Origin of the sequence: Vibrio sp. Vb0888 (genome assembly GCF_033338835.1) — a bacterium.
GTDB classification, from domain to species: Bacteria; Pseudomonadota; Gammaproteobacteria; order Enterobacterales; family Vibrionaceae; genus Vibrio; species Vibrio alginolyticus.
In genome coordinates, this window is the sequence record NZ_JAWOTL010000012.1 from 57,672 (window position 1) to 158,949 (window position 101,278).

The window sequence follows — 101,278 nt, forward strand, 5'->3', positions numbered from 1 at the left end:
TTCAATTGCCTAATAGCCATCAGCAATATCGATGGCTATCGGTGAAGAAAGAAAACAATTCCTTCCAATCTTTCTATTTTGACCAGCATTTTATGCTGGTCTTTTTTATCTCCCACAGAATCAAATGTTACTTTTTTGTAACAATCAATTTTCTATCTATTTGAAATTATTAAACTATTTTAGCTTATTAAATGGTAAATCGTATATTCACGTGATGATCCACTAATAACTTGACCTTTTTTACAATAAGCTATAGCTTGTGAAGTTGATGAAAATAAAACACTCAAAAAATGTTAAATATTTCACAACTTTTACTGAATAATTATACATAAAGATATAAAGATGACGCATAGTTAGTCATCGATATCAACGTAAGCAGTGTTGATATATCTGTCGGGATGACGGATAAGCAAAGGGAGAATTGCAATGGCTCTTTATGATCCAAGTCTTGAGAAAGACAACTGTGGATTTGGCTTGATCGCGCATATGGAAGGCGAACAAAGCCACAAGCTGGTACGTACAGCAATTTCTGCACTTGACCGCATGACTCACCGTGGTGGTATCGCCGCCGATGGTAAAACTGGTGATGGTTGTGGTCTTCTATTACAAAAGCCCGATTCCTATTTACGTCTTATTGCCGAAGAAAATGGTTTCAACCTTGGCAAGCAATACGCCGTAGGGATGATTTTCTTCAACCAAGATCCAGTCAAAGCTCAACTCGCTAAAGACATCGTCAACAAAGAACTGGCGCAAGAGACGCTAACTGTGGCTGGTTGGCGTGAAGTACCAACTAATTCAGAAGTACTCGGTCCAATTGCGGCCAACTCGCTTCCAAATATTCAGCAAGTCTTTGTCTCTGCACCGGCAGGTTGGCGCGAACGCGACATTGAACGTCGTCTCTACATCGCACGCCGTCGCATCGAGAAACAAATCACCGAAGATCCGGATTTCTACATCTGTAGCTTATCGACTCAAGTTTTGGTGTACAAAGGCCTATGCATGCCTGCGGACTTACCGCGCTTTTATCTTGATCTTGCCGATCTACGTATGGAATCTGCTATCTGTCTGTTCCACCAGCGTTTTTCTACCAACACTCAACCGCGTTGGCCATTAGCTCAACCGTTCCGCTACCTTGCTCATAATGGTGAGATCAATACCATTGAAGGTAACCGACAATGGGCACGCGCTCGTGCTTATAAGTTCTCGTCACCACTGCTGCCTGACCTACAAACTGCAGCACCGTTTGTGAACGAGACAGGCTCAGACTCGTCTAGCTTAGATAATATGCTAGATCTCTTCTTAGCTGGCGGCATGGATATCTTCCGTGCCATGCGTATGCTCGTACCGCCAGCATGGCAAAACCACCCGGATATGGATCCGGATTTGCGTGCGTTTTACGATTTCAACTCCAAACACATGGAACCATGGGATGGCCCAGCAGGTATCGTACTGTCCGATGGTCGTTATGCTGCTTGTAACCTAGACCGAAACGGTCTACGTCCTGCGCGTTATGTAATTACCAAAGACAAGCTGATCACTCTGGCATCTGAGGTAGGGATTTGGAATTACGCCCCAGATGAAGTTGCCAAAAAAGGTCGTGTAGGTCCGGGGGAATTGCTCGTCATCGACACTCGTAAAGGTAAGCTTTGGCAGTCTAGCGAGATCGATAATGACCTGAAATCTCGTCACCCTTATCGCGAATGGATGGAGAACAACGTTCGCAAACTAACACCGTTCTCTCAGCTGCCTGAAGATCAAGTAGGTGAGCGCAGCTTTGATGAAGACTTGCTTAAGACTTATCAAAAGCAGTTTGCCATGAGCAATGAAGAAGTCGATCAAGTATTGCGTGTCCTCGGTGATATGGGGCAAGAAGCCGTCGGTTCGATGGGTGATGACACCCCGATGGCGGTTCTTTCTTCGAAAGAGCGCTTGGTGACTGATTACTTCCGTCAGAAGTTCGCGCAGGTCACCAACCCACCAATCGATCCGCTGCGTGAGAAACACGTCATGTCGCTAGCGACCAGCATCGGCCAGGAGATGAACGTCTTCTGTGAAACCGATGGCCACGCGCATCGTGTAACCTTTGATTCTCCAGTACTGCTCTATTCAGACATGCAGCAACTACTAGGGCTGAGTGACGATCATTACCGTAATACCATTCTCGATATCAACTACGACCCACAACAAAAAGATCTTAAACAAGCCATTAATGATCTGTGTGAGCAAGCAGAGCAAGTCGTTCGTGAAGGCACGGTTTTAGTGGTTCTTTCGGACAGAGCCTTGGTCAAAGGTAAGTTACCAATTCCGGCAGCAATGGCAGTCGGCGCCGTTCAAACTCGTCTGATTGACGCGAACTTACGTTGCGATGCCAACATTGTTGTTGAGACCGCAACAGCCCGTGATCCACACCAATTTGCCGTCTTACTTGGTTTTGGTGCCACTGCGGTTTACCCATACCTTGCTTATGAAGCGTTAGGTAAACTGATTGATGATAAAGCACTAGAGAAAGACTACCGTGATGTGATGCAAAACTACCAATACGGCATCAACAAAGGCCTGTACAAGATCATGTCGAAAATGGGGATCTCAACCATCGCCTCTTACCGCTGCTCACAACTGTTTGAAGCAGTTGGCTTGAGCCAAGATGTGGTCGATCTGTGTTTTAAAGGCGTCACAACTCGAATTGAAGGCGCGAATTTTGACGACTTCCAACAAGATCTTACAAACTTATCTCGTAAAGCATGGGCGAAACGCAAATCGATTGATCATGGCGGCTTGTTAAAGTACGTCCATGGAGGTGAGTATCATGCTTACAACCCGGATGTTGTCGGCACGCTGCAACAGGCCGTTAAATCTGGCGAAAGTAAGGACTATCAGAGCTTTGCTAAGCAGGTAAACCAACGCCCTGTTGCCATGCTGCGTGACTTAATGTCGCTGAAAAAATCAGACTCACCGCTGCCACTTGAGCAAATAGAACCACGCACTGAACTGTTCAAACGCTTTGACTCAGCGGCAATGTCCATTGGCGCACTTAGCCCAGAAGCGCATGAAGCACTTGCAACGGCGATGAACCGTCTTGGTGGTTACTCTAACTCGGGTGAAGGCGGTGAAGATCCTCGCCGTTTCGGTACTGAGCGTAACTCACGTATCAAACAGATTGCTTCTGGCCGATTTGGTGTAACGCCGCATTACCTAACTAATGCGGATGTACTGCAAATCAAGGTGGCACAAGGTGCGAAACCGGGTGAAGGTGGACAGCTACCAGGACACAAAGTCACCGCAGAAATCGCAAAACTGCGTTATTCGGTACAAGGCGTGACTCTGATCTCCCCTCCTCCGCATCACGATATCTATTCGATTGAAGATTTGGCCCAGCTGATCTTCGACCTTAAACAAGTCAACCCGAATGCGCTGGTTTCGGTAAAACTCGTCTCCGAGCCAGGTGTCGGCACCATCGCAACGGGTGTAGCCAAGGCTTACGCTGATCTTATTACCATTTCGGGTTACGACGGTGGTACCGCAGCAAGCCCATTAACTTCGGTAAAATACGCTGGTAGCCCTTGGGAGTTGGGGTTGGCAGAGACACAACAAGCTCTGGTTGCTAATGGTCTGCGTCATAAGATCCGCCTACAGGTAGACGGTGGTCTAAAGACTGGTTTAGACGTAGTTAAAGCCGCAATTTTAGGTGCAGAAAGCTTCGGTTTTGGTACTGCGCCAATGGTCGCTATGGGTTGTAAGTTCCTACGAATTTGTCACCTCAACAACTGTGCAACTGGGGTTGCGACTCAAGACGAGACACTGCGTAAAGAATACTTCAAAGGTCTACCAGAAATGGTGATGAATTACTTCATCGGCCTGGCAGACGAAGTGCGCGGATTACTCGCCGAACTTGGCGTTGAAAAGCTGACGGACTTGATTGGTCGTACCGATTTACTTGAGGCAGTAGAGGGATTTACAGCGAAACAGACCAAGCTGGATCTATCCAATATTCTAGAAGCTCCAGTATCACCTGAGGGCCATCCGCTATTTTGGACAGAGCCAAACAAACCGTTTGATAAAGCTGAGCTCAACCAAAAGATCGTTGATGATGCCATGCATGCGGTCGAAAACAGTCAATCGGCAAGTTTCTTCTACAATGTCATCAACACTGATCGTTCTGTTGGTGCACGCTTATCTGGCGAAATAGCAAAACGCTATGGCAACCAAGGGTTGGCGGCTTCCCCTATCAAAATCTATCTTGACGGCACCGCAGGCCAGTCCTTTGGTGTTTGGAACGCAGGTGGTGTAGAGCTTTACCTCACGGGCGATGCGAACGACTACGTGGGCAAAGGCATGGCGGGTGGTAAAGTGGTTATCAAACCTCACCTTGGCACTGCATTTAAGTGTAATGAAGCAACCATCATTGGTAACACCTGTCTGTACGGCGCGACCGGCGGTAAACTATTTGCAGCCGGTAAAGCAGGTGAGCGTTTCGGCGTACGAAACTCAGGTACGATAGCCGTCATTGAAGGTGCTGGCGATAACGCTTGTGAGTACATGACTGGCGGTATTGTTGCCATTCTTGGTGCGACAGGTGTGAACTTTGGCGCGGGTATGACTGGAGGCTTTGCCTATGTTCTGGATGAGAACCAAAGCTTTGAAGGTCGAGTTAATACTGAGTCTGTCGAAGCCATCTCATTGTCCGATCTTTACATCCACCAAGAACATTTGCGTGGCCTAATTGCGGAACACCTTGAAGAAACAGGGTCGAGTCATGCTGAAAATATTTTGGCGAACTTTGATGAATGGATTCCAAAGTTCTATTTGGTGAAACCACAAGCGGCAGATCTTCGCACGCTACTTGGTCACCAGAGCCGCAGTGCCGCAGAGCTGCGTGTTCAAGCACAGTAATCATGGAGGATGTTTGAATCATGAGCCAGAACGTTTATCAATTTATCGATGTGCAGCGTGTAGATCCTGCGAAAAAGCCTATCAAAGTTCGTAAGATCGAGTTCGTTGAAATCTATGAACCGTTCACTAAACAACAGGCGACTGCACAAGCGGATCGCTGCTTAGATTGTGGCAACCCATATTGTGAATGGAAATGCCCAGTCCACAACTACATCCCTCAATGGTTAAAACTTGCCAATGAAGGTCGTATTCTTGAAGCGGTTGAACTATCGCATCAAACCAACAGCCTACCGGAAGTATGTGGGCGCGTTTGTCCTCAAGACCGCCTATGTGAAGGTTCATGCACGCTTAATGATGACTTTGGTGCCGTCACCATCGGTAACATAGAAAAGTACATTACCGACAAAGCGTTTGAAATGGGCTGGAAGCCAGATATGTCCAAGGTGGAGTGGACCGATAAAAAGGTCGCAATCATTGGAGCAGGCCCAGCTGGCTTGGCTGCCGCGGATATCCTAGTGCGCAATGGCGTTAAGCCAGTCGTGTTTGACCGCTACCCTGAAATTGGAGGCCTTCTGACCTTCGGTATTCCTTCCTTCAAGCTTGAAAAAGGCGTGATGGAAAACCGCCGCCGTGTGTTCACTGAAATGGGCGTCGAGTTCCGCATGAACATGGAAGTAGGCAAAGATGTCCAAATGCAAGAGCTGCTTGATGAATACGATGCTGTTTTCTTGGGCGTTGGCACCTATAAATACATGCGTGCAGGTCTAGATAATGAAGATGCACCGGGTGTGTATGACGCGCTGCCATTTTTAGTTTCGAACACCTACAAAGTCATGGATCTTGAGAGTAACCAACCCTTTATCGATATGGCAGGAAAGAAAGTCGTCGTACTGGGTGGTGGTGATACAGCAATGGACTGCGTTCGTACCTCAATTCGCCAAGGTGCCTCCAATGTAGTTTGTGCTTATCGTCGTGATGAGGCCAACATGCCGGGCTCTCGTCGCGAGGTAAAAAACGCAAAGGAAGAAGGCGTGAAGTTCATGTTCAACCTTCAGCCTTTGGGAGTTGAAGTGGATGCGTCAGGCAAAGTCTCGGGGGTCAAAGTGGTGAAAACCGCACTTGGTGAACCTGATGAAGCGGGTCGCCGACGCCCAGAGCCCGTTGAAGGCAGCGAGCACGTTCTACCAGCAGACGTTGTTATCATGGCGTTTGGTTTCCAGCCGCACAAAATGGACTGGTTAGCACCGTTTGATGTCGATTTGGATCAATGGGGTCGTATCAAAGCCCCTGCGAAGCAAGAGTTCCAATTCCAGACCAGCAATGAAAAGATCTTCGCGGGCGGCGATGCGGTACGAGGTTCTGATCTTGTCGTAACCGCAATTGATGAAGGACGAAAAGCGGCAGAAGGCATTCTCGATTACCTCGAAGTTTAATCTCAGCTAACCTCACAAAAAGGGTCCTGTTATTGGATCCTTTTTCTTTTGTATCCATATAATTAGAAACAAAATTATAAGAGTAAATATAATGAAAAAAGCCGCTCTCCTTTCCATTACTTTGCTCGGCTTAACCGCTTGTAGCCAAGGAGTCACAACCATGACGGATCGTTCTCAATCACCTTGTGGTGACAAACCAAACTGCGTCTCCACCCAAGACACGCGAGAAAAATACAACCTAACGCCATTTATCTTAGTTGATTCAGCGAACATCGACGCTATTGAGCAAGTTGCGCTTGAACTGCCAGGCGCGAAAACCGCGGTGAAAGAAAGCAACTACCTTCGTATCGAGTGCACATCTAAAATCATGCGCTTCGTGGATGACCTCGAACTAAAAATAGCAGGAGACCAACTGATTGTGCGCTCGGAATCTCGTGTGGGCTACTCTGACTTTGGCGTAAACAGAAAGCGCGCCGATCAATTACGAGAAAAGCTCACTCAAGCTAAGCTCATCAAATAGAAAACTGCCAACGGGGAGTGCTATACTCTCGGCCAACTAAAATATTTACCTAAAGAGAGTGTTATGAAAGTTGGTATCATCGGTGCGATGGAACAAGAAGTGACCATCCTGAAGCAAGCAATTACAAACTGCAAAACTGTAAATAAAGCAGGTTGTACGTTTTTCTCTGGTCAAATTAACGATGTCGAAGTCGTCGTACTACAATCGGGCATCGGTAAAGTTGCAGCGGCAGTGGGCACGACAATCCTTCTTGATGAATACCAACCAGACGTTGTGATTAACACAGGCTCTGCTGGCGGTTTCGATTCAAGCTTAAACCTTGGCGATGTAGTTATCTCTACAGAAGTTCGTCATCACGATGCAGACGTAACCGCTTTTGGTTATGAAATTGGCCAAATGGCCGGTCAACCAGCTGCATTCAAAGCGGATGACAAGCTAATGGACTTAGCAGAAAAAGCCCTAGCACAAATGGAAAACACTCATGCGGTTCGCGGCCTAATTTGTACTGGCGATGCGTTTGTTTGTACTGCTGAGCGTCAAGAGTTTATTCGTAAACACTTTCCGTCTGTTATCGCTGTAGAAATGGAAGCATCTGCTATCGCTCAAACTTGTCACCAATTCAACACACCGTTTGTTGTTGTGCGTGCAATCTCTGATGTCGCTGATAAAGAATCACCAATGAGCTTTGATGAGTTCCTGCCTCTAGCAGCAAAAAGCTCTTCCGAAATGGTATTCAAAATGCTGGAACTCATTAAGTAAACGACTCATTCATGGAAGAAGTTTTTCAGTCATTTTATGCCAACGGTGCGCTCCTCATTATGTGGGGTGCACTGATCTTGCACCTTTTAGTGCCAATCCCCCATTCAGCGCACCCCATCACTTTATGGCGAAAGCTAGCAGAGCAGCTAGCTAACAAAGTGAACAATAATCACAATTACTCACAGAGTGTAATCTCAGGCAGTCTTGCACTAGGCTTGATGCTGTTTCCTTGCTTGATATTACTGATTGCAGTAAAGCCATTTGTTTGGCAAATCCCTTTATATGAACTGGTTCTATTGATCATTGCGCTAGACTGGCGCAACAGCGAAACGTTAACGAAACAGCTCGTCACAAGTATCTCTTCGGAAGACAAAGCTCAGTGTCGAGCATTACTGAGACCATATCTTAATCGCGATACTGGTAGCCTCTCGATCGTTGGCATAGGTAAAGCTGGCTCAGAAACCCTGATTATGGGATACAGCCGCAACGTGATCGGCGTGCTATTTTGGTACGCACTAACAGGTGGTATTGGTGCGTTAATGTATCGACTCACAACAGAATTAGCGCGAGTGTGGTCCCCTAGCCGACGCCAATATTTGCCCTTTGGTAAACCTGTGATTCAACTGGTTGCTACTCTGGATATTATTCCACTTCGTCTCTTTGCCATACTTTTAGCTGCCGGAAAGAATACAAGTAATGTGCTCTCTGGAATACAACAGCAAGCGAAGTCTTGGCCCTTACCAGGACCTAGCTGGGTGTTATGTACTATCGGACACAAACTACAACTGTCTTTATGCGGCCCTGCTATCTATCAAGGTGTGCGTGCAGAGCGCGCAAAAATCGGTGGGCGCATTGCGCCATCGGCTATTCACCTTTCACAAATACATACGCTGCTCGTTTGGCGCGTCCTGGCTTGGATCGCAATCCAAAGTTTGCTTTTAGGAATAATTTATCAAGGATTATGATGAATAAATTATGCTTCGCATTAACGCTGTTTGTTTCGACAGCGACCTTCGCTCAACCCGCTCAACGCATTATAAGTTTAGCTCCACATGCCACCGAAATTGCCTTTGCAGCAGGGCTAGGAGAGCAGCTTGTTGCTGTCAGCGAAATGAGCGATTATCCAGAACAGGCAAAGCAGCTAGAAAGAGTCTCAAATTATCAAGGAATTAAATTAGAGCGCATTATTGCTCTTCAGCCGGACTTAGTGATTGCTTGGCCAGCCGGAAACCCCGCTAAAGAGTTGGAGAAAATTAAACAGTTCGGTATTCCTATCTATTACTCCACTACAGGTTCATTAGAAGATATCGCCAATAATATCGAGCAACTCAGCCAATACAGCGAAACTCCACAAGTAGGAAAAAAAGCCGCTGAAGATTTTAGAACGCAGCTGAGTACACTAAAAGAACAGTACAACTCGAACGAGAAAGTTAGTTACTTTTATCAGTTGAGTGAAAAGCCTATCATCACTGTCGCCGGAAAGAACTGGCCAAGTGAAGTCTTTACTTTTTGCGGTGGTGAGAACATTTTCGCCGCATCTAGCGCGCCTTATCCTCAAGTTAGCATCGAGCAAGTCATTACTCGCCAGCCAGAGGTTATTTTTACTTCTCGTCACGCAATGAGTAACGATGGTATGTGGGCTGAGTGGAGTAATGAGCTTCTTGCTCTTAAAAACAAACACATCTGGTCCCTAAACTCTGATTGGATTAACCGTCCGACACCACGCACATTGAACGCGATCAAGGAAGTGTGTGAGCACTTTAAAAGCGTTCGTCAAAAACGCTAACGATTTCGTGGCAAATACCGTACAATTTCCGCCCATTTTTTCTCACACTATTTAAAGGTACTAAGTAACATGGACTCCATGCTGCTTTATATGATCGATTTGTTCGGTACCGCTGTTTTCGCTATCTCTGGCGTATTACTGGCGGGCCGTTTAAAAATGGATCCATTCGGCGTTATCGTGCTCGGCAGTGTGACTGCTATAGGTGGCGGAACAATCCGAGACATGGCGCTTGGTGCCACTCCCGTATTTTGGATAACAGATACGACTTACTTATGGGTGATATTTGTTACGTGTCTACTAACCATGCTTGTTATTCGAAGACCCAAGCGACTCTCATGGTGGGTATTACCCGTTTGTGATGCCATCGGTCTCGCTGTGTTTGTGGGAATAGGAGTAGAAAAGGCACTCGCCTACAATGCATCTGGGATGGTCGCGGTGATAATGGGGGTTATTACTGGCTGTGGCGGTGGCATTATACGAGACGTGCTGGCTCGCGAAGTTCCTATGGTATTAAGAAGTGAAGTCTATGCTACGGCATGTATTATTGGCGGCATCTTCCATACGATGGCGGTAAACATGGGTTATGACCACTCAACGGCTTTACTCGCTGGTGTAATCTCAACGCTCATTATACGTCTCGGTGCGATTCGTTGGCATCTATCCCTGCCAACTTTCGCCATTAACCGTTAAACACCAACAACATCACTCACCATGGAGTCGACCAAGTGTCGGCTCCTCTCATTTATGCTCATTTGATTCGCCAATTCTTGGGCAATTCGCTAAATTATCTCAACCATTCCTAACTTTCATTAATCATTATGTTGCTTGAAGGTATTGAAACGTTACTTGTCCTCAGTAAAGAAAAAACCATGAGCCGCACAGGCAGTCAACTCTATATTAGTCAATCTGCCGTGAGTAAACGTATTTCAAATCTAGAGAAGAAGTTAGGAAAAAAATTGATAGAGCCGAATGGTCGGCACATAAAGCTGACCTCCGATGGCCTTGCCCTCATAAACACAATAGAACCCACGTTCAATGAGTTAAGAGGAAAAATCCACGATCAACAACAAATAGAAGATACTTCTTTAATCAAAATGGACTGCTCTGAAACCTTAGTGGCGGGATACCTCAGCATGATCATGGCAGAACACTTTGCCCATGATCAGTACATACGAATATCGACCAATCATACGCCACGCATTATTGAGAATGTGAAATCAGGCAAAGCAACATTGGGATTTTGCGCTGGCTATCTACCACCTCATCATGGATTAATGAGCCTTCACCTCGCCGATGAACCTTTCTCAATTGTCAGTCGACATTCTCTTTCACAACTACCTAAAGCTATTTTGACCAATGACTTAACTAACCCTGCCAACACATATCAACAAGCTATTTTATCCAAACACGGAATCGAACCTTTGATGGAAATGGATTCGTATACTGCGGCAGCACAACTGGCTTTGGGAGGTGTGGCTCCCGCTTTAATCCCTAAATCTATCCTAACGACACTTAATATCACATCTAAGTTCTGCTATGACTTTGAAGAGCTAGATCAGTTAGTTCGACCAATACATATCTGCTTACGTCACAGCACATATCGTAGCGAACGAGTTAAAGCACTGACAGAATCCATTGCTGATGTTGTTGCCAAAGAAGTTTCGTTGCCATAAGCATCGACATCACTATAACTAGAGGACGAATCCATTTTTGTCCTTTACTTACCACGACCTTCGCTCCTAACTGAGCACCAAGAAAACCGCCAACAGCCATGGTTAAGCCAAGCTTCCACACGGGCAACCCAGCGAAGATAAAAAAGAGTAGTGCCGCAATGTTTGACGTGAAATTGAGAATTTTGGTTCTAGCAGTGGCTTCGACCAAAGAAAAGTGACCTAGTGCAACAAAACAAACAGTAAAAATAGATCCAGTCCCAGGGCCAAAAAAGCCATCATAGAAACCGATTCCGCCACCAATGCATAGCGCAAACATCGCTTCAGATAACTTTGGTTCTCCATCGATTTTTCGCGTACTTGGCGCGAGTAAAAAATAGAGGGAAATGGCTATCAAAAGAACAGGGATCAAACTGGTGAGTACGCTAGCATCAATAAACTGCACAGCCTCGGCACCGATTGCAGCGCCTATAAAAGTGCAGAGTATCGCAAAACGCATTTCCTTTAAACTGACAATACCGTTACGCACGAAATACCAGCTAGCAGAGAAACTGCCAAACGAACTTTGTAACTTATTGGTTGCTAGAGCTTGAGTCGGACTCAACCCCGCAGCCAAAAGCGCAGGGAGCGTAATGAGCCCCCCCCCACCAGCCATCGCATCAATAAAGCCTGCGGCAGTCGCAACCAAAAATAAGGCCAACAAAATCTCAACCGTGATTTCCACTACACTTCCTTTTTGAAGAGGTATCAAAGAGGAAGAAACGGTAGCACTTATTCACAAAACTACCAATGGAAAGTCAAGACACCAATCTATTCCTAATTTTCATCAGTCAATAAATCTAGAGAATGATACATTAAAAATATCAATTACATCCAAATATAGAGCCTCACCTCAAGAGCCTCTTAATATTTTGATAGAAAAAGAAAATGCTGTCTTAATAGGAAATATTTAATCTGATAAAAAACGAAAATAATGGAAGCCTTACTGACTCGACCATCAATAAAAGAACAGCAATTACGCTTAAAAATCGAACAGATAGTGAATGTTAATCAGCTATTCAACGTTATTGACGCTAAACCAGAGACTAGCGGTGCGGGTGTAATTTATATTGATAACAAATTCACCGTTGTACGCTTAAGAGACTTTAAATCCACATGCCATATCAATCCTACCTTTATCATTCTACGAGAACCGATAAAATTACAATCATCTCAAGAATTTGCAAAAAAAATAAAACAGGAAGAATCAAAATCAAGATTCAATCAAGAGCTTCTATCAGCGAGCATTAGCTGTATTGGTGCAGCAATTGGCTGGATTGGAGTAGTTGGTTCGGGGCTAACAATACCAGTAAGTGGTCCTGTGGGCGTAACTATGTCCTATATCTCACACGCCGCTACTGTTGCTGCCACAGCCCAATGTGCTATTGGAGTAGCAAGAACCCGTATGGTATCTAAATCACCAGATAAATTATCGGATATAGACAGTAATGAGTGGTATCAAAATACAACTAAAGCTTTAGATTACATATCCTTAGCTGGAGCGGGTGCTAGCGGATATCAAACGATAAAAATGGTTCAATCTCTTAAGCAAACCACTAAGAAAGGCGTTCCCGAGATTCTAAAAGGCTTAAACAGACAAGAGAGAACAAGATTAACTAAAGAAATCATCCGTAAAAACCTTCCGAGTATTTCGAATAAAGCTCGTAAACAGCTAATGTTGTCAGGAGAAATTCCTAAGAGGTATTCGCAAGCAACAATATCCGCATCCATTTCTCATCAGCTTCTAGATGCAATTGGAGGCTCAATTAGCATAGTAGGAAGTGGTTATTCGGGAGAGTTAAGAAATCTTGCAATTGGAATCTATGAGGAATTGAAAGTTGAATACTAAATCAATTAGCATAGCAAACATCTCACTAAGTATATGTTTATACTTGGCATTGACTATTGGTCTGGCTATTAGCTTGAGCATTTGGAATGACTGGTTTTCTTTCACTCAACACATTGCTCTAGATACTTACCTTCTTACATTGGGAGCTATTACGGTTGTTGTTGTATGCATTCCAAACATTCTGACAATAAGCAAAGGATTAAGTATTGCTGCAAAAATAAACTTACTTACTATCTCTTTTATCATTCTCACTTGCAGCATTAATTTTGTTGCAGCAAGTGGTAGTACTATTTCTTCATCTTTGGGTACATTGCTTGCCATCATTAGCTTAATGATCTTCAAAAGCGAAGCATACCAATCGTTCCTAGCACACTTTAATGCTCTTCATTTTAGAAAAACCTCGATATAAAAAAGCCCGCTCAAATGAGCGGGCAATGAGGTTGTCATGTAAGCCCTGATTAATGAGCTTACTGATTTTTATCTGTTACGCGTCTAGACTCGCTTTCACTTTAGCGTGTAACTCTTGAACCGAAGTTACTGACGCTTTTGCGTCTGCAGTATGAGACATACATGTTGCGAACGCTGCATTCAGTGTCGTTGTGTAGTTCACTTTTTCTGCCAGTGCACCACGTCGTAGAACTTTCGAATCTTCAATCGCTTGACGACCAGCAGCCGTGTTTACGATGTAGGTGTATTCGTTGTTCTTGATGCGGTCAAGAATGTGTGGACGACCTTCGTGTACTTTGTTTACCAAACGTGGGTTAATACCCGCTTCGCCCAGAATTACAGCAGTACCGTGTGTCGCATCCAACTGGTAACCCAGTTTCACTAACTTAGAAGCTAGGTCAACAACACGCTCTTTATCACCTTCACGTACAGACAGTAGCGCACGACCACCTTCAGGATAAACCGCACCACAACCTAGCTCTGCTTTCGCGTAAGCTTCTGCGAACGTTGCACCCACACCCATTACTTCACCTGTTGAGCGCATTTCAGGGCCCAATAGAGGGTCAACCCCAGGGAATTTGTTGAACGGCAGAACCACTTCTTTCACTGAGTAGTAAGGAGGGATAATCTCTTTAGTAAAGCCTTGTGACTCTAGAGATTGACCCGCCATTACACGTGCAGCGATTTTCGCTAGAGGAGCGCCTGTCGCTTTCGATACGAATGGTACCGTACGAGCAGCACGAGGGTTCACTTCAATTAGATAAACGTCGTTATCTTTCACAGCAAACTGCGTGTTCATCAAACCGCGTACACCGAGTTCGAATGCTAACTTCTCAACTTGCTCACGCATCTTGTCTTGAATTTCCTGACTTAGCGTGTATGCAGGCAGTGAACATGCAGAGTCACCAGAGTGAACACCCGCTTGTTCGATGTGCTCCATGATACCGCCGATAACGACGCGTTCACCGTCACAGATAGCATCAATATCAACTTCGGTTGCATCATCCAAGAAACGGTCTAGCAGAACTGGAGACTCGTTCGATACGCTTACTGCTTCGTTGAAGTAGCGACGCAGGTCTTGCTCGTCGTATACGATTTCCATCGCACGACCACCGAGTACATAAGATGGACGAACAACTAATGGGAAGCCAATTTCTTTCGATTTCTCAACCGCTTGCTCCATCGTTGTTACTGTCGCGTTTTCTGGCTGAAGTAGACCTAAACGGTCAACAGCGGCTTGGAAGCGTTCGCGGTCTTCCGCACGGTCGATAGCATCTGGGCTAGTACCAATGATTGGCACACCAGCCGCTTCTAGAGCACGAGCCAGTTTAAGTGGCGTTTGACCACCGTACTGAACAATCACACCTTTTGGTTTTTCAACGCGAGCGATAGACAGTACATCTTCCAGAGTTACTGGCTCGAAGTACAGACGATCAGACGTATCGTAGTCAGTAGATACCGTTTCTGGGTTACAGTTAACCATAATGGTTTCGTAACCGTCTTCACGCAGCGCAAGTGATGCATGAACACAACAGTAATCGAATTCGATACCTTGGCCGATACGGTTTGGACCGCCACCAAGAACCATGATCTTATCTTTGTCTGTTGGGTTTGCTTCACATTCTTCATCGTAAGATGAGTACATGTAAGCCGTGTCAGAAGAAAACTCTGCTGCACATGTATCCACACGTTTGTAAACCGGATGAATATCAAACTGCTCACGAGCACGGCGAATTTCACTTTCAGCGACACCAAGCAATTTAGACAAGCGAGCATCAGAGAAGCCTTTGCGTTTCATCTGACGAAGCACTTCTTTGGTCAAACCTGCGTAGCCGCCCGCCTTGACTTGTTCTTCGAGTTTTACAATTTCTTCGATTTGAACCAGGAACCAGCGGTCGATTTGAGTCAAGTTGAACACACCGTCGACTGACATACCCGCTCGGAATGCATCGGCGATGTACCAGATACGCTCTGCACCTGCTTCTTTAAGTTCGTGACGAATCTTAGTCAGTGCATCTGGCGCTTCCAGATCGACCATCTCATCAAAACCAGTTGCGCCAACTTCTAGGCCACGCAGTGCTTTGTGAAGAGATTCTTGTTGGTTACGACCAATCGCCATTACCTCACCAACCGATTTCATCTGAGTTGTCAGACGATCGTTTGCACCAGCAAATTTCTCGAAGTTAAAGCGAGGGATCTTAGTTACGACGTAGTCGATAGTTGGTTCAAATGACGCAGGTGTTGCACCACCTGTGATGTCGTTTTGTAGTTCGTCTAGCGTAAAGCCAACAGCCAGTTTCGCGGCAATTTTCGCAATTGGGAAGCCTGTTGCTTTTGATGCTAGCGCAGAAGAGCGAGATACACGCGGGTTCATCTCGATGATGACCATACGACCATCTTTCGGGTTGATACCAAACTGTACGTTTGAACCACCTGTTTCAACACCGATTTCACGCAGAACAGCTAGCGATGCATTACGCATAAGCTGGTATTCTTTGTCAGTCAGTGTTTGTGCTGGAGCAACCGTGATTGAGTCACCCGTATGGATGCCCATTGGGTCAAAGTTCTCGATTGAACATACGATGATACAGTTGTCCGCTTTGTCACGAACGACTTCCATTTCGTACTCTTTCCAACCGATTAGCGACTCATCGATAAGAAGTTCGTTGGTCGGAGATAAGTCCAGACCACGACGACAGATTTCTTCGAACTCTTCTTTGTTGTACGCGATACCACCACCAGTGCCACCCATGGTGAACGATGGACGGATGATACAAGGGAAGCCAACCATATCTAAAACTTTGTAAGCTTCTTCCATGCTCTTCGCTGTATCTGCGCGAGGACACTCAAGGCCGATAGACTTCATCGCTTTATCAAAACGAGAACGGTCTTCCGCTTTGTCGATTGCATCAGCCGTTGCACCAATCATCTCTACGCCAAACTCTGCGAGAACGCCGTGCTTCTCTAAATCTAACGCACAGTTAAGTGCTGTCTGACCACCCATAGTTGGCAGAACTGCATCAGGACGTTCTTTCTCGATGATCTTGCGTACAACTTCCCACTGAATCGGCTCGATGTAAGTCGCATCTGCCATCTCTGGGTCAGTCATGATGGTTGCTGGGTTAGAGTTAACCAGGATAACTCGGTAACCTTCTTCGCGAAGAGCTTTACACGCTTGTGCGCCAGAGTAGTCAAACTCACATGCCTGACCGATAACAATCGGACCAGCACCAAGAATTAGAATACTTTGAATGTCAGTACGTTTTGGCATTATCTACTACTCCGAATTAAGCGCTGTGTTTTTTGATTAGTTCGATAAAGTGGTCAAATAGCGGTGCCGCGTCATGTGGACCAGGGCTCGCTTCTGGGTGACCTTGGAAGCTAAATGCTGGCTTGTCTGTGCGGTGGATACCTTGCAAAGAGCCATCAAATAGCGATACGTGAGTAGCACGTAAGTTTTCCGGTAATGTTGCTTCATCTGCCGCAAAGCCGTGGTTTTGCGAAGTGATCATCACAACGTTACGCTCTAAATCTTTTACTGGGTGGTTTGCACCGTGGTGACCAAACTTCATTTTCACCGTTTGAGCACCTGATGCTAGCGCCAGAATTTGGTGACCTAGACAAATACCAAAAATTGGCAGGCCTTTTTCTAGGAACACTTTGGTTGCTTCAATCGCGTAAGTACATGGTTCTGGGTCACCAGGGCCGTTCGATAAGAATACGCCATCTGGATTTAGTGCCAGAACTTCTTCCGCTGACGTTTCTGCAGGTACAACCGTTAAGCGGCAGCCGCGGTCAACCAACATTCGTAAGATGTTGCGTTTTGCGCCAAAGTCGTAAGCGACAACGTGGTATGGCAGCTCGCTGTCATCTTTCGCCTCTGGAAGTCCACCTTCAAGCGTCCACGAACCTTGCTTCCATTGATACGCTTCTTTTGTTGTAACTTCTTTCGCAAGGTCCATTCCTTTTAAGCCTGGGAATTCTTTTGCTTTCGCTAGTGCCAAAGCTTCGTCTAGGTTGTTGCCCGCAACAATACAGCCGTTTTGAGCACCTTTTTCACGCAGGATACGAGTGAGCTTACGAGTATCGATATCAGCGATGCCAACGATATTTTGAGACTTAAGATAATCAGAGAGGGATTGTTCGTTACGGAAGTTAGAAGCGATTAGAGGAAGATCGCGAATCACAAGGCCTTGTGCATGAATGGAAGAGGATTCTTCATCTTCGGAAGTGGTTCCGGTATTGCCAATATGAGGATAAGTGAGAGTGACGATTTGCTGAGAATAGGAAGGATCAGTGAGGATTTCTTGATACCCCGTCATCGAGGTATTAAAAACGACTTCACCAACGGAAAGACCATCTGCCCCTATGGACACTCCGCGGAACACTGTCCCATCTTCTAGGACCAACAGTGCTAATTTACCCAAGACAACCTCCAGAATAAAAATGCAAAAAAAATAAATCAAACTGCAAACATGCCTTCCTTTACCTATAAAATCTACATAAATAGGTATTTCAGACAAATTGGCGGTATTCTAAAGTTGGACTCGAAACCTGTCAACCTACAATCAAAAATAAATGATTAATTTCTAGCGAGTAAGGTCATTTTGAATCAGTAAGGCCCAAAAAGATAACTTTTACATGCTATTACATAGAGAGGCATAGAGGTTTAATGAATTTTACAAATTTGAACTTTTTAGAGATCACAAAAAAGTATGAGTTTTTCACGCAAACGTTCACCCAACAAAAAAGACATTAGTTTTTAGACATCAAAACCCAAAACACCCACAAAACAACCAAAACAACAACAAAAGTAAGCACCAAAATACTTTCTGTTAGAATCATTTCATTTACAACTAATTCTATAGATATAAAAAAGCCGGCTACCGCCGGCGAATAATTATGTATTTAGAGTTCATTCAATCCCAAAACATCTGTCATGGTATAAAAGCCCGCTGGTTTGGCACTCAACCAAACAGCGGCCTTGACGGCGCCATTAGCAAACGTCATGCGATCGGTCGCTTTGTGCGTTATCTCCACTCGTTCCCCGATATCAGCAAACATGGCTGTGTGCTCACCGACAATATCGCCAGCGCGAATTGTAGCAAAGCCGATCTCATCTTTAGTACGTTCACCTGTGATACCTTCTCGCGCATAGACAGCTACATCATTCAGCTTGTTGCCCATCGCACCAGCAATGGCTTCGCCCATCCCGATAGCGGTACCAGAAGGAGCATCAACTTTATGACGATGATGTGCTTCGACAATCTCAACATCACAGTAGTCGCCCATCACTTTGGCTGCTTTCTCAAGAAGCTTAAATACTAGGTTCACACCAACAGAGTAGTTAGGAGCCATGACAACAGGCACTTGCTTAGCGGCTTCGTCAATCAGTTCACGCTCTGCATCACTGAAACCAGTCGTCCCAATCACAATACTCTTTCCATGCTTCTTACACAGTTCAAGATTCGCCAACGTACTTACTGGGGCAGTAAAATCGATGATTACATCAAAATTATCGACGTCTTTAGCAAGATCATCCGTTAAGAACACATCGAATTTGCCTTCACCACAAAGTTCACCGATATCGACACCGACAAGTGAGGACTCAGGTCGTTCTGATCCCGCGCTCACTGTCGCCTCTGGGTTAAGGTGTGAAGCTTTAACCAAATTACGGCCCATTCGGCCTGCTGCTCCTGCGATTGCAATACGAACCATTGCGCTTTCTCTCCTTCTCTGGATAACGAGGTTTGCTCTCGTTCTCTCGTTTCGCTTAATCTGTTTAAACTAACAACATACCGTGGTTACCACAAGCAAGTTCATCAGGCTTAAGCGAACTCTTTTACGACACGCACCAAGATAGGCACGTTCGCTTCAGGAAAGGCATAGTTACCCAATTCTCTTATCTCAACCCAGCGACCTTCTTGACCTTCTCGGCCGTAAGGCTCATTACTGAACTTAGATACCGTAATAAAATCAAACTTAAGTGATTTGTCTGGATAGTCATATTCCAAATGCTCGAAAAGGGCTTGCTCAGTAACTTCAATTCCTACCTCTTCTTCAAGTTCTCTTGCTAGAGCATGTTCAATACTTTCTCCTGACTCGACTTTCCCGCCGGGAAACTCCCAAAACCCGCCTTTATGCTTGTCGTCTGGACGCTTTGTAATAAAAATTTTTGATTTGTCTTGGTTAAAAATAATAGCCGCGACTATGTGAATTCTTTTCATAGGGGTTCCTAACTCTCAAGCCGTTACACTTCAACGGTCTTTGAATCTCTAAAACTATCCGATGCTATCAAAACTTATGAAATTCGACAGCCACAGAATTTGCTTAAAAAAAGAGCCGCCTAGGCGACTCTTTAAAAAATTATCTGACTAATACGTTAGTCGATTTTGCCGTGGCACTGTTTATACTTCTTACCACTACCACAAGGGCAAGGCTCATTGCGACCTACTTTGCGTTCATCACGTACCATTGGCTGACTTGAACCTTCTTCAGATTCTTCACCTTCAGAAAGAGGGTTTTGTGCTGCTGCGTGTTGCGCTTGAGCACGACGAGCGGCCTCTTCAGCTTGCGCACGACGTTGCTCTTCCATACGTTCAACTTCTTCTTGTTGCTGAACTCGAACGCGAGATAGAACAGTAATCACATCAGTTTTCAGCGCTTCTAGTAGACCTTCAAACAGTTCAAACGATTCACGCTTGTATTCCTGTTTCGGGTTCTTCTGCGCATAGCCGCGTAAGTGAATACCCTGACGCAAGTGATCCATTGCTGCCAAGTGCTCTTTCCAAAGCGTATCCAGAGTTTGAAGCATAACCGATTTCTCGAAGTTACGAAGCACTTGCGCACCCACCACTTCCTCTTTCTCTTTGTACACTTCAACGGCTAGATTGATGATCTTCTCGCGTAGCGCCTCTTCGTAAAGCTTATCGTCTTCTTCAAGCCATTGCTTCACTGGCGCATCAAGATCGAAGTCTGCTTTCAAGCGCTCTTGCAGACCTTCAACGTCCCACATATCTTCTAGTGATTGTGGCGGGATGTACTCATCAATAACCGCGGTTAGCACATCTTCACGGTTTTGCTCGATCATACCGCTGATGTCTTCAACGTTCATCAATTCGTCGCGCAGCTCGTAGACAACCTTACGCTGATCGTTCGCCACATCATCGTATTCTAGTAGCTGCTTACGGATATCAAAGTTACGACCTTCCACTTTGCGCTGTGCTTTTTCAATTGAGCGAGAAAGCATTTTCGATTCAATAGCTTCACCTTCTTCCATACCACTTTGAATAAGGCTCGCCATACGATCAGAAGTGAAAATACGTAACAAAGAGTCTTCCATAGATAGGTAGAAGCGCGATGAACCCGCATCACCTTGACGACCAGAACGACCACGTAGCTGGTTATCAATACGGCGAGATTCGTGGCGCTCAGTACCAATGATGTGTAGACCACCAGCATCTAGTACTTGATCATGTACCACTTTCCACTCTGCTTTAATCGCATCGATTTGTTCTTGAGTTGGGTTCTCCAAAGCTTCCACTTTTGATTGCCAACTACCGCCAAGCACAATATCCGTACCACGACCGGCCATGTTGGTCGCGATAGTTACCGCACCCGGCATACCCGCTTCAGCAACAATTTCCGCTTCCTTCTCATGGAATTTCGCATTCAATACGTTGTGTTTGATCTTCGCTTTCTTCAAGGCGTTGGAGAGTAGTTCTGATTTTTCAATCGATACGGTACCAACCAATGTTGGCTGACCTTTCGCAACGCGCTCTTTGATATCTTCAATGATTGCAGCAAACTTCTCAGCTTCGGTACGGTACACCACATCCGGCATATCGTTACGAATCATTGGTTTGTTGGTTGGGATAACCACCGTTTCCAAGCCATAAATAGATTGGAACTCAAACGCTTCAGTATCCGCAGTACCTGTCATACCAGACAGTTTTTCGTATAAGCGGAAGTAGTTCTGGAAGGTAATCGAAGCCAAAGTTTGGTTTTCGTTTTGAATCTTAACGCCTTCTTTCGCTTCTACTGCTTGGTGAAGACCTTCAGACCAACGACGACCTGGCATTGTACGACCAGTATGTTCATCAACAATTACTACTTCACCTTCGTCAGTAACGATGTAATCAACGTTGCGCTCAAACAACACATGAGCACGCAAAGCGGCATTCACGTGATGCAACATGCTGATGTTAGTCGGTGAGTAAAGTGTGTCACCCTCTTCCATAAGACCATTTTTCACCAACAGTTCTTCAACGTACTCTTGGCCCGTTTCTGTGAGGTATACTTGCTTTGATTTCTCATCAACAGTGTAGTGACCATCACCACGATATTCTTCAGAGTCTTCTTTGTCTTGCTTTTTAAGATGCGGGATCAAAAGGTTGATTCGGGTGTATAGCTCAGAGCTATCTTCAGCAGGACCAGAAATGATTAAAGGGGTACGAGCTTCATCAATTAGGATTGAGTCCACCTCATCGACAACTGCAAAGAAGCGTTCACGTTGTACGCGATCTTCGCTACGGAAAGCCATATTGTCACGAAGGTAGTCAAAACCAAATTCATTGTTCGTTCCGTACAAGATGTCAGCTTGGTACGCTTCTTTTTTCTCTTGAGGAGGCATGTTTGGCACGTTTACGCCAACAGTCATACCTAAAAATTCAAATAGAGGGCGGTTTGTCTCTGCATCACGTTTAGCTAGATAATCGTTCACTGTTACAATATGAACGCCTTTACCAGCTAGGGCATTTAGGTAAGCAGGGAGCGTTGCCGTCAGCGTTTTACCTTCACCCGTACGCATTTCAGCGATTTGACCCGCATTTAGAACCATACCACCGATAAGCTGGACGTCGAAGTGGCGCATACCGTAGACACGCTTAGATGCTTCACGAACCGTAGCAAAAGCTTCTGGAAGTAGTTTATCAAGAGTTTCACCCTTCTCTAGGCGCTCACGGAATTCAACCGTCTTTGCTTTTAACTCTTCGTCACTTAGAGCTTCGAATGTTGGCTCAAAGTTATTAATTTCTTTTACAATTTTTCTAAGGCGGCGCAGTGTTCGGTCGTTGCGACTGCCAATCACTTTTGTCAGTAGCTTAGTTATCATTTTTCGTGAATCTCTCTTTATTCAGACCGTTCCCGATCTACTCATAATGCCTTCAGTCTCTGCCAGTTTGGAACTAAGAATACTGAGATAAATCATTTATCAAAGATATTGAGTTCAAACATCCATATTTCAAGGCTAAGTTTTGAAACAATGTGGCTTAGTGTAAGGATTTTTAATCGATACAACCATAAATAGACGTATTTGTTTGAAGCACTCTGAAGTTTTTACTTAAAGTGGTGACTGATTAGCCGATATTGCATACCGCAATATGTGTAATCCATCCAGAGCAAACTTTGCTTTTTACCTTGCTACATTGTAAAACTGAAGCTAAAGACGTTAATGTAAACTATACCTTGATAGAAAGCTGCTCTAGAATAGCTATATCTCAACAAAATTAGATTTTACCTATGCGTGATCACCGTCCAACCTCGACTGAAGATGTTATTGCTGAGTCACAGTTCAAGCAGATTCAAGAACATGCTGGAGAAATCTTACAGCTTAACCAAGCTTTGCAAGAGGTCTTACCCATGGGGACGGCCGATCATTGCCGAGTAGCGAATGTTCGTAACGGCCATCTATTGATCGATGTCTCCAGTGCCGCGATCAAAATGAAGATCGATTACGATCGCCTCATGATCCTAAATAAACTTCGTACTCAAGGCTTTGCCAAGCTGATGAGCGTTGAAGTGAGGATCAATCCTTCACTATATAGAAACCGCTTTCAACAAGACGACAGACCTAAGCGTCCACCACTAACAGAATCTGCAGCAAAGTCATTAATGACGATTGCCGACATGGCGCCACCTAAAATTCAAGAGCGTTTAAAACGATTAGCCGATATGGCAGAAAAGGAAGATCGTAAGTGAACGTTATTTCAATATGCTGAAAGCTTGAATGTTATTGATAAATCCAGGATTAAAGCCAAATAGCAAAAAACCAGGCATAAGCCTGGTTTTTTAATTAATTCTAATGCCAAGTATTTACGCAAGCACCATATTTGGTTCTGCGAATGCTACTGGTGAGCCGACTTCTTCTTCGAATGTAGTCCACTCCCACGCTTCCTGATCTGCAAGAACAGCACGTAACAGTTGGTTATTTAAACCGTGGCCAGATTTAAAGGCACGGAATTCACCAATGATTGGGTGGCCACACATGTAAAGGTCACCAATCGCATCCAACACTTTGTGAGTCACAAACTCATTTTCAAAGCGTAGACCTTCTTCATTAAGAATACGGTAATCATCCAAAACGATAGCATTGTCAAAACTACCACCCAAAACTAGGTTTTGAGATTGTAGATATTCGATATCACGCATAAAGCCAAACGTACGTGCTCGAGAAATCTCACGAACAAAGCCTTTTGACGAGAAATCAAACAGCAAACGTTGCTCGTCTGATTCAATCGCTGGGTGATTAAACTCAATTTCGAAGTCCATACGGAAGCCGTTAAATGGTACAAATTCTGCCCATTTATCACCATCTTCAAAACGAACTGGCTTTTTGATACGGATGAAGCGTTTTGGCGCATTTTGCGTTTCGATACCTGCTTGTTGTAGCAAGTATACAAATGGGCTTGCACTACCATCCATGATCGGAATTTCAGGTGCGTCTACTTCGACAACAATGTTATCGATGCCCATACCAGCAAGTGCCGCATTCAAGTGCTCAACAGTTGAAATACGCACACCTTCATCGTTTACCAATGCAGTACAAAGCATGGTGTCACGAACCGAAGCTGGATCAGCTGGAAAATCTACAGGTGGATTTACATCTGTACGACGGTAAATGATACCTGTATTTGCAGCAGCCGGGCGCAGAGTAAGTGTGACTTTACGACCAGAGTGGAGACCCACACCAGTTGTTTTCACTATTTCTTTCAGAGTACGTTGTCTGATCATCTGCTTGCCTCTCAAAAATTTGCTACAAAACACGGCCGTCTGTAACGTCGACCGTGAATGCTACCATAATTTTGAGCCATGTCAAATTTATGGGTTAAAGATTAATCAGCCTGACGACGCAAAAATGCCGGTATATCTAAATAACCACTTTCCTTTTCTTGCTTTGGAGCCGCAGAACTTTGGCTCGACGAAGCTGGAGAAGAAGGAGCAGTGTTTGTCGGCTGAGGAGTTACCTGTGGTTTCTCTTGCACTTGATTATTTTGCAAGGTCTGTGCCGGTTTTTCTTCAGCTTGCGTTGCCGCTGCTTGTTGCTGTGGTTGAGCTTGCGGCGTCGGTGCCACTTTAGCTTTACCACCCGCAACTAGCGTGATATCTGGCTTTTTCTCATTACCAATACCTGTCGCTACAACTGTTACGCGAATTTCGTCAGTCATATCAGGGTCTAGAGAAGTACCGATAACAACAGTCGCATTGTCAGAAGCGAATGCCTTCACTGTATTACCAACCGTCTCAAACTCGTCAAGACGCATATCCAGACCAGCAGTAATATTGACAAGAACACCACGAGCGCCCGCTAGATCGATGTCTTCCAGAAGTGGGCTAGAAATTGCCATTTCAGCCGCTTCTTCAGCACGGTCTTCACCTTTGGCGATGCCGCTACCCATCATTGCGTGACCCATTTCAGACATTACAGTTCTTACGTCCGCAAAGTCGACGTTGATCATGCCAGGGCGAGTAATTAGCTCAGCAATACCTTGAACGGCATTCTTAAGAACATCGTTAGCGCTTGCAAAAGCTTCTAGTAGTGTTACACCACGACCAAGTACTTTAAGTAGCTTTTCGTTTGGAATCGTGATCAAAGAGTCAACATGCTTAGATAGCTCATCGATACCTTGCTCAGCAAATGCCAAACGCTTTTTACCTTCAAAACTAAACGGTTTAGTTACTACCGCTACTGTTAGAATGCCAAGCTCTTTAGCCACTTCAGCAATAACAGGCGCTGCACCAGTACCGGTACCGCCACCCATACCAGCTGCGATAAACACCATATCGGCGCCAGTCAGGGAATCTTTAATTCGATCTCTGTCTTCGAGAGCTGCGTCACGGCCAACCTGTGGATTAGCACCTGCACCCAGACCTTTAGTGATATCACCACCGATCTGAATAACATTGCCAACGCTTGTCTTACGAAGTGCTTGCGCATCAGTGTTGACGCTGATGAATTCCACACCTTCGATGGATTCACGCACCATGTGTTCAACGGCGTTACCACCGCCGCCACCAACCCCAACGACCTTGATTACTGCATCGTCAGACATTTCCATCATCGGTTCAAACATGTGTTGTCTCCGTTTATCCTGCAACTCAGGTTAAAACTCTTTTTGTATCCAGTTACGCAATTTATCGAAAAAGCCAGTTACAGATGAGCGTTTAGGTTCATTATAATCGCTATCGTCGCTAGACTGCATGTCTCTTGCGTAATGAAGTAATCCAACTGCCGTAGAATGGTACGGCTCTTTTACATAGTCAGTTAATCCGCTGACTTCGAGCGGTTTGCCGACCCTTACTTGATTGCGGAATACGCGTTCCGCACATTCTACCACTCCGTCCATTTGCGCAGCACCGCCGGTGAGTACAACTCCCGCAGCCAGATGGTGCTTGATACCCTCTTCGCGCAATTTTGCTTGTACAGAGTCGATAGTTTGGTTAACCAGTCCCATAAGCTCAGAGTAGCGTGGCTCAATCACTTCTGACAACGTTTGACGTTGCAGGCTACGTGATGGTCGTCCACCTACGCTTGGTACATTAACCGTGTCATCCTTACTGACCAGTTCACTCAAAGCACAGCCATATTTGACTTTTATTTCTTCAGCATCGCTCACTGGCGTGCCAAAAGCAAAAGCAATATCACTGGTTACAGCATTTCCTGCGTACGAAAATACTTCTGTGTGACGTAACGCACCGCCAGTCCAGATGGCCACATCCATCGTGCCGGCGCCAATATCAACCACACAAACTCCAAGCTCTCTTTCATCCTCGGTGATTACTGCATTACTAGCAGCAAGCCCAGAAAATACGAGTTGTTCTACTTTAAGGCCGCAGCGTTCTACCGCCTTAATAATGTTGCGTGCCATGTCATTATGGCATGAGATAAGGTGGACACTCACTTCCATTCTTACCCCAGATAAACCAAGCGGATTTTTGATTCCTTCTTGGTAATCAATGGTGAACTCTTGCGGGATCACATGAAGAATTCGCTGTTCATCACCGATTTTAATCGATTTTGCGGTATGGATAGCGCGATCCATGTCTTCTTGAGACACCTCTTCATCAGAAATCGTGCCCATACCTTTTTCAATTCGGCTTGCGATATGCTTACCAGACAACGAAATGAAGACTCGGCTGATCTGGCACTCTGCCATTAATTCAGCTTGATCAATTGCACGTTGTACTGATTTTACAACCGACTCCAAATCATTCACGCCACCTTTATCCATGCCGCGTGAGGGGCTACTACCTGCGCCAATAATATTAATTTGACCGTCTGGTAAAACCTCACCCACTAGAGCCGATACGGTTGCAGTGCCTATATCAAGACCAACAATAATGTTGTCATCAGCGGCCTTAGTCATCTGTACTCTCTTCTAACTCTTGTTCAGGAAACCAACCAACTGCGGCTCCTGTATCGTACCTAAGATCGATATAACTGATTCTTTGCGTGTCACTGCCAAGCTTGTTATAGAGCTTAAAAAAGCGCTCTATACGCTCAAGAAGAGACTCTTTACCGAGCTCTAATCGAATACCGTTATCAAGGATGATTTGCCAAGCTCGTCGCTCGTTTAATACCAGAGACGATATCGCTAAACCCAATTGCTGAAACTTAGGACTCAAATCACGGTAAGTCTGTAAGACTTCCGGTCCGCTATCTTTGGGTCCGTACAGCTTCACTTTTTCTTCTTGCAACAGAGCAACATCTCCATCAAAAACGAACCCGTTTTTATCTAACAGTTCGTTGCCATTCCAAATGGCTTCTGGTTGATGCTCCGTCAAAAAAACTTTTACTGTATCCGGCCACTGCTTTCGGATTGCAGCATGCGCTACCCATGGCAGAGCTTCGACACTTTGCTGTAATACATCAATATCCTGGGACATAAATGTACCGATGTGATCAATTCGACTAAATGCAGCCTGCACATCGTAAGCTTGGACATACTCCAGTTTCCCCTGAAGTACTATTTTGGAGAGAGGTAACCTTTGGTCATCCCACATCCAACTGATCGCCGCGTACAAAACAGAACAAATTAAAGTCACAACCACAACGAAAAATAACGCACCCAAGATTTTTTCTTGGCGACCACGGTTGTTACCCGTGTTTGGTCGCTCGTCATTCAGTGCAATATTCAACAACGTCTTCGTTTCCTGACTTTTGTCGTGTACTTTTTACCCATATAATTACGCAGAGGTAAAAGTCTTGACTTTAACCTTGGGATTATACTGAGCTCTTGTAAACTATCAAACACTGATAGCAATAAATCACAATGATATTGACGCAAAATCGAGATCTGAGTCTTTATCTGTCCTTCGCATCAACAATATGTGTCAGCCAAGCATCGTGTTTATATTCAATTTAAGACCTGCCAGCTGTTTCGCCACTTTACCAATATCACCCGCACCTTGCGTTAAGATTAGGTCGCCGTCTTGTATAACGTTAGCTAAAACTGAAGGTAATTGCTCGATTTCTGGAACAAAAATCGGATCTACCTTGCCTCGGCTGCGAATTGTGCGACATAAAGCGCGCCCATCAGCACCTGCAATCGGCTTTTCACCCGCTGCGTAAACATCCAGCATGATCAATACATCCACCTGTTCAAGCACATTCGCGAAATCATCGTATAAATCACGAGTACGGCTATAACGGTGCGGTTGGAAAATCATCACCAAACGCTTGTCTTGCCACCCACTGCGTGCTGCATTAATGGTTACATCCACTTCTGTTGGATGATGGCCGTAATCATCAACAAGCATTGCATGGCCGTTGCCAGTATCAAACTCGCCAAGGTGATCAAAACGTCTTCCCGTACCTTGAGTACCAGCCATTGCCTTTAGGATCGCATCGTCTTCAATATCATCTTCAGTAGCAACCGCAATCGCAGCAGACGCATTCAATGCATTGTGACGACCTGGAATATTCAGCGTGATATCTAAGTTAGCTCGCCCTTTACGTACTACCGTAAATTTGCCTTGCTGTCCCTCTTGACGATAATCTTCAATACGTACGTCGGCATCTTCAGAAAAACCGTAAGTTATCACTTGACGACTAATACGTGGGATTAACTCTCGAACCACAGGATCGTCAATGCAAACAATTGCTTGGCCGTAAAACGGTAGATTATGAAGGAAATCGATGAAGGTTTGCTTTAAGGTTTCAAAGTCACCACCATAGGTATCCATATGATCGGCTTCGATATTGGTAACAATGCTCACCATTGGTTGCAAGTGCAGGAATGACGCGTCACTTTCATCTGCCTCTGCAATTAGAATACGACTCGAGCCTAGACGCGCATTTGTACCTGCGCTTTTCACCAAACCGCCATTCACAAACGTTGGATCAAGACCGGCTTCAGAATAGATTTGAGTAACAAGAGCGGTCGTCGTGGTTTTACCGTGTGTACCCGCAACGGCAATACCGTGACGGAATCGCATCAATTCAGCCAACATCTCTGCGCGGCGTACAATAGGGATGCGTAATTCACGTGCCGCCATCACTTCTGGGTTTTCTTCGTTGATCGCCGTTGACACAACAACCACACTGGCTTTTTCTACATTACTGGCTTGATGACCAATAAATACCGTCGCACCTTTTGATACCAAACGCTCTGTCACAGCGTTCTCTGATAGATCAGAACCTGTGATTTGGTAGCCTTCGTTCAACAGCACTTCTGCAATGCCGCTCATGCCCGCACCACCAATACCGATGAAGTGGATGGATTTCACGCGGCGCATCTCTGGCACCATTGCGCGAATCTGAGCTAAGTCTTGTGTATGTTGGATTGTCATCAATTCTATTCTCAATAATTCGGTTAACGCTTTTCGGTCAAAGCGACAATGGCTTGTGCGACAACTCGGTCAGCATTCAATTTTGCAGCGCCACGCGCTTGCTCAGCCATTGTAAGTAAAGCTTGGCGATCCAATTGTTGGATCTGCTGAGTCAGAGACTCAACGGTTAAATCTGGTTGTTCAATCATTTTCGCCGCGCCGCAATCCACCAAGTGGTCAGCATTAAGTGCTTGCTGGCGGTCTTTGTGCATGAATGGAACAAAAATAGCGCCTACACCTGCCGCCGAGACTTCAGAAACGGTTAACGCTCCAGAGCGACAAACTAAAAGGTCAGCCCATGCGTAAGCCTCTGCAACGTCATCAATGAATTCCATTACTTCTGCATTTACCACACCATTAGCTTGGTATGCTGCATTCACTTCTTCGGCGGAACCTTTACCCGCTTGATGACGAATACAGTAATCTTCGCCCAATTTCGACATCACTTCTGGCAGAGTTTGGTTAAGAATACGTGCGCCTTGGCTGCCACCCATCACCAAAATGCGAATTGGACCTTGGCGCTCTTGCATGCGCTCAGTTGGCGCTGCTAATTGAGTCACGTCCTCACGAACTGGGTTCCCAACCACTTCGGCATTTGGAAAAGCGCCTGGGAAAGCCTGAAAAACCTTCTTAGCGATTTTCGATAACCATTGGTTCGTTAAACCTGCTACTGCATTTTGTTCATGCAGAACAACAGGAATACCACTCATCCAAGCGGCAATACCACCCGGGCCGCTAACATAACCGCCCATACCAAGCACTGCGTCTGGCTGCCAGCGTTTCATGTGAGCACGAGCCTGCATAATGGCATTGATAATTTGAAATGGTGCTGCAAGAAGACGTTTAACGCCTTGACCTCGTAACCCTTTCACTTTGATAAAGTCGATTTCAATGCCATGTTTTGGCACCAAATCCGCTTCCATTCGATCCGCCGTACCTAACCAACGGATCTCCCAACCTTGTTCTTGAAGCTGTTTTGCTACCGCCAAACCTGGGAATACGTGACCGCCAGTACCACCAGCCATCACCATCAAACGTTTATTTTGTTTCATTAGCTTGTTGTTCTGATTGTTGTTGCTCGCGTTTCAAGCGGCATTCGTAATCGATACGCAGTAGTATGGACACTGCGACGGACATAATTATTAGACTAGAACCACCATAACTGATGAGTGGAAGTGTTAAACCTTTAGTTGGAACAATACCGGCGGCAGCTCCAACATTAACCAAGGTTTGAAACGCAAACCAAATACCAATTCCGAAAGCCAGATAACCTCCGAACATTTCGCCTTCTTCAAATGCACGCTTGCCGATGTAAACCGCTTTTAGCACCAAGCTAAAAATCAGCATTAAGACCAGCACTACGCCTACGAAACCAAGCTCTTCAGCAAGTACGGCAAACACAAAGTCGGTGTGCGCTTCCGGTAGATATTCCAGTTTTTGAATTGAATTACCGAGACCTTGTCCGAACCATTCACCACGACCAAACGCCATCAAAGACTGAGTCAACTGATAGCCACTGCCAAATGGATCTTCCCACGGGTCAAGGAAGGAGGTTACTCGTCGCATACGGTATGGCTCGACGAGAATCAAACCTACCACAGCGCCGATACCTGCCACCATCAAGGCGAGAAACTGGGTTAGTTTTGCACCTGCGATAAAAAGCATGCCAAACAGCGTGACCAGCATCACGACGACCGTCCCCAAGTCTGGCTGACCAAGTAGTAATACTGCAAAGAAGGCAAACACCATGATTGGCTTCATAAAGCCACCAAAGAACGTTTGTCGTACTTCGTCTTGCTTTCGAACTAAGTAACCAGACATGAAGATAAACAGCGATAGCTTCGCGACTTCCGCTGGCTGAAGGTTAAACAGCCCAAGGGGAATCCAACGAGACGCACCATTAACCGACTTACCCGCCAAGAGCACGATGATCAACAGTGCGAAAGAAGCCCAAAGTAAGTAATGGCTCTTCTTAAACCACTCTTGCAAAGGCACTTGCAAAATAACAGCGGAGGTCCCTAACGCCAGCACGAGAAACGTCGCATGACGAAACATAAAGTGGAACGGCTGTTCCGTTAATCGAGAGCTGATTGGAAATGATGCAGAGGTTACCATGACCAAACCAGTCAACATCAAACCCAGTGCAATCCACACTAACTGACGATCAAACATCGCCTCTGGGGCTGGATGCTTGAGCCAATTGCCAATACTGCGTTTAACGTTACCTAAACCCACGAAGTGTGTAACCTTTAATTATGCATATTTCTGAGCAAGAGCAGCGAAAGCATCACCTCTTGCCATAAAGTTGTCGAATTGATCAAAGCTAGCACATGCAGGAGACAGCATCACCATATCACCTGGTTTTAACTGCGAAGATACTTGTTGAATCACATCTTCCATAGTGTCGAAACGTATTGCAGATTCATGCAGTGGCATAAATTCATCGCCATCAGCGCCAAAGCAACACAGTTGCAAGTTAAGCGTCGCGAAGATCGGTTTTAATGGCGAGAAGTCAGCACCTTTGCCAACACCACCAACGAGTAAGTAGAGCTTGCCTGTCGATTCCAAACCAGATAGCGCAGCCATAGTGCTGGCAATATTAGTTGCTTTAGAGTCATTCACCCATTTGACGCCTTGATTATCCGCAACCACCTGGCATCGGTGTGTCAGTCCCGTGTAATTTTTAAGTGTATTCAATGCTTTGTGATAGTTTACGTCCGCAGCTTTTAATAGCGCTAAAGCAACCAGAGCGTTAGATAAGTTGTGCTTACCAACCAACTTAAGCTCATCACTTGCGACAACTCGTTGACCGTGATCGAGCAGCCAAGTACGGTTGCCATCCACCTCGAGACCAAAGTCCTGATTGTCGCTGCCAAATGTCACCAATGGCATCTCTGCGTCTGGGAAGGTTTCTTGATCATCACGGTTCACGACTGCAAGAGCAGCATGGTTAAAAATACGCAACTTAGCTTGTCGATAGTCAGACATGCCTTGATAACGATCCATATGATCTTCAGAAAGATTCAGAAACGCAGCGGCTTTGAGCTTTAAGCTTGACGTCGTTTCTAACTGGAAGCTCGAGAGTTCGAGTACATATAGGTCTGCGTCTTGTTCTAACAAATCCAGAGCAGGCACACCGATGTTACCACCAACGCCAACATCCAAACCTGCAGCGTTAGCCATCACACCTGTGAGGTCGGTTACTGTGCTCTTACCGTTTGAGCCCGTAATCGCAATCACCGGTTTCTGCACCGCCCAAGCGAATAACTCGATATCACCTACTACTGCCGTACCTTTTGCTAATACGGCTTGGATCTCTGGTGTCGCTAGCGCAATACCAGGGTTGGTCACGATAAGATCTGCGTCAGAAAGCCAGTCTGTATTCCAACCACCACTATGCAGTTGAACATCTTCCGGCAAGCGCTCTGCACCCGGAGGGTTTACGCGAGTATCAATGACTTTGACCACAAGCTGTGGCTGATTTTTTCTTAGGTGTTTAACGACAGAGAGCCCGGTAATACCGAGCCCTACGACGACAACACTATGTATGTTTTGCCAACGTTCCATATTTGATCACACTGTAAATCTTGTTCTTGGAAAGTGCGATTAACGCACTTTCAATGTCGCAAGACCAATCAGAACAAGAACCATAGAAATAATCCAGAAACGCACGATTACGCGAGGTTCTGGCCAACCTTTCAATTCGTAGTGGTGGTGAATCGGTGCCATACGAAAAATGCGCTGACCACGCAGTTTGTATGAACCCACCTGTAGAATTACCGACAGCGTTTCCATCACAAACACACCGCCCATGATCACCAACACCAACTCTTGACGAACGAGAACAGCAATAGTGCCTAACGCGCCGCCAAGCGCTAGTGAGCCGACATCACCCATGAACACTTGTGCTGGATACGTGTTAAACCACAAGAAACCAAGGCCTGCACCGACGATTGCTGTACATACGACAACCAACTCAGAAGCATGTGGTAAGTATGGAATATGAAGGTATTCAGAGAAGTTAACGTTACCGGTCGCCCATGCAATAACCGCGAAGCCTGCTGCAACAAGAACCGTTGGCATGATTGCCAAACCGTCTAGACCATCAGTCAGGTTAACCGCGTTACTTGTACCTACAATGACAAAGTAAGTCAGAATGATATACATCAAACCAAGCTGCGGCATGATGTCTTTAAAGAATGGCACCACTAGCTGAGTTGCTGCTGTGTCTTTACCGTAAGCATACAATGCGAAAGCGACGACAAACGCGATCAACGACTGCCAGAAGTACTTCCAACGCGCGATCAAGCCATCGGTATTTTTGCGTACCACTTTACGATAATCATCAACAAATCCGACCGCACCGTAGCCAAGTAAGACTGTCAGTACCGCCCATACGTAAGGGTTGGATAAGTCTGTCCATAGCAAAATCGTGATTGAGATGGCCGCTAAGATCATGATACCGCCCATTGTTGGGGTACCACGCTTACTAAAGTGAGATTCAGGACCTTCGTTACGCACTACCTGACCAATTTGCAGCATTTGCAAACGCTTGATCATGATTGGTCCCATCCATAATGACAGACCTAGAGCGGTTAATACGCTTAGGATTGCTCGAAAAGACAAGTATTCAAACAATCGGAAAAAAGACAGGTATGGCTGTAGCAGCTCGGCAAGCCAAATAATCATTAATAATACTCCTTCAAAGCAGCAGCGACTTCAAACATACGTGCACCATTCGCTCCTTTCACCAATATCGTATGGTTTTCAGGAACGGCTTGGTCTAGATGCTGCTTGATGTATTCAATCATCTCTTGGTGCGTCTCAAAATGAATGCCTTGGCAAAGATCACTGATCACCTTGGCGTCTGCACCATATGTGAGAACATGTTCAAATTTTTGTGGGGCAGCATGTTCCCCGACTTGACGATGAAGTGCAAGACTTTCCTCGCCCAATTCCGCCATATTACCTAAAATCAGCCAGCGTTGACCTGGAAAAGCGGCCAATAAATCAACTGCCGCTTTCATGGCTGGCACGCTCGCGTTGTAGCTGTCGTCAATCAATTTTATCTTTTCGCTCAGCGCTTCAACCTCGACGCGACCTTTCACTTTGTTCAAATGTTTAAGGCCAGCGCGAACCTCTTCTAATGTGGCGCCCATTTGTAACGCAATAATAGAAGCAGCGATCGCATTCGCAACGTTGTGTTGACCTATAATACCCAGAGACAGTTCAATTTCTTGTGAGCTTGCTGCGATATGTAAGTCAAAGCTTGCTTCACCTGCGGCGTTCAATACGATGTTAGAAGCGAAGAAGTCTGCATCAGTATTACTTTGTGAAAAAGTAATGACTTTCTTATCTGCTAACACTTCATCCCACTTGGCTTCACCATTGCTGTCTAGGTTAACAATCGCAATACCACCAGCTGAAAGGCCTTGGTAGATTTCACCTTTGGCTTGTTTCACGCCATCGATAGAACCAAAGCCTTCAAGGTGAGCGGCGGCTACATTGTTCACTAACGCGATATCTGGTTTTACTAACTGAGTCGTGTAAGCAATTTCACCTATATGATTAGCACCAAGCTCAATCACGGCATAATCATCATCCTGCTGTGAGCGCAATAATGTCAACGGAACACCAATATCATTATTGAAGTTACCCGCCGTGAATAACACTTTGCCTTTCAATTGCAGGATACTCGCAACCATTTCTTTTACGGTCGTTTTACCGCAACTTCCGGTGATGGCAACGGTAGGTGTTTTGCATGCTTGATGCACCCAAGAAGCAAACTCACCCAATGCAAGTTTGGTATCCGACACCACAATTTGCGGCACATTCACATCTAAGCGTTTTTCTACGAGTAAAGCACCGGCACCTGCATCTACCGCTTGTTGGCAAAAGTTGTGCGCATCAAAGCGCTCCCCAACTAACGCGACGAATAAAGCCCCACGCTCAATCGTTCGTGTATCAGTAGAAACCGCGTCGATAAGTAGCTCGTCGCCGAATCGCTCACCACGAGTGATGTCTGCAATTTGAGATAACGTTACTTTGATCATGAGGTCAATCCTAAAAGTTGCATTGCGGACTCGCGGTCGGAGTAATGAATCGTTTCGCCATTACGAATCTGATAATCTTCATGGCCCTTTCCAGCTAACAAGATAATGTCGTTTGGCGAAGCATTTTCAATGGCATAAGACAGCGCTTTGAAGCGGTCATGCTGAACAATCGCTTCAGCAGGTTTTGACAGCCCAGCTAACATATCTTTCACAATCTGAACCGGATCTTCGCTGCGTGGGTTATCGTCAGTCAACACCACTCTGTCGCCCAGACGCTCTGCAATTTCCGCCATCATTGGACGCTTACCTGCATCGCGATCGCCACCGCAGCCAAAAATAGCCCACAGCTGGCCTTCACAATGAACTCGTAAAGCTTGCAGCGCTTTTTCTAAAGCATCAGGAGTATGAGCATAATCGACCACGACTTTGGCACGATCCTCAGTTTGGAATAACTCCATTCGGCCGAGTACAGGTTGCAGTTGACCTGCGGTTTCGAGTAACGCTTGTTTCTCTATACCTAAGCTTAATAAGGTCGCAAAAGCGAGCATTAAGTTGGTTGCATTAAACTCACCAATCAAAGGCGCGTGCAATTCACCTGAGCCAAATTTACCATCGAACTTAATAGTAATCCCTGACTCCGCGTAACTAACTTCCGTCGCCCAAATTGCGCTTTCAAATTCAGTGTTCGGCTTGAGCGAAATAGCGATCGCATTACTTAACTGCGACGCCCATTGATGACCTACTTCATCATCAACATTGATAATGGCACGTTTACATTGGTGTTGCGTGAACAACCCAAGCTTTGCATTGGCATACTCTTCCATCGTGCCATGATAATCAAGATGGTCACGACTTAAGTTAGTAAACACGCCCGCCGCAAATGATAGTGCTTTGACACGACCTTGCGTCAGGCCATGGGAAGATACTTCTAGCGCGGTATATGTGGCTTGTTGATTTGCGAGAGAGGAGAGCGTTTTCTGAATTTCAACGGCATTCCCCGTTGTATTCGCAGCTTGTTGCAAGTTATTGAGGAAGCCATTTCCTGTTGTTCCCATTACCGCCGCTTTATCGTCAAGCAGTTCTAGCCATTGCGCTATTAACTGGGTAATGGTGGTTTTGCCGTTGGTGCCGGTGACACCAATCAAATCCATATCAGGGTAAGCATAGAGCTTTCCAGCAATTGCGGATAAACGTTGGTCCAACCTATCAATGTAAATGACGGGAACATCATCAATGATTTCCACCGTACCATGTGTTTTGACATCGCAGGCTTGCGCCAGGGCTGCATTTGCACCTTGCTCAATTGCAGAGGCAATGAATTTACGCCCATCCACAACATGGCCAATCACTGCTACAAACGTGGTTCCAGGTTGAACTCTTCGGCTGTCGAGCTCCAATTCAGAAACAAGAACGGACGATAAGCTAGGGCAATCCACCCAAGGGGAAAGCAGCACGTCCATACTGATGGCTTTAGTCATATTTGTTCTCCGAGCTTTGGCTCAGGTTTTCTTAATTTTGTTTGCTCAGTAAACCACAGGGCTTACTGTTGGAATTTGTTTTCGTCAGGTGCAACATTGAGTATTTGTAGCGCGCCTTTCATGATTTCAGAGAAGACAGGAGACGCTACCGAACCACCATAGTAGTCATCGCCTTGAGGCTCGTTTACGATCACTACTAAAGCAATTCGCGGATCGCTAACCGGAGCAAGCCCAGCCGTGTAGGTGATGTACTCGTCGCTGTACCCACCGGCAGAAGCTTTACGTGATGTACCCGTTTTCGCTCCTACTCGATAACCAGGAACTGCCGCTCTGCGAGCCGAGCCCCCTTTTTGAGTTACGGTTTCCAACATGTCTAATACTTGACGCGCATACTTCGCACTCACCACTTGGCGTGACATGTCATGATCATTGCTTTCGATAATATGAATAGGCTCGTATTTGCCAAGGTTTCCAAGCGTCGCATAAGCATGGGCTAGCTGGATTGGTGTAATTGATAGACCATAACCAAACGCAATCGTGGCGCGCTCAATTGGCGACCAACGAGTTCGTGTAGGAAAAATACCCGTCACTTCCCCAACTAGGTTTAGGCCAGAAAGCTCACCAAAACCCACTGAACTGTACAGCCCAAGAAGCGCCTCTACCGGCATTTGCATTGCTAGCTTCGTCACACCGATATTACTCGACTTTTTAAGGATCGTGGTCAAGCTCGCTTTACCTACGCGAGAGACATCTCTGACTCGACTACCACCTAAACGTAGAACACCATTACCGGTATCTACGATGGTATCTTTATCCGCTATCCCATTTTCTAAGGCGGCTAAAATAACGAAAGGCTTAATGGTCGAACCGGGCTCCATTGAGTCCGTGATCACTCGGTTACGCATTTGATAGCTTTGCCAATCGCTACGATTGTTAGGGTTGTAAGAAGGAGCATTAACCATGGCCAATACGGCGCCCGTTTTTACATCCAACATGACAACAGAACCTGAAGTGGCGCGGTGGTCCGCAACGGCTTGCTTAATCGCACGATACGCAATCGCCTGTAGGCGCTGATCGATGGTTAACTGAAGTGATTTACCTTCTTGCTTGTCTTGCCAAGCAATGTTTTCCACAACACGACCATAACGGTCTTTACGAATAGTTTTCTTACCCGCCGCGCCAGTGAGCCACTCATCGTAGCTACGCTCCACACCTTCTAGGCCATGCCCGTCAATGCCTGTCACACCGACTAAGTGAGCACTAACCTCACCTGCAGGATAATAACGACGAGATTCCGACTTAAGGCCAACACCTGGCAGCTTTAGCTCACGAATATAGTTCGCCATGGCCGGACTGACCTGGCGCTGCAAGTAGATAAAGCGGCGTTTTTCATTGCGCTTGATTTTGTCTATTAACCCTTGTCGGTCAATACCAAGAACATCCGCTAATGCATGCCAACTTTTGGTCTGGCTTAACGCGTTTTCTTTAAAAATCGTGGCAGGATCTGCCCAAACAGCCTCAACCGGTACACTGACAGCAAGCGGCTCACCATTTCGATCCGAAATAATACCGCGAGCAGAAGGAATGGATTTAACACGAACCGAACGTAGGTCACCTTGTTTAATCAGGTTATCTGGCTCAATGATTTGGATGTAGGCTACGCGTGCCACCAAAAGGGCAAATGCACAAAAAACAAAAAACAGTAATAGATGGAAGCGCCAACGAATCAAGAAAGATTCTTCGACCGCCACTTTCACTGCTTTGTTATCGTTTTTCTTATCCCCCGTAGCCGCTTTCTCTTTTGCTACAGGTTTACGCTTATTGGCTTGTTTCGTGTTGGATTTTTTTCTAATCATTTGAGCGTGACAACCACTTCTTTATCGCCATCAGGTCGTTTCATTTCAAGTTCTTTTTTGGCAAGGTCTTGAACACGACTGTGTTCCGCGAGGGCAGTTTCTTCCAACATTAAGTTACGCCATTCGCTATCTAATCGTTCTCGTTCAACCAACGTATGGTCTTTTTCGGTGATCGCTTGACGCGCATGGTGGGTAGCAAATACCACTCCCATTGCCGATGCCACGATCAATAGCAACAACAGTAATGGCCAGCGACCAACAGTGAGGAGATCTGTTGCAATCAACTTAGCAAGATTAGGAGTGGATTTCGTCATAATAATTAAAGCTTTTCCGCAACTCTTAACACAGAGCTGCGCGAGCGAGGGTTCATTTCAATTTCTTGTTTGCTTGGCTTAATCGCTTTGCTCACCGCTTTCATATTCGCACTACCAAGAGCACGAATTTGCTCTTCCGTCATTGGAATACCGTGTGGCACTTCAGGCCCTTTGCTCTCTTTACGGATAAAACGTTTGACCATACGGTCTTCCAGAGAGTGGAAGCTAATCACAGATAAACGGCCTTCAGGAGCCAGAATGCTCGCCGCGCCTTTAAGTGCCGTATCAATTTCTTCTAACTCACTGTTGATGTAAATACGAAAAGCCTGGAAAGCACGAGTCGCAGGGTGTTTTTTCTCTTTAAAACTTTTCGGTGCGGCATCTGAAATCAATTTTGCCAGCTGACCAGTGCGAACCATTGGCTCATTTTCTTCGTCTTCACGGTAGGCAACAATCGCTTTTGCAATACGGCGCGCATGTTTATCTTCCCCAAACTCGCGAATGACCCAAGTGATATCATCGAGGTCTGCTTCCATCAACCATTGAGATACTGGAACACCTGATGTCGGGTCCATACGCATATCTAGCGGACCGTCTTTCATAAAGCTAAAGCCACGCTCTGCGTCGTCTAACTGAGGAGAAGAAACGCCTAAATCCAGCAGAACACCATCCACTTTTCCAACTAGTCCATACTCTTCAGCATACTCAGCAATACCAGAAAATGGACCATGAATAATGGTGAAGCGAGGGTCATTGATTTTGCCTGCCTCAGCGATCGCTTGAGGGTCACGGTCGATACTGTACAGTCGGCCATTTTCACCGAGTTTAGATAGAATTGTCCGGCTGTGACCGCCACGGCCAAATGTTCCATCAATATAGACGCCGTCTGGTTTGATAGCTAAGCCATCAATGGATTCATTTAATAACACGGAAATATGTTGGAAGGTTTCGGTCATAGCTTTCTCGTTGAATGATCTTGAAGCGATTCTTTAGTGTACTGATTTCCTACATCATCGCCACCACAAGTCTAAAGTTAGACGTGATTTACGCCAAGTTTATTGGTAATGACATAGTTTGCGTCAATTAAATGCAAAAAACCCATCACTACCGAAGTAGAGATGGGTCTCGAATAGGTGGAGCCGACACATAAGCCGGGTTCTGTTCCGCTTGCGCGGCGGTAGCCATTCGTCTAGGCCAGCAATCACTCACTGGCTCGAGCAACCTACCCGCCTCCTTACGCGAGCAACGCAATGTGGAGGCCTATTTGGTCTTGCTTCAGGTGGAGTTTACCCTGCTACGAACTATTGCTAGTCGTCCGGTGCGCTCTTACCGCACCCTTTCACCCTTACCTGTACCCTTACGGGCCATCGGCGGTCTTCTCTCTGCTGCACTTGTCGTAGGCTTGCGCCTCCCAGGCGTTACCTGGCACCTTGCTCTATGAAGCCCGGACTTTCCTCCCCTTTGTCAGTCTCCCGAAGGACGTCAACGTCAGTCTCCCAAAGGGACTTCGACGTCAGTCTCCCGAAGGACATCAACAAAGCAGCGACTACCCAGTCAGCTCCGAGGGCGGATTGTATAGAGTTCTCACTTCAGAGTCTAGTTAGATCACAGATATGATGAAATGAATGCACTAAGTGATGACTTTTTAGTCAACGTGCCAAAAATAGATAATAAAAAGGCCGATGCCTAAACATCAGCCCTCATTGACCATTTATCTCGCTAGCGGCACTTAGTCTAAGTTTTCTAAGCCCCATTTATATAGCGCATTCTTCTTCAAGTTATGTATTTCTGCCACCAAAGCAGCTGCTTTTTTCAAAGGCAGCTCTTTGGTCAAAATCCCTAACGTGCGTAAAGCATCTTCAGGTAGTGAGTCGTCTGTTGTTTCACGATGGCCATGTACCAACAATACCATTTCACCACGCTGTTGGTTATCGTCACTTTTCACCCATTCAATCAGCTCACCTAACGGCATGCCTTGAATGGTTTCAAAGGTTTTTGTTAGCTCTCTTGCCAACACAACTTCTCTATCTGGGCCAAGAACGTCTAACATGTCTTGTAGAGAGTCTAAAATACGGTGCGGTGACTCGTAAAAAATACACGTACGCTCTACCGAAGCAATCTCTAGGAATTTATCCTTACGACCTTTGCTTTTCGGTGGTAAAAAACCTTCGAAGCTAAAGCGATCCGATGGCAAGCCAGAGGCACTTAACGCCGTAATGACCGCACAAGCACCTGGAAGAGGCACAACTCTAACGCCCGCTTGACGACATTTTGTCACCAAATGGTATCCTGGGTCGCTGATAAGTGGCGTACCAGCGTCAGAAACTAATGCGATAGACTGACCGGAAAGCAGCTTTTCTACCAAAACTTGTGCTTTTTGCTGCTCATTGTGGTCGTGTAGAGCAAAAGTTTTGGTTTGAATATTGAAGTGAGACAGTAATTTGCCCGTATGTCGAGTATCCTCAGCGGCAATGATGTCCACAGTCGACAGAATTTCGATAGCACGTTGGGTGATATCCGCTAAATTTCCGATTGGAGTCGGTACGATATAGAGAGTTGGCCCCTCATTCGGCAACTTATTTTTATCTGTCATTTGTTTACCATCACTTCAACGATTAATATAGAGACAATTTTGTACAAAATTATAGAGAACTCACGGCAATGATTAACCATAAGAGACTCAGTGTACCACGCATACTTACTCCTGTTGCACTAGCAATTACGCTCGCCGCCTGTTCTTCAGGTCCAAGACAGCCTGATGGCGTTGATGTAACACTTGAGCCTACTCAGTCTGTTCAGAACTATATGATCCAAGCTGATAGCACGGAAGGCAGTTTACAAAATGACTGGTTGATCATGGCAACCAAAGCCGCGATTCAAGCAAACCAGTTTGATCAAGCAGAAATGTTGATCAAGCGCCTGGCTCGTCAACAGTTAACCGAAGTTCAGCAAGCAGAGTGGCAACTAGCGCGTGCGACCATACAGCAAAAACAGGGTAATTACTCTCAGTTGCTGCAATTGTTGAATTTTAAACCTTGGTGGAAGTTGCCAAATGAGCAATGGAAAGACTATTACTTGATGCGTGCCGACGCTTATCAAGGTCTTAACCAAGCGTTTGAGGCAAACCGCCAACTGGTTGCATTTGGTCAATATGCATCGTCCGCGGAGCAGAGAGAGATTTCTAGCCGTATTTGGATGAACTTTGGCAGCTACTCCGAGTACGAACTGACCTCATTAGAAACAGAGCCAAATGAAGATGTTTTGGATGGTTGGCTACAACTCGCTATTTATGCGAAAACGCTGTCGGGCAACTTATCCCAACTAAAAAATACCCTAGAACGCTGGTTAAACGAGAACCCATCGCATCCAGCCGCTATCTACACACCAGAAGAGATTCAAAACATTCTCTCTCTAGACATTGTTAAACCAAACAACACCGCTTTGTTACTGCCGCTTACTGGTAAGTTCTCGCCACAAGCGCAATTAATTCGTGATGGTTTTGTGTTTGCGATGATGAATGATCGTAACCGTGATCCAAGCGCTACCCTCACGGTAATAGACACTAATGCGTATAACGCCGACCAAATTAAACAACGTTTGATCAATGAAAACATCGACTTTGTTGTTGGTCCCCTAGAAAAAGAAAACGTTGAGCTATTGCACACAACCATGGATGGCTCAGAAAATGGTCCTACGATTCCAGCCCTTGCGCTAAATATTCCCGAAGATGTGCAACCAGATAGCAATATTTGCTACTTGGCATTATCACCAGAACAAGAAGCCGCACAGGCAGCGAAACACTTGTTCAGCGAAGGCTATAACTTCCCTCTGATTCTGGCACCAAAGGGCAGCTTTGGTGAGCGCGTAACTGAAGCGTTCAACAAAGAATGGCGCAAGTACAGCTCTAATAAAGTCGCAGCAAGTTATTTTGGCGACAAGCGCCAACTTCAAAAAGACATCAATGAAGTATTTGGTCTGCAAGAAAGCAAACAACGTATTGCTCAGATGCAATCATTAATGCGTATCAAGCTTGAAACACAGCCACGTAGCCGTCGTGATGTCGATGCGGTTTATATTGTTGCTAGAAGCACGGAACTGACTTTGATCAAGCCGTTTATTGAGGTAGCGATTAACCCAGACGCCAAAGCGCCACAAATTTTCTCTAGCTCGCGTAGCAACAGTGGCGGCGCGACTTACGAAGATCTAACAGGTATCATCTACAGCGATATCCCATTACTGATTGACCCAGACCCTAGCGTGACCGCTGAAATGAACGAGCTGTGGTCAGAGCAATCTAACATGGAAAAACGTTTGAAAGCACTGGGTATGGATGCGTATAAATTGATTGGGGAGCTGCCACAAATGAAGGTCGTTCCGGGCTACTCAGTTGGCGGCCAAACCGGTATTTTAAGTATCGACAATAATTGTGTTGTACAGCGTGAGCTAAGCTGGGCTGAGCGTGGGGCTCTTTAGTAAGCGCCAAATCGGAAATCAATATGAAGCTCTGGCGAAGCAGTATTTACAACGCCAGGGCTTAAACTTTATTGAACAAAATTTTCTGACTAAGGTCGGTGAGATTGATTTAATCTTCCAACAAGGTGAAACTATTGTGTTTGTTGAAGTCAAATACCGTAAGAACAATCACTTTGGCTCGGCAGCAGAAATGGTGACGCACGCTAAAATGCGCAAGCTAGTCAAAACCGCACAAGTTTGGCTTAGCCAACAAAAGCGCTTAAAACACAATATCGATTATCGATTTGATGTCATCGCCATTCATGATAATGGGCGAGATATCAACTGGATAGAAAACGCAATCTCTGAAGGATAAGCGATGCTAGATAGCATTAAAGACAGCTTTACAGAAAGTATTCAAATTCAAATCGCAGCAGCAGAGGCGCTGCCTGATGCCATTACTCATGCAGCTCAAGCGATGGTGTCGAGCCTGCTTAATGGCAATAAAATTTTATGTTGTGGTAATGGCGGCAGTGCTTCAAACGCTCAACAATTTGTTTCTTGTCTTTTAAACCGTTTTGAAACTGAGCGTCCTAGCCTACCAGCAATGGCCTTAACCGCCGATAATACCACCCTAACCGCAGTGGCCAACGATTACCACTACCAGGAAATCTTCTCAAAACAGGTACGAGCGTTTGGTCAACCAGGCGACATTTTGCTTGCCATGTCAACTAGCGGTAACAGTAAAAATATTATCAAAGCGATGGAAGCAGCCGTAACTCGAGACATGACGATTATCGCGCTAACAGGAAAAGATGGCGGAGAGATGGCAGGACTGCTCGGTGAGAACGACGTCGAAATTCGTATTCCATCACACCGCACTGCACGTATTCACGAAGTACATATGGTAACACTCCATTGCCTTTGTGATCTTATTGACCAGGTGCTTTTCCCTGCTCACGAAGAGTAACCAAGACTGAGAGTCAGAATTATGATACGTAGCCTTGTTATCTTATTAACAGCATTGAGTTTAAGTGGTTGCGCAGGTTTGTTTATCGCAGGTGCAGCAACCACAGCGAATATTGTCACGGACACACGCACGACAAAACAAATCTGGCAGGACAATAACATCGAATTCGAAGTTGCGGCGATCGGCAATAAAGCACCGTTTAAAGGTGAAGTTCGTGTCGTTGCCAGTTCATATAATGGGACTGTAGTCCTTATGGGACAAGCTCCGACACAAGACCTTATCCTTGCTTTAGAGCGAAGAGCTCGAGAAGTTAGTGGTGTAAAAGTCATACACAATCAAATCAAACAAAAAGAGCCACTCACTGTTACCCAGATTAGCAATGACAGCTGGATCACAACCAAAGTAAAGTCAGCTTTGCTTACTGATTCTGAGCTTAATGGTGTTAAGGTTAAAGTGATCACCGAAGATGGCGACGTTTTTCTGTTTGGTTATGTCACGCCAGAGCAAGGCGATCGAGCGACAGAAATCGCGCGTAATATCTCAGGCGTAAAACAAGTCATTAAAGGGTTCCAATACGGCGAAATGGAGCCTGTTGAAGTAGACTTACCGAGTGACGGTGTACAAACAATAGAAAGTGAGGCAAGTACAGAAAGTGAAGAGAACGTCGAAGTCTTTACGATTAGTGAGTAATTTCCAAAGTCTGGCTTGAAATCATCTTCAACAAGTTAAAAAGAAAAAAGCAGCGTTACGCTGCTTTTTTATTATTTAATCACTCTTAAGCTTGGTTTGCCTTTTGGTCGAGGAGCATCGTCCTCTTCGGCATCTGAATCAGAAACTAACTCAGAAGGCTCATCACTAACCGTTGTGAACGATGGGGATGATTCTTCCTCGGTCATCGCTTCTTCTTCGATGTGAGTGTACGCTTCTTCTGGTTCAAACATAGTACCAGCACCATTCTCACGTGCATAAATAGCTTGAACAGCATACACAGGCACGATCACTGAGTGCGGACGACCGCTAAAGCGAGCATGGAAGGTAATCGCATCATTACCTAACTCAAGATTACCCACTGCACGTGGCGCAATATTCAAAATAATTTGACCATCTTGAATAAATTCAACCGGGACACGCACCCCTGGCATTGTTGCATCCACAACCAAGTGAGGAGTCAAGTCATTGTCTACTAACCACTCGTAAAATGCGCGAAGCATATACGGGCGGCGAGCAGTCATTTTTGCAATATCCATAACGTGTTTTAAATCGCTTAGCGAACTAGGCGCATTTCACGTTCAGCTTCAGTCAAAGAAGCAAGGAACGAATCACGTTCAAATACGCGATTCATGTATACCTTGATTTCTTTTGAACCTGGGCCAACAAGATCGATACCAAGTTGAGGCAAACGCCACAATAGTGGAGCTAGGTAACAATCGATCAAGCTGAATTCTTCGCTCATGAAGTACTCATATTCAGCAAAAATTGGCGCTAACGTCAGAAGATCATTACGCAGCTTTGTGCGTGCTTTTTCTGATTCTTCCGCATTACCTTTCATCACTTTTTCAGCGAGTGAATACCAGTTGCGTTCGATACGGTACATCATCAAGCGGCTGTTGCCACGAGCAACAGGGTAAACCGGCATTAGAGGTGGATGAGGGAAGCGCTCGTCCAAGTACTCCATGATGATTTTTGAATCGTAAAGAGCTAGCTCACGGTCAACAAGAGTTGGCACTGATTTATATGGGTTTAGCTCAACAAGCTCAGCAGGAAGGTTTGCTTCGTCAACAAGCTCAACTTCAACACTTACGCCTTTTTCAGCTAGTACAATGCGAACCTGATGGCTATACAAATCTGATGCACTTGAGAAAAGAGTCATCACAGAACGTTTATTGGCAGCTACAGCCATGGAGCCCTCCAGTACACTTACAAATAAAAACAATGGAGGCTAAGCCTCCATTGTACATCAATTAAAATTGGGAATTAGCACGGTATTTTAGCACAATTAATGCACATCGCGCCAATACTCTTTCTTGAGCATCACAACAACGATGGTTAGAAGCACTAAGAAGCCCATTACCCACCAGCCTAGAGCATGACGCTCAAGCTGCACTGGGTCACCTGAATAAACTAAGAAGTTAACGAGATCGCCAACCGCTTTGTCATATTCGCCTTCACTCAGCTCACCCGTGCCATCGGTTTCAGTACCAACAACAACTTGTACTTCTTCGCCATCTACGATTTTCGTATCGTAAATCGGCGTCGGGATGCCCTGTAGCTCTTCAAGCACATGCGGCATACCAACACTCGGGAAGACGATGTTGTTCACGCCGAATGGACGAGATGGATCAACATAGAAAGAGCGTAAGTAAGTGTATAACCAATCAGCACCACGAACTCGTGCAACCAACGTAAGATCTGGTGGTGGAGCACCAAACCAGTTTGCCGCTTGCTTCGGTGGCATAGCATTGACCATTAGATCACCGATTTTCGCTTCAGGATTGAAAATCAGGTTTTCTTTCATTAAGTCTGTTGGAATTTCCAAGTCTGTTGCTACACGCTCGTAACGCTGGTATTGCGTAGAGTGACAAGCAAAACAGTAGTTCATGAACAACTTCGCGCCGTTTTGTAGCGAAGCTTTATCCGTAAGGTCAACATTCGCTTTATCCAGCGGAACATTGGCCCCAGCTGCCATCGCTAGTGATGGCAACATAGCAAATAGAATTACAATCCACTTCTTCATTTGAATGTCACCCTCTCTGGTAATGGTTTGGTTGCTTCATTTTTGCTGTAGAAGAACAGCAACACAAAGAACATGAAGTAACACAAGCTAAAGATCTGAGATAGTAGTGTGTACGTTGGTGTCGCTGGTAACGCACCTAAAATACCTAGAGCGATAAAGGCGATAGTGAACTGTACAATATTCAATAGATGAAGTTTGCTACGGTAACGGTATGAACGAACTTTACAACGATCCAACCAAGGTAGAACGAACAGCACTGCAATTGACGCGCCCATTAGGATAACACCTAATAGTTTGTCTGGAACCGCACGTAGGATTGCGTAGAACGGCGTGAAGTACCATACCGGAGCAATATGCTCTGGTGTCTTCAATGGGTTTGCAGCTTCAAAGTTAGGCGGCTCAAGGAAGTACCCACCCATTTCTGGGTTAAAGAACAGCACGTAACAGAAGAAGAACAAGAAACCAGCAACACCGACCAAGTCCTTAACCGTGCCGTACGGATGGAAAGGAATCGAATCAATGATGTCATATTTCTTCGTGTAGTAATCGTGGAACTTGAATTGCGTTTTGTAATCGTCGCCCATTGAGCCTTTTGGCAACTTTGTTTCGATACCATCCGGGTTGTTTGAGCCTACTTCGTGCAGCGCCAATACGTGCAGAACAACAAGAAGAAGCAAAACGATAGGCAGTGCAATAACGTGTAGTGCGAAGAAACGGTTTAGCGTTGCACCAGAGATGATGTAGTCACCACGAATCCAAAGCGTTAGGTCATCACCGATAACAGGAATAGCACCAAACAGGGAAATGATTACCTGCGCACCCCAGTATGACATCTGACCCCATGGAAGTAGGTAACCCATGAACGCTTCAGCCATGAGAACAAGGAAGATCAACATACCGAAGATCCACAATAGTTCACGAGGTTTTTGGTATGAACCGTAGATCAAACCACGGAACATGTGAAGATACACAACAACGAAAAACGCTGACGCGCCAGTGGAATGCATGTAACGCAGAAGCCAACCGTACTCTACATCACGCATAATGTATTCGATAGACGCAAATGCACCGTCACCTGAAGGAACATAGTTCATCGTTAGCCAAATACCCGTTAGGATTTGGTTAACAAGAACCAGCATCGCCAGAGAACCGAAAAGGTACCAAAAGTTGAAGTTCTTAGGCATTGGGTATTCAGACAAATGCTTTTTATAAGCATTCATTGCAGGAATACGCTTTTCAACCCAATCTAACATTGCTTGCATTATGCATCTCCCTCATCAACACCCACAATGAGCTTGGTATCGCTCAAATACATGTGCTTAGGAACGACAAGGTTCAACGGAGCAGGTACTCCTTGGAACACTCGACCAGCCATGTCGAACTTAGAACCATGACAAGGACAGAAGAAGCCAGATCTTACGCCCTGCACCTGCTCTGAGAAAGAGTCAGGTAGATAGGTTGGTGAACAACCTAAGTGGGTACAGAAACCAACTGCGACGAAAAACTCTTCCTTAATCGAACGAAACTCATTCTGAGCGTACTCAGGCTGCTGCTCCATTTCAGATTGTGGATCGCGAAGCTTATCACCGATCGATTTTAAGTTATCCAGAACGCTTTGAGTGCGGCGAACAATCCATACAGGTTTTCCCTGCCACTCAACACGAACCAGCTGACCTGGTTCAATTTTACTTATATCCACTTCCACCGGTGCGCCCGCCGCTTTGGCTTTAGCACTCGGATTCCATGATTTGATAAAAGGCACGGCGACGGCGACTGCCCCTAACCCACCAACAACTGCCGTTGTAGCGGTTAGAAAACGCCTGCGACCGTTATTTAAAGGCGCGTTGCTCATCCAAACATTCTCCCATTTGCTCCCTTTGGATCGTTATTATTCCGCTTATAAGAGCATGGCTAACAAATAATGAATTTAGTTCTATTTATTGGAGGGAAATGATAAAGAAAACCCTACTTTTTGACAAGATAAAGCTACCTTTTTGTAACATTTGTGAGGCAAATCGCTCGCGTCGTCACAAAAGCGGCAGAATTATAAAAAATTGATGTGATTTGTAACAAGAAAGCACCACATAGAAGCCCCGCTGAAAGCGGATAAAACCTTTTATCTTGGTAGTTTTCAGTTAATTACACAGAGAAATATTTCGTATTACGCGTTCAGCTTACTGTGTTTATATTTTCAATTTTGTAGCACGCAGAATGCTCAAAAAGGAACGTAAGTCATTTTAAAACATGTTACAGGAAGAATAAGATACAAAGACATTCCTGCTGATGAATACATCTATGCTGCATCGCAAGAGAAAGCGTGGTGAGTCGCGATTAAATAAGGCACACATATAAAACGGCACTGACAACCTTTCGACGAAGAGGACGAATAAGAAGGCCTGCTCGGAGTGTGATGATAAGTGAAGGCTGTTCGTTGCTTGAAGACAAGTATGATGTCTTTAAATACAAAAAAGCCCGGCATAGAGCCGAGCTTTTGGTACACAGTTTCCAGAGTAACTCTGAAAGCATAATTCCCGATAAGAGGAAATTAACGCTTAGAGAACTGTGGACGACGACGTGCTTTACGTAGACCAACTTTCTTACGTTCAACGCAACGAGCGTCACGAGTAACGTAGCCAGCTGCGCGTAGAGCAGGACGTAGAGACTCATCGTATTCCATAAGCGCGCGAGTGATACCGTGACGGATAGCACCAGCTTGACCAGAAATACCGCCGCCTTTAACTGTTACGTAAAGGTCTAGCTTTTCAGTTAGTTCAACTAGCTCTAGAGGTTGTTGTACAACCATACGTGCTGTTGGACGACCGAAGTATTCGTCAAGGTTACGCTTGTTTACTACAATGTTACCGCTGCCTGGTTTAATGAAAACACGTGCAGCTGAGCTTTTGCGACGGCCAGTGCCGTAGTATTGATTCTCTGCCATTTTCGAAATCCCCAATTAGATGTCTAGTACTTGTGGTTGTTGAGCAACATGGTTGTGCTCAGCGCCCGCGTAAACTTTTAGCTTACGGTACATAGCACGGCCTAGAGGACCACGTGGAAGCATGCCTTTAACTGCAAGCTCAAGAGCCATCTCAGGTTTACGATCGATCAACTTTTCAAAAGTGATAGATTTTAGACCACCTGGGAATTCAGAGTGACGGTAGTACACTTTGTTCTTAGCTTTGTTACCAGTTACAGCAACTTTCTCAGCGTTGATAACGATGATGTAATCACCAGTGTCAACGTGAGGAGTGTATTCAGCTTTATGTTTGCCACGTAGGCGAGATGCAATTTCACTTGCTAGACGGCCAAGAGTTTTACCTTCAGCGTCTACAACGTACCAGTCGCGTTTTACAGTTTCTGGTTTAGCAACGAAAGTTTTCATGCTAACAATAACCCGTTAATTAAATTTTAAACTTTAAAGGAACACCCAATAGTGCTCCCACACTGTCTAAGAGCCCAGTCATCACCCCTTCGAGTCGTTGGTACTCTCGACCTTCAATTTCGAAATAACTTCGATAATCAGGTCTGCAGTAACGGTGGGTCGCAGGATTATAGAGAAGAGCGAAGAAAAAATCACCTTTTTTTGCGCCAAATCACTAATTTTTTCTTCACTTTTTTAAGAACCCATTGGATCTAGGCCAAATGTTCACGCGCGAGATACTCATGACTTTGCATCTCAGTAAGCCGAGACAAACAGCGCTTAAATTCGAACTCTAACTGCCCGTCAGTATATAAATCGGCCATTGGCACTTCAGCAGAAATTATCAACTTAACATTGCGCTCGTAAAACTCATCGACCAACGCGATAAAGCGTCTCGCCGCATCATCTATTTTTCGGTTCATTTGTTGAACATCTGCCAGTAATACCGTGTGGTAAATACGAGACAATTCAATGTAGTCATTTTGACTGCGAGCAGTTTGACACAACTGAGCAAACGACGCATGCAGCACCCCGTCGCTTGCTTCAATCACCGCTAGTTGACGGTGGTTAACTTCGATTTGATGAGCAACAAACTGACGCTCTCCAGTCAGCTGCTGATAATATTTGTTAAGGTTTATGCTAGCCTGCTCATCAAGCGGGTAATGGTATATTTCAGCCTGTTCTAACGTTCTTAAGCGATAATCAACGCCACTATCGACATTCAACACTTCACAACGTGCCAAAATCATATCGATCGCGGGCAAAAAGCGCGCTCTTTGCAAACCGTTACGATATAAGTTCTGCGGCTCAATGTTTGAAGTCGCGACTAGGATCATCTGCCGCTTGAACATTTCTTGAAGTAGCGTTGCAAGGATCATCGCATCAGTAATGTCGGAAACAAAAAATTCATCAAAGCAAACCACATCGGCTTCTTCTTTAAATTTATCCGCCACTTTTGATAGCGGATTTTCGACATCACCTAACAGCTTCAACTCATCATGTACTCGATACATAAATCGATGGAAGTGGACGCGCATTTTTCTTTGGGTCGGTAAAGCATCAAAAAATGCATCCATAAGGTAGGTTTTACCGCGACCTACCCCACCCCAAAAGTAAAGACCTTTTGGTGGTTCAGGCTTGTCGATTTTTTTCCCCATTAGCTTTTGCCATTTGGAAAGCTGAGGAACAGGCGCTGACTGAAATTCAACGATAGCATGGTAAAGCTTGTCTAATGCAACGACCGCTTGATACTGAGCTTCATCACGCTGAAACCCGTGTTCTGCTATGTCTTTTTGATATTGTTGTAGTGGTGTCATCGTATTAAGTCGTATAGAGGTATAGAGAAAAGGGTTACCTCGGGGTCAACTTTGAGAATAGAGAGAAGTAGTTATCAGTCCCCGAAGACATACTGCTATTTTTCTTTATCGGCTGTTCAAGCCATAGTAACATGGACGAGCACCGCGTGTAACTAAGTAGTAAAAGACTTGTTAAAACAACTATAAGGAGCAGTTATGCCTTGGATTTATGCCATTGTGGGTTTGCTGGTCGGTACAATCGTAGGCGTAGTCATTAGTAGACTAACCACCCCTGAATACAAAAAACAAAAGTCTGTGCAGAAAGAACTTGAAGCGGCCAAGTTTGAATTAGAGCAACAACGTCAAGAGCTCGTCGATCACTTTGCACAAACCGCAGAAATGTTGGACACCCTAGGTAAAGATTACACCAAGCTATACCAACATATGGCCAAGACCTCTTCTGAGCTTTTGCCAAACTTACCAGAACAAGACAACCCGTTTGATAAGAAAACGGCAATGTCGTCTGAAACCATTGCAGAAGATCAACCAGAGTTTAACGAACAACCAAAAGACTACGCTAATGGCGCCACCGGTCTTTTGAAGGATCAAGAGAAAGAAATCATTAATGCTCCCGAAGCGGTAACCGCAAAAGCATCATAATCCTCTCTTACTTCTATCTAGGGCCGATACATTTGTATCGGCCCTTTTTTGAACTTTTTCCCCTCACCTTCGCTCTAACTTGGGTGTGCACTGCCTCCCCTTTTGATTGTCCGAACTAGACCCTATATTAGTTATTAACAAAGTGAACTAACCGTTCGGATATTTCTTTTTGGCAGACATGTTTCAAGAGGAGTTATTGGATGAAAAAACCACTGCTTGCGCTCACCGTTCTATCTCTGAGTTTGGGTTCGATTATTGCCCCAGTTCAAGCCACTGCCGCATTACCTTTGAATGTGGATGGCCAACAGTTACCTAGCTTGGCACCAATGCTTGAGAAGGTGACCCCAGCTGTTGTGAGTATTGCTGTAGAAGGTAAACAAGTACAAACCAGCCGCATTCCCGAGCAATTTCAATTTTTCTTTGGCCCAGACTTTCCTATGGAACAAAGGCGAGAGCGCCCGTTCAGAGGTTTAGGGTCTGGTGTCATTATTGATGCGAAGAAAGGCCATATTGTCACTAACTACCATGTGATCAAGGGCGCAGATGAGATTCGAGTTCGCCTCTTTGACGGGCGCGAGTATGACGCTACGCTCGTTGGCGGTGATGAAATGGCCGATGTTGCGTTACTTAAATTAGAGAAAGCGAAAAACTTAACGCAGATTAAAGTCGCGGATTCCGACAAACTGCGTGTCGGTGACTTTACGGTTGCAATTGGTAACCCATTCGGGCTCGGTCAAACCGTCACTTCGGGTATTGTTTCAGCCCTTGGCCGTAGTGGCTTAAACGTTGAAAACTTCGAAAACTTCATCCAAACCGATGCCGCAATTAACAGCGGTAACTCTGGTGGTGCATTGGTCAACCTTAATGGTGAGCTGATCGGTATTAATACTGCGATTTTAGGCCCTAACGGCGGTAATGTGGGTATTGGCTTTGCGATTCCATCAAACATGATGAAAAACCTCACTGATCAAATTCTAGAGTTTGGTGAAGTCAAACGCGGCATGTTGGGTGTGCAAGGTGGCGAAGTAACCTCTGAGCTAGCTGATGCATTGGGTTACGAGTCGAGTAAAGGGGCCTTTATTGGTCAAGTCGTACCGGACAGCGCAGCCGATAAAGCAGGGTTAAAAGCCGGTGACGTAATTGTATCGGTGAACGGCAAAGCGATTAATACTTTCTCAGAGCTCCGCGCAAAAGTGGCAACACTGGGCGCAGGTAAAGAAATCACATTAGGTGTGGTTCGAGATGGTAAGAATAAAACCTTTGATGTAACGCTTGGCGAATCTACGAATATGAAAGCTAAAGCGGAGACATTACATGAGGGACTCAAAGGTGCGGAGTTAAGCAATACAACACCAAGTGATGTAATCCAAGGTGTTAAAGTATCGAGCGTTGCAGATAACTCTCCGGCTGCTCAATATCAATTACAACAAGGTGACATTATTATCGGTGTGAACCGTCAACGAGTGAAAAACCTTGCCGAGCTTCGTACAATCGTAGAGAAACACAAAGGTGTACTGGCTCTTAATATTCAACGTGGTGAACGTACTATTTATCTTGTCATTCGTTAACCACTTTCAAAGTGATAGAAAATAAGGTTTTCGATGCATAGTACTGAGTGATAAGGCTCGAACACTTTTCCTTATCGCTCAATAACTAATGAAAAGGGCAACGCGATGACGCGCTGCCCTTTTGTTATTTTTCAATGTAATGCTATTCTTCATCTTCGATGCCATTTTGGCGCTCACGCATGGAGAGGATATGCTCAGCTTTTTATTACGTTCTGTCTTTTTAGGCTTGGCTACTGCCGCAGTGGTATTACTGGCGGTTCCATCTTTGCGCAAAAACGTAATTCCTGCCGCGCTTGATCCTCAACCTGTTAATATCGCATCAGTCGAGTTGACGTTTAATCAAGCGGTCCGAAGAGCAGCGCCTGCAGTGGTAAACATCTACAGTCGTAAGTATGTTGAGAATGATCGCAGTAAACTCTCGACTCAAGGCCTGGGGTCAGGTGTCATTGTTAGTGAGAAAGGCTACATCATTACTAACTATCATGTGGTTGCTCAAGCTGATCAAATTGTTGTGGCATTACAAGACGGCAGAGCCGCAGCGGCTCAGCTCGTAGGGACAGATAAACGTACTGATATAGCCGTGCTGCGTGTCGAAGGTTCGAATTTGCCCGTAATCCCTCTGAACTCTAATTACAAACCACAAGTGGGCGACGTAGTACTAGCCATCGGTAACCCATACAACCTTGGACAAACCACAACGTTCGGCATTATTTCTGCCACAGGTCGTTCATCTATTAGCGACGGTCGTCAAGCATTCATTCAAACCGATGCCGCCATCAATGAAGGTAACTCTGGTGGAGCCCTAGTGAACACACAAGGCGAGCTCGTCGGCATTAACACCGCCTCTTTTCAGCAAGCGACTGACTTAGAAACTTACGGTATTTCTTTTGCGATCCCTGCGCCGCTAGCGAGTAAGATCATGCAGAAAATCATCGCTGATGGCCGCGTGATTCGTGGTTATATTGGAATCGACGGCCAAGACATTAATGCGGTCACTGCTCGCCTACTTGGAAATGAACACATAGGTGGTATTGTCGTACTTGGTATTGATCCAAATGGTCCAGCCAATGCGGCAGGCTTCCAAAAGCAGGACATCATTATCAGCATTGATGGCAATAAAGTGCAAGGGCGTCAGAGCGTTATGGATATCGTCACCGATTTACGTCCTGGCACCACCGTGGACGTCGGTATCATTCGCAAAGGAAAAGAGATGACCTTGAAAGTCACCATTGCCGAAGACAAGCAAGAAGCATAAAAAATCCCAGCCATTGGCTGGGATTTTTATTTGTGCGTTACTCGCTATCGCTCGGTGTTTCCGTCGTATCGGAATCATCTAGCTCAACTTCAATGCGAGTGACTCGCTGCAAACCTCTCGGTAATAACCCACCTCGGCGACCACGTTCGCCACGGAAGTTATCAAGATCAGACGGTTTAAGACCCAACTTTCGCTTACCCGCGTACAGCGTTAACGATGCACCTTTTGGTAAAGACATTAAGTGAGATAGTACTTCTTCTCGCTCTTTTGCTTTAGCAGCAGGAATGTTGATGATCTTATTCCCTTTACCTTTCGCCAGTTGTGGCAAGTCTTTGATTGGGAACAGCAGCATGCGACCTTGGTTAGTGATTGCTAAGATTTCATCAGAGTCTAAATCTTCAATCTCTTTTGGCGTCATGATCTCAGAGTTGGCAGGTAAAGTGACGAGCGCTTTACCACTGCGGTTTTTAGACAGCAAGTCCGCGCCTTTACATACAAAGCCGTAACCTGCATCTGAGCCCACCAGCCACAGCTGCTCTTCTTCACTCATGATGACTTGGCGAATACTGCTACCAGCCGTAATATTCAAGCGACCGGTAATCGGCTCACCTTGACTACGAGCAGAAGGCAGTGAGTGCGATTCCAGAGAGTAACTTCGACCGTCACTACCTAGGAATACCGCAGGCTGATTACTCTTACCTCGAGCATGCGCTAAATACTTATCACCCGACTTATAGTTTAAGCCTTCGGCATCCACGTCATGGCCTTTCGCGTGACGAATCCAACCTTTCTCAGAAAGCACAACCGTGATTGGCTCACTTGGTACGAGGTCACGTTCAGTCAGCGCTTTTGCTTCTGCACGCTCAACCATTGGAGAGCGACGGTCATCACCGTATTTCTCTGCGTCTGCTTTGATTTCTTTTTTCAGTAGTGTGTTCAGACGACGCTCAGAACCGAGTAGCTGTTCTAGCTTCTCACGCTCTTTCTCTAGCTCGTCTTGCTCACCACGGATCTTCATCTCTTCTAGTTTTGCTAGATGACGAAGTTTGGTATCTAAAATTGCATCCGCTTGGATATCGGTAATACCAAAGCGTTCCATCAGCACCGCTTTTGGATCGTCTTCAGTACGGATGATCTCAATCACTTCATCTAGGTTGAGGTAAGCAACCAACAAACCTTCCAAGATGTGTAGACGAGCCATTACTTTGTCTAGGCGATGTTGTAGACGACGACGCACAGTCGTACGACGGAACTCGATCCACTCAGACAGAATTTGCACCAGACCTTTAACTTGAGGACGGTTATCCAAACCAATCATGTTCAAGTTAACGCGGTAACTGCGCTCAAGATCCGTTGATGCGAACAAGTGGTTCATCAACAAGTCACAATCGACGCGGTTTGACTTAGGCACCACAACGATACGCGTTGGGTTCTCGTGATCCGATTCGTCACGAAGATCGTCAACCATTGGCAGCTTCTTCGCACGCATCTGGTTAGCGATTTGCTCAAGCAGTTTGGCACCCGATACTTGGTGAGGCAAAGAAGTGATAACAATATCAGAACCTTCTTTATGCCAAACCGCGCGCATTTTGATGCTGCCACGACCGTTGCGGTAAATCTTCTCGATATCCGCTTGCGGCGAGATGATTTCTGCTTCTGTTGGGTAATCCGGACCTTTGACATACTGCATCACGTCCGGCAGTTCTGCTTTCGGGTTGTCGATCAAATGAATAGTCGCATCTGCGATTTCACGAACGTTGTGCGGTGGGATGTCTGTTGCCATACCAACGGCAATGCCGGTTACACCGTTAAGCAGGATGTGAGGCAGACGTGCTGGCAACATTTGTGGCTCTTTCATTGTGCCATCAAAGTTAGGTTGCCATTCAACCGTGCCCTGGCCAAGTTCGCCAAGCAATACTTCAGCAAACTTAGACAGTTTTGCTTCGGTATAACGCATTGCCGCAAATGATTTCGGATCATCTGGCGCACCCCAGTTACCTTGACCATCCACTAATGGATAGCGGTAAGAGAATGGCTGAGCCATCAATACCATCGCTTCGTAACACGCTGAATCACCGTGCGGATGGTATTTACCTAGCACGTCACCAACGGTACGTGCAGATTTTTTGTATTTTGCTGATGCAGAGAGACCAAGCTCTGACATCGCATAAATGATGCGTCGTTGAACCGGCTTTAAGCCATCACCAATGTATGGCAAGGCGCGGTCCATGATTACGTACATCGAGTAATTCAGATAAGCGTCTTCAGTGAACTTGCGCATTGGCAATTGTTCGACGCCATCGTAGGTAATTTCTGTAGACATCCGTTACACCTCTGCCAAGTCGCCGTTGTTTTGTAGCCAAGAACGACGGTCATCTGCACGCTTTTTACCTAGCAGCATGTCCATCATTTCCATGGTCGCCGTAGAGTCGTCAATGGTTAACTGCACTAAGCGACGCGTGTTCGGATCCATGGTGGTTTCACGCAACTGAAGTGGGTTCATCTCACCCAGACCTTTGAATCGTTGCACGTTGATTTTGGCTTTCTTCTTCGACAAGCGCTCTAAAATGCCATCTTTTTCATCATCATCGAGGGCGTAGAACACTTCTTTCCCGCAGTCGATTCGATACAGAGGCGGCATCGCCACATAGATATGACCCGCTTCCACTAGTGCGCGGAAGTGACGAGTAAATAGAGCACAAAGCAGCGTTGCGATGTGAAGACCATCCGAGTCCGCATCGGCAAGGATACAGATCTTACCGTAACGAAGACTCTCGAGGTTGTCGCTATCTGGGTCAATACCCAAAGCAACAGAGATATCGTGTACTTCTTGAGACGCAAGAACTTGATCGGCAGAGACTTCCCACGTGTTCAAGATCTTACCACGCAGTGGCATCACGGCTTGGAATTCACGGTCACGAGCCTGTTTTGCCGAGCCACCCGCAGAGTCACCCTCCACAAAGAAGATTTCCGTGCGACTTAAGTCCTGTGCAGAACAGTCGGTCAACTTGCCTGGCAATGCCGGGCCGGATGCCACTTTCTTACGTACGACTTTTTTCGCCGCTCGCATACGACGGTGCGCGTTAGCGATACAGACTTCTGCCAATTGCTCTGCGAGCTGAGGCTTTTCGTTCAACCAAAGACTGAACGCATCTTTTACAACGCCAGAGACAAATGCCGCGGTTTGACGAGAAGAGAGACGTTCCTTAGTCTGGCCTGCAAATTGTGGATCTTGAATTTTAACCGACAGCACGTAAGAACAGCGGTCGAAAACGTCATCACCCGTTAGCTTCACACCACGAGGTAATAGATTACGGAACTCACAGAATTCGCGCATCGCTTCCAACAAGCCTTGGCGTAAACCATTAACGTGCGTACCACCTTGAGCGGTTGGGATCAGGTTAACGTAGCTTTCGGTGATCATCTCACCGCCTTCTGGCTGCCAAATTACCGCCCAGTTTGCCGCTTCAGTATCCGCCAAGAACTCACCAGTAAATGGTTCTTCAGGAATAACTGGATAGCCTTTTACACCTTCCGCAAGATAGTCTTTCAAACCATCTTCGTAGTACCACTTATAGTCTTTGTCATTAACTTTGTCGGTTAATGTGATTTCTAAGCCCGGACACAAAACCGCTTTTGCGCGCAGGTTGTTGACTAATCGCGTCACAGAGAAGTTAGCCGAATCGAAGTACTTCGCATCAGGCCAGAAATGTACGCTGGTACCGCGATTGCGACGACCACATGTGCCAGTTACGGTCAGATCAGACACTTTCTCGCCGTGTTCAAATGCAATTTCATACACTTGACCATCACGACGAACTGTTACTTCAACGCGTTTTGACAACGCGTTTACTACAGATATACCTACCCCGTGCAAACCACCAGAGAATTGGTAGTTTTTGTTAGAGAACTTACCACCCGCATGTAGCTTACATAGAATTAGCTCTACGCCTGATACTTTCTCTTCTGGGTGGATATCAACAGGCATGCCTCGACCATCATCGATCACTTCGAGTGATTGGTCAGCATGTAGGATGACTTGTACTTTTGAGGCATGTCCGGCTAGCGCTTCATCGACACTGTTGTCGATAACTTCTTGGCCCAAATGGTTTGGGCGCGCTGTATCCGTATACATCCCTGGTCGGCGACGTACTGGCTCTAAGCCATTCAGTACTTCAATGGCACCAGCATTATATTGTTCAGTCATAATACGGAATTATTCTCAAAGTTTACTTGTTGCCTGAGTATCACCAATGGGCGTACCCATACTCAGGAAACGAAAAAGCCACCCTGTTCACATCACTAAGAGTTTGTAAACATGATGCATAACAAAGTAGCCAGGGTCCTCGACCCTTAAGATCTTTTGGCAAAACATAGTCGGAAAGCATACCGCCCATGTCAAGAAACGGTTGGATATATCAATAAAAACTATGAGCCTTTTCCAATCGCTTTCGAATTACAGTTCTAGAAATTCGATAATCTGTGCAGGATAACGCTCAAAGCCTACAAAACTGTGATCACCGCCTTGTTCTACTGTTTGCTTAGCGTCTGCAAACTTATCTACCGCTTGTCGATAGTCTAAAACCTCATCTTCTGTTTGTTGCAATAACCAAAAAGAATGTGGCGACGCGATGCTTTGTACATCAAGAGCTTTTAACTCGTCAATATGACAAGCTTCAAGTGTATAGGTTTCATGCGTATATGGGTTAGTTTGCTTACCCAAATAATCTACTAGCAACTCATAAGGCTTGACTGCGGGGTTAACCACTACCGCTTTAAACCCAAACTTGTCATTTAGCCACGTTGACATAAAACCGCCTAATGAGCTGCCCACTAGACCAATTTTATAGTCATCTTTATATTGCTCGATAATATCCAACAACATTTTCGCCGCTTGCTGAGGATAACAAGGTAACTGGGGAACAATCACCTTGATATCAGACCTATGTTGCTCGCAGTAGGCTCTCATCACATTCGCTTTCATGGAGAGTGGAGAGCTATTAAAGCCATGGATATAGAGAAGAAGTGAAGGTTTACTCATAGATATCTCGCACAAAAAAGCGAGCCCGAACAGAGAGCTCGGGCGCGTTAGTAGCCGTTAGAAGAGAAGTCTGGTTGGAACTGGCCATCAGGAAGCCGACCTACTTGGGTCGTAATATCGCCACAAGCGTGTAGTTGCAGCTCCCGCCAACCAGGCGAAGTGGTATCAAGGGCAAAATCATCCGAGTTAGGCTTAAACTGAACACAAGTTGAGGGTGTTGCCATCACTCGAATGCCCTTGTAAAGCACATTCATATCTTGATGAACATGACCACAGAGAATGCCTTTCACGTTATCAAAACGCTCGACAACCTGCCAAAACGCTTCGGCATCTTTTAAAGTATGTTGATCAAGCCACGCGCTTCCGACCAGTAACGGGTGATGATGCAACAAAACAAGTGTGTGTCTTTCTGGGTGTTCGGCTAGCTTTTCTTCGAGTAGCGTTAATTGCTGATCACTCAAGCGCCCATGAGGAACGCCAACAACTTGCGAGTCTAAAAGAATTAACTGCCAATGCTCGCCAAGCAACACATGCTCTGCGGCTTTGATTTGTGGCGAAGGCAAAACACTGCCCATATTAGGCTTGTAATCATGATTACCAGGTAGCCAAAAGCAGTCTTTCTCTAGCGGTTCAATGCCGTTGGCAAAGCGCTGATAAGATTCTGCACTATGGTCTTGGGAAATATCGCCTGTCGCCAAGATGTAATCAAACGCCACGTTGCGGCGTAAAACATCAGCAACAACAGCATTAAAGCTATCGACTGTTTTTACGCTTAGCAAACTTCCCTCATCGGCAGCAAACAGATGAGTATCCGTAATTTGTAAAAGTTTGATGCTGTCACTAGATGATTGCAAAATGAAAACCTGATTCGTCCACTATATCGTTATTTGTTATTTTCCTTTAGTGAAGTGACGATCAATTGAAGGCAAGTGGTGTTCTACTGATACCACTTCGTAAACAAAACGTCAGCCATTCACCGAGGAATGTGTTTAATTGATGCTTTTCATCTTTCTGCATCAGTTGGTCATTGGGATAATCATACTTAGCTTTTATGCGAGAGAACTCTCCGCTTGAGCATACTTCGGCTACTCTCGCATCATGATAAAGCCTGACAGACATCGTCGGTAAAGGAAACACTGGCGTTTCATCACTCTGACATATCTCAACAACTGTGGTGTATTTTGTGATTTCATTCACGGTCAATTGGTAAACCATGTTCGCCGCTTGGTAGCAACGTACATCCCCAACTTCAGCAGAAGCAGGCAATAAGGCATTCAATTTAGCGTAGTTGGTCTCATACGTTCTCATAAGACCAGCTAAATCAACATGATATCTCTGTTTTTCAGCCAATTGTGCCATTACTCACTCTCCACCGTTTGGGATAGTCCCCATTCTGACTTTAACTCTTGATGGTGTAATTGCAGCCATTGCAACGCAATAATCGACGCACCATTTTCAAATTTTCCGTCCTTCACCCATTGATACGCCGTTTCACGACTCATGACATGAACTCGGATATCTTCATTCTCATAGTCTAAACCATGAATGCCGTGCGCTTTAGACGCATCCACTTCACCAACAAAGACGTCTAGCTTTTCCGAGCAACCACCAGCCGAAGGATAATAAGAAGTGACAGGTATAACGCGCCCCACCTGAATCCCCGCTTCTTCGACAGCCTCTCGACGAATTACGGCTTCAGCAGATTCATCGCGGTCAATCATACCGGCGACAATTTCTAGCTGCCAAGGGTGTTCATGTTCCAACGCGCCAATACGAATCTGTTCAATGATTACGACCTGGTCCGTCTTTGGATCATAAGGAAGCATCGCTGCTGCGTGACCACGCTCGAACATTTCTCGTTCGACAACTCCACTCCAACCACCAGCAAATAGCCTATGCTGAAAGCGGTATTTCACCATTTTGAAAAAACCTTCAAATAAGGTTTCTTTCGAGATGACTTTTACATCTCGCGAAGTAAAATCTTGTTGTTGTTTGTCACGCTGTTGCATTCAACACCTCTCTGAGTGAATCCTGTAGTTTACTCATTGTTATTCGCTTGCTCAAAGGACTTGGCTCAACTTTTTGTATAATAGTTACAAATTAATTTAAGTCTTTGCTAAAAATTTATTGCACAAGTGGATAATTACGTGTAAAAAAGTGCAAACTTTAGAGTAAATATCGTGCAAATTGAGTTAAACTACTGAGAATTAACCAATCTATGGACCGCGGGAATAGAAAATGAAAAAATTGCTTCCACTATTTATCAGTGCAGCGCTAGGTAGCATGAGTACGTCTGCGTTCGCAGACTCTTTGGCTGAAATCTACGACTTGGCAAAACAAAATGATCCACAATTGCTCAGTGTAGCAGCACAACGTGACCAAGCTTTCGAAGCAATCACCTCAAGCCGTAGTGCTCTATTACCACAAATTAACCTTACTGCGGGTTACAATTTAACTCGTGGTGATACTGAATACGATTCAAATCTAATTAGCGACGTATCAAACGATGGCAACGCACTAACCGCTGGCGTTAGCTTTTCACAAGCACTTTACAACCGCGCATCTTGGATCTCTCTAGATACTGCTGAGAAAAGTGCTCGCCAAGCAGACGCAACTTACGCTGCGACGCAACAGGCACTGATTCTTCGCGTGTCACAAGCGTATTTTGAAGTTCTACGCGCACAAGATAATCTTGTTTTCGTACGTGCAGAAAAAGCCGCGGTTGGCCGTCAACTTGAGCAAACTAAACAGCGTTTTGAAGTAGGTTTGTCTGCAATCACTGACGTGCATGACGCACAAGCTCAGTACGACCAAGTGCTAGCGGACGAAGTGTTGGCAGAAAACGCGCTCACTAATAGCTACGAGTCACTGCGTGAAATTACAGGCCAAGAGCACAAAGATCTCAACATTTTGGACACTGGCCGCTTCACTGCTAGCCCATCGACCGTACCAGCTGAATCGCTCATTGATGAAGCAAAAACCAAAAACCTGACCTTGCTATCTTCACGTATTCTTCAAGACATTGCGCGTGACAATATTTCACTAGCAAGCTCTGGCCACCTACCAACGCTCTCTCTAGATGGTGGTTACAACTACGGTGATACTTCTCATAGCTCTCGTGATAACACGACAGACAACTTCAATATTGGTGTGAACCTTGCAGTACCGCTATACACAGGTGGTAACGTAACCTCTCAAACCAAACAGGCTGAATACGCGTACGTGGCAGCAAGCGAAGATCTTGAAGCACAGTACCGTAGCGTAGTAAAAGATGTTCGCGCACAAAACAACAACATTAACGCCTCTATCGGCGCATTACGTGCGTATGAGCAAGCGGTTATTTCTGCACGCTCTGCACTAGAAGCAACAGAAGCTGGCTTTGATGTAGGTACTCGTACTATCGTTGATGTACTGGACGCGACTCGTCGTCTATACGATGCGAACAAAAACCTATCGAACGCTCGTTACGACTACATTTTAAGTGTTCTTCAGCTACGCCAAGCCGTTGGTACGCTAAGCGAACAAGACATCTTGGATGTTGATGCAGGTTTGAAAGCGGCAAAATAACCGCGAACTGAATACTTCAGGCCTTAATAAATAAAAAACGCCAGTTGAGTTATCAGCTGGCGTTTTTTATTACTTATAGTTCAGAGCCTATAAGTGTCTCTGAGCATCAAGTATCAAAAAGGCCGCACTTAGCGACCTTTATGAGCAAATAGCATTTCAATGCTAACAAACAGCAGGCTTAGCCCTTACCGCCTTTGATTGCATTAATGATTTCACTGGTCGAGCAGCCATCTTCAAAGTTCAATACACGAACTTCACCACCCGCCGCAATGACTTCTTTACCACCAGCAATCTCTTCTGGTTTGTAGTCACCGCCTTTTACTAGCAAGCTTGGTAGAACTTCTGAGATCAAACGCTGCGGCGTATCTTCACTAAATGGTACAACCCAATCCACAGCGCCCAAACCTGCCAACACCGCCATGCGGCGATCGGTTGGGTTTACCGGACGACCAGGGCCTTTAAGGCGTTTTACTGACTCATCGGTATTTACCGCAACGATTAGGCGATCGCCCAGTTCAGCAGCATGGTTTAAGTAAGACACATGCCCAGCGTGCAGAATATCAAAGCAGCCATTTGTCATAACGACTTTCTCGCCACGAGCTCGTGCTTTTTTCACCGCTTCGATCAGTGCTTTTTCTGAAATCACACCGTAATCCGTGTCTTGGCTGCCATGTACCGCTTCTGCTAATTCAATCTCAGAAAGCGTTGACGTGCCTAGTTTACCAACCACAACACCTGCCGCTGCGTTTGCTAATGCACACGCTTCTTCAAATGATTTGCCTGCGGCAACAGACGCTGCCAATACAGAGATAACCGTGTCGCCCGCACCTGTCACGTCGTACACTTCTTTCGCTTGAGTTGGAAGGTGGAACGGTTCCTGACCACGACGAATCAAGGTCATTCCGTTTTCGCTGCGTGTCACTAAAAGCGCTTCAAATTCAAACTCTTCAACCAAAGCCAGTGCTTTCTCTACTAGCTCTTGGTCAGATTTCACTTTACCTACAACGTCTTCGAACTCTTTCATGTTTGGCGTAAGAAGTGTTGCGCCACGGTAGCGTTCAAAATCCGCACCTTTCGGGTCAATGAAAACCGGAATATTTGCTGCGCGCGCTTTTTGAATGTATGCCTGAACATGCTCTAACGAGCCTTTTGCGTAGTCAGACATAATCACGGCTTTAACGTTTGGCAGTGCGACATCCATACGTGATAACACAGGTGCAGAATCTGTGTTTTCAAACTTGTCTTCGAAGTCGAGACGAATAAGCTGTTGTCCACGGCTCATTACGCGAAGCTTCGTAATCGTTGGGTAATCAGGCAGTGCAACGAAATCGCACTTCACATTGAGTGAGCTCAGCGTCTCCGTCAGCACTTTTGCAGGCTCATCTTCCCCAGTAAGACCAACAATGTGAGCATGGCCACCTAGTGATGCGATGTTCATCGCAACGTTCGCAGCACCACCAGGACGCTCTTCATTGTTTTCTACTTTTACAACAGGAACCGGCGCTTCAGGAGAAATGCGCCCGGTTGGGCCATACCAGTAACGATCTAGCATGACATCACCGATGATGAGCACACCAGCGCTGTTGTAATCAGGTAGAATTGGTTTCATTGTTGGTCTCCAAAAATTAAATCGAAGTGAGTTTATCACAGCCCTTATCGAGGCTAAATATATGGTCTTAACTGAACCACTGATTCCAAGCCTGTTTTACCCACTCCCTTTCGGCAACAAACTTATCTTCCACCACATCAGCGTCTAAATTGAGTAGATTTCGGCGGTGTATTTCGTTGCGCATTGTCGTGTAGGCACGTATCAACTGCATTGCTTGGTCTTCGTCCATGACATTTTGCGCAATGAGCGTTTCAAAGATGCGCACATTATCACACCAACGCGTCAATTTCGGCTTATCGTGACTATAGTTGAGCACTAGGTACTGAGCGAGAAATTCGATATCGGTAATCCCACCCACATCTTGCTTGAGCATAAAGCGGCCTGGCTTTTTCCCCCCAAGATGACCGCGCATTTTTTCTCTCATTTCGACAACGTCTTTTTTCAGTTCAGCTTGATCGCGTGCTTTGCACAACACATCATGCCGCGTATTGTGAAATGCGTTCGCCAGTGGTTCATCACCATAAATCATGCGCGCGCGGACAAGTGCTTGATGCTCCCATGTCCACGCGTCTTGATGTTGATAGTCGTCGAACGCGTCCGTTGGGCTAACCAACAAACCCGATGCACCGGACGGACGCAATCGGGTATCGACCTCGTATAAAATACCGGAAGCGGTGCGAGTGGAGAAAATATGAATGATACGCTGTGCTAAACGAAGGTAGAACTGACGACCATCAATCTCTTTCTTGCCGTCAGTGTAGACATTGACGGGGCAGTCATGCATGAAGACAATATCCAAATCGGAGTTATAGCCGAGCTCCCACCCTCCGACTTTACCATAGCCAATTACAGCAAAGCCTTTACCTTCACGATCTTTCACATGCGTTGGCTCGCCGTACTTTTCAGACACTTGCAACCAAGCCTGACTGATCACCGCATCAACGATAGCTTCCGCTAAATAAGTTAAATGGTCACTCACTTTCATCACTGGCAATGCGCCAGCAATATCTGCCGCTGCAATACGCAAAATACAAATTTGCTTAAACTGACGCAACGCTTCCATTTGCTGTTCCATATCATCTTCAGGAATACGCGCCAAATAATCACGTAGCTCTGTACGGTAACTGTCTAATGGAATGGGATTGTACAGCTGCGCAGGGTCGATCAACTCATCAAGCAAGATAGGATAACGAGACAGCTGCTCTGAAATCATTGGGCTTGCGGTACACAAACGTACGAGCTGCACCAGAGCCGCTGGATGCTCATCCAATAATTCCAAGTAAGTCGTGCGAGTGCAGATGTTGTGTAGCAAGTGAAGTACACGAGATAAACCAAACTGTGCATCAGGATGGGCAAAGACCGCATCAAACACTTTCGGCATCAAACGATTGAGCACTTCGCGTCCACGTGGGCCTAACGTTTTTTTGGCCAGATCGGTTTTAAAGTTGATGATGGTTTTCGCGCATGAAGCAAAGTCTTCAATCTGAATATCCTGCTGCAAGATATGCTCAAGAACATCTTGTTTGTCGGCCATATCCCATAGCTCATGAAAATGACGAGCAACGGTAGTCCCCTCGTCTTCTTCATCATCACCAATTAGTGATTCAAAAACTTGGTGAACATTTGCCATATGCTGCTGGGTTTGCTCAATCAATTGCTCCCAACAGCTCATTTTCATCGCGGTGGCGAGCTTTAAGCGTTCGGTTTCGCAATCAGGCAGCGTCTGGGTTTGCTTATCCGCCATTGCTTGCAACAAGTTTTCTAATTGACGCAAGTACTTGTATGCGGCTTCTAGATCGCTGACTTCTTGTGGAGTAAGCAATGCCAGTTCTTCAATGCCTTGCAGCGTTTCCAACAGCCCTCGATTACGTAAAGAAGGTTCTCGACCACCTCGAATCAATTGAAAAACTTGAGCGATAAATTCAATTTCTCGAATGCCACCCGCACCTAGCTTAATGTTGTTATTCAACCCTCGGCGGCGAACCTCGCTACTGATCATCGACTTCATTCGACGCAAAGATTGAATCGCACTGAAATCAATATAACGACGAAAAACAAAAGGGCGCAGCATTTGGCGTAGCTCTTGATACTGCGGGTACATCTCACATCCCATCACCCGAGCTTTGATCATCGCGTAACGTTCCCAATCTCGCCCCTGCTCTTGGTAATAATCTTCAAGTGCGGCATAGCTCATTACCAAGGGGCCACTTTCTCCAAATGGGCGAAGTCGCATGTCGACGCGGTAGCAAAAACCATCGAAGGTTTGTTGGTCGAGCGCTTTGATGATGCGTTGACCAAGACGAGTAAAGAACTGGGCATTGGCAATGCTGCGGCGTGCGCCTTGGGTTTCGCCATTCTCTGGATACGTGAAAATTAGATCAATATCGGAAGAAAAGTTTAGCTCGCCACCACCCAGTTTCCCCATGCCGATAATTAACATCGGCTGCACTTCACCGTCCTCACTTGTTGGCGTGCCCCACTCCTGACAACACACTTGATATTGCCATTGATAGGTTTCAAAAATCATCGCTTCTGCCAACTCAGATAAGTGGCTTAAAGACGTCTCTAGAGACCATGCATGCGTGAAATCCTTCCACGCAATGTACACCATTTCTCGATTGCGAAACTGACGCAATACGCGATGACCAGACATCTCATCAGGACATTGTTCCAACAGTTCAGCAAGGCGTGAGCGGTAAGACTCCTGACGACTTGGCTGCGCTAACATACTTGGCAACTCACGGGCTAGGACTTCATCGCGATGAATGGCTTCAGTTATAAACTGGCTTAAGCCCGCCACATAACGAAATTGCTGCGCAACCTCATCGGGCCAAAGGGGAAAATAACCTGCGTCTTGGGCGTTTTGTACGGCAGATTCAGCGATAGAAATCAGTGGCGAAGGCAGCTGCATTTTTCTTCCTTGTTTGAAAAGCACGGTAACTCATTCTTTATACCAGACTGAAAGCAAATAAAAACGCCCACAAAAGGTTTGTGGGCGTTTTATCAAAAGTTCGGGATCGAATATTAAACTTGGAAAGATTTGATCTTCTTGTCTAGCTCACCTGCATTATTTTGCATCATTTCAGAGGTTTCTAGCAGCTCGGTAACAACAACAACTGAGGCTTCAACCAACTCACGTACATTGGTGAGGTTTTGGCTCATCTCTTCTGCAACACTGCTTTGCTGACCAGACGCCGTCGCGATCTGGAAGTTCATGTCATTGATTTGCGTCACTTGCCCAACAATACCATCGAGCTCAGATCCAGCATTAGAAACCAGCTCGTTTCCATCTGCCGCTTCTACAACGCTTTTTTCCATGAGTTCTACCGCAGATTCAGCACTGGTTTGCAGCTGTGCGATCATCTCTTGAATTTCTACCGTCGCTTGTTGTGTGCGTTGGGCAAGGTTACGAACTTCATCTGCAACCACAGCAAAACCCCGCCCAGCCTCGCCAGCTCGCGCCGCTTCAATCGCCGCATTCAGTGCAAGCAGGTTGGTTTGTTCAGAAATGCCTTGAATCGTCCCCACAACGCTACCAATGGCTTCAACACGTTCTTCAACTTGGTTAACCGCTTGTGCCGATGAAGCGATATCCGACGAAAGTTCACTCATTTTCGCCATTGTACTTTGCAAGAACTGCTGACCAGAAATTGCTTGTGCGGAAGCTTGCTCTGTTAGAGAAGATGCCGTCTGGGCATGTTCCGCAACCGTTTGGACCGTCGACGACATTTCACTCATCGCCGTAGCAAGTTGATCAATTTCGTTAAACTCTTCTTGCGCCGATTCCTTCGTTTCCGACATGCTCAGTGTCATGACTTCGGTGAGCGTTGATAATTCATCAGACGCATTAATTTGCATTTGAATCACATCGTGCAATTGTCGACGTGTCTTTTCTAATTCACGTGCCACATCTCCGTATTCATCTTTACAATCCATACCAAATGGAACAGAGAGGTTCTTGCTCGCCATCAGTTTGATCGCGTCGCTCAGATACTGTGTTTGACGCAACATCACTCTAGCCGCCGCTAATAAGAGCACGACAAAAACCACTATCAATAAGGCGGTTTGCCAAGCAACTTGCGTTAAGTATGCTTCATAATGCTGTTGGGCAACTTGCGCGTTTTGTGTCGCCGCTAAAAGTGAGTCGTAAAAAGTGTTTGCGTCCCACAGTTGTTTTGCCACGATCAGGACAGTACTGAAGACCATCAACATGACCATTTTAGGCACCAGTCGAATGTCGGATATGACCCTTTCCCATGGCTTAAATGCCAGCTTTTCCATTGTCAGTTCTCCACCGAGTCTTATATAGTCTTTATCTATAATCTTTATATTACTTATAGTTATGTTCGCGCTTTGCGTGGTTACGCGATTTATTTTGAGCTTCGTATGAAAAACAATGATATCAAAGACAGCACACGACCGATGGGCCTGTTGTCACTAATATTGTCTTTTATGGCACTATTTGTGATCTCTGGCTTGTTGTTTTTCCCGATCGATCACGAAACCCGTCAAGTTCTTATCGGTCTGGATTTCATAATCTGTAGTATTTTTCTACTACAGCTCACCATTGATTTGATCCGGTCCACAGATCGCTGGTTATTCCTTAAACGTCATTGGATAGATTTCGTGGCGAGCATCCCATTGATAGAGCCCCTGCGCTTTGCTCGTATTTTTCATATTATGCGAGTGGTATTAGTACTGCGTTCGTCAAAGTTCATTTTGCATCAGCTCAAAGAAAACCGCCGCGAAACCACGGTCGCCTCTATACTGCTATTGATGGTTATCCTCATAACACTCGGTTCTAGTGCAATGCTGTTTATCGAAGCGAAAAACCCAGAAGCGAATATTCGTACTGGCGCCGATGCTTTGTGGTGGGTATTTGTAACAATCTCAACGGTTGGTTACGGCGATCATTATCCAGTGACCTCCATAGGAAAGTTTTTGGCTGTCATCATCATTGTTTGCGGGGTGGGTATCTTTGGTATGATCTCGGGTCTTATCACCTCTATCCTTACTGCCCCAACGAAACAACAGACGCACAGTTCAATCAATAAAGAACGTATGCTCGAGCAGCTCCTAACCCAACAAGCGCAAATACTAGAACGACTCGATTTCATGGAAAAAGAGCTACAACAACGTAAAACAGAGACAAAAAAATAGGACCATGCGGTCCTATTTTTTTGTCGTTACCACCAGAACGATCATTCACGCCAATAAGGCTGTACTTCCACACTGATCGCTCGGGTTTGATCCATTGCATGCAAAATTGAGCGCTCTTGACGGTGCAACCAGCGTTCTAACTGCTCTTTTTCTGCGTCTTCCAGCATATCAACCAACGGGAGCAAATGGTTCAGCATTAGCAGATCATCGATACCATGCACCAGATCCGCCCATGGTAAACGGAAGCTGTTACGCTCATCCGAGTTATACAAACTCGCGAAACCAATACCAGTATAGAGGTTACGCAATAAGCGATAACGCTGATCAACGTACTCTTGCGCCGTCAAATCGCGCTCTGCTGGGAAAGCTTCCATTAGCTCAGCCCAAGTGCGATCGAGCTGAGTAACTGAAAACGGCATGATATTACTTGCCATTTTTTCACGTGCTTTTTCATCAAGAAATGGCTGCCAACCGCGCGCTAAGATCCAGCGGCTTAGATCCAGCAGTAACCCTGTGTAACGAGCGGAATTGAGCAACCCTAGCACTTCTTCACGGCTTGGCAACTCTTGTAACTGCTGAGTCAACTCAGATACTAAGAACTTACGTGCATCCAACTTGCGCAGCACATTGCCTTTGTCATCTAAAAGCTCTTCAAGGTGTGCATGCTCATCCAACCAACTCAGTTCTTCTTCCAACCATTTAAGCTCTTGGCGCAGAATCGCGCTCGCGCGACGAGGGACAATCCCGCCAAAAATAGTCAATGTTTGACGAATGAAACGAATGGCATTACTGATTTCACGCAGTGCTTCCACGCTGTCACGCTCAGCATAAATTTGCTCGTGATAATGCCAATGAGACAAAGCGTGCTCTAAAGAGTTGATCAAGCAAAATTCAACGGTATCCGTCGGACTACTGTCCACAAGTGCCAATGATTTTACTTCATCACCCGCATAACCGCTTGCAAGTCGATAACCTTTCGCCGCTTTGCTCAAGTTACCCAAGCGCATACCGCCTTGCTCGCAAAAGCTGCGTGCCAGCGTGAATAAAGCTTCGGTTTGGCCAGACTTAAGTTCCAGTTCAACTTCGCAAATCGGCTCTTGCTTCTCTTCTTCGTCTTCACCTTTGGCTACAACTAAGCCTTGGTCAAAGGCAACTTCAATCTGACTGCCATCGGGCATGCCAATCAGCCATTGTTCACGTGTGAAGTTGGTCGAGAATAATGGCATAAGCTCGGATTGCAGCGTTTCTGCATCTTTACCTGGAGGCCAAATATCTAGAGGATGAAGCGACAGATTAGGCTCGTCGCTAGTGTGCTCAGCATTGTATTCTGGTCTTTGATGTAAGCCTGCGACGACGCGTCCTGCTGTCTTTACGGTTTGGACGAATACATCATCAAAACGGCGAATTCTTAAACCAATGTCGTGCTTTCGAAGCCATTTATCGGCAGTATCAAAATAGGTGTTACCCAAGTCACGACAACTATGCTGAAGTACTTTTGTCTCAGAAATTTTTTCTTTTAAAGTTTCTGAAAATTCAGGAGAAACAAAAAACTTCAGTTCTATTTCGGTTTCCATAGCTATACCTTTCAAAGCAGATAGAAACAGGATATTGCGTAATTTCTCACACGGCAAGAGAGAAATATCGCCGGAATGATGATCTAAAACAGTTTTAATGAGCGATTTAATGCGTTACCATGCGCGCCTTTATAGCCATCGTTCAACATTTCGCCAAGCACTCAGAAATGGTGTATGTTTTTTTAAGGTTATAGTTATTAGGTTGAATGACCATGCCAGTAAATACAATTATGGGGTTATTTGCAAAGTCCCCAATTAAGCCTTTGCAACGCCACGTTGTGTGTGTCAACGAATGTTGTTCACACTTGGTGAAATTCTTTGAAGTATCTTCAAAGGGTGATTGGGAAAAAGCAGCAGAAATCCGTGCACAAATTTCTCACCTAGAGAAAGAAGCGGATGTGCTGAAACGTGAAATCCGTCTAAAACTGCCTCGCGGTTTGTTCATGCCAGTCGACCGTACTGACATGCTTGAGCTTTTGACTCAACAGGACAAACTTGCAAACCTGGCAAAAGACATTGCTGGCCGTGTATATGGTCGTCAACTTGTCATCCCTGAGGCTCTCCAACCAAACTTCCTCGCTTACGTTCAACGTTGTCTTGATGCTGCCGATCAGGCGCAAAAGGTAATCAATGAACTTGATGAATTGCTAGAAACCGGCTTCAAAGGCCGTGAAGTGACGCTCGTCGCTGAAATGATTCATCAATTAGACGTTATCGAAGATGATACCGATGCCATGCAGATTGAACTTCGCCAACAGTTGATGGTGATTGAAGCTGACATGAACCCTATCGATGTCATGTTCCTATACAAGATTCTTGAATGGGTAGGTGGTATTGCCGACCAAGCGCAGCGCGTAGGTGCTCGTTTGGAAGTCATGCTATCTCGATCTTAAAACATAAAGTTAACGACATAACGAAGAGCATAATTAACACGTGTCATAGGGACGATGACTATTTTCATCGTCTTATGGTTTGGCGCGCGTAAAATTTTGTTCCGCTTGTTATAAAACAACTAGGTATTACGATGGATATCCTTGCGAACTACGGCACTGTCCTGATTATTGTTGCAGCGATTTTTGGTTTCATGATGGCGATTGGTATTGGCGCGAACGACGTTGCTAATGCGATGGGTACATCTGTAGGTTCAAAAGCGCTAACTGTAAAACAAGCTATCATCATTGCGATGATCTTCGAATTTGCAGGTGCTTACCTTGCAGGCGGTGAAGTAACCGACACTATCCGTAAAGGTGTAATCGAAACTTCTTTATTTGCTAGTCAACCAGATGTTCTTGTCTACGGCATGATGTCTGCGCTTTTAGCAGCAGGTACATGGCTGCTTCTTGCTTCTTACATGGGCTGGCCAGTATCAACGACTCACTCAATCATCGGTGCAATCATTGGTTTTGCATGCGTATCAGTAGGTACTGAAGCGGTTGACTGGGGCAGCGTTCAAGGCATTGTTGGTAGCTGGATTATTACGCCAGTGATTTCAGGTTTCTTTGCTTACGTTATCTTTGTCAGCGCACAGCGCCTGATTTTTGATACTGAGAACCCTCTGTTTAACGCGAAACGTTTTGTACCTGTTTACATGTTCATCACAACAATGGTGATTGCACTTGTAACCATCAAAAAAGGTCTAAAACACGTTGGTCTTCACCTGACCAATGGTGAAGCCTGGATGTGGGCAGCAGCAGTTTCAGCACTTGTGATGATTGGCGGCTACGTATACATCCAGAAAAAATTCGCTAATCGCGAAGAAGACCGCAGCTTTTCTGGCGTGGAAGGTATCTTCAGCGTTCTGATGGTTATCACCGCTTGTGCGATGGCATTTGCACACGGTTCAAACGACGTTGCAAACGCCATTGGTCCACTGTCTGCTGTCGTATCGACTGTTGAACACATGGGCGAAATCAGCACGAAAAGCACCATCGCTTGGTGGATTCTACCTCTTGGTGGTATTGGTATCGTGGTCGGTCTTGCAACACTAGGTCACAAAGTAATGGCAACCGTTGGTACAGGCATCACTGAGCTAACGCCTAGCCGCGGTTTTGCAGCACAGCTAGCAACAGCATGTACGGTAGTTCTAGCGTCTGGTACAGGCCTGCCAATTTCAACCACTCAAACATTGGTTGGTGCGGTTCTCGGTGTTGGCTTTGCTCGTGGTATCGCAGCACTGAACCTAGGCGTAGTTCGTAACATCGTGGCATCATGGATCGTTACACTACCAGCGGGTGCGTTATTGGCCGTAGTATTCTTCTACGGACTTCAAGCGATGTTCGCTTAAGACACTCGTCAATAGAATGTAAGCGCTTTGTCATTATTGACTCAAACGCACAGAAAGGGAGGCTTTGCCTCCCTTCTTTGTTGCACCGAAGTTTGAAACTGCATACTATTCGTCTATTTCCGGCTCCAATCATTCGGTGCCAACGCTGTCTCCAAGAAAAATCGTTAAGGGATTTACTGTGAAAAAACTAATCATCACGGTTTTGTTTACTTTGCTAGCAGCGCCAGCGGCCCTAGCAGCAGACCGTTATATTTCTGATGACCTCTTCACTTTTATGCACTCAGGTCCAAATAACACCTACCGTATTATTGGTAGTGTTAACGCCGGTTCTAAAGTACAACTGATTAAAACCAACCGAGATACTGGCTACACGCAAGTTCGTGATGACCGTGGTCGCACTGGTTGGGTACAAAGCAAGTTTGTGACAAACCAAGAGAGCATGGCAATTCGCCTTCCTCGCATTGAGAAAGAGCTAGCCGAAGTAAAAGAGCAGCTTGCTAATGCTCGTCAAACTTCTGATGCAGAGAAAGCAGGTCTTGTTACCTCTCTCGAAACACGTAACCAACAAATTTCAGATCTAGAAAATAAATACTCTGAGATCAGTGATCAGCTTACTTCTGTTGAAACAGAAAACCGCGAGCTACGCGCAAAGCTGGATACACAAAAAGATGACATGCTGCTTAAGTACTTCACTTATGGCGGCGGTGTTGCAGGTTTAGGTTTACTATTTGGTTTGATTCTTCCGCATGTCATGCCTCGTAGAAAGCGCTCTCCTGCGGGTTGGGCATAAACCCTTACGCTTTTATCTTTAAAAAGAACGCAAAAGCCAGTCGATATTGACTGGCTTTTTAGTTTGCTTCGTTTGATAGAAGTGAGTACTACTCCCCCATTGAACTAGAGGCTCGACGACGATCCGTTGCGCCATAAAGCTTGCCATCTTTTAGCTCAATTGCATTCAAACCGCTTACCACTGGAATAACGTGCACTGGGTAGCCAAGCTCCATAAACTCAGGCACCAACATTTCTGCGAACGTTTTCTTTTCCACCAGCAAACCAGTCGGGTCATAAGACTTGGTGCGGTCTATCTTAGTGCCATACTGGATGTTTGGTAAGTCAATAGCCTCTTGCGCTGATAAATTCCAATCCAGCACCCCAACCACGGTTTTGAGTACATACCCCGGGATTTGTGAACTACCTGGTGACCCAACCACCAAACGCAAGTTATCATCACTGTCCATCACCATTAATGGCGTAATAGCCGAACGTGGACGCTTGCCCGCTTCAATTGAGTTTTGCGTAGGCTTGCCGTTAACCGTTGGCTGAGGTGAGAAGTTAGCCATCTGCGCATTCAAGATAACGCCATCGACCATCACACCCGAGCCCATACCCGTGCCAACGGTGCTGGTCATCGCAATTGCATTTCCATCTCTATCGACGATAGAAATATGCCCTGTATCTTTGCTCTCGAAGCCTTGATATTGCGCATACTGAGTTTGCGTTATCTGTCCTGCTTTTGGATCCTCTTTTAAAGTGCCATTATCAGGGATTAAATCACGTCTCTGATCTAGATAGGCTTTAGACAACAACTGTTCAACTGGCGTTTCCACATAATCCGGATCTCCGGCATACGCAATACGATCGGCTTTTGCAATTCGCATCGCTTCAGTCATGAGACGCCAAGGTTCCACATCCGTTTTCGCCATATGGGCAATGTCATAGGGTGCGAGCAGTTCAAGACTCTGAGCGACCATCACAGCGCCCGAAGCTGGGTAACCAAAAGAGACGATTTTATTCCCACGGTAGTCGCTCTCAATGATGTCACGCTGCTTCACTTGGTAATGTTTAAAATCTTCTAAAGACAACTTCTCGTGTTGGTCATCAATACGACTATTAACCGTCTCTACGATGTGCTGACCAAGCTCACCACCATAAAGGTAACGATCGCCTTGTTGCGCGATCTTCCTCAGCGTCTCAGCCATCTTAGGGTTCTTCATCAAGGTTCCCGTCGGCTTAATATCGTCCCCTTGCCAATACAAGGCTTTCACTTCCGGATCTTGCTCAAGTCGGCTTTGCTCTCTTACTACGATGTCGTAGGTGTAGCTGTTCATCGCGTACCCATTGCTCGCCAATGTAATCGCCGGCTTAATCAGCTCTGCCCATGGCAACTTGCCATATTGTTCATGAGTGGTGTAAAGCAACCGCAATGTGCCCGGAACCGCAACAGAACGAGGGCCTAATATTTCGTTGCGACTGAGTACTTCCCCATTCTCAACAAACATTTCAGGGTTCGCGCTAGAGGGCGCTTCATCTCGACCATCAAGGGCCAGAAATTTTTTCTCGTCATGTTGATAAAACAGCGCGAAAGTCCCGCCGCCAATTCCGGTCATATCTGGCTCAACGACAGACATCACCATCTGCATCGCGACCATAGCATCAACAGCATTACCGCCTTCTTTCAATATTGAGTAACCGGTACTGCTCACGTAAGGATTCGTCGCACTGACCATGAAATCTTGCCCGCGACTATCTGGTGTAACTGGGAATGGGTCTGGCTTTGCTGCATAGCTTGTCGATGCAACAATGCTTAAAGAAAAAATCAGAATACGCATGTGTCTCTGTTTAGACTCCTATTATGTGATGGGGTCTAACGTGGACCAAGTCATTACTCCGAAGTTCGTGAAGATGGTGTCTTTTTACACAACGCTGACTGGAATCGCGCTATCAATAGATGAATGATATTGGTGCTATTTAGACGACTGAGGAAAGCTATATTTTGCTTGTTTGAGTATCTAGAAATCATCACCAGAATAGATGCAAAAGATGCTCTGAAAAATAAAAAGCCAGCGATATGATTTCGCTGGCTTGATGTGTTTCTACAAGAGTTACCCTTTCCACTCATACAACGCTGGTATACGAATTTGCTCACCTTGGAACTCAACAATCACAGCTTGCGGTTGTATTTCTCTTAGAGTGACCTGATCATCAACGACATCCCCCTGATGATACTCAACATTGTTAATTTTCACCCAACGGCGATTTTCATCACTAGCGTACATATGGGTTTGCAAATTAAGCGCAGGTAGACGCCCTTGCCACTGGTGAGCGTTGCGCTCTAAATCGTTCACGCGTGCCGTTTGTGATGACGAATTGTCATCATCTCGGGATAAGGCATTTTCGACCTTCCTAGCTAAATCTGGAGATAATGAGGATAAATCCAGATCATCCAAAGACAACCCGAGGTCCTCTTCAGCAGCAGAAGTCGTTTGGGTTGATGCTGAGTCGCGTGTTTCATCTCTGCTTGGTGTATGGCTCGTGTATTCATCGGGGGTGGTAAATGTACCAAAATCACGCGATAGCTCTGCACTTGGCCACTCTCTTGGCAATTGGGCCAACTGGGTGTTCTCTGGATAGTCTAATACTTTGAAAGGTGATACCACTTCGACCTTTTCTATCGGGGACGTTGTATCTACTTCAACACTCGGTGCAAAGAGATCTAAGTACCAAGCGACTCCGATAGCAGAAGCAGTGATTGGCAGCAAGAACAGACCTATATGTTTCACAGCTGACATTATGCGTCCTCCTTCTCTATTCTCGCCAGTTGAGGCGCATCTGGCTGAACATTTTGCTGAAGTCGGTCTAGCGTTCGCTTACCTGCAATACCATCGACACCAATTCCTTGCCAACGTTGAAATAACTCGACTCGCTCTTTCATCGCACCATCAAAAATAGACGTTTCAAGCAGTGGCTCACTCACCGCTTCTGCTAATAATCGGTCTAATACTTCAATCGCAGGGCCTTCCATGTCTAAACGTAATGTTTCATTCAGCGGAGCATGCCGCAGTTCGATAATATTGCCCTGCCACAACGGCTTTAGCCACGAAACTGGCAGACGCAGACGCTGCTTGCCATTGAGCACTTCAGCTTGGTCATTACCGACGGCATATAGAATGACATACCCAACATCACCTTGATAATTCAACTCCAAGATCACAGGGCGATTTTGTTGCATCAACAGCGGCCAAGTCGCCATTTTACGCTCACAACGCATAGTCGACTGCGGTTCTGACAAACAAAGATTATCGCGAACCGATGCTTGATACCCCCACAAACGATACAAATCATTTACAGCGAGGTTCGACTGTTTTTGTGTTAACAATAAATCACGCTGCTCATCCGTTAACTGTTGGCTTACGACGGTTGGTGTTGGCTCTACTCTTGGCTCCGTCACTTGTGTCAACACTGACGTCGCTTGAGCTGGCATATAATTCACGACCGCCCACCCCGTACTTAATGCAGCAATAAGGCCTACCGTGACAGAGCCCCAAGCAGGCCAACGGAAAGTCCGGCGCTCTTTTTTATCTTGCTGATAAATATCTGCCTGAAACTGCATCACCTCTTCACAGGCCTGCTGAACGGTTTGCTTATCCACCACCACATTACCCTGGTGATAACTAATGTTGAGGGATTTGTCACAGATAAGGTTGATGAGCCGCGGTATACCGTGACTGTATTTGGCTATAAGTTTACAAGAAGCACGATTAAACAGTTGCTGGTCGCCACCTGCTGTATGTAGTCGAAATGCGATGTAATCTTCTGTCTCTTTTTCATCCAACGGCAACAGGTGATAACGCCCGGTAATACGCTGGGCAAGTTGGCGTAGTTGTGTTGTTTGTAATAACCGCTGCAATTCAGGCTGCCCGACCAACAACACTTTGAGCAATTTTCTGGTATCGGTTTCCAAGTTGGTCAACAAGCGCAACTGCTCTAGAACGTCGGCAGCAAGGTGTTGAGCCTCATCAATGACCAGCAATGTCTGCCAGCCTGAACGATAATTACGCAGCAAATATTGATGGATAACCTGGTTTAGCTGTTTGAGGTTTGCATCTGGCGGATAGGTGATTTTGAACTCATCGCAAATGGCTTCGAGCAAGTCTCTACTCGAAAACGTGGGATTGAGAATAAGACCCGCTTTGGTGTTATCACCCAAATTCGCCAGCATCGCTTTTGCGACGGTCGTTTTGCCTGTACCTACTTCGCCAGTAAGCATAGCAAAGCCACCGCCATCGCCTAGCCCAGCTTGGAGATGTGTGATTGCCTCTTTGTGACGTTGGCTTAAATACAAATAACGTGAGTTTGGAACAATCGAAAATGGTTGTTCGACAAACCCAAAAAAGTCCTTATACATTAGGCTCTCCAGCTAAAAAACCACCTGGGAATAGTCAGACATGGTATAAACGCTCTTCTTCTATTCTTAGGAGTAAAGAAAAGTACCATTGCTTGCTACAATGTCCAACGGCATATCCATAAATTAAGAGGTAATTCGTGCAAGTTTATTTAGTAGGTGGCGCAGTTCGAGATAAATTGCTCGGAATTGATAGTTATGACAACGACTGGGTGGTCGTAGGCGCGACGCCCGGGATGATGCTGTCCCAAGGATACACCGCCGTTGGTAAAGACTTTCCTGTATTTCTGCATCCCAAAAGTAAAGAAGAATATGCCCTTGCACGAACAGAGAGAAAGTCAGGTTCTGGTTACACTGGTTTTGAATGTTTCTTCGATCAAAACGTCACCTTAGAAGAAGATTTGATACGTCGTGATTTAACCATTAACGCGATGGCAATGGAGAGTGATGGCACGATCCATGACCCATATGGTGGCCAGCAAGATCTCAACGATAAACTGCTACGCCATGTATCAGACGCCTTTATTGAAGACCCTCTACGCGTTTTACGTGTCGCTCGCTTCGCAGCGAAGCTTGCTGATCTAAACTTTACGGTTGCCGACGAAACCATGCGGTTAATGCGTCACATGGCAGAGTCCGGAGAGCTGAGCACACTGACTCCCGAGCGTGTTTGGCAAGAATGGCATAAATCTCTCTCTACTCCTCGCCCTGATATTTTCTTATCGGTTCTACGAGACTGTGGTGCATTAACCGTGGTGTTACCTGAAATTGATGCACTATTTGGCGTACCTCAACCTGAGAAGTGGCATCCAGAAATCGATACTGGCATCCATACTTTGATGGTGGCAGAGCAAGCCGCAAAATTGAGTAACTCACTCCCCGTCAGGTTTGCCGCCCAAGTGCATGACTTGGGTAAGGGCGTGACGCCAGAGAGCGAATGGCCAAGCCACAAAATGCATTGCCATACAGGATTAAAACTGATCAAAAAGCTGTGCGAACGTGTCCGGGTACCAAATGAGTTTCGTGATTTAGCCTTGATGGTGTGCGAACAGCACTCCAATATTCATCGCGCGGCTGAACTTAAACCACAAACCATAATTAAAATACTCAATAAACTTGATGTGTGGCGTAAGTCCGAACGTCTGCAAGATATCTTGCTTTGCTGCCAAGCGGATCACGCTGGTCGTAAAGGACTGGAAACGCAACCATATCCACAGGCGGATATTTTTAGGCAAGCCTACCAAGCAGCAGCGGCAGTTGACGTTCAAGCCATTATCAAAGAGGGCTTTAAAGGCCCTGCGATTCGTGACGAGCAAGAAAAACGACGTATTGAAGCAGTGAAAGCAGCACTTAAGAAGTAACGAACAAACAAAAACGCCCGCGGATTTCGCGTGCGTTTTTCGTTAACATCAATTATGCACTTAATAGAAAAGCGAACAAACCGACGCCCAAAATGAGACGGTAAATCACAAACGGTGTCATGCCCATTCGTGAAATCATCTTCAAGAAGAAGTGGATACAGATGTACGCACTGATAAACGATGTGATAATGCCAGTCATTAAGAAACCAACATGGACAGGTTCACCACTGGTCACTAACTTCATGCCTAAGTAGCTACCAGCTAATGTAATGATTGGGATCGACATTAAAAACGAAAATCGGGCAGCCGCTTCTCGAGTAAAGCCAAGGTAAAGCGCTGCTGTGATGGTCGCCCCTGAACGTGAAGTTCCAGGAATCATCGCTAAGGCTTGAGCAATACCGATAAATACAGCTTTCTTCCAACCCGTTTGGTATTCATCGGCAACGAGTTTAGCGTTTTTGTCTACCCACCATAGCAACAGGCCAAATACGATCGTAGTAGTCGCGATGACGTAAGCGCTACGTAGATACACTTCAATGATGTCTTTCATCAATAAGCCGAACACACAAGCTGGAATCGTCGCAATCACGATCATCCAAGCCAATTTAGCTTCTTTACTGCGATCTCCTTTAAAGATCGAAGCAAATAACGCTTGAAACAAAGTGATTACTTCATGACGAAAATAGATCACGACAGCCATTAATGTACCGACGTGAACAGCAACATCAAAGGCTAGACCTTGGTCTTCCCATCCTAAAATAGCGGAAGGCAGGATCAAATGGGCAGAGCTTGAAATAGGCAAAAACTCTGTCAGCCCCTGAATCAGAGCCAAAATAAAGGCTTCAAAATAACTCATGTAAACAACTCAAATTAAAAATGAAAGGAAACGGGTTTGAGCGAATCGACTGGCTGCATAGCATGCCAAATGTCTGCGACTGTGCGTCCATCGCCTGGGATCACTAATTGCGGTTCGAGATCATACAGCGGCTTTGTGACAAAAGGATATTTGTAGATATCACTGCGAGGTAGCTCAGGTTTTTTCTTGGAGACGCGCTCACCGAACAACACTATATCGAGATCCAGTGTTCGATCCTGATACTTTTGCGCGTTTTCTTCGCGTCCCCACTTAAATTCAATCTCGCGTAGTTGATGGCTCAACTCTTCTAATGACAACTCGGTACGCATTGCAACGACAAAGTTGTAGAAATTCTTGCTGCTAAAACCAATAGGTTCGCATTCATATATCGGTGATACGAGGAGATTTTCTCCAAGCCGTTGCAGCTCCTGATACGCAGCAAGCACATGTTGCTCTCTTTCTACGTTCGTCCCAACACCGATATAGGTGGTGATCATGCTCGGCCTCGCTCAATCACCACACCAACAGCACGTGCTTGCGGCACGGCGCCAGGCTTCGCTAGGCGGATTTTCACCCAAGGCACTGAGAAACGCAGCATGATAAGCTCTGCTACTTCTTCAGCCACGCGCTCGACCAGTAAGAAACGACCATTTTCAATGTGGTTAAGTACCGCCTCACTCACCTGCGAATAATCCAGTGCATCTTGCACATCATCACTTTTGCCCGCAGGTTTATTATCGTGTGCCATTTCAATATCTAGAACCAACTTTTGTTTGATTTGTTGCTCCCAGTCGTACACGCCAATTGTGGTGATTACTTCTAACTGTTCAATAAAAACTTTATCCAGAGCCATCTTATGTCCTTCTATTACAGAGGTCGGATACCCGTGAGGGGTAATTTGATCGTAGTATTCTATACCTAAGTAACATTTACTTTGGTCATCACAATGTTACTTAGGTATAAACTGCGAAAGCATCTTTATATACAAGAAATCACATAATGCAAGCTCTATCACAGTGAGGATTTCTGCATTATGTAAATTCGGGGTATGATAGCAACTACGCGGGAACCGAGCATTAAATTCCAATCCATCAAGGACTTCTATGGACGCACTGGCACTGATAATGACAATGGCCGCCTATTTATTAGGTTCGGTTTCCAGTGCGGTTTTGATCTGTCGACTCTTAAAACTGCCAGACCCACGCAGTGTGGGATCTAACAATCCTGGAGCAACGAACGTATTGCGTATTGGCGGACGAGGAGCCGCTGTTTCAGTCTTGTTGTGCGATATGCTCAAAGGCACTATCCCCGTGTGGGGCGGATACTTTCTTGGTATCGACCCTATCATTCTTGGCGTCATCGCCATTGCTGCCTGTCTTGGCCACATGTACCCCATCTTTTTCCACTTTAAAGGCGGAAAAGGTGTCGCAACCGCGCTTGGCGCTATCGCTCCGATTGGTTTGGACTTAACAGGATTGGTGATGTTAACTTGGCTGTCAGTAGCCGCGCTATTCCGCTATTCATCCTTAGCGGCTCTCGTCACGGTTTTGGTCACTCCGTTTTATACTTGGATGTTTAAACCGCAATACACGTTACCTGTTGCTATGCTGTGTTGCTTAATCGTATTTAAGCATCATCAAAATATTCGTCGGCTTTTGTCTGGCGACGAGCCAAAAATCGGCGAGAAGAAACTGACACAAAAAAACTCGGCTTAATGCCGAGTTTTTCGTTTAAAGAGGGATGCATTGGTTACGCATGAACTCGATTCAGGAAGTTCAACAACATTTGGTTGACGAACTCCGGCTGTTCTAAACAACTGATGTGTCCCGCTTGCGGAATTTCTACCAACTCACTGCCCGTGATACAGTCTTTCATTAAATACGATTCGAAAACCGGGCGAGGCTTATCTTCACAGCCCACCGCAATTAACGTCGGCAGAGCGAATTTTTCCGAATCTTCAATCACATCACGGCGACCAAACACCATGCGCCCCATGCGAGCTACTTCCACCGCACGCTCACCGTTCAGCTCTTCTAAACTGCGTTTGAATGAAGCGACAAGTTTAGGGTTATCCTGATTGACGTTGTTGGCAAAGAACAGCGGCACAACGGCTTCAATAATTGGCGCAGGCACTGCTTGGACTTGGCTGATGGTATCAAGCATTGCAAAATACTTTTTATACGTAACTTCTGGCTCCCAGCCAATGAAGGTATCCATCAATACCAGTGACTTAACACGTTGCGGCGCTTGAGCCGTTAGCTCAGCTCCCCACATGCCGCCAACAGATAAGCCCACTATCGAGAATTCTTCGATATCTAAATGATCCATCAATGCCAACATATGTTGTGCATAGTCGGCCAATGACTGTGTCGATGCAGGTGCAGCGTCCGATTCACCATGTGCCCAAAGATCTGGCACAATACAACGGAATGACTGGCTTAAAACCTCAACTTGTGGCGCCCACATTTGGCTATCCCAAAGGTAACTATGACCAAATAGAAGCACAGGGCCCTCACCTTTATCTAGATAAGCAAGTTGCTGACCTTCAATTTCAAACTTATTCATTGTTATATCCATTTCTTATTCTTCCACGTCATCCTAGCACTGAAACAATCGCGAACTGATCGCATCAGTCAGAATGTAAAACGAGGCGGTTCATTGAATAATTAAAAATAAAGGCCTCTGAGGAGCAGAGACCTTTATTACAAAGAACCGGTTTCAAACCTACCGCATAAATTTGACTAAGCGACAGGTGTTAGTTGATCAATTGGCCAACGTGGACGAGCCTCTACTGACATATCAGCCACTTCGCCATTCTTCAAGCGCTGCATGCCTGCGTAAGCGATCATCGCACCGTTATCTGTACAGAACTCAGTACGTGGGTAGTAAACTTCGCCGCCAACTTTCTTCGCTAACTTCTCTAACTCAGCTCGCAAACGACGGTTAGCACTCACACCACCAGCAATAACAATGCGTTTCATGCCTGTTTGCTCAAGCGCGCGCTTACATTTAATAGCCAACGTAGCACACACAGCCTCTTCAAATGCCAATGCGATGTCCGCGCGGGTTTGCTCGTCATCACCGTTTGCAGCAATCGTGTTAGCCGTAAAGGTTTTTAGACCAGAGAAACTCATGTCCAAACCTGGCACATTCGTCATTGGGCGCGGGAACTTAAAGCGGCCCGGTGTACCTTTTTCCGCCAGTTTAGATAATAGTGGACCGCCTGGGTAATCCAAACCCATTAGCTTCGCTGTTTTATCAAACGCTTCGCCCGCCGCATCATCAATCGACTCACCTAGAATTTTGTACTCACCGATGCCTCTCACTTCCACCATCATAGAGTGACCGCCCGATACTAATACCGCCACAAACGGGAACGGTGGAGGGTTATCTTCCAACATTGGGGCCAATAGGTGACCTTCCATATGATGAACAGGTACCGCTGGCACTCCCCAAGCATAAGCAATACTGCGACCGATAGTCGCACCCACTAATAGCGCCCCAACAAGACCAGGCCCCGCGGTATACGCGACACCATCGATGTCTTTTGAAGTTAAGTTCGCTTCTTTTAGTGCCTCTTTAATAAGAGGAATGGTTTTCTTTACGTGGTCACGTGAAGCCAACTCAGGCACCACACCGCCGTAATCTGCGTGCAGTTTTACTTGGCTGTATAGCTTGTGTGACAAGAGACCGTTTTCATCGTCATAAATTGCGATGCCAGTCTCGTCACAAGAGGTTTCAATACCAATAATGCGCATGGTTTTCTCAGTATGCTTTCTGTATAGAGGAAATTTGGGCGTCATATTACCTCGCCTTGGTGCTGCAAACAAATTTTGTACAGACAATAATCGACAAAAGGCTTTACAAAGTAGTTGTGATCGGATTAAAATTCCGCACCATTTTTGATCAAGCTGGTAAGAGACCTAACAATTGTGATTTGGTCTGTTGAATACCAGCGTTAACGAATAACCCCTGAGGTGAAAGGCATATGCCAGTAGTTAAAGTACGTGAAAACGAACCGTTCGACGTTGCTCTACGTCGTTTTAAGCGCTCTTGCGAAAAAGCAGGTATCCTTTCTGAAGTGCGTCGTCGTGAGCACTACGAAAAACCAACTACAGTTCGCAAACGCGCTAAAGCAGCAGCTCAAAAGCGTCACGCTAAGAAGCTAGCTCGCGAAAACGCTCGTCGCGTTCGCCTGTACTAATAACTGAGCTCCAAAAGGAATTTAGTTATGGCTCTGATTGATCAACTCAAAGAAGAGCAAAAATTAGCGATGAAAGCCAAGGACAAATTGCGCCTTGGTACTATTCGTTTAGCCCTATCAGCAATCAAGCAACGTGAAGTTGACGAACAGATTACTCTGAACGATGACGACATTCTTGCAGTATTGACCAAGATGGTTAAACAACGTCGCGATTCTGTAGCGCAGTTTGAAGCAGCGGGTCGTCAAGATCTTGCTGATGCGGAACAAGCAGAAATTACCGTTCTTGAGGACTTTATGCCTCAACCACTGACAGACGAAGAAGTAGCGGCTCTCATCGAGAACGCGATTGCTGAATCTGGCGCAGCTGGCATGCAAGACATGGGCAAAGTAATGGGCGTTCTGAAACCGCAAATTCAAGGGCGTGCAGATATGGGTAAAGTAAGCGGTTTAGTTCGCGCTAAATTGGCTTAAGGTACCCCACCCAATTGCAGCAAGCCGTGCTATCCTTTGGAGCGCACGGCTTGTTTGTATCTGGATGGATGGAATGAAATCAATGGGCAATACGCTCATTCTTTTAAGGCATTCACTCCACTCATCATCTTCTTTTTTTGTTAGGTTTTATGGCTGGACACATCCCTCGCAGTTTTATCGATGACCTTCTAGCTCGACTTGATATTGTCGATATCATCGACGCACGTGTGAAACTTAAGAAAAAAGGCAAAAACTACGGCGCATGCTGCCCGTTCCACAACGAAAAGACACCCTCATTCAGTGTCAGTCAAGAAAAGCAGTTCTACCATTGTTTTGGTTGTGGCGCGCATGGAAATGCCATCGATTTTTTGATGGAATTCGACCGACTAGAATTCGTCGAAGCCATTGAAGAACTCGCTTCATACTTGGGTTTAGATGTTCCTCGCGAACAACGTAGCGGCGGTAATGGTTCGTTTCAATCAGGCCCACAAGCAAGCAGCAGTGAAAAACGTAACCTATACGACTTAATGGGCAGCATTGCTCAATTTTATCGTAACCAACTCAAACAGCCAGCAAGTAAGGTGGCGATTGAGTATCTAAAAGATCGCGGCCTGTCTGGTGAAATCGTCCAGAAGTTTGGCATCGGCTATGTGGCTGATGAATGGGATTTAGTTCGTAAGAACTTTGGCCAGAATAAAGAAAACCAAGACATGCTCGTCACTGGCGGCATGTTGATTGAAAACGATAAAGGCAACCGCTACGACCGATTCCGTGGTCGAGTGATGTTTCCTATTCGAGACAGACGCGGTCGAGTAATAGGCTTTGGTGGTCGAGTATTAGGTGATGGGACACCAAAATATCTCAACTCACCCGAAACCCCGATATTTCATAAAGGTAAAGAGTTGTATGGCCTTTATGAAGTACTACAAGCGTACCGTGAGCCACCACAAATTTTAGTGGTTGAAGGCTATATGGATGTTGTCGCGCTTGCTCAATATGGCGTAGATTATTCCGTTGCCTCATTGGGAACCTCGACAACGGGCGATCACTTGCAAGTGTTATTCAGGCAAACAAGCACCGTCGTGTGTTGTTATGACGGTGACCGCGCAGGCCGTGAAGCCGCGTGGCGTGCCATGGAAAATGCATTGCCTTACCTAACGGATGGTCGCCAGTTAAAATTCATGTTTTTGCCGGATGGAGAAGATCCCGACTCTTATATCCGACAAAACGGAAAACAAGCATTTGAGCAGCAAGTGTCTAATGCGATGCCCTTGTCTGAATTCATGTTCAGCTCATTGACTCAGCAGGTCGATATGAGCACGAAAGAAGGCATGGCAAAACTGAGTACTCTTGCGGTTCCTCTCATTGATAAAGTCCCTGGCGGCACTTTAAGACTATACTTGAGAGAATTGCTTGGCCGCCGTTTGGGTTTGGTTGATGAACGCCAACTACAGCAGCTAATTTCAAAACAAGGTAAAGAGGATAAAAGGCCTCAACCTCATAAAGAAATCAAGCGAACGCCGATGCGAGAAGTGATCGCGTTACTGATTCAAAACCCACAATACGTAAGTATGGTGCCAGATCTAACTAGCGTTAGAGATTTGCCCATTCCTGGTCTAAGTTTATTTGTTGATGTACTTGATAAATGCCAAGCGCATCCCCATATCAACACAGGCCTATTATTAGAGCACTGGCGAAACAGCCAAAATGAGACCCTTCTGTCTCGTCTCGCGAGTTGGGACATTCCACTCGATGAGGACAACCAAGAAGAAATCTTTTTAGACTCACTGGATAAAATTATTGCCCAGTGCGTAGAAAAACAAATTGAAAACCTGCAGGCCAAAGCAAGAAGTGTCGGTTTATCAGCCGAAGAGAAAAGGGAGCTGCTAGCACTTATGCTAGATTTAAAAGCGTAACCCTGTTTAATTAGTCAGCAACGATTTAATTTGTTATAGTAAGTGGTTTGCATTTCGCATACTGATTCCTTCACCAGATTACGAAGTTGGATACCGTCTATGGATCACAATCCGCAGTCACAGCTAAAGTCACTTGTTATTAAAGGCAAGGAACAAGGCTATCTGACCTACGCCGAAGTAAATGACCACCTACCTGCTGAAATCGTAGATTCAGAACAGGTAGAAGACATCATTCAGATGATCAACGACATGGGCATTAAGGTAGTAGAAACTGCTCCTGATGCTGATGATTTAGCACTGAACGATGACACAAATATTACCGATGAAGATGCAGCCGAAGCTGCAGCCGCTGCACTTTCTAGCGTAGAGAGTGAGATTGGTCGTACAACAGACCCAGTACGTATGTACATGCGTGAGATGGGTACTGTCGAACTTCTAACTCGCGAAGGCGAAATCGACATCGCAAAACGTATTGAAGAAGGTATTAACCAAGTTCAATCGTCTGTTGCTGAATACCCAGGCACAATTCCGTACATTCTTGAGCAATTTGACAAAGTTCAAGCTGAAGAACTACGTCTTACAGACCTAATTTCAGGTTTTGTAGATCCAGATGCTGACGACACCGCTGCACCAACGGCAACACACATCGGTTCTGAACTGACTGAATCTCAGTTAGAAGAAGAAGACGATGAAGACGTTGATGACGACGAAGATAGCGATGACGATTCAGATGATTCTGAAGAAGATGTAGGTATCGATCCTGAATTAGCGCTAGAGAAATTCAACCAACTACGCAGCACCTATCAAAATCTTCAATTAGCAATCAACGAGTACGGCTATAACAGCCCGAAAGCAACCGTTGCTAATGAAATGATGCTAGACGTATTCCGCGAGTTTCGTCTAACACCTAAACAGTTTGATCACCTAGTGAATGAACTGCGTACTGCTATGGATCGCGTTCGTACTCAAGAGCGTCTGATCATGAAGTCAGTGGTTGAATACGGCAAAATGCCGAAGAAATCATTCATCGCGCTGTTCACTGGTAATGAATCAAGTGAAGCTTGGCTGGATGAAGTTCTTGCTTCAGACAAGCCATACGCTGAAAAGATCAAACGTAACGAAGAAGAAATCCGTCGTTCAATCGCTAAGCTAAAAATGATTGAAGAAGAGACTTCTCTAAACGTACAGAACATTAAAGACATCAGCCGTCGTATGTCTATCGGTGAAGCAAAAGCTCGCCGTGCGAAGAAAGAGATGGTTGAAGCGAACTTGCGTCTTGTAATTTCTATCGCGAAGAAATACACCAACCGTGGCCTACAGTTCTTGGATCTGATCCAGGAAGGTAACATCGGTCTGATGAAAGCGGTAGATAAGTTCGAATATCGTCGTGGTTACAAGTTCTCGACTTACGCAACGTGGTGGATCCGTCAGGCAATCACTCGTTCAATCGCGGACCAAGCACGTACGATTCGTATCCCGGTACACATGATCGAAACGATCAACAAGCTAAACCGTATTTCTCGTCAAATGTTGCAAGAGATGGGTCGCGAGCCACTACCGGAAGAACTGGCAGAGCGCATGCAAATGCCAGAAGACAAGATTCGTAAAGTTCTAAAAATCGCTAAAGAGCCTATCTCAATGGAGACACCAATCGGTGACGACGAAGATTCGCATCTAGGTGATTTTATCGAAGATACAACGCTAGAACTTCCGCTAGATTCTGCAACAGCAACTAGCCTTAAAGTGGCAACAAAAGACGTGCTTGCAGGTCTAACGCCACGTGAAGCGAAAGTACTTCGTATGCGCTTTGGTATCGACATGAACACTGACCATACTCTAGAAGAAGTTGGTAAGCAGTTCGACGTTACTCGTGAGCGTATCCGTCAGATCGAAGCAAAAGCACTACGTAAACTTCGTCACCCAAGCCGCTCAGAGACTCTGCGCAGCTTCCTAGACGAATAATCGCAGCGCATACAAGCTTTTAGAAATCAAAAAAGGTGACTTTAGGTCACCTTTTTTATTATCTACTGTTCTAAGTGGATAAAAACTAAGCGCAATTGCCCTAGTTGGTATCTAGACACCTTGCAACGCTTCCCCTATAATCGTTGTCCTATTAAGGCCCCTTAGCTCAGTGGTTAGAGCAGTCGACTCATAATCGATTGGTCCGCAGTTCAAGTCTGCGAGGGGCCACCATATTCTAGAAGGTTAGTAAGCGTAGTGTTTACTAACCTTTTTTTGTACCTGACGATTTTGGGTCAGGTAATGGGTCAGGTAAGCCCCGATCACGCACTCTTCTCTGTCTTCTTCCAATACTAATCTGAATACTACGCTGTTGCCAAATATGTCGTTCTGGCTGATAAAACTCTCTCATAGAGAATAAAAAGAGGTATTAAACTCGCAAATCAACCATAAGTGACTTAAATTGCACTTATATATAATTTCTTATACAGTCACAACAAAAGTGAGTTATAGTGAACTTATATATTAAGATGAACCCAATAGTGACAAAAGTACATTAAAAGGCACTTATGAAAAAAGGTAAGATGGTAAAGGCACGACCTATGCCTGATTTGAATACCGAGTTCAGTATGGAAACGCTGGGGAGCGCCATTCGCTCAAAGCGCACCGATAGAGGCTGGCGTATTGATGATCTCGCTTCAAAAGCCAACTTATCTCGTAGAACAATCATGAAAGTAGAAAAAGGCGATAGCAGTGTCACCTTTGCCAATGTACTCGTCCTCATGGACATCTTAGGGCTATCTTTACGCCTTATCGATTTAAACCTATTTGTTCGTCCACATAGCCAAATAACCTCCCAAACTGAAAACAGCGTGAGAAGCAATGAGGACGGTTGGTATGAGTAAGTTACAACAGTTAGACGTGTTTATTGGTACGAATACCAAAATTGGTCGTTTGATTCTTCCTGTCGGAACAGAAACAGAATTCTCATTCATCTATGAAGATGAATGGAAACACACTGGTTTCCCGATTTCGCCCCACATCCCTTTCGATGATCAGGCTTCGCCACGTAGTATCGAGAACTATCTCAGAAATCTCCTTCCTGAAGGAGAAGCCTTTGAAGAGATGATACAAAACACCACTATCTCCAAAAGCAATACATTCGGGCTGATTCGTAAGCTTGGTGCGGAAACATCTGGCGCACTATCTTTTCGAGTTCCAGGCTCAGAACCTGGGGAAACCAGCTTTAGATCTGTACCTGATGATGAACTAATAGAACGACTAGAGCGAAATCTAGCGCCATTAGTGTATTGGGACGGTAAGATTCGCCTTTCGGTTGCTGGTGTTCAAAACAAGTTAAACTTACTTAAGCGCGGTGATGAGTGGGGGTTTGGTGAAGGCAAATTAAGTTCGAACTACATTCTGAAATTTGAAAGCGGTAAAGCACCGTGTATTGCTGTTAATGAGTTCTTTTGCATGACATTAGCCAAGCTAGCAGGTTTGGACGTCGCTAATGTTGAGTTAACTCGCATTGGGAAGACTAGGACACTGATAATTGAGCGGTTCGATCGTGCCTATATTGAAGCTCGTGATGTCGTTCAACGAAGACATGTGATTGATGGCTGCCAGGCGACTGACTTACCTCCAGGTTACAAATACGAGCGTCAGAATGGGGATGAAGGTGATGGCGTATATATGCGTGATGGTGTTTCTTTCCCACGCCTACTGTGCGTCAAAACCATAGACACGGTCATCACTAACCTAAAGCTCACCCAATGGATGCTCTTTAATCTAGCAACGCTAAACTACGATGCCCATGGTAAAAATATTAGCTTCTTCGTCACCCCTAAAGGTCTGGAACTGACCCCTTTTTATGATTTAGTAAACATAGAAGCAATCGCTCAAGAGGGAGCAAAACGCAACTCACGAAGCGGTAAATTGTCTGCTGATGAGGGCCGTGCCGCCAGCATCCCTCAATATTTTGCAATGTCGATTGGCGATTGGGAAAGTGAAGACTTTCAAAATCCGCCGAAAGGTAACTTCAAACGCCCTATCACCAGCTATGATCTCGCTGAATTCGGCGCTCTGCTGGGTTATTCAGGCACCAAAATGGCTTCCATAATGGTAGAAACCGTTGGTGCTATAAAAAATGCTCTGAAGAAAGCGATTGACCTTACCGAAGCTCAAGGAATCGACGATGGGGAACGTGAACACATAGAGCTATGTGTGTCACTCATCCAAACAGAGTGTGAATACTTGCTAGAGCAAGCCAATAGTGTGCCAGAAATGAGTGAACTTCTTTAATGGCAAATGCAGGGGCTATAGCAAACAATTTATAAATTATTTTTGGACAAAAATGATTTAGGGCCTTTGTAATATCTGAGGCGCATAAAATTAGAAAAAGTATCTAAACTCAAACCAAGCAAGTTACCCCTAAAGCCCCCCTTTTGCTTCAAGTCCCCTACCTTTACAACATTAATTTATTCTTTTATAGCATTATCTTGTCATTGCTATTGTTGCGTTTAATCAACATATTAAAAACTCAAAAACTCCATTTCTATACTTTTGCTAAACCTTCAGTTAATGTAATAAAATCATGACTATGGGACAAAAAAATGCACATTAAGACATCTGATCCTGACGTATTCTCGATTGTTAATCGCATTAAGCGCGGACTTATAGACCTTCAACCTGATTTTCAAAGGGGTGAGGTTTGGAACCCTCTTAAAAAGCAACGTTTAATAGATAGCATCTTAAGAGGGTGGCATATCCCACCAATACATCTTATTTCTTCCCCATCTACGGATAAAATCGAAGTATTGGACGGTCAGCAACGGCTTGTATCAATTCGGGATTTTATTGCAGGTGAATTCCCAATTAATGGAACTTTAGAACCTAAAGAAGATGAAATTTTCGCATTAGATGGCTTATATTGGGACGAGCTTCCCCAACATTATCAAGATCACATTGAATTATTTACAATTCGTTTCCTAACTATAAGTGATTATAAAATTGGAGAACCAGGGGAACTATTCCATCGCCTGAACCACCCAACCAGTCTTACTTCAGCAGAGCAAAGAAATGCTTTCTTCGGAGAGTCGAGACAACAAGTAAAGTTAATCGCAGATTACATGACAAATCAATTAGGTTTTGACAAGTCTACTATTGGCTTCACCAATTCGAGAATGGCATATGATGATGTTGTTGCTAAGCTGCTAGTAACAATAGAAAACGGCATACTAGGCAAAAAAATAACTTCCTCTGTTATTACTGATAAATACCGTTCCGAGAGTGGTTTTTCTAAAAGATGTATTTCTATATTAAAAAGTGCACTTACTACCCTCTCTAAAGCACTGGAACTCAGTGGTTCAACTGTAAGATTTAACAAAGCTAGCTTTCATTCATGGATACTTTTTGTTATTAGTCTCGAGAAGTTTGATTTACCTATTAATCGATTAGCAAGCTTCATTTCAGATTTTGAATTGAGCCGAACTAATGACGAACTAGATTTTTTTGCCCATCCAAAATTTAAAGCTACGACTGAAGGTGTTAAACAAGCTATGACGGTTTTCATTGACCGTTCAACGTCAAGGGTAGCAGACACTTCTTCAGTTATCTTAAGGGACGTAGTGCTACATGGCTTGTTTTATATTTATTCAGATACCAATTTTGATGACCTTCAAGTAAAAAAGTTAGTTGAACAGTTTTCTCATTTAGTAAATAGGGCATCTGTATCAGATGATGAACTCCTTGCATTAGCGAAAAACTTAGATTGGAGAGCTTTGTAGATGATTCAGTTTAAGCAAGCAAGGTTTAACGACTACTGGCGAACAAGTAGTAGAAGAAACTTTAACTGTTTTGTTAATGAGTTCAAAGTCAACAGTGGAGGCATATTAGTCGGAGCTGCATTAAATTTAACCAAAGGTTTGACATCTATAGCAGGTAAAAATGGGGTAGGTAAAAGTACTCTAATAGCATCCCTTTACAATAGTCTAGCGAATGAAAACAGTAATCGTTGTAAAGTTAACAACTTACTTGACCCTAATAACATTGAAGTAAAGGTATCCATAGACAGAGATGGCAAACAAATTGTTATTGATTCTACAGAGTTAGAGGACGGAGAAGTAACACCATATTTGTTTGACCCATGCTCCTATGTTCCCACTTATTTATCCTTTGTTCGTAAAATAGACAACTTAGACGAGCAGTTAGAGCAAATTGGGGCTAGAAATTATTCAGATGAACAATTGTTAAACATAAACTATCTTACAAATACCGAGTACACGTCGGTAAAAGTATGGAATATTGAGCAAGAATACGAAGATCATCCTGTATTTCCTGTATTTGAAGTGGAAAGAAGTGGAGTTACATATCAAAGTTCAACGATGGGTATTGGAGAAGTTTCATTACTTTACTTTTTCTGGTTAATTGAGCGGATCTCTAGTGTTAATGAGCGTTCTCTACTACTAATTGAAGAACCTGAAAGCTATCTCCCTCCGAAGACACAAAAAAGGTTGATGAATTGCCTTGCATGGTTAATTGCAGAAAAAGGGATCAGCGTTGTTTTATCTACTCATTCAGAACATGTTCTGTCCTTTATATCTCCTGACAGAATTAATTTAATGATTGATTCTGGCACTGAGAAACAGTTTCACAAGGATTTCGAAGCTGTTGGAGAAATTCTTGAACTAGGCCTTCAAAAAACCACGTCAAAAAAAGGGTTACTATGCGTAGAAGATGAAGCTGCTCTCATACTTATAAAGGAGATGCTGGGTGAACTAGCAGATCTATATTCATACGAAATTGCAGGGTCTGAAGGAGATCTAAAAAAGCGTTGTGAAGTGTTTATGAACAATGTCGATGACTATAAGTTTAGAGCAGTATTTGATGGCGACTCAAAAGGCAAATTTACAAATCAGCTTGGTAGTAATCATGTCGATAGATATTTGCCGACCAACCTGGCTCCAGACGAACTAATATATGGACATTTTGTAAGTATGGATAATCATACTATCGCAGCAGAGCTAGGAGTCGCTCCCCATAGAATTAACATAGCCAAAGAGTCATCTCAAGGCGTTGATTTTCATGATTATTTTAGAGAAATATCAAAATCATTACCTACAACTGAAGACGAAATTTTTGCGAAAATATGTCGTCATTGGTGCTATAACAATCAAGCTACGGTACAAGAGTTTATTGAATCACTTTAAATTGCTATAACTTAATTTATGTTAACCTCGTGCTGCTATCCACTGGGAAATATCAGTACGAAGTTACCTTAAGAGAATCAAGCGTTAATGCTTACTGAATAGCCACCAATATAGTGGCTACTTCTAGTATGACCAAAAGTATGTCAAATCACCGCTAAGTAAAATAATTTATCAACTAGGCGTAACTCCGAATGGGGCAAAATGTTTCAGAGCTTACGTTCATTACCCCATTGGTTCTGACAAACCCACTTATGAAAGATAATGGGTAACACATTTTTCACCAGAGAGTTCTGCACTGAGAGGGCTTTTTATCTATCAATGAAATGAGCAAACTTTAGTTTTTGATGATTTTAGCGAGAACAGTGTTCTCGCAGTAGCGTTTGAAAGCTATCAGCCTTTGCCTGAGAAACCCAAACACGAGTCGGATAACACCTAACTCTGTCTTTCGTAATTCGGAGAACATCGTTCTCCGTTCAACTGATGAAGATTTAAGAAGAAATTAGCTCCCTGAGATAGACAAAAGCAGGAACAAGGTTCCTGCAAGAGCATTTTTATGCGTGTTATTAATCATGTACACAATGACTTACTTTATATTTACGAAGGTTAAGCGAGAACACTGTTCTCGCAGTAACAAGTGCATCTATTTTTGTTCTTCTAGCCATCGCTCAATGTCTTTTCTTTGCCACCCAACAACTCTAGAACTTAGCGTAACAACAGGTGGCATTTTTCCGTCCCGACGCCAACGCCACAAGGTACTTACGCTTACCCCGATCTCTTTCGCTAACTGCTCTTGTCTTACAAACATTTTATTACCTTTATTTCTCTATTATTTAGTCGCATCTTAGATTCTCATCACCTGACTCATAATATAGAATAAGCAACAAACCATATTGACATGATAACTAATGAGCTTAGATCAAAAACGCAATGCATTGAGAGTACAGCTAGAAACAGCAATTAATGACTTAAAAAACCAGGCCGAATCTCAAGGTTGTAAAATTGCTCAGCGACGTCGTTCTGGGTATTTATACGCTGTCGATGCCTTTCGGAACATTGTTCTCGAACCATGGTTTAACACGTTACTCAGTCAACATGGTTCTGTACTCCAAAAGCACCGTAGCTCCAACGCTATCAAGCTTGCAGATATCGTAGAAATTTATGGCGGATTAAATAAAACAATTAAACTTATTGAAACGGTGCTAGATTTGCGGGGGTTCGGGCTTGATAGCCAGCAACACACTGATTATTTAGATCAAGTGCTCTGGGGGTTAAAGGATCTGCGTTCACTCACTCCACAACATCAAGAGGAAGAGGTTCGTTGGAACAGTGTTCTACCTTACTGCGCACTATGCTGGCGTCTACGCAGCCGATCTCACTACTACTGCGAAAAACACCATCCCATTAAGTCCACTAAACTTTATAAACAGCAAAAATACGCAGTTATCACTGCATTGAAACACCTGCCCAACCAGAACAGCACTGCTTACGAAAAGTATCTTGCACAGCCTAACAAACAGAAAAAGTTAGGACGACAACTGTATGATCTGGTCAGCGGCTATGCGCCGCATCCACGAGTATTTCTACGTCACTGTAAAGATAGCGCTATGTCAGGGGACTGGATCACACTATCAAAGAACATTGTTCAGACATGCAAAGTGACTTATCCAGCTAGCTATAAAAAAATAAAACAAATCAAACCAGATGATTTTAGAAACTGGCCCTCGTGGTGTATCGCGATAGTGAGATGTTTAGATCCTACGGAGCCAAATGCTTGGAACGAAAAAGAGTGTCTGACGCTTTTCAATGAGTTGAATACTTGGACCACACTGATTGGGATCTTGCATCGCTTTGAGTGTGTAGAACGAATCAATAGCATTGAAACTAGACGTGGCCCGAGCGTTGGATATGGAGCGAATCTAAAACAACACCAGCAGATCAAAGACCTGTTAACACAACAACTAGCCACAAATAACAAAACTAACCTAAGTGATATCGCCAGAACGCTTGGGCTTAGCAGACAACGCATACACCAGATCATTAAAAAACATCAATTGCTCTCCTAAACAGCAAAGTAACTGTGCAAAAAATAGTCTAATTTATTTTACATTTTTAATTATTAAATCAAATAAAAATCATAAATATAATTACGAATAATTTAATTATTAAATTGAACCAAGATAATTATGGTAATAAAATAGTTTTTACTTATTGACTTTTTCATGTTATAACTATTATAACTGTTATAATTATTATAAAGTTATAATTCTAATATAAGGATACATTATTTAAAATCACTTAATAAAAGGTAGAACATCGTTTTTTCTACTAAATTTCTTCTGCCACACTTGGCACATTCACTGCCAATCCTGACACTTACTCTGCCACTACTGGCAGTCTCGTTGCCAATCTTGGCAAAAAAATGTGCCAAGCAATTTTGATCTAAAAAACTTAGGCAGACATACAGTGCATTATTTTAATAAATAAAAAGTAACACTTTATGTTTATTATTTTCTATATATTACATTCAAGGTAAAGAAAAATATTTATTTGAACAATACTACAGTTCAAGTGTATATTATTCATAATATCGTTATTGAGAATATTCTTATGAGTAGATTTGTACTCTCCGCAGACTTGCACCTCGGACATGATAATATATTGAAATATCGTTCAGGATTCGATTCTCCTGAAGAGCACCATAATATTCTATTTGATAACCTTGCATCATTTGTACAACCTCGTGACACGTTAATCCTACTTGGAGATATTGCAACGACCCCATTTTGGCTAGAGAGGGTTGCAAGTATTCAATGTACGAAGAAGGTGCTCGTACTTGGCAATCATTGTACAAACATGAAGGTCAACGGCAAGATGCTCGCACTCGCAGCTGGCTTCGATGAGATTCACTCGATGCTATCTAAACGAAATACCTGGTTTACACACTGCCCTATACATCCTCAGGAATTACATGGAAAGATCAATGTTCACGGGCATTTACATGACAGTATCATTCTAGATGGTGCAGGCAAACCAGATCCCCGCTATATCAATGTATCAGTAGATCAGACTCAATTTAGACCAGTCTTGTTCGGTGACGTCGTTAGTCAAATCACTCGCTAAGTGGCTCTTGCCAACACTCTGTTTGATAAACGAGACAAAACCATATAGCAAAAAGGCTCACTGGTAATGGAAAGGCTAACAGCATATATGAACAACGAGCTTGTCGGGACTCTAGCAAAGTATCCAGACAACAGACTCAGCTTTAAATATGATTCTTCCTGGCTGAACAATGACAACGCTCGGCCTTTATCTCTGTCTCTTAAAATGCAGAAAAACACTATATCTTCTGAAGCGGTCTTCAATTACTTTGACAATCTTCTCCCAGACTCACCTGATACAAGAAGCCGTTTAGCCGCCAGATTTAAAACCTCCACTAAACAACCTTTCGATTTGCTCACAGCAGTTGGTCGTGATGTTGTAGGTGCTCTTACTCTACTGCCACCTGATACAAAAAATGATAAGCCAGACTTGGAGTATGAAATCCTAGATGAAAAAACGCTCGAACTCATATTGTCAGCACTACAGGCAGGAACACCACATGGAATGATTGAAGGTTCCGATGATTTCCGTATAGCCATTGCTGGCGCACAAGCTAAAACTGCGTTACTTAAAGTGGATAGCCATTGGTGTTTACCAAGTGGCAATACTCCGACGACTCACATCATCAAACTCCCAATGGGAGTTCTCCAACAACCAAACTGCACGTTAGACTTAACGGATAGTGTTGAGAATGAGTATCTCTGTATCGAACTCGCACGAGAGCTAGGGTTTGATGTACCTAATATTGAAATTATTCAAATCCTGAACTTCAAAGCATTGGCTGTTGAACGTTTTGACCGAAAATGGACGAATGAGAAGACTCACATTCAACGTTTACCACAAGAAGATATGTGTCAGGCAGCTTCGCTGCCAGCATCAATCAAGTACGAATCTGATGGCGGCATTGGAGTCTTAGAAATTATGGACTTGTTATCTGGGTCTTCAAATGCCTTTGCCGACCGATACAATTTTATGAAGTTCCAGGTGTATCAATGGGTCATTGGAGCGACTGATGGTCATGCGAAAAACTATTCGATCACAATTGAGCAATCGGGAAGCTACCGCTTAACGCCTTTCTATGACATTTTGTCTGCTTACCCTTTATTAGGTAAAAAAGGACTTAACATCAGGCAGTTGAAGCTAGCCATGGGGCTAAGAGCATCAAGGGGTAGAAAATACGAAATCCACAAGATTTACCCTCGCCATTTTCTGGCAACCGCACAGCATGTCCGCTTTGAACAAGAGATAATGCAGGAAATTCTCGACACAATGAAAACCGAGCTTCCAAAAGCTATAGAACGTTTAAATTCGAGGTTGCCAAAAGAGTTTCCAGAGCACATCTCTACTCCTATTTTCGACAATGCATTGAAAATGCTTAAAAGACTCTCCTTACAAGTATCCGAGTAGAATGTCAAAAGCGGCTTACCCCTTACAAGGATAAACATCATTAAAATTTTTTGGAAAAACCTATGGCATTCACATTTAAATTAGATTCCCCTATTCATGAGCTTCAGGCATCTACAGCACTTCTAGTTCCAAACATTCCAGAGCAGAATCTAGTTGAGCAATTAATTGAGCTTGCAGCAAAAGAATATATTTCTTCATTAGAAAAAGGAAAAAATGGGGAGTTCGGCTTACTAATTCATGACAGCAACGGAGAGGAAGTAATTCATCTTGCTTATCGTAGTGACATAACTTATCTAACGCAATTTGATAAAACCAAAACTCACATTATTAAATATGCTAGCGAAAAAAACATACCTACTAAGGAATTAGTTCTACCTAACGGTGAGGTATTAGTTATGTGCAAAAACAATACTGACTCTGAAGTGTGGTGCCAGTTGTTAATGGATTTTTCCGTGCAGAAAGTAGCTCAGATTGAGAGATTAGATTTGCACCCTACTCTGCAAGGGAAAGGTTTTTTTACTAAGTTAGTAAACCAATTACTCTGCATTGCTGATACAGAGTATGTATTAGTGACTAACATCGTCAATGACGAATGGTTTGAGTATTTAAAAGATGTAGCAGATGAAATAGTTGAAAATCGTTTTCAATGTAATGCTTTGTTTAACCAAAAATAACCCCTACTAGCTCTAGGTACTGGTGTACATCGCAAGACCAAGCATCAAAGCGCCCACACACAGCACACTTCTGGACAAAACCTTGTCAGTGCCTTCTCTAATTTAGAAAGCTACGAATAATCACAGGTATTGCAAAGTTGTTGTGAAG

The 101,278-nt window shown here is 45.0% G+C and carries 85 protein-coding genes, 1 tRNA gene and 1 other RNA gene; 38 read left to right on the forward strand and 49 right to left on the reverse strand.

What is annotated here, in order from left to right; genetic code table 11:
• Positions 1 to 426: 426 nt before the first annotated feature.
• The 8 genes from gltB (at position 427) to R7P72_RS16670 (ending at position 11,061) form a co-directional block, all read left to right on the forward strand.
• The gene (gene gltB / locus R7P72_RS16635; protein WP_005381832.1) at positions 427 to 4,890 is read left to right on the forward strand and encodes a glutamate synthase large subunit; all 4,464 of its coding nucleotides are present in this window, start codon (positions 427 to 429) and stop codon (positions 4,888 to 4,890) included.
• A 20-nt stretch (positions 4,891 to 4,910) separates the two neighbouring features.
• On the forward strand, positions 4,911 to 6,323 hold the full coding sequence (locus R7P72_RS16640; protein WP_005381833.1) for an FAD-dependent oxidoreductase: 1,413 nt from the start codon (positions 4,911 to 4,913) through the stop codon (positions 6,321 to 6,323).
• Positions 6,324 to 6,414: 91 nt separating this feature from the next.
• Positions 6,415 to 6,843 carry a DUF1499 domain-containing protein gene (locus R7P72_RS16645; protein ID WP_025768418.1) on the forward strand — a complete coding sequence of 143 codons (429 nt, stop codon included), beginning with the start codon at positions 6,415 to 6,417 and terminating at the stop codon, positions 6,841 to 6,843.
• 63 nt (positions 6,844 to 6,906) lie between these two features.
• Complete coding sequence (gene mtnN, locus R7P72_RS16650) at positions 6,907 to 7,602, forward strand: 5'-methylthioadenosine/S-adenosylhomocysteine nucleosidase (RefSeq protein WP_005381837.1); 696 nt, start codon at positions 6,907 to 6,909, stop codon at positions 7,600 to 7,602.
• 11 nt (positions 7,603 to 7,613) lie between these two features.
• On the forward strand, positions 7,614 to 8,567 hold the full coding sequence (locus tag R7P72_RS16655) for a cobalamin biosynthesis family protein (RefSeq protein ID WP_005381839.1): 954 nt from the start codon (positions 7,614 to 7,616) through the stop codon (positions 8,565 to 8,567).
• Entirely contained in the window at positions 8,567 to 9,388 is an 822-nt protein-coding gene (gene btuF / locus R7P72_RS16660; protein ID WP_005381841.1) for a vitamin B12 ABC transporter substrate-binding protein BtuF, read from the forward strand. The genes R7P72_RS16655 and btuF overlap by 1 nt, the downstream gene beginning before the upstream one ends.
• 69 nt (positions 9,389 to 9,457) lie before the next feature.
• Positions 9,458 to 10,078 (forward strand): TRIC cation channel family protein, encoded by a 621-nt coding sequence (locus R7P72_RS16665; RefSeq protein WP_005387377.1) that lies wholly within the window; start codon positions 9,458 to 9,460, stop codon positions 10,076 to 10,078.
• Positions 10,079 to 10,206: 128 nt separating this feature from the next.
• Positions 10,207 to 11,061 carry a LysR family transcriptional regulator gene (locus tag R7P72_RS16670; RefSeq protein WP_005381845.1) on the forward strand — a complete coding sequence of 285 codons (855 nt, stop codon included), beginning with the start codon at positions 10,207 to 10,209 and terminating at the stop codon, positions 11,059 to 11,061.
• On the opposite strand, the gene R7P72_RS16675 is transcribed toward R7P72_RS16670, so the two are convergent.
• The gene (locus R7P72_RS16675) at positions 11,003 to 11,782 is read right to left on the reverse strand and encodes a TSUP family transporter (protein ID WP_005381847.1); all 780 of its coding nucleotides are present in this window, start codon (positions 11,780 to 11,782) and stop codon (positions 11,003 to 11,005) included. The genes R7P72_RS16670 and R7P72_RS16675 overlap by 59 nt on opposite strands.
• A 249-nt stretch (positions 11,783 to 12,031) precedes the next feature.
• On the opposite strand from R7P72_RS16675, the gene R7P72_RS16680 reads away from it, so the two are divergent.
• Entirely contained in the window at positions 12,032 to 12,946 is a 915-nt protein-coding gene (locus R7P72_RS16680; RefSeq protein WP_005381852.1) for a hypothetical protein, read from the forward strand.
• Positions 12,936 to 13,355 carry a hypothetical protein gene (locus R7P72_RS16685; RefSeq protein WP_169644219.1) on the forward strand — a complete coding sequence of 140 codons (420 nt, stop codon included), beginning with the start codon at positions 12,936 to 12,938 and terminating at the stop codon, positions 13,353 to 13,355. Before R7P72_RS16680 ends, R7P72_RS16685 begins: the two co-directional genes overlap by 11 nt.
• 75 nt (positions 13,356 to 13,430) lie before the next feature.
• Here R7P72_RS16685 and carB read toward each other — a convergent pair whose 3' ends face one another.
• From carB to secA, 5 genes are all read right to left on the reverse strand, one after another.
• Positions 13,431 to 16,664 (reverse strand): carbamoyl-phosphate synthase large subunit, encoded by a 3,234-nt coding sequence (gene carB / locus R7P72_RS16690; protein WP_005381854.1) that lies wholly within the window; start codon positions 16,662 to 16,664, stop codon positions 13,431 to 13,433.
• Between the two features lie 16 nt (positions 16,665 to 16,680).
• Positions 16,681 to 17,820: a glutamine-hydrolyzing carbamoyl-phosphate synthase small subunit gene (gene carA / locus R7P72_RS16695; protein WP_017821483.1), complete on the reverse strand. Its 1,140-nt coding sequence runs from the start codon at positions 17,818 to 17,820 to the stop codon at positions 16,681 to 16,683.
• A gap of 481 nt (positions 17,821 to 18,301) precedes the next feature.
• Positions 18,302 to 19,111, reverse strand: a complete 810-nt coding sequence (gene dapB / locus R7P72_RS16700) for a 4-hydroxy-tetrahydrodipicolinate reductase (protein WP_005381860.1) — start codon at positions 19,109 to 19,111, stop codon at positions 18,302 to 18,304.
• 110 nt (positions 19,112 to 19,221) lie between these two features.
• Complete coding sequence (mutT, locus tag R7P72_RS16705) at positions 19,222 to 19,620, reverse strand: 8-oxo-dGTP diphosphatase MutT (protein WP_005381867.1); 399 nt, start codon at positions 19,618 to 19,620, stop codon at positions 19,222 to 19,224.
• A gap of 155 nt (positions 19,621 to 19,775) precedes the next feature.
• Positions 19,776 to 22,505, reverse strand: a complete 2,730-nt coding sequence (gene secA, locus R7P72_RS16710) for a preprotein translocase subunit SecA (protein ID WP_005381868.1) — start codon at positions 22,503 to 22,505, stop codon at positions 19,776 to 19,778.
• Between the two features lie 407 nt (positions 22,506 to 22,912).
• Here secA and R7P72_RS16715 point away from each other — a divergent pair, with 407 nt between their 5' ends.
• A complete protein-coding gene (locus R7P72_RS16715) occupies positions 22,913 to 23,371 on the forward strand; it encodes a DUF721 domain-containing protein (RefSeq protein ID WP_005381869.1) in 459 nt (152 codons plus the stop codon).
• Between the two features lie 114 nt (positions 23,372 to 23,485).
• Here R7P72_RS16715 and lpxC read toward each other — a convergent pair whose 3' ends face one another.
• The 16 genes from lpxC to rsmI form a co-directional block, all read right to left on the reverse strand.
• The gene (lpxC, locus tag R7P72_RS16720; RefSeq protein WP_005381871.1) at positions 23,486 to 24,403 is read right to left on the reverse strand and encodes a UDP-3-O-acyl-N-acetylglucosamine deacetylase; all 918 of its coding nucleotides are present in this window, start codon (positions 24,401 to 24,403) and stop codon (positions 23,486 to 23,488) included.
• A gap of 101 nt (positions 24,404 to 24,504) precedes the next feature.
• Positions 24,505 to 25,743, reverse strand: a complete 1,239-nt coding sequence (gene ftsZ, locus R7P72_RS16725) for a cell division protein FtsZ (RefSeq protein ID WP_017633617.1) — start codon at positions 25,741 to 25,743, stop codon at positions 24,505 to 24,507.
• Between the two features lie 30 nt (positions 25,744 to 25,773).
• Positions 25,774 to 27,036, reverse strand: a complete 1,263-nt coding sequence (gene ftsA, locus R7P72_RS16730) for a cell division protein FtsA (RefSeq protein ID WP_005372946.1) — start codon at positions 27,034 to 27,036, stop codon at positions 25,774 to 25,776.
• Entirely contained in the window at positions 27,029 to 27,811 is a 783-nt protein-coding gene (locus R7P72_RS16735) for a cell division protein FtsQ/DivIB (protein ID WP_213907306.1), read from the reverse strand. The genes ftsA and R7P72_RS16735 overlap by 8 nt, the downstream gene beginning before the upstream one ends.
• Before the next feature lie 192 nt (positions 27,812 to 28,003).
• Complete coding sequence (murC, locus tag R7P72_RS16740; protein ID WP_005372944.1) at positions 28,004 to 29,461, reverse strand: UDP-N-acetylmuramate--L-alanine ligase; 1,458 nt, start codon at positions 29,459 to 29,461, stop codon at positions 28,004 to 28,006.
• Positions 29,462 to 29,484: 23 nt separating this feature from the next.
• Positions 29,485 to 30,552 carry an undecaprenyldiphospho-muramoylpentapeptide beta-N-acetylglucosaminyltransferase gene (murG, locus tag R7P72_RS16745; RefSeq protein ID WP_005372941.1) on the reverse strand — a complete coding sequence of 356 codons (1,068 nt, stop codon included), beginning with the start codon at positions 30,550 to 30,552 and terminating at the stop codon, positions 29,485 to 29,487.
• Positions 30,539 to 31,735, reverse strand: a complete 1,197-nt coding sequence (ftsW, locus tag R7P72_RS16750; RefSeq protein ID WP_005372933.1) for a cell division protein FtsW — start codon at positions 31,733 to 31,735, stop codon at positions 30,539 to 30,541. Before ftsW ends, murG begins: the two co-directional genes overlap by 14 nt.
• A gap of 18 nt (positions 31,736 to 31,753) precedes the next feature.
• Entirely contained in the window at positions 31,754 to 33,067 is a 1,314-nt protein-coding gene (gene murD, locus R7P72_RS16755; protein WP_005372932.1) for a UDP-N-acetylmuramoyl-L-alanine--D-glutamate ligase, read from the reverse strand.
• A gap of 39 nt (positions 33,068 to 33,106) precedes the next feature.
• A complete protein-coding gene (gene mraY, locus R7P72_RS16760; RefSeq protein WP_005372931.1) occupies positions 33,107 to 34,189 on the reverse strand; it encodes a phospho-N-acetylmuramoyl-pentapeptide-transferase in 1,083 nt (360 codons plus the stop codon).
• The gene (locus R7P72_RS16765; protein WP_005372928.1) at positions 34,189 to 35,553 is read right to left on the reverse strand and encodes a UDP-N-acetylmuramoyl-tripeptide--D-alanyl-D-alanine ligase; all 1,365 of its coding nucleotides are present in this window, start codon (positions 35,551 to 35,553) and stop codon (positions 34,189 to 34,191) included. The genes mraY and R7P72_RS16765 overlap by 1 nt, the downstream gene beginning before the upstream one ends.
• Complete coding sequence (gene murE, locus R7P72_RS16770) at positions 35,550 to 37,031, reverse strand: UDP-N-acetylmuramoyl-L-alanyl-D-glutamate--2,6-diaminopimelate ligase (protein ID WP_005372924.1); 1,482 nt, start codon at positions 37,029 to 37,031, stop codon at positions 35,550 to 35,552. Before murE ends, R7P72_RS16765 begins: the two co-directional genes overlap by 4 nt.
• Before the next feature lie 62 nt (positions 37,032 to 37,093).
• Positions 37,094 to 38,887: a penicillin-binding transpeptidase domain-containing protein gene (locus R7P72_RS16775; protein WP_005372922.1), complete on the reverse strand. Its 1,794-nt coding sequence runs from the start codon at positions 38,885 to 38,887 to the stop codon at positions 37,094 to 37,096.
• Positions 38,884 to 39,201: a cell division protein FtsL gene (gene ftsL, locus R7P72_RS16780; protein ID WP_005372920.1), complete on the reverse strand. Its 318-nt coding sequence runs from the start codon at positions 39,199 to 39,201 to the stop codon at positions 38,884 to 38,886. Before ftsL ends, R7P72_RS16775 begins: the two co-directional genes overlap by 4 nt.
• A gap of 5 nt (positions 39,202 to 39,206) precedes the next feature.
• Entirely contained in the window at positions 39,207 to 40,157 is a 951-nt protein-coding gene (gene rsmH / locus R7P72_RS16785; protein ID WP_318110729.1) for a 16S rRNA (cytosine(1402)-N(4))-methyltransferase RsmH, read from the reverse strand.
• A 175-nt stretch (positions 40,158 to 40,332) separates the two neighbouring features.
• An RNA gene (gene rnpB / locus R7P72_RS16790) (RNase P RNA component class A) lies at positions 40,333 to 40,763 on the reverse strand.
• A gap of 167 nt (positions 40,764 to 40,930) precedes the next feature.
• Positions 40,931 to 41,794, reverse strand: a complete 864-nt coding sequence (rsmI, locus tag R7P72_RS16795; RefSeq protein WP_005372907.1) for a 16S rRNA (cytidine(1402)-2'-O)-methyltransferase — start codon at positions 41,792 to 41,794, stop codon at positions 40,931 to 40,933.
• A gap of 68 nt (positions 41,795 to 41,862) precedes the next feature.
• On the opposite strand from rsmI, the gene R7P72_RS16800 reads away from it, so the two are divergent.
• From R7P72_RS16800 to R7P72_RS16815, 4 genes are read left to right on the forward strand one after another with little or no spacing between them, the layout of a single operon-like run.
• Positions 41,863 to 43,674 carry a penicillin-binding protein activator gene (locus tag R7P72_RS16800; RefSeq protein ID WP_005372905.1) on the forward strand — a complete coding sequence of 604 codons (1,812 nt, stop codon included), beginning with the start codon at positions 41,863 to 41,865 and terminating at the stop codon, positions 43,672 to 43,674.
• Positions 43,661 to 44,029, forward strand: coding sequence for a YraN family protein (locus R7P72_RS16805; RefSeq protein ID WP_005372903.1), 369 nt, complete (start codon positions 43,661 to 43,663; stop codon positions 44,027 to 44,029). Before R7P72_RS16800 ends, R7P72_RS16805 begins: the two co-directional genes overlap by 14 nt.
• A gap of 3 nt (positions 44,030 to 44,032) precedes the next feature.
• On the forward strand, positions 44,033 to 44,623 hold the full coding sequence (locus R7P72_RS16810; protein WP_005372901.1) for a phosphoheptose isomerase: 591 nt from the start codon (positions 44,033 to 44,035) through the stop codon (positions 44,621 to 44,623).
• Between the two features lie 21 nt (positions 44,624 to 44,644).
• Positions 44,645 to 45,313: a BON domain-containing protein gene (locus tag R7P72_RS16815; protein WP_017633609.1), complete on the forward strand. Its 669-nt coding sequence runs from the start codon at positions 44,645 to 44,647 to the stop codon at positions 45,311 to 45,313.
• Positions 45,314 to 45,384: 71 nt separating this feature from the next.
• Here the strand turns inward: R7P72_RS16815 and sspB are convergent, their stop codons facing one another.
• The 8 genes from sspB to zapE all read right to left on the reverse strand — a co-directional run bounded on the left by sspB (position 45,385) and on the right by zapE (position 52,094).
• Entirely contained in the window at positions 45,385 to 45,870 is a 486-nt protein-coding gene (gene sspB / locus R7P72_RS16820) for a ClpXP protease specificity-enhancing factor (protein WP_005372898.1), read from the reverse strand.
• 17 nt (positions 45,871 to 45,887) lie between these two features.
• The gene (gene sspA, locus R7P72_RS16825; RefSeq protein ID WP_005372897.1) at positions 45,888 to 46,523 is read right to left on the reverse strand and encodes a stringent starvation protein SspA; all 636 of its coding nucleotides are present in this window, start codon (positions 46,521 to 46,523) and stop codon (positions 45,888 to 45,890) included.
• 96 nt (positions 46,524 to 46,619) lie between these two features.
• Positions 46,620 to 47,357: a cytochrome c1 gene (locus tag R7P72_RS16830; RefSeq protein WP_005372881.1), complete on the reverse strand. Its 738-nt coding sequence runs from the start codon at positions 47,355 to 47,357 to the stop codon at positions 46,620 to 46,622.
• Positions 47,354 to 48,619 (reverse strand): cytochrome b, encoded by a 1,266-nt coding sequence (locus R7P72_RS16835; protein WP_005372880.1) that lies wholly within the window; start codon positions 48,617 to 48,619, stop codon positions 47,354 to 47,356. Before R7P72_RS16835 ends, R7P72_RS16830 begins: the two co-directional genes overlap by 4 nt.
• Positions 48,619 to 49,209: a ubiquinol-cytochrome c reductase iron-sulfur subunit gene (petA, locus tag R7P72_RS16840; protein WP_005372877.1), complete on the reverse strand. Its 591-nt coding sequence runs from the start codon at positions 49,207 to 49,209 to the stop codon at positions 48,619 to 48,621. The genes R7P72_RS16835 and petA overlap by 1 nt, the downstream gene beginning before the upstream one ends.
• A gap of 693 nt (positions 49,210 to 49,902) precedes the next feature.
• Positions 49,903 to 50,295 carry a 30S ribosomal protein S9 gene (rpsI, locus tag R7P72_RS16845; RefSeq protein WP_005372876.1) on the reverse strand — a complete coding sequence of 131 codons (393 nt, stop codon included), beginning with the start codon at positions 50,293 to 50,295 and terminating at the stop codon, positions 49,903 to 49,905.
• A gap of 15 nt (positions 50,296 to 50,310) precedes the next feature.
• On the reverse strand, positions 50,311 to 50,739 hold the full coding sequence (gene rplM / locus R7P72_RS16850; RefSeq protein ID WP_005372872.1) for a 50S ribosomal protein L13: 429 nt from the start codon (positions 50,737 to 50,739) through the stop codon (positions 50,311 to 50,313).
• A gap of 251 nt (positions 50,740 to 50,990) precedes the next feature.
• Positions 50,991 to 52,094 carry a cell division protein ZapE gene (gene zapE / locus R7P72_RS16855; protein WP_005387411.1) on the reverse strand — a complete coding sequence of 368 codons (1,104 nt, stop codon included), beginning with the start codon at positions 52,092 to 52,094 and terminating at the stop codon, positions 50,991 to 50,993.
• Positions 52,095 to 52,289: 195 nt separating this feature from the next.
• On the opposite strand from zapE, the gene zapG reads away from it, so the two are divergent.
• The 3 genes from zapG to degS all read left to right on the forward strand — a co-directional run bounded on the left by zapG (position 52,290) and on the right by degS (position 55,556).
• Positions 52,290 to 52,733 (forward strand): Z-ring associated protein ZapG, encoded by a 444-nt coding sequence (zapG, locus tag R7P72_RS16860; protein WP_005379861.1) that lies wholly within the window; start codon positions 52,290 to 52,292, stop codon positions 52,731 to 52,733.
• A gap of 200 nt (positions 52,734 to 52,933) precedes the next feature.
• Positions 52,934 to 54,301, forward strand: a complete 1,368-nt coding sequence (locus tag R7P72_RS16865) for a Do family serine endopeptidase (RefSeq protein WP_025768400.1) — start codon at positions 52,934 to 52,936, stop codon at positions 54,299 to 54,301.
• A gap of 190 nt (positions 54,302 to 54,491) precedes the next feature.
• The gene (gene degS, locus R7P72_RS16870) at positions 54,492 to 55,556 is read left to right on the forward strand and encodes an outer membrane-stress sensor serine endopeptidase DegS (protein WP_031779031.1); all 1,065 of its coding nucleotides are present in this window, start codon (positions 54,492 to 54,494) and stop codon (positions 55,554 to 55,556) included.
• Positions 55,557 to 55,593: 37 nt separating this feature from the next.
• Here degS and parC read toward each other — a convergent pair whose 3' ends face one another.
• From parC to nudF, 6 genes are all read right to left on the reverse strand, one after another.
• Positions 55,594 to 57,879 (reverse strand): DNA topoisomerase IV subunit A, encoded by a 2,286-nt coding sequence (parC, locus tag R7P72_RS16875; protein ID WP_005379870.1) that lies wholly within the window; start codon positions 57,877 to 57,879, stop codon positions 55,594 to 55,596.
• Positions 57,880 to 57,882: 3 nt separating this feature from the next.
• Positions 57,883 to 59,763 (reverse strand): DNA topoisomerase IV subunit B, encoded by a 1,881-nt coding sequence (gene parE, locus R7P72_RS16880; RefSeq protein WP_005379872.1) that lies wholly within the window; start codon positions 59,761 to 59,763, stop codon positions 57,883 to 57,885.
• A gap of 249 nt (positions 59,764 to 60,012) precedes the next feature.
• Positions 60,013 to 60,597, reverse strand: a complete 585-nt coding sequence (gene yqiA, locus R7P72_RS16885) for an esterase YqiA (protein WP_005379875.1) — start codon at positions 60,595 to 60,597, stop codon at positions 60,013 to 60,015.
• A 47-nt stretch (positions 60,598 to 60,644) separates the two neighbouring features.
• A complete protein-coding gene (gene cpdA, locus R7P72_RS16890; protein WP_005379877.1) occupies positions 60,645 to 61,451 on the reverse strand; it encodes a 3',5'-cyclic-AMP phosphodiesterase in 807 nt (268 codons plus the stop codon).
• A 61-nt stretch (positions 61,452 to 61,512) separates the two neighbouring features.
• Positions 61,513 to 61,956, reverse strand: coding sequence for a DUF1249 family protein (locus R7P72_RS16895; RefSeq protein ID WP_005379879.1), 444 nt, complete (start codon positions 61,954 to 61,956; stop codon positions 61,513 to 61,515).
• Positions 61,956 to 62,606, reverse strand: coding sequence for an ADP-ribose diphosphatase (gene nudF / locus R7P72_RS16900; protein WP_005379881.1), 651 nt, complete (start codon positions 62,604 to 62,606; stop codon positions 61,956 to 61,958). The genes R7P72_RS16895 and nudF overlap by 1 nt, the downstream gene beginning before the upstream one ends.
• A gap of 229 nt (positions 62,607 to 62,835) precedes the next feature.
• Here nudF and tolC point away from each other — a divergent pair, with 229 nt between their 5' ends.
• On the forward strand, positions 62,836 to 64,164 hold the full coding sequence (gene tolC, locus R7P72_RS16905; RefSeq protein WP_005379884.1) for an outer membrane channel protein TolC: 1,329 nt from the start codon (positions 62,836 to 62,838) through the stop codon (positions 64,162 to 64,164).
• A gap of 178 nt (positions 64,165 to 64,342) precedes the next feature.
• On the opposite strand, the gene hldE is transcribed toward tolC, so the two are convergent.
• From hldE to R7P72_RS16920, 3 genes are all read right to left on the reverse strand, one after another.
• Positions 64,343 to 65,773, reverse strand: coding sequence for a bifunctional D-glycero-beta-D-manno-heptose-7-phosphate kinase/D-glycero-beta-D-manno-heptose 1-phosphate adenylyltransferase HldE (gene hldE, locus R7P72_RS16910; RefSeq protein ID WP_005379886.1), 1,431 nt, complete (start codon positions 65,771 to 65,773; stop codon positions 64,343 to 64,345).
• Positions 65,774 to 65,840: 67 nt separating this feature from the next.
• Positions 65,841 to 68,684: a bifunctional [glutamate--ammonia ligase]-adenylyl-L-tyrosine phosphorylase/[glutamate--ammonia-ligase] adenylyltransferase gene (gene glnE / locus R7P72_RS16915; protein WP_005379888.1), complete on the reverse strand. Its 2,844-nt coding sequence runs from the start codon at positions 68,682 to 68,684 to the stop codon at positions 65,841 to 65,843.
• Between the two features lie 113 nt (positions 68,685 to 68,797).
• Complete coding sequence (locus tag R7P72_RS16920) at positions 68,798 to 70,054, reverse strand: methyl-accepting chemotaxis protein (RefSeq protein ID WP_005379890.1); 1,257 nt, start codon at positions 70,052 to 70,054, stop codon at positions 68,798 to 68,800.
• 105 nt (positions 70,055 to 70,159) lie between these two features.
• Between R7P72_RS16920 and R7P72_RS16925 the strand changes: the two genes are divergently transcribed.
• Positions 70,160 to 70,933: a potassium channel family protein gene (locus R7P72_RS16925; RefSeq protein WP_025768395.1), complete on the forward strand. Its 774-nt coding sequence runs from the start codon at positions 70,160 to 70,162 to the stop codon at positions 70,931 to 70,933.
• Between the two features lie 41 nt (positions 70,934 to 70,974).
• On the opposite strand, the gene R7P72_RS16930 is transcribed toward R7P72_RS16925, so the two are convergent.
• Positions 70,975 to 72,507, reverse strand: a complete 1,533-nt coding sequence (locus R7P72_RS16930; protein ID WP_005379894.1) for an inorganic triphosphatase — start codon at positions 72,505 to 72,507, stop codon at positions 70,975 to 70,977.
• A gap of 212 nt (positions 72,508 to 72,719) precedes the next feature.
• Here R7P72_RS16930 and R7P72_RS16935 point away from each other — a divergent pair, with 212 nt between their 5' ends.
• From R7P72_RS16935 to R7P72_RS16945, 3 genes are all read left to right on the forward strand, one after another.
• On the forward strand, positions 72,720 to 73,400 hold the full coding sequence (locus R7P72_RS16935) for a TIGR00153 family protein (protein WP_005379896.1): 681 nt from the start codon (positions 72,720 to 72,722) through the stop codon (positions 73,398 to 73,400).
• Between the two features lie 131 nt (positions 73,401 to 73,531).
• A complete protein-coding gene (locus tag R7P72_RS16940) occupies positions 73,532 to 74,791 on the forward strand; it encodes an inorganic phosphate transporter (RefSeq protein WP_005379898.1) in 1,260 nt (419 codons plus the stop codon).
• A gap of 178 nt (positions 74,792 to 74,969) precedes the next feature.
• A complete protein-coding gene (locus tag R7P72_RS16945) occupies positions 74,970 to 75,581 on the forward strand; it encodes a TIGR04211 family SH3 domain-containing protein (RefSeq protein ID WP_005379900.1) in 612 nt (203 codons plus the stop codon).
• 88 nt (positions 75,582 to 75,669) lie between these two features.
• Here the strand turns inward: R7P72_RS16945 and ggt are convergent, their stop codons facing one another.
• The 3 genes from ggt to R7P72_RS16960 form a co-directional block, all read right to left on the reverse strand.
• Positions 75,670 to 77,400 (reverse strand): gamma-glutamyltransferase, encoded by a 1,731-nt coding sequence (gene ggt / locus R7P72_RS16950; RefSeq protein ID WP_318110730.1) that lies wholly within the window; start codon positions 77,398 to 77,400, stop codon positions 75,670 to 75,672.
• 273 nt (positions 77,401 to 77,673) lie between these two features.
• Entirely contained in the window at positions 77,674 to 78,360 is a 687-nt protein-coding gene (locus R7P72_RS16955) for a general secretion pathway protein GspB (RefSeq protein ID WP_005379904.1), read from the reverse strand.
• Positions 78,360 to 79,976 (reverse strand): ExeA family protein, encoded by a 1,617-nt coding sequence (locus R7P72_RS16960; protein ID WP_025768392.1) that lies wholly within the window; start codon positions 79,974 to 79,976, stop codon positions 78,360 to 78,362. Before R7P72_RS16960 ends, R7P72_RS16955 begins: the two co-directional genes overlap by 1 nt.
• A 137-nt stretch (positions 79,977 to 80,113) precedes the next feature.
• On the opposite strand from R7P72_RS16960, the gene R7P72_RS16965 reads away from it, so the two are divergent.
• Positions 80,114 to 81,334 carry a multifunctional CCA addition/repair protein gene (locus R7P72_RS16965; RefSeq protein WP_054578493.1) on the forward strand — a complete coding sequence of 407 codons (1,221 nt, stop codon included), beginning with the start codon at positions 80,114 to 80,116 and terminating at the stop codon, positions 81,332 to 81,334.
• Positions 81,335 to 81,386: 52 nt separating this feature from the next.
• Here R7P72_RS16965 and R7P72_RS16970 read toward each other — a convergent pair whose 3' ends face one another.
• Genes R7P72_RS16970 through folB form a run of 3 tightly spaced genes read right to left on the reverse strand, consistent with a single transcriptional unit; the run spans position 81,387 to position 83,043 of the window.
• Positions 81,387 to 82,190 (reverse strand): undecaprenyl-diphosphate phosphatase, encoded by an 804-nt coding sequence (locus R7P72_RS16970; RefSeq protein WP_017820255.1) that lies wholly within the window; start codon positions 82,188 to 82,190, stop codon positions 81,387 to 81,389.
• Positions 82,191 to 82,204: 14 nt separating this feature from the next.
• Entirely contained in the window at positions 82,205 to 82,687 is a 483-nt protein-coding gene (gene folK, locus R7P72_RS16975; RefSeq protein ID WP_005387457.1) for a 2-amino-4-hydroxy-6-hydroxymethyldihydropteridine diphosphokinase, read from the reverse strand.
• Entirely contained in the window at positions 82,684 to 83,043 is a 360-nt protein-coding gene (gene folB, locus R7P72_RS16980; protein ID WP_005379859.1) for a bifunctional dihydroneopterin aldolase/7,8-dihydroneopterin epimerase, read from the reverse strand. Before folB ends, folK begins: the two co-directional genes overlap by 4 nt.
• A 250-nt stretch (positions 83,044 to 83,293) precedes the next feature.
• On the opposite strand from folB, the gene plsY reads away from it, so the two are divergent.
• Complete coding sequence (gene plsY, locus R7P72_RS16985) at positions 83,294 to 83,905, forward strand: glycerol-3-phosphate 1-O-acyltransferase PlsY (protein WP_005379857.1); 612 nt, start codon at positions 83,294 to 83,296, stop codon at positions 83,903 to 83,905.
• A 34-nt stretch (positions 83,906 to 83,939) separates the two neighbouring features.
• On the opposite strand, the gene R7P72_RS16990 is transcribed toward plsY, so the two are convergent.
• Both R7P72_RS16990 and tsaD read right to left on the reverse strand, forming a co-directional pair.
• The gene (locus tag R7P72_RS16990; RefSeq protein ID WP_005379855.1) at positions 83,940 to 84,755 is read right to left on the reverse strand and encodes an alpha/beta fold hydrolase; all 816 of its coding nucleotides are present in this window, start codon (positions 84,753 to 84,755) and stop codon (positions 83,940 to 83,942) included.
• 176 nt (positions 84,756 to 84,931) lie between these two features.
• Positions 84,932 to 85,948, reverse strand: a complete 1,017-nt coding sequence (gene tsaD, locus R7P72_RS16995) for a tRNA (adenosine(37)-N6)-threonylcarbamoyltransferase complex transferase subunit TsaD (protein ID WP_005379854.1) — start codon at positions 85,946 to 85,948, stop codon at positions 84,932 to 84,934.
• A gap of 230 nt (positions 85,949 to 86,178) precedes the next feature.
• Here tsaD and rpsU point away from each other — a divergent pair, with 230 nt between their 5' ends.
• The 9 genes from rpsU to R7P72_RS17040 all read left to right on the forward strand — a co-directional run bounded on the left by rpsU (position 86,179) and on the right by R7P72_RS17040 (position 95,950).
• The gene (gene rpsU, locus R7P72_RS17000) at positions 86,179 to 86,394 is read left to right on the forward strand and encodes a 30S ribosomal protein S21 (RefSeq protein ID WP_001145625.1); all 216 of its coding nucleotides are present in this window, start codon (positions 86,179 to 86,181) and stop codon (positions 86,392 to 86,394) included.
• Positions 86,395 to 86,421: 27 nt separating this feature from the next.
• The gene (locus R7P72_RS17005) at positions 86,422 to 86,865 is read left to right on the forward strand and encodes a GatB/YqeY domain-containing protein (RefSeq protein WP_005379720.1); all 444 of its coding nucleotides are present in this window, start codon (positions 86,422 to 86,424) and stop codon (positions 86,863 to 86,865) included.
• Between the two features lie 149 nt (positions 86,866 to 87,014).
• Positions 87,015 to 88,781 (forward strand): DNA primase, encoded by a 1,767-nt coding sequence (gene dnaG / locus R7P72_RS17010; RefSeq protein WP_318110731.1) that lies wholly within the window; start codon positions 87,015 to 87,017, stop codon positions 88,779 to 88,781.
• A gap of 99 nt (positions 88,782 to 88,880) precedes the next feature.
• Positions 88,881 to 90,743 (forward strand): RNA polymerase sigma factor RpoD, encoded by a 1,863-nt coding sequence (rpoD, locus tag R7P72_RS17015; protein ID WP_005395986.1) that lies wholly within the window; start codon positions 88,881 to 88,883, stop codon positions 90,741 to 90,743.
• A gap of 155 nt (positions 90,744 to 90,898) precedes the next feature.
• Positions 90,899 to 90,974 (forward strand) — tRNA-Ile (locus tag R7P72_RS17020).
• A gap of 335 nt (positions 90,975 to 91,309) precedes the next feature.
• Complete coding sequence (locus R7P72_RS17025; RefSeq protein WP_140219113.1) at positions 91,310 to 91,645, forward strand: helix-turn-helix domain-containing protein; 336 nt, start codon at positions 91,310 to 91,312, stop codon at positions 91,643 to 91,645.
• Positions 91,638 to 93,044 (forward strand): HipA domain-containing protein, encoded by a 1,407-nt coding sequence (locus tag R7P72_RS17030; protein ID WP_318110732.1) that lies wholly within the window; start codon positions 91,638 to 91,640, stop codon positions 93,042 to 93,044. The genes R7P72_RS17025 and R7P72_RS17030 overlap by 8 nt, the downstream gene beginning before the upstream one ends.
• 311 nt (positions 93,045 to 93,355) lie before the next feature.
• Positions 93,356 to 94,528 carry a DUF262 domain-containing protein gene (locus R7P72_RS17035; RefSeq protein ID WP_225477673.1) on the forward strand — a complete coding sequence of 391 codons (1,173 nt, stop codon included), beginning with the start codon at positions 93,356 to 93,358 and terminating at the stop codon, positions 94,526 to 94,528.
• A complete protein-coding gene (locus R7P72_RS17040) occupies positions 94,529 to 95,950 on the forward strand; it encodes an ATP-dependent nuclease (protein ID WP_225477675.1) in 1,422 nt (473 codons plus the stop codon).
• Positions 95,951 to 96,590: 640 nt separating this feature from the next.
• Here R7P72_RS17040 and R7P72_RS17045 read toward each other — a convergent pair.
• Positions 96,591 to 96,755 carry a helix-turn-helix transcriptional regulator gene (locus R7P72_RS17045; RefSeq protein WP_005480576.1) on the reverse strand — a complete coding sequence of 55 codons (165 nt, stop codon included), beginning with the start codon at positions 96,753 to 96,755 and terminating at the stop codon, positions 96,591 to 96,593.
• A gap of 100 nt (positions 96,756 to 96,855) precedes the next feature.
• Here R7P72_RS17045 and R7P72_RS17050 point away from each other — a divergent pair, with 100 nt between their 5' ends.
• The 4 genes from R7P72_RS17050 (at position 96,856) to R7P72_RS17065 (ending at position 101,130) form a co-directional block, all read left to right on the forward strand.
• On the forward strand, positions 96,856 to 98,013 hold the full coding sequence (locus R7P72_RS17050; RefSeq protein WP_031853610.1) for a hypothetical protein: 1,158 nt from the start codon (positions 96,856 to 96,858) through the stop codon (positions 98,011 to 98,013).
• Between the two features lie 544 nt (positions 98,014 to 98,557).
• Complete coding sequence (locus R7P72_RS17055; RefSeq protein ID WP_318110733.1) at positions 98,558 to 99,070, forward strand: hypothetical protein; 513 nt, start codon at positions 98,558 to 98,560, stop codon at positions 99,068 to 99,070.
• A 66-nt stretch (positions 99,071 to 99,136) separates the two neighbouring features.
• A complete protein-coding gene (locus tag R7P72_RS17060) occupies positions 99,137 to 100,456 on the forward strand; it encodes a type II toxin-antitoxin system HipA family toxin (protein WP_315620821.1) in 1,320 nt (439 codons plus the stop codon).
• Positions 100,457 to 100,518: 62 nt separating this feature from the next.
• Complete coding sequence (locus tag R7P72_RS17065) at positions 100,519 to 101,130, forward strand: hypothetical protein (RefSeq protein WP_020904256.1); 612 nt, start codon at positions 100,519 to 100,521, stop codon at positions 101,128 to 101,130.
• The last annotated feature ends 148 nt before the right edge of the window (positions 101,131 to 101,278 follow it).

Bases quoted from the DNA above. Each gene is read 5' to 3' on its own strand.
- dnaG (WP_318110731.1), top strand. From the start codon at position 87,015: ATGGCTGGACACATCCCTCGCAGTTTTATCGATGACCTTCTAGCTCGA.
- rsmI (WP_005372907.1), bottom strand. From the start codon at position 41,794: ATGACAGATAAAAATAAGTTGCCGAATGAGGGGCCAACTCTCTATATC.
- R7P72_RS17005 (WP_005379720.1), top strand. From the start codon at position 86,422: ATGGCTCTGATTGATCAACTCAAAGAAGAGCAAAAATTAGCGATGAAA.
- folB (WP_005379859.1), bottom strand. From the start codon at position 83,043: ATGGCTCTGGATAAAGTTTTTATTGAACAGTTAGAAGTAATCACCACA.
- R7P72_RS16835 (WP_005372880.1), bottom strand. From the start codon at position 48,619: ATGCAAGCAATGTTAGATTGGGTTGAAAAGCGTATTCCTGCAATGAAT.
- R7P72_RS17065 (WP_020904256.1), top strand. From the start codon at position 100,519: ATGGCATTCACATTTAAATTAGATTCCCCTATTCATGAGCTTCAGGCA.
- hldE (WP_005379886.1), bottom strand. From the start codon at position 65,773: ATGAAACCAATTCTACCTGATTACAACAGCGCTGGTGTGCTCATCATC.
- nudF (WP_005379881.1), bottom strand. From the start codon at position 62,606: ATGCAACAGCGTGACAAACAACAACAAGATTTTACTTCGCGAGATGTA.
- murE (WP_005372924.1), bottom strand. From the start codon at position 37,031: ATGACTAAAGCCATCAGTATGGACGTGCTGCTTTCCCCTTGGGTGGAT.
- ftsA (WP_005372946.1), bottom strand. From the start codon at position 27,036: ATGACTAAGGCCGCTGATGACAACATTATTGTTGGTCTTGATATAGGC.
- sspB (WP_005372898.1), bottom strand. From the start codon at position 45,870: ATGGATATTGCAAAAATGACTGCTCGCCGCCCGTATATGCTTCGCGCA.
- degS (WP_031779031.1), top strand. From the start codon at position 54,492: ATGCTCAGCTTTTTATTACGTTCTGTCTTTTTAGGCTTGGCTACTGCC.
- R7P72_RS17060 (WP_315620821.1), top strand. From the start codon at position 99,137: ATGGAAAGGCTAACAGCATATATGAACAACGAGCTTGTCGGGACTCTA.
- R7P72_RS16765 (WP_005372928.1), bottom strand. From the start codon at position 35,553: ATGATCAAAGTAACGTTATCTCAAATTGCAGACATCACTCGTGGTGAG.
- zapE (WP_005387411.1), bottom strand. From the start codon at position 52,094: ATGACACCACTACAACAATATCAAAAAGACATAGCAGAACACGGGTTT.
- ftsZ (WP_017633617.1), bottom strand. From the start codon at position 25,743: ATGTTTGAACCGATGATGGAAATGTCTGACGATGCAGTAATCAAGGTC.
- yqiA (WP_005379875.1), bottom strand. From the start codon at position 60,597: ATGAGTAAACCTTCACTTCTTCTCTATATCCATGGCTTTAATAGCTCT.
- rpsI (WP_005372876.1), bottom strand. From the start codon at position 50,295: ATGGCAGAGAATCAATACTACGGCACTGGCCGTCGCAAAAGCTCAGCT.
- parC (WP_005379870.1), bottom strand. From the start codon at position 57,879: ATGTCTACAGAAATTACCTACGATGGCGTCGAACAATTGCCAATGCGC.
- rplM (WP_005372872.1), bottom strand. From the start codon at position 50,739: ATGAAAACTTTCGTTGCTAAACCAGAAACTGTAAAACGCGACTGGTAC.
- R7P72_RS17055 (WP_318110733.1), top strand. From the start codon at position 98,558: ATGAGTAGATTTGTACTCTCCGCAGACTTGCACCTCGGACATGATAAT.
- R7P72_RS16810 (WP_005372901.1), top strand. From the start codon at position 44,033: ATGCTAGATAGCATTAAAGACAGCTTTACAGAAAGTATTCAAATTCAA.
- R7P72_RS17040 (WP_225477675.1), top strand. From the start codon at position 94,529: ATGATTCAGTTTAAGCAAGCAAGGTTTAACGACTACTGGCGAACAAGT.
- R7P72_RS16775 (WP_005372922.1), bottom strand. From the start codon at position 38,887: ATGATTAGAAAAAAATCCAACACGAAACAAGCCAATAAGCGTAAACCT.
- zapG (WP_005379861.1), top strand. From the start codon at position 52,290: ATGCCTTGGATTTATGCCATTGTGGGTTTGCTGGTCGGTACAATCGTA.
- ftsL (WP_005372920.1), bottom strand. From the start codon at position 39,201: ATGACGAAATCCACTCCTAATCTTGCTAAGTTGATTGCAACAGATCTC.
- R7P72_RS16715 (WP_005381869.1), top strand. From the start codon at position 22,913: ATGCGTGATCACCGTCCAACCTCGACTGAAGATGTTATTGCTGAGTCA.
- R7P72_RS16800 (WP_005372905.1), top strand. From the start codon at position 41,863: ATGATTAACCATAAGAGACTCAGTGTACCACGCATACTTACTCCTGTT.
- folK (WP_005387457.1), bottom strand. From the start codon at position 82,687: ATGATCACCACCTATATCGGTGTTGGGACGAACGTAGAAAGAGAGCAA.
- R7P72_RS16930 (WP_005379894.1), bottom strand. From the start codon at position 72,507: ATGGAAACCGAAATAGAACTGAAGTTTTTTGTTTCTCCTGAATTTTCA.
- rpoD (WP_005395986.1), top strand. From the start codon at position 88,881: ATGGATCACAATCCGCAGTCACAGCTAAAGTCACTTGTTATTAAAGGC.
- R7P72_RS16670 (WP_005381845.1), top strand. From the start codon at position 10,207: ATGTTGCTTGAAGGTATTGAAACGTTACTTGTCCTCAGTAAAGAAAAA.
- R7P72_RS17030 (WP_318110732.1), top strand. From the start codon at position 91,638: ATGAGTAAGTTACAACAGTTAGACGTGTTTATTGGTACGAATACCAAA.
- gltB (WP_005381832.1), top strand. From the start codon at position 427: ATGGCTCTTTATGATCCAAGTCTTGAGAAAGACAACTGTGGATTTGGC.
- R7P72_RS17050 (WP_031853610.1), top strand. From the start codon at position 96,856: ATGAGCTTAGATCAAAAACGCAATGCATTGAGAGTACAGCTAGAAACA.
- lpxC (WP_005381871.1), bottom strand. From the start codon at position 24,403: ATGATCAGACAACGTACTCTGAAAGAAATAGTGAAAACAACTGGTGTG.
- plsY (WP_005379857.1), top strand. From the start codon at position 83,294: ATGGACGCACTGGCACTGATAATGACAATGGCCGCCTATTTATTAGGT.
- glnE (WP_005379888.1), bottom strand. From the start codon at position 68,684: ATGCAGCTGCCTTCGCCACTGATTTCTATCGCTGAATCTGCCGTACAA.
- murC (WP_005372944.1), bottom strand. From the start codon at position 29,461: ATGACAATCCAACATACACAAGACTTAGCTCAGATTCGCGCAATGGTG.
- ggt (WP_318110730.1), bottom strand. From the start codon at position 77,400: ATGCGTATTCTGATTTTTTCTTTAAGCATTGTTGCATCGACAAGCTAT.
- btuF (WP_005381841.1), top strand. From the start codon at position 8,567: ATGAATAAATTATGCTTCGCATTAACGCTGTTTGTTTCGACAGCGACC.
- R7P72_RS16665 (WP_005387377.1), top strand. From the start codon at position 9,458: ATGGACTCCATGCTGCTTTATATGATCGATTTGTTCGGTACCGCTGTT.
- tolC (WP_005379884.1), top strand. From the start codon at position 62,836: ATGAAAAAATTGCTTCCACTATTTATCAGTGCAGCGCTAGGTAGCATG.
- R7P72_RS17045 (WP_005480576.1), bottom strand. From the start codon at position 96,755: ATGTTTGTAAGACAAGAGCAGTTAGCGAAAGAGATCGGGGTAAGCGTA.
- tsaD (WP_005379854.1), bottom strand. From the start codon at position 85,948: ATGCGCATTATTGGTATTGAAACCTCTTGTGACGAGACTGGCATCGCA.
- murD (WP_005372932.1), bottom strand. From the start codon at position 33,067: ATGGAACGTTGGCAAAACATACATAGTGTTGTCGTCGTAGGGCTCGGT.
- carB (WP_005381854.1), bottom strand. From the start codon at position 16,664: ATGCCAAAACGTACTGACATTCAAAGTATTCTAATTCTTGGTGCTGGT.
- rpsU (WP_001145625.1), top strand. From the start codon at position 86,179: ATGCCAGTAGTTAAAGTACGTGAAAACGAACCGTTCGACGTTGCTCTA.
- R7P72_RS16960 (WP_025768392.1), bottom strand. From the start codon at position 79,976: ATGTATAAGGACTTTTTTGGGTTTGTCGAACAACCATTTTCGATTGTT.
- R7P72_RS16895 (WP_005379879.1), bottom strand. From the start codon at position 61,956: ATGGCACAATTGGCTGAAAAACAGAGATATCATGTTGATTTAGCTGGT.
- R7P72_RS17035 (WP_225477673.1), top strand. From the start codon at position 93,356: ATGCACATTAAGACATCTGATCCTGACGTATTCTCGATTGTTAATCGC.
- R7P72_RS16680 (WP_005381852.1), top strand. From the start codon at position 12,032: ATGGAAGCCTTACTGACTCGACCATCAATAAAAGAACAGCAATTACGC.
- mtnN (WP_005381837.1), top strand. From the start codon at position 6,907: ATGAAAGTTGGTATCATCGGTGCGATGGAACAAGAAGTGACCATCCTG.
- R7P72_RS16970 (WP_017820255.1), bottom strand. From the start codon at position 82,190: ATGAGTTATTTTGAAGCCTTTATTTTGGCTCTGATTCAGGGGCTGACA.
- secA (WP_005381868.1), bottom strand. From the start codon at position 22,505: ATGATAACTAAGCTACTGACAAAAGTGATTGGCAGTCGCAACGACCGA.
- R7P72_RS16955 (WP_005379904.1), bottom strand. From the start codon at position 78,360: ATGTCAGCTGTGAAACATATAGGTCTGTTCTTGCTGCCAATCACTGCT.
- petA (WP_005372877.1), bottom strand. From the start codon at position 49,209: ATGAGCAACGCGCCTTTAAATAACGGTCGCAGGCGTTTTCTAACCGCT.
- R7P72_RS16830 (WP_005372881.1), bottom strand. From the start codon at position 47,357: ATGAAGAAGTGGATTGTAATTCTATTTGCTATGTTGCCATCACTAGCG.
- R7P72_RS16655 (WP_005381839.1), top strand. From the start codon at position 7,614: ATGGAAGAAGTTTTTCAGTCATTTTATGCCAACGGTGCGCTCCTCATT.
- mutT (WP_005381867.1), bottom strand. From the start codon at position 19,620: ATGAAAAGAATTCACATAGTCGCGGCTATTATTTTTAACCAAGACAAA.
- R7P72_RS16920 (WP_005379890.1), bottom strand. From the start codon at position 70,054: ATGGAAAAGCTGGCATTTAAGCCATGGGAAAGGGTCATATCCGACATT.
- R7P72_RS17025 (WP_140219113.1), top strand. From the start codon at position 91,310: ATGAAAAAAGGTAAGATGGTAAAGGCACGACCTATGCCTGATTTGAAT.
- dapB (WP_005381860.1), bottom strand. From the start codon at position 19,111: ATGGTTCGTATTGCAATCGCAGGAGCAGCAGGCCGAATGGGCCGTAAT.
- R7P72_RS16935 (WP_005379896.1), top strand. From the start codon at position 72,720: ATGCCAGTAAATACAATTATGGGGTTATTTGCAAAGTCCCCAATTAAG.
- sspA (WP_005372897.1), bottom strand. From the start codon at position 46,523: ATGGCTGTAGCTGCCAATAAACGTTCTGTGATGACTCTTTTCTCAAGT.
- R7P72_RS16925 (WP_025768395.1), top strand. From the start codon at position 70,160: ATGAAAAACAATGATATCAAAGACAGCACACGACCGATGGGCCTGTTG.
- rsmH (WP_318110729.1), bottom strand. From the start codon at position 40,157: ATGACCGAAACCTTCCAACATATTTCCGTGTTATTAAATGAATCCATT.
- R7P72_RS16990 (WP_005379855.1), bottom strand. From the start codon at position 84,755: ATGAATAAGTTTGAAATTGAAGGTCAGCAACTTGCTTATCTAGATAAA.
- R7P72_RS16815 (WP_017633609.1), top strand. From the start codon at position 44,645: ATGATACGTAGCCTTGTTATCTTATTAACAGCATTGAGTTTAAGTGGT.
- R7P72_RS16645 (WP_025768418.1), top strand. From the start codon at position 6,415: ATGAAAAAAGCCGCTCTCCTTTCCATTACTTTGCTCGGCTTAACCGCT.
- mraY (WP_005372931.1), bottom strand. From the start codon at position 34,189: ATGATTATTTGGCTTGCCGAGCTGCTACAGCCATACCTGTCTTTTTTC.
- R7P72_RS16940 (WP_005379898.1), top strand. From the start codon at position 73,532: ATGGATATCCTTGCGAACTACGGCACTGTCCTGATTATTGTTGCAGCG.
- murG (WP_005372941.1), bottom strand. From the start codon at position 30,552: ATGAAACAAAATAAACGTTTGATGGTGATGGCTGGTGGTACTGGCGGT.
- parE (WP_005379872.1), bottom strand. From the start codon at position 59,763: ATGACTGAACAATATAATGCTGGTGCCATTGAAGTACTGAATGGCTTA.
- R7P72_RS16865 (WP_025768400.1), top strand. From the start codon at position 52,934: ATGAAAAAACCACTGCTTGCGCTCACCGTTCTATCTCTGAGTTTGGGT.
- R7P72_RS16640 (WP_005381833.1), top strand. From the start codon at position 4,911: ATGAGCCAGAACGTTTATCAATTTATCGATGTGCAGCGTGTAGATCCT.